At 38.0% G+C, this 115343-nt stretch carries 106 protein-coding genes, 2 tRNA genes, 3 rRNA genes and 3 pseudogenes (2 of these 114 cut by a window edge); 41 read left to right on the top strand and 73 right to left on the bottom strand.

Features of this window, described 5'->3' with window-relative positions; all coding sequences use genetic code 11:
* Nucleotides 1-1372, bottom strand: partial view of a DNA-directed RNA polymerase subunit beta gene (gene rpoB / locus FNL60_RS01210; RefSeq protein WP_002263432.1) — the 5' end (the start) only. 2192 nt of this gene lie to the left of the window's left edge; 1372 of the gene's 3564 nt are visible here — the first part of the coding sequence; it begins with the start codon at nt 1370-1372; its stop codon lies off the left edge, out of view.
* A 260-nt stretch (nt 1373-1632) separates the two neighbouring features.
* Complete coding sequence (gene pbp1b, locus FNL60_RS01205) at nt 1633-3987, bottom strand: penicillin-binding protein PBP1B (protein WP_002280320.1); 2355 nt, start codon at nt 3985-3987, stop codon at nt 1633-1635.
* Between the two features lie 167 nt (nt 3988-4154).
* On the opposite strand from pbp1b, the gene tyrS reads away from it, so the two are divergent.
* Entirely contained in the window at nt 4155-5411 is a 1257-nt protein-coding gene (gene tyrS, locus FNL60_RS01200; RefSeq protein WP_002268328.1) for a tyrosine--tRNA ligase, read from the top strand.
* Nucleotides 5412-5566: 155 nt separating this feature from the next.
* Here tyrS and FNL60_RS01195 read toward each other — a convergent pair whose 3' ends face one another.
* From FNL60_RS01195 to FNL60_RS01150, 10 genes are all read right to left on the bottom strand, one after another.
* Entirely contained in the window at nt 5567-6379 is an 813-nt protein-coding gene (locus FNL60_RS01195; protein ID WP_002263429.1) for a metal ABC transporter permease, read from the bottom strand.
* Nucleotides 6369-7079 (bottom strand): metal ABC transporter ATP-binding protein, encoded by a 711-nt coding sequence (locus tag FNL60_RS01190; RefSeq protein WP_002263428.1) that lies wholly within the window; start codon nt 7077-7079, stop codon nt 6369-6371. The genes FNL60_RS01195 and FNL60_RS01190 overlap by 11 nt, the downstream gene beginning before the upstream one ends.
* 2 nt (nt 7080-7081) lie before the next feature.
* The gene (locus tag FNL60_RS01185) at nt 7082-7528 is read right to left on the bottom strand and encodes a zinc-dependent MarR family transcriptional regulator (protein WP_002263427.1); all 447 of its coding nucleotides are present in this window, start codon (nt 7526-7528) and stop codon (nt 7082-7084) included.
* 634 nt (nt 7529-8162) lie between these two features.
* The gene (ispE, locus tag FNL60_RS01180; protein ID WP_002280409.1) at nt 8163-9011 is read right to left on the bottom strand and encodes a 4-(cytidine 5'-diphospho)-2-C-methyl-D-erythritol kinase; all 849 of its coding nucleotides are present in this window, start codon (nt 9009-9011) and stop codon (nt 8163-8165) included.
* Between the two features lie 146 nt (nt 9012-9157).
* Complete coding sequence (locus tag FNL60_RS01175) at nt 9158-9640, bottom strand: sigma-70 RNA polymerase sigma factor region 4 domain-containing protein (RefSeq protein ID WP_002263585.1); 483 nt, start codon at nt 9638-9640, stop codon at nt 9158-9160.
* Nucleotides 9641-10258: 618 nt separating this feature from the next.
* Nucleotides 10259-10332, bottom strand: a tRNA-Asn gene (locus FNL60_RS01170).
* A gap of 5 nt (nt 10333-10337) precedes the next feature.
* Nucleotides 10338-10453, bottom strand: a 5S ribosomal RNA gene (gene rrf / locus FNL60_RS01165).
* A 182-nt stretch (nt 10454-10635) separates the two neighbouring features.
* Nucleotides 10636-13536, bottom strand: a 23S ribosomal RNA gene (locus FNL60_RS01160).
* Nucleotides 13537-13792: 256 nt separating this feature from the next.
* A tRNA-Ala gene (locus FNL60_RS01155) sits at nt 13793-13865 on the bottom strand.
* A 60-nt stretch (nt 13866-13925) separates the two neighbouring features.
* A 16S ribosomal RNA gene (locus FNL60_RS01150) occupies nt 13926-15482 on the bottom strand.
* Together the 16S, 23S and 5S rRNA genes with 2 tRNA genes alongside form the textbook arrangement of a ribosomal RNA operon.
* A gap of 489 nt (nt 15483-15971) precedes the next feature.
* On the opposite strand from FNL60_RS01150, the gene hslO reads away from it, so the two are divergent.
* Nucleotides 15972-16844, top strand: coding sequence for an Hsp33 family molecular chaperone HslO (gene hslO / locus FNL60_RS01140; RefSeq protein WP_002280398.1), 873 nt, complete (start codon nt 15972-15974; stop codon nt 16842-16844).
* On the top strand, nt 16831-17808 hold the full coding sequence (dusB, locus tag FNL60_RS01135; protein WP_002265105.1) for a tRNA dihydrouridine synthase DusB: 978 nt from the start codon (nt 16831-16833) through the stop codon (nt 17806-17808). Before hslO ends, dusB begins: the two co-directional genes overlap by 14 nt.
* A gap of 179 nt (nt 17809-17987) precedes the next feature.
* Here the strand turns inward: dusB and sloR are convergent, their stop codons facing one another.
* From sloR to FNL60_RS10330, 10 genes and pseudogenes are all read right to left on the bottom strand, one after another.
* Complete coding sequence (sloR, locus tag FNL60_RS01130; RefSeq protein WP_002262032.1) at nt 17988-18641, bottom strand: metal-dependent transcriptional regulator SloR; 654 nt, start codon at nt 18639-18641, stop codon at nt 17988-17990.
* Nucleotides 18642-18824: 183 nt separating this feature from the next.
* Entirely contained in the window at nt 18825-19745 is a 921-nt protein-coding gene (locus FNL60_RS01125; RefSeq protein WP_002279372.1) for a metal ABC transporter substrate-binding protein, read from the bottom strand.
* 46 nt (nt 19746-19791) lie between these two features.
* The gene (locus FNL60_RS01120; RefSeq protein WP_002266675.1) at nt 19792-20631 is read right to left on the bottom strand and encodes a metal ABC transporter permease; all 840 of its coding nucleotides are present in this window, start codon (nt 20629-20631) and stop codon (nt 19792-19794) included.
* Entirely contained in the window at nt 20628-21350 is a 723-nt protein-coding gene (locus tag FNL60_RS01115; RefSeq protein ID WP_002269156.1) for a metal ABC transporter ATP-binding protein, read from the bottom strand. Before FNL60_RS01115 ends, FNL60_RS01120 begins: the two co-directional genes overlap by 4 nt.
* 221 nt (nt 21351-21571) lie before the next feature.
* Entirely contained in the window at nt 21572-22570 is a 999-nt protein-coding gene (gene mvk / locus FNL60_RS01110) for a mevalonate kinase (protein WP_002280397.1), read from the bottom strand.
* Nucleotides 22571-22775: 205 nt separating this feature from the next.
* Nucleotides 22776-25187 carry a flavocytochrome c gene (locus FNL60_RS01105; RefSeq protein WP_002274544.1) on the bottom strand — a complete coding sequence of 804 codons (2412 nt, stop codon included), beginning with the start codon at nt 25185-25187 and terminating at the stop codon, nt 22776-22778.
* 1 nt (nt 25188) lies between these two features.
* Nucleotides 25189-25791, bottom strand: coding sequence for an NADPH-dependent FMN reductase (locus tag FNL60_RS01100; RefSeq protein WP_002280396.1), 603 nt, complete (start codon nt 25789-25791; stop codon nt 25189-25191).
* A gap of 141 nt (nt 25792-25932) precedes the next feature.
* The gene (locus FNL60_RS01095) at nt 25933-26781 is read right to left on the bottom strand and encodes an alpha/beta hydrolase (protein ID WP_002280395.1); all 849 of its coding nucleotides are present in this window, start codon (nt 26779-26781) and stop codon (nt 25933-25935) included.
* A complete protein-coding gene (locus FNL60_RS01090; protein ID WP_002270688.1) occupies nt 26759-27979 on the bottom strand; it encodes a PTS sugar transporter subunit IIC in 1221 nt (406 codons plus the stop codon). Before FNL60_RS01090 ends, FNL60_RS01095 begins: the two co-directional genes overlap by 23 nt.
* A gap of 178 nt (nt 27980-28157) precedes the next feature.
* A pseudogene (locus tag FNL60_RS10330) lies at nt 28158-28514 on the bottom strand (transposase family protein); the annotation flags it as partial.
* Nucleotides 28515-28680: 166 nt separating this feature from the next.
* On the opposite strand from FNL60_RS10330, the gene FNL60_RS01080 reads away from it, so the two are divergent.
* On the top strand, nt 28681-29472 hold the full coding sequence (locus FNL60_RS01080) for a nucleotidyltransferase domain-containing protein (RefSeq protein WP_002280060.1): 792 nt from the start codon (nt 28681-28683) through the stop codon (nt 29470-29472).
* Nucleotides 29473-29669: 197 nt separating this feature from the next.
* On the opposite strand, the gene FNL60_RS01075 is transcribed toward FNL60_RS01080, so the two are convergent.
* The 7 genes from FNL60_RS01075 to FNL60_RS01045 all read right to left on the bottom strand — a co-directional run bounded on the left by FNL60_RS01075 (nt 29670) and on the right by FNL60_RS01045 (nt 37214).
* Complete coding sequence (locus FNL60_RS01075) at nt 29670-30002, bottom strand: type II toxin-antitoxin system PemK/MazF family toxin (RefSeq protein WP_002265705.1); 333 nt, start codon at nt 30000-30002, stop codon at nt 29670-29672.
* Nucleotides 29996-30241, bottom strand: a complete 246-nt coding sequence (locus FNL60_RS01070) for an AbrB/MazE/SpoVT family DNA-binding domain-containing protein (protein ID WP_002262990.1) — start codon at nt 30239-30241, stop codon at nt 29996-29998. The genes FNL60_RS01075 and FNL60_RS01070 overlap by 7 nt, the downstream gene beginning before the upstream one ends.
* A 567-nt stretch (nt 30242-30808) precedes the next feature.
* Nucleotides 30809-32407, bottom strand: coding sequence for an Abi family protein (locus FNL60_RS01065; RefSeq protein ID WP_002280062.1), 1599 nt, complete (start codon nt 32405-32407; stop codon nt 30809-30811).
* A gap of 19 nt (nt 32408-32426) precedes the next feature.
* Nucleotides 32427-34334 (bottom strand): ATP-binding protein, encoded by a 1908-nt coding sequence (locus FNL60_RS01060; RefSeq protein ID WP_002280063.1) that lies wholly within the window; start codon nt 34332-34334, stop codon nt 32427-32429.
* Entirely contained in the window at nt 34331-35518 is a 1188-nt protein-coding gene (locus FNL60_RS01055; RefSeq protein ID WP_002280064.1) for an SIR2 family protein, read from the bottom strand. Before FNL60_RS01055 ends, FNL60_RS01060 begins: the two co-directional genes overlap by 4 nt.
* A 14-nt stretch (nt 35519-35532) precedes the next feature.
* Nucleotides 35533-36753 (bottom strand): MvaI/BcnI family restriction endonuclease, encoded by a 1221-nt coding sequence (locus tag FNL60_RS01050; protein WP_002280065.1) that lies wholly within the window; start codon nt 36751-36753, stop codon nt 35533-35535.
* Nucleotides 36753-37214, bottom strand: coding sequence for a helix-turn-helix domain-containing protein (locus tag FNL60_RS01045; protein ID WP_002280066.1), 462 nt, complete (start codon nt 37212-37214; stop codon nt 36753-36755). Before FNL60_RS01045 ends, FNL60_RS01050 begins: the two co-directional genes overlap by 1 nt.
* Before the next feature lie 188 nt (nt 37215-37402).
* On the opposite strand from FNL60_RS01045, the gene FNL60_RS01040 reads away from it, so the two are divergent.
* Both FNL60_RS01040 and FNL60_RS01035 read left to right on the top strand, forming a co-directional pair.
* Nucleotides 37403-38953, top strand: a complete 1551-nt coding sequence (locus FNL60_RS01040; RefSeq protein ID WP_002280067.1) for a DNA cytosine methyltransferase — start codon at nt 37403-37405, stop codon at nt 38951-38953.
* 87 nt (nt 38954-39040) lie between these two features.
* Nucleotides 39041-39403 carry a hypothetical protein gene (locus FNL60_RS01035; protein WP_002280068.1) on the top strand — a complete coding sequence of 121 codons (363 nt, stop codon included), beginning with the start codon at nt 39041-39043 and terminating at the stop codon, nt 39401-39403.
* 19 nt (nt 39404-39422) lie between these two features.
* Here FNL60_RS01035 and FNL60_RS01030 read toward each other — a convergent pair whose 3' ends face one another.
* The 3 genes from FNL60_RS01030 to FNL60_RS01020 form a co-directional block, all read right to left on the bottom strand.
* Nucleotides 39423-40274 (bottom strand): ImmA/IrrE family metallo-endopeptidase, encoded by an 852-nt coding sequence (locus FNL60_RS01030; RefSeq protein WP_002280069.1) that lies wholly within the window; start codon nt 40272-40274, stop codon nt 39423-39425.
* A 6-nt stretch (nt 40275-40280) separates the two neighbouring features.
* Nucleotides 40281-40643 (bottom strand): helix-turn-helix domain-containing protein, encoded by a 363-nt coding sequence (locus FNL60_RS01025; RefSeq protein WP_002280070.1) that lies wholly within the window; start codon nt 40641-40643, stop codon nt 40281-40283.
* 764 nt (nt 40644-41407) lie between these two features.
* Nucleotides 41408-42121 carry a hypothetical protein gene (locus FNL60_RS01020; RefSeq protein ID WP_002280071.1) on the bottom strand — a complete coding sequence of 238 codons (714 nt, stop codon included), beginning with the start codon at nt 42119-42121 and terminating at the stop codon, nt 41408-41410.
* 151 nt (nt 42122-42272) lie between these two features.
* Here FNL60_RS01020 and FNL60_RS01015 point away from each other — a divergent pair, with 151 nt between their 5' ends.
* The 24 genes from FNL60_RS01015 (at nt 42273) to FNL60_RS00900 (ending at nt 58949) form a co-directional block, all read left to right on the top strand.
* Nucleotides 42273-42545 carry a type II toxin-antitoxin system RelB/DinJ family antitoxin gene (locus FNL60_RS01015; RefSeq protein WP_002280072.1) on the top strand — a complete coding sequence of 91 codons (273 nt, stop codon included), beginning with the start codon at nt 42273-42275 and terminating at the stop codon, nt 42543-42545.
* Entirely contained in the window at nt 42546-42824 is a 279-nt protein-coding gene (locus tag FNL60_RS01010) for a type II toxin-antitoxin system YafQ family toxin (RefSeq protein WP_002280073.1), read from the top strand.
* 68 nt (nt 42825-42892) lie between these two features.
* Nucleotides 42893-43189: a hypothetical protein gene (locus FNL60_RS01005; RefSeq protein WP_231872042.1), complete on the top strand. Its 297-nt coding sequence runs from the start codon at nt 42893-42895 to the stop codon at nt 43187-43189.
* Nucleotides 43186-43413: a hypothetical protein gene (locus tag FNL60_RS10590; protein ID WP_002280075.1), complete on the top strand. Its 228-nt coding sequence runs from the start codon at nt 43186-43188 to the stop codon at nt 43411-43413. The genes FNL60_RS01005 and FNL60_RS10590 overlap by 4 nt, the downstream gene beginning before the upstream one ends.
* 114 nt (nt 43414-43527) lie before the next feature.
* The gene (locus FNL60_RS00995) at nt 43528-43842 is read left to right on the top strand and encodes a hypothetical protein (protein WP_000406626.1); all 315 of its coding nucleotides are present in this window, start codon (nt 43528-43530) and stop codon (nt 43840-43842) included.
* Between the two features lie 22 nt (nt 43843-43864).
* Complete coding sequence (locus tag FNL60_RS00990; RefSeq protein WP_002280076.1) at nt 43865-44275, top strand: DUF961 family protein; 411 nt, start codon at nt 43865-43867, stop codon at nt 44273-44275.
* Nucleotides 44276-44281: 6 nt separating this feature from the next.
* Complete coding sequence (locus FNL60_RS00985; protein WP_002280077.1) at nt 44282-45940, top strand: FtsK/SpoIIIE domain-containing protein; 1659 nt, start codon at nt 44282-44284, stop codon at nt 45938-45940.
* Nucleotides 45941-46203: 263 nt separating this feature from the next.
* Nucleotides 46204-46470 carry a type II toxin-antitoxin system Phd/YefM family antitoxin gene (locus FNL60_RS00980; RefSeq protein ID WP_002270994.1) on the top strand — a complete coding sequence of 89 codons (267 nt, stop codon included), beginning with the start codon at nt 46204-46206 and terminating at the stop codon, nt 46468-46470.
* Entirely contained in the window at nt 46463-46717 is a 255-nt protein-coding gene (locus FNL60_RS00975) for a Txe/YoeB family addiction module toxin (protein ID WP_002270995.1), read from the top strand. The genes FNL60_RS00980 and FNL60_RS00975 overlap by 8 nt, the downstream gene beginning before the upstream one ends.
* Before the next feature lie 56 nt (nt 46718-46773).
* Nucleotides 46774-48006, top strand: a complete 1233-nt coding sequence (locus FNL60_RS00970) for a replication initiation factor domain-containing protein (protein WP_002280078.1) — start codon at nt 46774-46776, stop codon at nt 48004-48006.
* A complete protein-coding gene (locus tag FNL60_RS00965) occupies nt 47984-48370 on the top strand; it encodes a hypothetical protein (protein ID WP_002280079.1) in 387 nt (128 codons plus the stop codon). The genes FNL60_RS00970 and FNL60_RS00965 overlap by 23 nt, the downstream gene beginning before the upstream one ends.
* 19 nt (nt 48371-48389) lie before the next feature.
* Nucleotides 48390-48626, top strand: coding sequence for a hypothetical protein (locus FNL60_RS00960; RefSeq protein ID WP_002280080.1), 237 nt, complete (start codon nt 48390-48392; stop codon nt 48624-48626).
* Complete coding sequence (locus FNL60_RS00955) at nt 48623-49177, top strand: hypothetical protein (RefSeq protein WP_002280081.1); 555 nt, start codon at nt 48623-48625, stop codon at nt 49175-49177. The genes FNL60_RS00960 and FNL60_RS00955 overlap by 4 nt, the downstream gene beginning before the upstream one ends.
* Before the next feature lie 9 nt (nt 49178-49186).
* The gene (locus FNL60_RS00950; protein WP_002280082.1) at nt 49187-50179 is read left to right on the top strand and encodes a conjugal transfer protein; all 993 of its coding nucleotides are present in this window, start codon (nt 49187-49189) and stop codon (nt 50177-50179) included.
* Nucleotides 50180-50195: 16 nt separating this feature from the next.
* Nucleotides 50196-50423 (top strand): hypothetical protein, encoded by a 228-nt coding sequence (locus FNL60_RS00945; protein ID WP_002280083.1) that lies wholly within the window; start codon nt 50196-50198, stop codon nt 50421-50423.
* Between the two features lies 1 nt (nt 50424).
* Nucleotides 50425-50841 (top strand): conjugal transfer protein, encoded by a 417-nt coding sequence (locus FNL60_RS00940; protein WP_002271002.1) that lies wholly within the window; start codon nt 50425-50427, stop codon nt 50839-50841.
* A gap of 10 nt (nt 50842-50851) precedes the next feature.
* Complete coding sequence (locus tag FNL60_RS00935; protein ID WP_018110239.1) at nt 50852-53374, top strand: ATP-binding protein; 2523 nt, start codon at nt 50852-50854, stop codon at nt 53372-53374.
* Nucleotides 53375-53386: 12 nt separating this feature from the next.
* Nucleotides 53387-55318 (top strand): hypothetical protein, encoded by a 1932-nt coding sequence (locus tag FNL60_RS00930; RefSeq protein ID WP_002280085.1) that lies wholly within the window; start codon nt 53387-53389, stop codon nt 55316-55318.
* Nucleotides 55315-55542, top strand: a complete 228-nt coding sequence (locus FNL60_RS00925) for a hypothetical protein (protein WP_002271005.1) — start codon at nt 55315-55317, stop codon at nt 55540-55542. Before FNL60_RS00930 ends, FNL60_RS00925 begins: the two co-directional genes overlap by 4 nt.
* 8 nt (nt 55543-55550) lie before the next feature.
* The gene (locus FNL60_RS00920; protein WP_002271006.1) at nt 55551-56606 is read left to right on the top strand and encodes a phage tail tip lysozyme; all 1056 of its coding nucleotides are present in this window, start codon (nt 55551-55553) and stop codon (nt 56604-56606) included.
* Between the two features lie 56 nt (nt 56607-56662).
* The gene (locus FNL60_RS00915) at nt 56663-56968 is read left to right on the top strand and encodes a hypothetical protein (RefSeq protein ID WP_002280086.1); all 306 of its coding nucleotides are present in this window, start codon (nt 56663-56665) and stop codon (nt 56966-56968) included.
* Nucleotides 56955-57287: a type II toxin-antitoxin system PemK/MazF family toxin gene (locus tag FNL60_RS00910; RefSeq protein WP_002280087.1), complete on the top strand. Its 333-nt coding sequence runs from the start codon at nt 56955-56957 to the stop codon at nt 57285-57287. Before FNL60_RS00915 ends, FNL60_RS00910 begins: the two co-directional genes overlap by 14 nt.
* Before the next feature lie 111 nt (nt 57288-57398).
* Nucleotides 57399-57671 carry a helix-turn-helix domain-containing protein gene (locus tag FNL60_RS00905; RefSeq protein ID WP_002280088.1) on the top strand — a complete coding sequence of 91 codons (273 nt, stop codon included), beginning with the start codon at nt 57399-57401 and terminating at the stop codon, nt 57669-57671.
* A gap of 54 nt (nt 57672-57725) precedes the next feature.
* On the top strand, nt 57726-58949 hold the full coding sequence (locus tag FNL60_RS00900) for a site-specific integrase (protein WP_002280089.1): 1224 nt from the start codon (nt 57726-57728) through the stop codon (nt 58947-58949).
* A 105-nt stretch (nt 58950-59054) separates the two neighbouring features.
* Here the strand turns inward: FNL60_RS00900 and rpsI are convergent, their stop codons facing one another.
* The 7 genes from rpsI to rlmB form a co-directional block, all read right to left on the bottom strand.
* On the bottom strand, nt 59055-59447 hold the full coding sequence (rpsI, locus tag FNL60_RS00895) for a 30S ribosomal protein S9 (RefSeq protein WP_002262992.1): 393 nt from the start codon (nt 59445-59447) through the stop codon (nt 59055-59057).
* A 24-nt stretch (nt 59448-59471) separates the two neighbouring features.
* Entirely contained in the window at nt 59472-59918 is a 447-nt protein-coding gene (rplM, locus tag FNL60_RS00890; RefSeq protein ID WP_002262993.1) for a 50S ribosomal protein L13, read from the bottom strand.
* Between the two features lie 399 nt (nt 59919-60317).
* Nucleotides 60318-60512, bottom strand: coding sequence for a transcriptional regulator SmuR (gene smuR / locus FNL60_RS00880; protein ID WP_002267099.1), 195 nt, complete (start codon nt 60510-60512; stop codon nt 60318-60320).
* Complete coding sequence (gene smuT / locus FNL60_RS00875) at nt 60509-60955, bottom strand: type II toxin-antitoxin system toxin SmuT (protein WP_002267098.1); 447 nt, start codon at nt 60953-60955, stop codon at nt 60509-60511. Before smuT ends, smuR begins: the two co-directional genes overlap by 4 nt.
* On the bottom strand, nt 60955-61470 hold the full coding sequence (gene smuA / locus FNL60_RS00870) for a type II toxin-antitoxin system antitoxin SmuA (RefSeq protein WP_002267097.1): 516 nt from the start codon (nt 61468-61470) through the stop codon (nt 60955-60957). Before smuA ends, smuT begins: the two co-directional genes overlap by 1 nt.
* Nucleotides 61471-61601: 131 nt before the next feature.
* Complete coding sequence (locus FNL60_RS00865) at nt 61602-62462, bottom strand: DegV family protein (protein ID WP_002267096.1); 861 nt, start codon at nt 62460-62462, stop codon at nt 61602-61604.
* A gap of 23 nt (nt 62463-62485) precedes the next feature.
* The gene (gene rlmB / locus FNL60_RS00860) at nt 62486-63232 is read right to left on the bottom strand and encodes a 23S rRNA (guanosine(2251)-2'-O)-methyltransferase RlmB (RefSeq protein ID WP_002264862.1); all 747 of its coding nucleotides are present in this window, start codon (nt 63230-63232) and stop codon (nt 62486-62488) included.
* A 312-nt stretch (nt 63233-63544) separates the two neighbouring features.
* Between rlmB and FNL60_RS00855 the strand changes: the two are divergent.
* Together FNL60_RS00855 and FNL60_RS00850 are read left to right on the top strand one after the other, a co-directional pair.
* Nucleotides 63545-64099, top strand: a pseudogene (locus FNL60_RS00855) (PadR family transcriptional regulator).
* A 188-nt stretch (nt 64100-64287) separates the two neighbouring features.
* Nucleotides 64288-65280: a BtrH N-terminal domain-containing protein gene (locus tag FNL60_RS00850; protein ID WP_002280090.1), complete on the top strand. Its 993-nt coding sequence runs from the start codon at nt 64288-64290 to the stop codon at nt 65278-65280.
* Nucleotides 65281-65315: 35 nt separating this feature from the next.
* On the opposite strand, the gene FNL60_RS00845 is transcribed toward FNL60_RS00850, so the two are convergent.
* The 15 genes and pseudogenes from FNL60_RS00845 to FNL60_RS00770 form a co-directional block, all read right to left on the bottom strand.
* Nucleotides 65316-66023 (bottom strand): MerR family transcriptional regulator, encoded by a 708-nt coding sequence (locus tag FNL60_RS00845; protein ID WP_018110238.1) that lies wholly within the window; start codon nt 66021-66023, stop codon nt 65316-65318.
* An 8-nt stretch (nt 66024-66031) separates the two neighbouring features.
* Complete coding sequence (locus FNL60_RS00840; RefSeq protein ID WP_002269063.1) at nt 66032-66937, bottom strand: DUF2268 domain-containing putative Zn-dependent protease; 906 nt, start codon at nt 66935-66937, stop codon at nt 66032-66034.
* Between the two features lie 178 nt (nt 66938-67115).
* A complete protein-coding gene (locus FNL60_RS00835; RefSeq protein ID WP_002264857.1) occupies nt 67116-67535 on the bottom strand; it encodes a Mini-ribonuclease 3 in 420 nt (139 codons plus the stop codon).
* Nucleotides 67528-68871: a cysteine--tRNA ligase gene (gene cysS / locus FNL60_RS00830; RefSeq protein ID WP_002267092.1), complete on the bottom strand. Its 1344-nt coding sequence runs from the start codon at nt 68869-68871 to the stop codon at nt 67528-67530. Before cysS ends, FNL60_RS00835 begins: the two co-directional genes overlap by 8 nt.
* 73 nt (nt 68872-68944) lie before the next feature.
* Nucleotides 68945-69562 (bottom strand): serine O-acetyltransferase, encoded by a 618-nt coding sequence (gene cysE, locus FNL60_RS00825; RefSeq protein ID WP_002263005.1) that lies wholly within the window; start codon nt 69560-69562, stop codon nt 68945-68947.
* Between the two features lie 10 nt (nt 69563-69572).
* The gene (locus FNL60_RS00820) at nt 69573-70313 is read right to left on the bottom strand and encodes an SseB family protein (protein ID WP_002263006.1); all 741 of its coding nucleotides are present in this window, start codon (nt 70311-70313) and stop codon (nt 69573-69575) included.
* Complete coding sequence (gene pnp / locus FNL60_RS00815) at nt 70303-72495, bottom strand: polyribonucleotide nucleotidyltransferase (protein WP_002280091.1); 2193 nt, start codon at nt 72493-72495, stop codon at nt 70303-70305. Before pnp ends, FNL60_RS00820 begins: the two co-directional genes overlap by 11 nt.
* 746 nt (nt 72496-73241) lie before the next feature.
* Nucleotides 73242-73511: a 30S ribosomal protein S15 gene (rpsO, locus tag FNL60_RS00810; RefSeq protein WP_002263008.1), complete on the bottom strand. Its 270-nt coding sequence runs from the start codon at nt 73509-73511 to the stop codon at nt 73242-73244.
* 379 nt (nt 73512-73890) lie between these two features.
* The gene (locus tag FNL60_RS10535; protein WP_002280740.1) at nt 73891-74199 is read right to left on the bottom strand and encodes a winged helix-turn-helix transcriptional regulator; all 309 of its coding nucleotides are present in this window, start codon (nt 74197-74199) and stop codon (nt 73891-73893) included.
* 651 nt (nt 74200-74850) lie between these two features.
* Nucleotides 74851-75270, bottom strand: coding sequence for a hypothetical protein (locus tag FNL60_RS00795; protein WP_002263729.1), 420 nt, complete (start codon nt 75268-75270; stop codon nt 74851-74853).
* 194 nt (nt 75271-75464) lie between these two features.
* Nucleotides 75465-75680: a bacteriocin class II family protein gene (locus FNL60_RS00790; RefSeq protein WP_002263728.1), complete on the bottom strand. Its 216-nt coding sequence runs from the start codon at nt 75678-75680 to the stop codon at nt 75465-75467.
* A gap of 29 nt (nt 75681-75709) precedes the next feature.
* Complete coding sequence (locus FNL60_RS00785) at nt 75710-75913, bottom strand: Blp family class II bacteriocin (protein ID WP_002263727.1); 204 nt, start codon at nt 75911-75913, stop codon at nt 75710-75712.
* Nucleotides 75914-76293: 380 nt separating this feature from the next.
* Nucleotides 76294-76762, bottom strand: a pseudogene (gene tnpA, locus FNL60_RS00780) (IS200/IS605 family transposase).
* 174 nt (nt 76763-76936) lie between these two features.
* On the bottom strand, nt 76937-79606 hold the full coding sequence (adhE, locus tag FNL60_RS00775) for a bifunctional acetaldehyde-CoA/alcohol dehydrogenase (protein ID WP_002264767.1): 2670 nt from the start codon (nt 79604-79606) through the stop codon (nt 76937-76939).
* 199 nt (nt 79607-79805) lie between these two features.
* Nucleotides 79806-80990, bottom strand: coding sequence for an MFS transporter (locus FNL60_RS00770; RefSeq protein ID WP_018110237.1), 1185 nt, complete (start codon nt 80988-80990; stop codon nt 79806-79808).
* 104 nt (nt 80991-81094) lie between these two features.
* Between FNL60_RS00770 and FNL60_RS00765 the strand changes: the two genes are divergently transcribed.
* Complete coding sequence (locus tag FNL60_RS00765; RefSeq protein WP_002263600.1) at nt 81095-81742, top strand: cyclic nucleotide-binding domain-containing protein; 648 nt, start codon at nt 81095-81097, stop codon at nt 81740-81742.
* A 74-nt stretch (nt 81743-81816) separates the two neighbouring features.
* Nucleotides 81817-82431 (top strand): peptide deformylase, encoded by a 615-nt coding sequence (gene def, locus FNL60_RS00760; RefSeq protein ID WP_002265719.1) that lies wholly within the window; start codon nt 81817-81819, stop codon nt 82429-82431.
* A gap of 163 nt (nt 82432-82594) precedes the next feature.
* Here def and FNL60_RS00755 read toward each other — a convergent pair whose 3' ends face one another.
* From FNL60_RS00755 to FNL60_RS00735, 5 genes are all read right to left on the bottom strand, one after another.
* A complete protein-coding gene (locus tag FNL60_RS00755) occupies nt 82595-83314 on the bottom strand; it encodes a YoaK family protein (protein ID WP_002263598.1) in 720 nt (239 codons plus the stop codon).
* Nucleotides 83298-84659: a dihydrolipoyl dehydrogenase family protein gene (locus tag FNL60_RS00750; RefSeq protein WP_002280265.1), complete on the bottom strand. Its 1362-nt coding sequence runs from the start codon at nt 84657-84659 to the stop codon at nt 83298-83300. Before FNL60_RS00750 ends, FNL60_RS00755 begins: the two co-directional genes overlap by 17 nt.
* Before the next feature lie 17 nt (nt 84660-84676).
* Nucleotides 84677-85861 (bottom strand): oxalate decarboxylase family bicupin, encoded by a 1185-nt coding sequence (locus tag FNL60_RS00745; protein WP_002280264.1) that lies wholly within the window; start codon nt 85859-85861, stop codon nt 84677-84679.
* 120 nt (nt 85862-85981) lie between these two features.
* On the bottom strand, nt 85982-86926 hold the full coding sequence (locus FNL60_RS00740) for an AEC family transporter (protein WP_002273037.1): 945 nt from the start codon (nt 86924-86926) through the stop codon (nt 85982-85984).
* A gap of 155 nt (nt 86927-87081) precedes the next feature.
* Nucleotides 87082-88704 carry a malolactic enzyme gene (locus FNL60_RS00735; protein ID WP_002268218.1) on the bottom strand — a complete coding sequence of 541 codons (1623 nt, stop codon included), beginning with the start codon at nt 88702-88704 and terminating at the stop codon, nt 87082-87084.
* A 115-nt stretch (nt 88705-88819) separates the two neighbouring features.
* On the opposite strand from FNL60_RS00735, the gene FNL60_RS00730 reads away from it, so the two are divergent.
* Entirely contained in the window at nt 88820-89173 is a 354-nt protein-coding gene (locus FNL60_RS00730; RefSeq protein WP_002267509.1) for a helix-turn-helix domain-containing protein, read from the top strand.
* Between the two features lie 190 nt (nt 89174-89363).
* Entirely contained in the window at nt 89364-90257 is an 894-nt protein-coding gene (gene mleR, locus FNL60_RS00725; protein ID WP_002263592.1) for a LysR family transcriptional regulator MleR, read from the top strand.
* A 264-nt stretch (nt 90258-90521) separates the two neighbouring features.
* Here mleR and FNL60_RS00720 read toward each other — a convergent pair whose 3' ends face one another.
* Nucleotides 90522-91145, bottom strand: a complete 624-nt coding sequence (locus tag FNL60_RS00720) for a TetR/AcrR family transcriptional regulator (protein WP_002264760.1) — start codon at nt 91143-91145, stop codon at nt 90522-90524.
* 180 nt (nt 91146-91325) lie between these two features.
* Between FNL60_RS00720 and FNL60_RS00715 the strand changes: the two genes are divergently transcribed.
* The gene (locus FNL60_RS00715) at nt 91326-92726 is read left to right on the top strand and encodes an MFS transporter (RefSeq protein ID WP_002280263.1); all 1401 of its coding nucleotides are present in this window, start codon (nt 91326-91328) and stop codon (nt 92724-92726) included.
* A gap of 116 nt (nt 92727-92842) precedes the next feature.
* On the opposite strand, the gene FNL60_RS00710 is transcribed toward FNL60_RS00715, so the two are convergent.
* The 9 genes from FNL60_RS00710 to FNL60_RS00670 form a co-directional block, all read right to left on the bottom strand.
* Entirely contained in the window at nt 92843-93979 is a 1137-nt protein-coding gene (locus tag FNL60_RS00710; protein ID WP_002280262.1) for an amidohydrolase, read from the bottom strand.
* Between the two features lie 264 nt (nt 93980-94243).
* Nucleotides 94244-95233 (bottom strand): lipoate--protein ligase, encoded by a 990-nt coding sequence (locus FNL60_RS00705; protein ID WP_002280261.1) that lies wholly within the window; start codon nt 95231-95233, stop codon nt 94244-94246.
* A 105-nt stretch (nt 95234-95338) separates the two neighbouring features.
* The gene (gene lpdA / locus FNL60_RS00700; protein ID WP_002310883.1) at nt 95339-97084 is read right to left on the bottom strand and encodes a dihydrolipoyl dehydrogenase; all 1746 of its coding nucleotides are present in this window, start codon (nt 97082-97084) and stop codon (nt 95339-95341) included.
* A gap of 73 nt (nt 97085-97157) precedes the next feature.
* Nucleotides 97158-98525, bottom strand: a complete 1368-nt coding sequence (locus tag FNL60_RS00695; protein ID WP_002311866.1) for a dihydrolipoamide acetyltransferase — start codon at nt 98523-98525, stop codon at nt 97158-97160.
* Between the two features lie 99 nt (nt 98526-98624).
* Nucleotides 98625-99620: an alpha-ketoacid dehydrogenase subunit beta gene (locus FNL60_RS00690; protein ID WP_002263479.1), complete on the bottom strand. Its 996-nt coding sequence runs from the start codon at nt 99618-99620 to the stop codon at nt 98625-98627.
* A gap of 149 nt (nt 99621-99769) precedes the next feature.
* Nucleotides 99770-100765 (bottom strand): thiamine pyrophosphate-dependent dehydrogenase E1 component subunit alpha, encoded by a 996-nt coding sequence (locus FNL60_RS00685; RefSeq protein WP_018110235.1) that lies wholly within the window; start codon nt 100763-100765, stop codon nt 99770-99772.
* 375 nt (nt 100766-101140) lie between these two features.
* On the bottom strand, nt 101141-101695 hold the full coding sequence (locus FNL60_RS00680) for an NADPH-dependent FMN reductase (RefSeq protein ID WP_002263481.1): 555 nt from the start codon (nt 101693-101695) through the stop codon (nt 101141-101143).
* 78 nt (nt 101696-101773) lie between these two features.
* The gene (locus FNL60_RS00675; protein WP_002265178.1) at nt 101774-102202 is read right to left on the bottom strand and encodes a MarR family winged helix-turn-helix transcriptional regulator; all 429 of its coding nucleotides are present in this window, start codon (nt 102200-102202) and stop codon (nt 101774-101776) included.
* Between the two features lie 223 nt (nt 102203-102425).
* Nucleotides 102426-106826, bottom strand: a complete 4401-nt coding sequence (locus tag FNL60_RS00670) for a PolC-type DNA polymerase III (RefSeq protein WP_002265177.1) — start codon at nt 106824-106826, stop codon at nt 102426-102428.
* Between the two features lie 232 nt (nt 106827-107058).
* Here FNL60_RS00670 and FNL60_RS00665 point away from each other — a divergent pair, with 232 nt between their 5' ends.
* Nucleotides 107059-108387 (top strand): MATE family efflux transporter, encoded by a 1329-nt coding sequence (locus FNL60_RS00665; RefSeq protein ID WP_002279189.1) that lies wholly within the window; start codon nt 107059-107061, stop codon nt 108385-108387.
* 52 nt (nt 108388-108439) lie between these two features.
* Here the strand turns inward: FNL60_RS00665 and rpmB are convergent, their stop codons facing one another.
* Complete coding sequence (gene rpmB / locus FNL60_RS00660) at nt 108440-108628, bottom strand: 50S ribosomal protein L28 (protein ID WP_002263485.1); 189 nt, start codon at nt 108626-108628, stop codon at nt 108440-108442.
* A gap of 458 nt (nt 108629-109086) precedes the next feature.
* On the opposite strand from rpmB, the gene FNL60_RS00655 reads away from it, so the two are divergent.
* From FNL60_RS00655 to FNL60_RS00645, 3 genes are all read left to right on the top strand, one after another.
* Nucleotides 109087-110205 carry an S-(hydroxymethyl)glutathione dehydrogenase/class III alcohol dehydrogenase gene (locus FNL60_RS00655; protein ID WP_002265176.1) on the top strand — a complete coding sequence of 373 codons (1119 nt, stop codon included), beginning with the start codon at nt 109087-109089 and terminating at the stop codon, nt 110203-110205.
* Nucleotides 110206-110215: 10 nt separating this feature from the next.
* Nucleotides 110216-111058: an S-formylglutathione hydrolase gene (fghA, locus tag FNL60_RS00650; RefSeq protein ID WP_002280272.1), complete on the top strand. Its 843-nt coding sequence runs from the start codon at nt 110216-110218 to the stop codon at nt 111056-111058.
* 616 nt (nt 111059-111674) lie between these two features.
* On the top strand, nt 111675-113030 hold the full coding sequence (locus FNL60_RS00645; RefSeq protein WP_002280273.1) for a hypothetical protein: 1356 nt from the start codon (nt 111675-111677) through the stop codon (nt 113028-113030).
* A gap of 100 nt (nt 113031-113130) precedes the next feature.
* Here FNL60_RS00645 and lacD read toward each other — a convergent pair whose 3' ends face one another.
* The 3 genes in view from lacD to FNL60_RS00630 are tightly spaced (at most 17 nt apart) and all read right to left on the bottom strand, a layout consistent with a single transcriptional unit that may run on beyond the window.
* Entirely contained in the window at nt 113131-114120 is a 990-nt protein-coding gene (gene lacD, locus FNL60_RS00640; RefSeq protein ID WP_002265910.1) for a tagatose-bisphosphate aldolase, read from the bottom strand.
* Nucleotides 114121-114137: 17 nt separating this feature from the next.
* A complete protein-coding gene (locus FNL60_RS00635; protein ID WP_002263697.1) occupies nt 114138-114590 on the bottom strand; it encodes a PTS sugar transporter subunit IIA in 453 nt (150 codons plus the stop codon).
* A 14-nt stretch (nt 114591-114604) separates the two neighbouring features.
* Nucleotides 114605-115343: the 3' portion of a PTS fructose transporter subunit IIC gene (locus FNL60_RS00630; RefSeq protein ID WP_002280274.1), read on the bottom strand. Its footprint extends 662 nt past the window's final position; only the last 739 of its 1401 coding nucleotides appear in the window; its start codon lies beyond the right edge, outside the window; the stop codon is at nt 114605-114607.

Here is a 115343-nt window from a genome sequence, read left to right as displayed (position 1 = left end):
CAGGGCGAATGTTAATAATCTGTTGTGGCGTTAAGACTTCATTATCTTGAACGGACATGCGTTCACGAACATTGCGTTCCATACGTGCCAAACCAATACGAAATTGATTAGCTAGCAATTCACCAACAGCACGAATACGTCGGTTGCCTAAATGGTCAATATCATCAACTTTACCTAGACCCTCAGCCAAGTTAAGGAAATAAGACATTTCAGCTAAAATATCGGCTGGTGTCAAGTGACGTACTTTGTCATCTGGACTGGCATTACCAATAACAGTAACCGTGCGGTCTGGATCATTTGGAGCCATAACTTTGAATTTTTGAAGAACAACAGGTTCTGTCAAAACAGCGTATTCATTTGGCGTATAAACAATTTTATTGAGATCTCCATCAAGATAATCTGCAATCGAATCAATTACACTGCGTGTCATTTCAGTCCCAGCTTCAACAAGAATTTCGCCTGTTTCAGGATCTACTAAGTTTTCAGCAATGACTTGATTCAAAAGACGCGTTTTGACGTTTAACTTCTTATTAATCTTATAGCGGCCAACAGCTGCTAAATCATAACGGCGCGCATCAAAGAAACGTGCAATCAGAAGACTGCGTGAAGAATCTGCCGTCTTAGGTTCACCCGGACGAAGACGTTCATAAATTTCCTTGAGAGCTTCATCTGTACGAGAGTCATTAGGATTTTTATGGATATCTTTTTCAATGGTATTACGAACCAATTCGCTATCACCAAAAATATCAATAATCTCATCATCCCCGGAAAAACCGAGTGCACGAACCAGCGTCGTAAAAGGAATTTTACGAGTACGATCAATACGAGTATAAGCAATATCCTTAGAGTCCGTTTCAAGCTCAAGCCAAGCACCGCGGTTAGGGATAACAGTTGAACCATAGCCAATTTTCCCATTTTTATCCACTTTATCATTAAAATAAACACCTGGTGAACGTACCAACTGAGAAACGATAATACGTTCAGCACCATTAATAATAAAAGTACCCATTTCAGTCATCAAGGGAAAATCACCAAAAAATACTTCTTGTGTCTTAATTTCACCAGTTTCTTTATTGATGAGACGGAAAGTAACAAAGATGGGGGCAGAATAATGTGCATCATGAGCACGTGCTTCTTCCAATGTATACTTAGGCTCTTTCAACTCATAACCCACAAACTCTAATTCCATAGTGTCTGTGAAATTGGAAATTGGAAGCACATCTTCAAAAACTTCCTTCAGACCTGTATCCAAGAAATCTTTAAAAGAGTCCGTTTGGATTTCAATCAAATTTGGTAAATCAAGAACCTCTTTGATTCTTGAAAAACTACGACGCGTACGATGTTTCCCGTACTGAACTTCATGTCCTGCCAAGTTTTAGCTCCTTCTTCTTTCTAGATCTGCCAAGCAGATCGGTACATTAACAATTTGTCTTTTATGTATAATTTTTAGAATCTTTAAATATAGATTACATTTGTCTTTTTTTCTAAAATTAAGCATAAAAAGAGCAGCTAAATCGGACTTCATTAAAGCTTGATTTAACTGCTGTGAGCTTTGTTTGGACAATATTTCAACCAAAGCAAACGACAAATAATAATAAATTATACATTATATTGACTGATTTGTCAATATTTCTACTTACCTCCAATGCTGGCCCAAGCTTTTTGATAATCACTATCTGAACCGCCTATAGCAAACTTATAGACGGTATCTCCGGGACCGTTTTTCGCCCAATAGCTGGTTGTCGTCTCACCACTAAGAGAAATATTCTTACCATTGACATTAACAGTAGCTGGTTTGAGACCGGTTGATTTTAAGACATCTGCTTTGATAACACTCGGATCTAGGCTAAAACGCTGATTTGTTCCTAAAATATTTGGATCCGCCTGATTAATGGCATTAACTAGATATGCCATATACTGGGCATTGTTATTATAACCTGACATCTTGTCTAACGAAGCATTGTTATCATGGCCAGCCCAACCACCAAGTGTTGTTTTAGGAGTAGACAAGATTAACCAAACATCTGTATAGTCATCTGTTGTTCCTGTCTTTCCAGTCCATTCAGCTCCTGCAAGATCTGAATTGAGACCCTTCAATTTATCCTTGAAAGTCGTTGTTTTACCTGAACTAATTGGTCCTTTAAGCAAATCATTCAAAATGCTGGCAGTGGCTTGCGAATAGACACGAACTGGTTTAGGCTCATGCTGATAAATGACTTTCCCCTTGCTATCTGTAATTTTATCAATCATGTACTGCTTTTGATAAACACCACCATTAGCAATCGTTTGATAACCATTGGTCTGTTGAGCTACTGTTGTCTCAACACCGCCCCCCAAGGGCAGACTCTCAATAGAGTACTCAGGGATATTATAGCCCATTTTTTCCATATAGTCCGGAACATCAACACCTTTTTGCAACAACATCTGATAGGTCCAATAAGCTGGGATATTCCAAGAAACATCCAGCGCTTCTTGCAGATTTACCATGGCCGTACCTTCATCGCCAGCGTGCATAATCTTTTGACCACTAGAAAAGGTTGTTGGATAATTGGAAAGCATACTTGAACTTCCCATTAAGCCTTGATCAATAGCAGGACCGTAAGCTAATAAAGGCTTAATACTGGAACCAGGAGATCTGGCAGTATCAAAGGCGTGATTATTCTGATTACTCTTATAATCACGGCCACCGACAAAACCAAGAATAGCTCCTGTCGAATTATCCATAAGAACATTACCAACTTCAACATTTCCCGTTCCATCATCAAGAGAAGCACCATGCTGAGCTACTGCCATCTGCATAGCATTATAAACCATCTTATTAATCGTTGTAGCAATCGTATAGCCACCTAAACGTATCTCACGTAGAGCTTTTTCCTTGTAAGCTGTCTTGGTTTTATCATTTTTCAAATCCTGCGAAGAAACATGGTCCCGTTTGATTAAATAATCATACATAATTTTCTGTGCTTCTTCAAAAACAGAATAGTATAAGTAATCATGAGAATCTGTTTGGGATGCTTGAGGTCTCTTAAAATCTTTTCTAAGATCGTATTTTTTATAACTCTCATAGTCTACCTTAGAAAGAACGCCCGTACGATACATATTGTAAAGAACATTTTGAGAGCGTTTTAAACCATATTCCATATCCTTCTTAGTTTTAAACTTACCATCTGCTGTATAAGGTGAATATGTAATTGGACTCTGTGGCAATCCCGCTAAAAAGGCTGCTTGGGGGATTGTCAAATCTTTAGCAGCAACACCAAAAATCCCTTTAGCAGCTTCTTCAATACCAGCAATATTTTGCCCCCTGTTATTTCGCCCAAAAGGAGATACATTAAGATAGTTGGTTAAGATACTGTCCTTACCAATATAACGTTCAAGGGCAAGAGCATAAATAATTTCCTTGGTTTTACGCTTAAAAGTTGGATCGTCTCCCAAAACTTGCTGCTTCAGTAATTGCTGTGTCAAAGTAGAACCGCCGCTATTCTCACCTAAGCCCAAAACAGAAGCAAGAGTGGCTCGAAAAACCGCCTTAGGCACTACACCTTTATGTGTTTTAAAATTTTCATCTTCTGTTGCAATGACAGCTTTTTTTACATTATCTGAAATATTTCGGCTCTCAATAGGTGTTCTTAACAGATCGGTATCAATTGTTGAAATAATAGACTTATCTGAGTAAGTCATTTTAGAAATCCTAGTAAAAGTACTAACTTGATTGACCAGATTAACCTTACTTGGAATTTTAACACTCTCAACTTGGCTTGCCAAATAGCCAAAACCCATACCGATTCCCATAAAAGCAATCAAAAGGATAAGAATATAAGCAAAATCAGATAGTAACTTAAAAGTTCGTAAAAAAACAGAAGCAACGTCCAGATAATCTGCCCGTTTTAAAATTTTAAGATTAAATTTTGTTACATCAATTTTTTTAAAATGTGGTTTTTTAATATTTCTTTTAAATTTAGTTTTTATCTTATTTAGCAGGGACATAACAATACCTCAGTTTACATTATATCAAATTTATAATTTTTTAGTATATTGTTTCTTTTCTTCTCGTAATAAGATAATAAACTTCTTAACCTTCCTCTAAGAGCTTGCATAGCTACCAGTGTTTTTGATATAATGTCCTGTAACGTTATAAGAATATGGAGAACTCTATGACTATTTTTGAAGAACTCAAAGCACGTGGCTTAGTCTTTCAAACCACTGATGAAGAAGCCCTTAAAAAATCATTAGATGACGGACAAGTTTCTTTTTACACAGGTTATGATCCAACAGCAGATAGCCTCCATTTGGGGCATCTCGTACCTATCCTTGTTATGAGGCATTTACAATTGGCTGGACATAAACCTTATGCTCTTGTGGGCGGTGCAACAGGCCTCATTGGCGATCCCTCTTTTAAAGATGATGAACGCAGTCTACAGACTAAAGAAACAGTGGAAAATTGGGTACAAAGCATTCGTAATCAATTAGAACGTTTCATTGATTTTAAACACGGTGATAACAAGGCTCAGATGGTCAATAACTATGACTGGATGGGAAAGATAACTTTTATTGACTTTCTTCGTGATGTCGGTAAATACTTTACTGTTAATTACATGATGAGTAAAGAATCTGTCAAAAAACGGATTGAAACAGGTATTTCATACACCGAGTTCGCTTACCAGATTATGCAGGGGTATGATTTTTACGTCCTTAATCAAGAACATGCTGTTACACTTCAAGTCGGAGGGTCTGACCAATGGGGAAATATGACTGCAGGAACTGAATTAATTCGTCGAAAAGCTAATAAAACAGCCCATGTCATTACTGTCCCATTAATCACAGATGCAACTGGTAAAAAATTTGGTAAGTCTGAAGGAAATGCTGTCTGGCTTGATGCTGATAAAACATCTCCTTACGAAATGTATCAATTTTGGCTTAATGTCATGGATGCTGATGCCATTCGCTTCCTCAAGATTTTTACTTTCCTATCTCTAGATGAAATCGAAGACATCCGAGTCAAATTTGAAGCAGCACCTCACGAACGTTTAGCTCAAAAAATATTGGCAAAAGAAGTTGTAACTTTTGTTCACGGGCAAACAGCCTATCAAGAAGCTGTCAAAATTACCGAACAACTTTTTGCAGGTCATATCAAGAGCCTCTCTGCAAAAGAACTTAAACAAGGACTTAGTAACGTTCCAAATTATGCTGTTAAGTCCAATGACAATCACAATATCGTTGAATTATTAGTGACGGCTGGCATCGTGAATTCTAAACGTCAGGCGCGTGAAGATCTTCAAAACGGGGCTATTTATATTAATGGGGAACGTATCCAAGATTTAACTTATAACTTATCTCAACAAGATAAAATTGACAATGAACTCACAGTTATTCGTCGTGGTAAGAAAAAATATTTTGTCTTAACTTATTAAAAGTAAGAGTAAGCTTGAAAAAATCCAAAAATAGTAAAAAGGCTTAAAACTAAGTTACAAAAAACCTTGATTTTAAGCTTTTTCTTTTGTTACTAGTTACTTAATTTCGACTAGAAACTGTCTTTTCCCCAGCCTCAGCTTTTTTATTTTTCCAATCAATCTTTCACCAATCGATCCATCAATCCAATAAAAACGAAAATTGTAATAAAAATCAAAGTAATTGTAGCACTGGCAGGTGTTTCTGCCAAATAAGAAATAATAATTCCAGAAACCATGCCAATAAAACCAATTAGAATCCCTAAAACAATAACTGTTTTGAAACTTTTTCCCAATTTCATCGCAATACTTGCTGGCAAAACCATAATAGTTGATACTAAAAGAGCTCCTGCTGCCGGAATTGTAAGGGAAATAGCAATTCCTGTCACAATATTGAATAAAACAGACATTAAACGAACTGGCAAACCATCCACAAAAGCAGTATCTTCATCAAAAGTCAAAATATACATTGGTCTGATAAAACAAATTGTCAAAATAAGAACAATAATCGCAATTATAAATAAGGCAATAACTTGTTCAGGACTGATGGTGATAATAGAACCAAAAAGATATTGTTCAAGACTGACATTGCTAGTATTCCTAGCTTTGCTCATAACAATTAAAGATATAGCTAGTCCTAGTGACATCAAAATAGCAGTCGCAATTTCCATATAATGACGATAAACAGTCCGTAAATATTCAAGTATAACAGCTGCTAACGTGACGACTACAAGAGTTGTCCAAGTGGGAGAAATTCCTAATACTACACCAAAAGCAACACCTGCTAAAGAGACATGACTCAAGGTATCACTCATTAAACTCTGACGACGTAAAATCAAAAATAATCCTAAAATTGGTGCAAAAAAACTGATTGCAACAACAGCCAATAAAGCACGTTGCATAAAGTCATAAGCTAAAATGCTATTTAACATTATTTTCTTCCTCTCTGTCTTTTTCATGAACATTAAAACAACGCCATGGGAGATTTTGATTTCTGACTAAATGGATATTACGGTCTGCGTATGCTTTAACCTCTTCTGGATCATGTGTAATCATCAAAACCGCTTTATCATGCTCATGAGCACTATGATGCATGAGTTTATAAAAGGTCTCTGTTGTTCCTGTATCCATTCCCGTTGTCGGCTCATCCAAGACAAAAATATCAGGGTCACTAGCAAACATTCTAGCAATAACCGCACGCTGTTTTTGTCCGCCAGAAAGACTTCCGATAGGTTTTTGGCAATTTTCCCACATACCAACCGACTCTAGACTAACTTTTATATGCTCATCATCATGCTTTGTCAGTCTTCTAAACCAACCATTTCTTGGATAACGTCCTGATTTCACAAATTCATAGACCGTACTAGGAAAACCTGCGTTAAAACTGGCAATTTGCTGGGGCAAATAAGCTAAACGTAATGGTTTTCCGGATACATTTTTTTTAGAAAAAATAACAGAGCCAATTTTAGGCTTAAGAATACCCAAAGTTGCTTTAATCAAAGTTGACTTTGCAGCTCCGTTTTCCCCAGTCAAAGTTACAAATTCGCCACTATCTAAATGATAGTTAATTCCTTCCAAAACAGGTTCTGCATCATACTGATAAGACAGATTTTCAACAGTAATGTATCTCACAATTATTCCTCTTCTAATTCCTTAGTTAAAGCCGTTAAAAAGCGACTAATCACAGACTTTTCCTTCTGAGAAAATTTTTGTGATATACGATCATAAACAGATAAAGTTGCAACATGATGATGTTCATGCTCTTTGGCAACTGGTTCCGCCAATTTCGTTAGACGAAAATAAGTAACCCTAGCATCTGTTCCATCCTTTATTAATTCTAACATTTCTTGCCCAACAAGAGATTTCACGGCTTTTGTCACAGCAGCTTGACTAATATTTAACTCTTTAGCCAAATCAGAATTAGTTAGACTTTTTTCCTGTGATAATAACATGAGAATATGCTCTTGAGTATTAGTCAATTTAACATCACTTTGACAGGAGCCAATTAACAGTTCATGATGATTTTCAGCTTTTAAGATAATCTGGTTGATTAAAGCATCAATTTGCTGTCCTAAAGTCATAAATATCCCTCCTTTTAATTAACCAGTTAATTATTTATCCTCTAATCTTAACATAAAAAAAAAAAAGAATCAATTAAAATTGACTCTACTCATACGGTTAATCATGTTCATAAACAGAACTTCTTTTAATTCCAACCAGTCCATTTCTTTTTGAACGTTCTATTATTTAGATAGTCGCCTTAGCAGCAGTGCGAATCAAAGCTTGATTGCAACTACCTTGGTCTCTTTTTAAATCAGATGATTCAAAATACAGTGTTTGAAGGGTAAGAGATATAAGCCATTATGCTAATCTTACTCCTGCATAAGTTCCTAGATACTTCTGCATTAAATATTACAGTAAACTTTCCAGTCGCTATTCTTGTTTAGGAAAATAATAGTTTAAAAACTCTCCCAGGCCATTTGAGATAACAATAAGGTTGCCAAAATTAACCACATTCTAAGTAACTTTGTGGAATGAACTGCCTACTTCAAACAGTGAATAATTTTTTACCCTTACCTTAAAAACAGGGGAGTGAAAAAATTCATTTTGAAAAAACCGCAAATCATGACGTTCATTCGAAAAAATTTTAAAGCAACGATAAGGTAAGATTTCAAAGTTTTCACAACAGTAAGCTTTAATAAATGATATCAAATTCTATAACATTCTAACTTTATAAACTTCCTTACAAAAACCTTTCATGCTATTAACAACACGATCCGCTCGTTTTTCCGTTCGACAGAGAGCAAAAACGGTTGGTCCACTTCCCGTCATCAAAGCAATATCCGCACCACATTTTATCATACGGCCTTTTATTTTTTGAATAAAAGGTTTTTTAGCAATAGTAATATCTTCAAGAGAATTCCCCATAAATTGTAAGGCATCCTCATAAGAATTTGCTAAAAGTGCCTCTTTTAGAGCAGGAATATCAACTCGAGAAATTGTTGCCATATCAATTTCTTTAAAGATTGTTTTCGTTGAAATTCCAAAATCAGGTTTGACCAAAACCACCCAAGTTGACAAAGTAGTCGCTAAAGGTTCTACAATTTCACCTTTACCTGAAATTAAAGCACAGCCTGCTTCAATGCAATAAGGAACATCACTTCCAATTTCAAAACCAACATCAATTAGTTCTTTTGGTGATAAATTGAGTTTCCACAAACAATTGAGAGCACGTAAAGTTGCAGCAGCATCATTGGACCCGCCGCCTAAACCAGCACATATAGGTATCTTTTTTTGAAGAGATATTTTGAGCCCCGTTGAGATATGGTATCTCCTCTTTAGAAGATGAGCAGCTTTATAAACATCATTTTTTCGGTTTAAAGGTAATTTGCAATTATTTGATTCTACAACTATCTTATCCTCAGCAATTTCTGTAATAGTCAAATAATCATTTAAATCAACACTGGCCATAATCATTGACAATTCGTGAAAACCATCTTGATATTTTCCAGCAATATCAAGACCAAGATTGATTTTAGCCGGAGCTTTTTCAATAATTTCCATAATATGCCTTCCCTGAAAACTGTTAAACACATTATATCAAAAAGTTTGATAATATGGCATGTTAAACCAATAATTTATAATAACTTTTCTTAATTTTCAACCAAAAAGAATGGTACAATCACATGTTCCATTCTTTCCCTTTTTAACTATTTTTCCTTAAAATCACTTAATTTTTTACGTAAATCTTTCAGCATACTTTGCCTTCCCAAAAAGTGCTCTCCTGCTACCAAGCGCTCAAACAGCTCTTGCTTTTCAGTACTCAGACCTTGTTTATATGCAAGCAAACTATCACGAAATAAAATATATTCATCCAATTGCATACCGCCACTTGACAAACAGTGTTCAATCTCACCGACTTCTTCATAAGACATTCTATTAAAACGACGTTTCTGACTTTCTTGCTGACGCAAAACATCTTTAATGTAATTAGAAAAACGTGTCTTAAAATAGATATACAATTTTGTATCATCCTCTTCTAATTCTGGATGTTCCCTTAATAATTGGTGCAAAATCAACATTCCCTCTTGTTGCCAATCTTCACGAGTCCACATTTTAATAAAGTAATAACGGCTTAATTTCCATACAATTGGCTTAACCTTATTAAAAACAATTTCAAAATCTTCTTCCATCTATTACGATGACCTCCTTTTATAATAAAATTATTATAAAACGAAAAAGACTTTAAGAACAGGACATAAATGTCCCATCTTAACTGGCTGTTTTATTTACAACCTCTGACTAACAGATTAAACAGTTTCTTTTTAAACAAAACATCACCTCGCATTACAAACTAATAAAACACTTAAGCAGATCCTTTATTTTACGCAAAAAATTTTGATAAGTAGATCCACACGGTTCTCATTATTTGAAATTGGACAAATTCCCTGAAACATTCAATTCACAGATTGAAAATTAAGAGGATCAAAATTCAAGATAAAGCAGGGTATGTCGAACACGCCCAATTCGAGAACAATATCAACAAATCAAAGTTCACAAGAAACAAAAACTAATCGCCGCGCATACAATCATATTTTTACCTCCATGTACTTAACCAATTTGGACGATACATTAACTTATTAAATATAACAAATCTCAAAACCGTCTGCACTATTAAACAATCATTCTAATAGTTTAAGGAGAAACCATTAGCCCATTCTCTTTATATGCTACCCGATTCAACTCAATACAATTGACAAAACTAAAAAAGCACCTAGGTAAAGATGCTTCATTATTTATGAATATATAAACTCCGGCAGTAGGACTCGAACCTACGACATCATGATTAACAGTCATGCGCTACTACCAACTGAGCTATGCCGGAATTTTGCCAAGCGACGACCCTATCTCACAGGGGGCAACCCCCAACTACTTCAGGCGTGCTAGGGCTTAACTGCTGTGTTCGGCATGGGTACAGGTGTCTCCCCTAGGCTATCATCACTTAACAAGCGTGATCGCTCACTCACGATTGAATAGCTAGCCACTGAAACCGACGCTGCGCCTGCTTTCTTTAAAAAATGGTACTCGGGCTAAATCCTTGGAAAAAAGAGAAATGGTCTGGTGTCCATCAAACACTGCACCCATTTCCTATTTTTCAGGCGGATTTTACGCCCTTAGTCACTTATTTTTGGATAAGTCCTCGAGCGATTAGTATTGGTCCGCTTCACGTCTCACAACGCTTCCACTCCCAACCTATCTACCTGTTCTTCTCTCAGGGCTCTTACTAACTGAACGTTATGGGAAATCTCATCTTGAGGGGGGCTTCACACTTAGATGCTTTCAGCGTTTATCCCCTCCCTACTTAGCTACCCAGCGATGCTCTTGGCAGAACAACTGGTACACCAGCGGTAAGTCCACTCTGGTCCTCTCGTACTAGGAGCAGATCCTCTCAAATTTCCTTCGCCCGCGACGGATAGGGACCGAACTGTCTCACGACGTTCTGAACCCAGCTCGCGTGCCGCTTTAATGGGCGAACAGCCCAACCCTTGGGACCGACTACAGCCCCAGGATGCGACGAGCCGACATCGAGGTGCCAAACCTCCCCGTCGATGTGAACTCTTGGGGGAGATAAGCCTGTTATCCCCAGGGTAGCTTTTATCCGTTGAGCGATGGCCCTTCCATACGGTACCACCGGATCACTAAGCCCGACTTTCGTCCCTGCTCGACTTGTCTGTCTCGCAGTCAAGCTCCCTTATACCTTTACACTCTGCGACTGATTTCCAACCAGTCTGAGGGAACCTTTGGGCGCCTCCGTTACACTTTAGGAGGCGACCGCCCCAGTCAAACTGCCCGTCAGACACTGTCTCCGTAGATGATCAACCTACCGGGTTAGAGTAGCCATCACACAAGGGTAGTATCCCAACATCGCCTCCAAGTAAACTAGCGTTCACTCTTCCTTGGCTCCTACCTATCCTGTACATGTGTAACAGATACGCAATATCAAACTGCAGTAAAGCTCCATGGGGTCTTTCCGTCCTGTCGCGGGTAACCTGCATCTTCACAGGTACTAAAATTTCACCGAGTCTCTCGTTGAGACAGTGCCCAAATCATTACGCCTTTCGTGCGGGTCGGAACTTACCCGACAAGGAATTTCGCTACCTTAGGACCGTTATAGTTACGGCCGCCGTTTACTGGGGCTTCAATTCACACCTTCGACAAACGTCTAAGCGCTCCTCTTAACCTTCCAGCACCGGGCAGGCGTCACCCCCTATACTTCATCTTGCGATTTCGCAGAGAGCTGTGTTTTTGATAAACAGTTGCTTGGGCCTTTTCACTGCGGCTGACTTATCGCCAGCGCCCCTTCTCCCGAAGTTACGGGGCCATTTTGCCGAGTTCCTTAACGAGAGTTCGCTCGCTCACCTGAGGCTACTCGCCTCGACTACCTGTGTCGGTTTGCGGTACGGGTAGAGTATTCATTAACGCTAGAAGCTTTTCTTGGCAGAGTGACATCACTAGCTTCGCTACTAAACTTCGCTCCCCGTCACAGCTTGGTGGCGCAGAACTAAGCATTTGACTCAGTCCTCACCTCACTGCTTGGACGTGCTCTTCCAATCGCACGCTCTAGTTAGCCTGCTGCGTCCCTCCTTCACTCAATACTCTAGTACAGGAATATCAACCTGTTGCCCATCGGATACACCTATCGGTCTCTCCTTAGGTCCCGACTAACCCAGGGCGGACGAGCCTTCCCCTGGAATCCTTAGTCTTACGGTGGACAGGATTCTCACCTGTCTTACGCTACTCATACCGGCATTCTCACTTCTATGCACTCCAGCGCTCCTTGCGGTACACCTTCTGCGCACATAGAACGCTCTCCTACCATCCCCTAAGGGATCCACAGCTTCGGTAAATTGTTTCAGCCCCGGTACATTTTCGGCGCAGGGTCACTCGACTAGTGAGCTATTACGCACTCTTTGAATGAATAGCTGCTTCTAAGCTAACATCCTAGTTGTCTGTGCAACCCCACATCCTTTTCCACTTAACAATTATTTGGGGACCTTAGCTGGTGGTCTGGGCTGTTTCCCTTTCGACTACGGATCTTAGCACTCGCAGTCTGACTGCCGGTCTTAACTCGTTGGCATTCGGAGTTTATCTGAGATTGGTAATCCGGGATGGACCCCTCAATCAAACAGTGCTCTACCTCCAAGAGTCTCGCGACCGACGCTAGCCCTAAAGCTATTTCGGAGAGAACCAGCTATCTCCAAGTTCGTTTGGAATTTCTCCGCTACCCACAAGTCATCCAAACACTTTTCAACGTGTCCTGGTTCGGTCCTCCAGTGCGTTTTACCGCACCTTCAACCTGCTCATGGGTAGGTCACTTGGTTTCGGGTCTACATCTACGTACTTAACCGCCCTTTTCAGACTCGGTTTCCCTACGGCTCCGTCTCTTCAACTTAACCTCGCACGTAAACGTAACTCGCCGGTTCATTCTACAAAAGGCACGCTCTCACCCATTAACGGGCTCGAACTTCTTGTAAGCACACGGTTTCAGGTTCTCTTTCACTCCCCTTCCGGGGTGCTTTTCACCTTTCCCTCACGGTACTGGTTCACTATCGGTCACTAGGGAGTATTTAGGGTTGGGAGATGGGCCTCCCAGATTCCGACGGGATTCCTCGTGTCCCGCCGTACTCAGGATCCTGCTTGGCATCAAGTGAATTTCAAATACGAGGCTCTTACTCTCTCTGGCGACTCTTCCCAGAGTCTTCTTCTATTCCCTTGGCTGCTTTATCGCAGTCCTACAACCCCAGAGTGTAAACACTCTGGTTTGCCCTCCTGCCTCTTCGCTCGCCGCTACTGAGGCAATCGCTCTTGCTTTCTCTTCCTGCAGCTACTGAGATGTTTCAGTTCACTGCGTCTTCCTTCTCATAACCTTAACAGTTATGGATAACAGGCATTACCTGTTGGGTTCCCCCATTCGGATATCTCTGGATCAAGGCTTACTTACAGCTCCCCAAAGCATGTCGTCGTTCGTCACGTCCTTCATCGGCTCCTAGTGCCTAGGCATCCACCGTGCGCCCTTATTAACTTAACCTTATTTCTCGTTTCTCTGGCTTTTCAGCGTCTCGGTTTCTTTTTTGTTTCCCTATAGCTGCGCTATAGGGCTTTTACTAGCTATTCAATTGTCAATGAACCATCTCTAGGATACTTAACATATCCTAAGTGGATTTTATAGACTTCCTTGTCTTAAACAAGATATGAAGTTGAACTCCAGACTGACTTCTTAGAAAAATAGATAATCTTCTACAGAAGTATTCGCAAGCGAACCGTCTGTTAGTATCCTGTTTTAATGGAGCCTAGCGGGATCGAACCGCTGACCTCCTGCGTGCAAAGCAGGCGCTCTCCCAGCTGAGCTAAGGCCCCACTTACCCTCTCAAAACTAAACAAGAAGTTCCCCCTAATGTGCTTTGCGTTTTTCCTTAGAAAGGAGGTGATCCAGCCGCACCTTCCGATACGGCTACCTTGTTACGACTTCACCCCAATCATCCATCCCACCTTAGGCGGCTGGCCCCTAAAAGGTTACCTCACCGACTTCGGGTGTTACAAACTCTCGTGGTGTGACGGGCGGTGTGTACAAGGCCCGGGAACGTATTCACCGCGGCGTGCTGATCCGCGATTACTAGCGATTCCGACTTCATGGAGGCGAGTTGCAGCCTCCAATCCGAACTGAGATCGGCTTTCAGAGATTAGCTTGCCGTCACCGGCTCGCAACTCGTTGTACCGACCATTGTAGCACGTGTGTAGCCCAGGTCATAAGGGGCATGATGATTTGACGTCATCCCCACCTTCCTCCGGTTTATTACCGGCAGTCTCGCTAGAGTGCCCAACTTAATGATGGCAACTAACAATAAGGGTTGCGCTCGTTGCGGGACTTAACCCAACATCTCACGACACGAGCTGACGACAACCATGCACCACCTGTCTCCGATGTACCGAAGTAACTTCCTATCTCTAAGAATAGCATCGGGATGTCAAGACCTGGTAAGGTTCTTCGCGTTGCTTCGAATTAAACCACATGCTCCACCGCTTGTGCGGGCCCCCGTCAATTCCTTTGAGTTTCAACCTTGCGGTCGTACTCCCCAGGCGGAGTGCTTATTGCGTTAGCTCCGGCACTAAGCCCCGGAAAGGGCCTAACACCTAGCACTCATCGTTTACGGCGTGGACTACCAGGGTATCTAATCCTGTTCGCTACCCACGCTTTCGAGCCTCAGCGTCAGTGACAGACCAGAGAGCCGCTTTCGCCACTGGTGTTCCTCCATATATCTACGCATTTCACCGCTACACATGGAATTCCACTCTCCCCTTCTGCACTCAAGTCAGACAGTTTCCAGAGCACACTATGGTTGAGCCATAGCCTTTTACTCCAGACTTTCCTGACCGCCTGCGCTCCCTTTACGCCCAATAAATCCGGACAACGCTCGGGACCTACGTATTACCGCGGCTGCTGGCACGTAGTTAGCCGTCCCTTTCTGGTAAGCTACCGTCACTGTGTGAACTTTCCACTCTCACACACGTTCTTGACTTACAACAGAGCTTTACGATCCGAAAACCTTCTTCACTCACGCGGCGTTGCTCGGTCAGACTTTCGTCCATTGCCGAAGATTCCCTACTGCTGCCTCCCGTAGGAGTCTGGGCCGTGTCTCAGTCCCAGTGTGGCCGATCACCCTCTCAGGTCGGCTATGTATCGTCGCCTTGGTAAGCTCTTACCTTACCAACTAGCTAATACAACGCAGGTCCATCTACTAGTGATGCGCTTGCATCTTTCAATCAATTATCATGCAATAATTAATATTATGCGGTATTAGCTATCGTTTCCAATAGTTATCCCCCGCTAATAGGCAGGTTACCTACGCGTTACTCACCCGTTCGCGACTCAAGAAAACACGGTGTGCAAGCACAGTGTGTTCCCTTGCGTCCCACTTGCATGTATTAGGCACGCCGCCAGCGTTCGTCCTGAGCCAGGATCAAACTCTCATTTAATCGTTTGAGTTCTTTCTCATTACTGTCCACTGACAGATTTATGTTTCGTTCTTTGACAGGTCACATTTCTTTATGTCACCCTGCACTTTGGTTGGTTCGTCTTCTTGTTCAGTTTTCAAAGGGCTCTGCCTCTTTCTGAGACAACTTCTTTATTCTACCAGCTCTTCCCCCCCTTTGTCAATAGCTTTTCTCGCTTTTTTTCTGTTTTATTTCCTTTATATACCTCTCTTCCCCTAAACCACGCCTTTTTAGTCCCCTTTCGCAACACTCTAGCACTGCCTCCGAAAATACACTGATGAACCTCTTGGCTTTTCATATTTATACCTTAAACTTAAAGTATTAAGAAAAATTTTGATATTAATAACAAGTCTTTTAGTTAACTAACATTTATTGAAATTGAGTGAAACACTTTTTGACAATAACTAAAGAATGTATTTACCAAGTTTCCTTATTATTACTTCTTTGATAATTTATGTTAGAATAATGGATATGGATAAACTTATTAAGTCAATAGCAAAATCGGGATCTTTCCGTGCTTATGTACTCGATAGCACCGAAACGGTCAGAACTGCTCAAGAAGAACATCAATCCCTCTCAAGTTCAACTGTCGCTCTAGGACGTACACTCATTGCCAATCAAATTCTAGCAGCTAATCAAAAGGGAGACAGCAAGGTTACTGTCAAAGTTATCGGTGACTCTTCTTTTGGTCATATTATTTCGGTTGCTGATACCAAAGGAAATGTAAAAGGCTACATTCAAAATGCCGGCGTTGATGTCAAAAAAACAGCTAGCGGTGAAGTTATCGTGGGACCTTTTATGGGAAATGGACAGTTTGTGGTCATCACTGACTATGGAACTGGCAACCCTTATACTTCATCAACGCCACTTGTTTCAGGTGAAATCGGTGAAGATTTGGCTTACTATCTAACTGAAAGTGAACAAACACCATCTGCTGTTGGGCTCAATGTGCTCTTAGATGAAAAGGATAAGGTCAAAGTAGCCGGTGGCTTTATGCTACAAGTCCTTCCAGAGGCTTCTGAGGAAGAAATTACTCGTTATGAAAAACGCATTCAGGAAATACCTGCTATTTCAACTCTGCTAGAGTCAGAGGATCACATCGAAGCTCTCTTGAAAGCTATCTATGGTGAAGAGGACTATAAAGTTTTAGCTGAGGAAGACTTACAGTTTACCTGTGATTGCTCACGTCAACGTTTTGAAGCAGCTCTTATGACACTGAGTAAATCTGATCTTAAAGAAATGAAAGAAGAAGACCACGGAGCAGAAATTGTCTGCCAATTTTGTGGTAAAAAATACCAATTTAAGGAAAGTGATTTAGAGGAGATGATTAATGACAAAGCTTAATAGCTCATTTATGATTGACAATGTAGAAATTCCTCATCGCACCGTCTTAGCACCAATGGCAGGAGTGACAAATTCCGCTTTTCGAACTATCGCTAAAGAATTTGGAGCTGGACTTGTCGTGATGGAAATGGTATCCGATAAAGGCATCCAATACAATAATGAAAAAACGCTCCACATGCTTCATATTGATGAAGGAGAACATCCTGTTTCTATTCAGCTTTTTGGCAGTGATGGTGATAGTCTAGCACGCGCAGCTGAATTTATTCAAGCTAATACAAAGACTGACCTTGTGGATATCAATATGGGCTGCCCAGTTAATAAAATTGTAAAAAATGAAGCTGGTGCGATGTGGCTCAAAGATCCTGAAAAAATCTACTCCGTCATTTCAAGTGTTAAGTCTGTTTTGAACATTCCTTTAACCGTAAAAATGCGTACTGGCTGGTCTGATGCCTCCCTAGCTGTTGAAAATGCCTTGGCTGCAGAATCAGCTGGTGTTGCTGCTCTTGCCATGCACGGTCGTACCCGAGAGCAAATGTATACTGGCTCATGCGACCATGAAACCCTCGCTAAAGTCGCTAAAGCCATTACAAAAGTTCCTTTTATTGCCAATGGGGATATTCGTAGCGTTGAGGACGCTCAATTTATGATTGACCAAGTCGGCGCAGATGCTGTGATGATTGGTCGAGCCGCCAGAAGCAATCCTTATATTTTCACTCAAATCAATCATTATTTTGAAACAGGAGAAATTTTAGATAATCTGCCATTCGCTAAAATGTTAGAAATTGCCCAAGATCATCTTCGACGTTTGGTAGATCTTAAGGGAGAAAAAATCGCTGTTCGTGAATTTCGTGGCCTAGCACCTTATTACCTTCGCGGTACATCAGGTGCTGCCAAAATTCGCTCAGCTGTCTCACGAGCTGAAACCATTTCGGAAGTCGAGAACATTTTCGCTCAAATCCATTGATACTCAATCCCTTAATAAACATCTTTCGCATAAATAAAGCTTCCATGACTTTCAAGCATGCATGGAAGCTTTATTTATGCGAAAATTTCAAAAAGCAGCGAAAATTCTTTCTTATAGTCTAGACATAATTCAACCCAGAAAGCTAACTCATATCATGATGTCTCATGGATAGTCTCTTCTTAGTAAGCTTTCTTTTCAATGTATATTTGACTGGCAACTGCTGATGTCACCTGTAATTGTTCCCCATCTTTTTCAATGGTATAAGCACCCGCAAAAGCATCATATTCTAGGAGCCTTAATTCATCTCCGATCTTTAAATGATGCTGTTCCATATACTTTAATAACTGAAAGTTATCTTGAACACGTTTCAACAAGTATACTCCCATCTCAGTTACACCCTTTAAAGTTGTACGATACCTCTCTACTAAGGGCTGTCCATGTTGAGGAATGGTCCCTCCATGCGGACAAACCTTAGGATAGTTAAGAAACTTATCTAAACGTTCAACAAACACATCAGAAACAGTATGTTCCAGCACTTCAGCCTCTTCATGAATTTCGTCTGCTGTGTAATTAAGATGATTCATCAAAAAAACTTCTATCAGACGATGCTTGCGATAAAGAGATGACGCTAAAATCTGTCCTTTTTTTGTCAACAAATAACCCGCTTGTTTGTCTTTAAGAACCAGATCCTCCAATAGTAATTTTTTAACCATCTCTGAGACAGCCGGAGCAGATACAGACATTTTCTCAGCAATTTGCTTGTTGCTGATCTTCTCATCACGTTCACTGAGTTCATAAATAATTTTAAGGTAATCTTCTTTATTAGGTGTCATAGTTTATCCTCTTCTTTGTCAAAATCATTATATCAAAATGTCAGTAAAAAGTGGATAAAAGTTTTAATTATCCATCATCCTATCAGGAAAATTTGAATAGACTTTTCCATATTAATTGGGTGATGATATTTATTATTAACAGCTTCATATGCTAAACAGCTGGGAGTAGGCGGAAACCTTTCCTCATTGTGACAGACCATCTGCAATTTTATCTATATTCCACTTCATCATCGCATAGTAACTATCTCCAGCCTGTCCTTTTTTAGCAACTGAATCTGTAAAAATTTTAGCGGCAATTGGGATACCTGTATCTTTTGAAACAGTTTTCATTGGACGATCATCAACACTGCTTTCTACAAAAAGCGCAGACACCCGACTTTTCCTTAATTTTTTCACTAAAGCCTTAATTTGATTTGGTGTTCCCTCTTCTTCGGTATTAATTTCCCATATATAGGCAGAAGGAATATCGTAAGCCTTAGAGAAATACTTGAAACAACCTTCACTAGTTACGATCATTTTCTTCTCAGTAGGGATACGACTGATTTTTTCTTTGGCTACTTTGTGTAGTTTTTCAAGTTTGGCGCTGTAGGCTTGAAAATTTTTCTGATAATAACTCTTGTTTTTAGGATCTTTTTCAGATAGACGTTTCATGATATTTTTAGCATAAATAATACCATTTTTAAGGTCAAGCCAAGCATGAGGATCTTCCTTTCCTTTTTCTTTTGCATTTTCCAAATAAATGGTCTTAACACTATCGCTCACTGCAAAATAATCCTTGTCTGCCTTTTTATGAGCATTTTTAACTAATTTGGTAAACCAAGCATTGCCTCCATTTTCAAGATTAATCCCATTATAAAAAATGACATCAGCCTGAGAGGTCTTTTTAACATCTTCAGGAAGAGGCTCATATTCGTGAGGATCTCGACCAACAGGAACGATACTATGTAAGACAACCTTATTACCAGCGATATTCTTAGTAATATCAGCAATAATAGAATTGGTAGCCACAACAGTCAATTTTTTGTCGGCTGTTTTTTTAGAAGTACAGGCAAATAAGCCTAATAAAGATAAACAAACTAGTAATAATAAGCTTAATTTCTTCATTAGAATTCTCCTTTTATAATAAATAATTGATCATAGTTAAGAATGATTATTTTTTTGCTTTTTTCTTAAAAAATCTTTGCTTGGGTGCAAAAACAAAAGAAATCAAAAAGATAAGTGCTGAGGTTAAGACAATGCTTGAACCCGCTGCAATATTAAAACTATAGCCGATAAAGAGCCCGGCAACGGAAGCAAAAGCACCTAAAGTTGATGATAATAAAATCATGGTTTTTAAGCTATTGGCATAAAGGTAAGCTGTCGCTGCTGGAGTAATGAGCAAGGCAACAATTAAAATCGTACCAACACTCTGCATAGCTGTAACAGAAACCAGAGTCAATAGAATCATCAACAGATAATGGTAAAAATGAACAGACAGCCCCATAGACTTAGCCAAAACAGGATCAAAAGAGGTCAATAAAAGCGGTCTGAAAAATAAACAGATAAAAAGAAGAACAAGCAAAGAAATGCCCAAAGTAATCCACTTATCCATATCCTGAACAGCCAAGATATTACCAAACAAAATATGAAATAAATCAGTTGAACTATTGGCAAGACCAATCAAAATGACACCCAGCGCCAAGAAAGAACTAAAGGTTATCCCTATAGCTGTATCGCTTTTAATGATGCTGTTTTCCTTAATAAAGGTGATAATGAGCGAAGCCAAAAGACCAAAAACAATGGCTCCAATAAAAAAATTAATTCCCAAAATATAAGATAAGGCAACGCCCGGCAAAACAGCATGAGAAATGGCATCCCCCATAAGGGACATTCCACGAAGAATGATAAAACAGCCTACAGCTCCTGCTACGATACCAATAACAATCGCCGTAACCAAGGCATTTTGTAAAAAATGAAACTGATATAAGCCTTGTATAAATTCTGTAATCATGAAGCATCACCTGCCATTAAAAATTGTGATTGATAGGTTTTAGTCAGATTTTTCTGTGTAAAAACAGTTTCTGTCTGACCGAAAGCAAGGACTTTTTTGTTCAAAAGCAGAACGTGATCAAAGTAAGTTTTGACCTTACTCAAGTCATGATGAATGATTAAAATGGTCTTTCCTTCTTTCTTGAGCTTTTGTAACAGTCCTACAATCAGTTCCTCACTGATAATATCAATTCCTACAAAAGGTTCATCTAAAAAAATATAATCAGCATCTTGTACCAAACAACGAGCCAAGAGCATACGTTGAAATTGCCCCCCTGAAAGTTGACTAATCTGCCTATTGGCATAGTCTGCCAAATCAACCTGAGAAAGTGCTTCTTGAACACATTGCCAATCTTGTTTTTTCAAATTTGAAAAAGGTTTGACTTTTGAAAATAAACCTAAAGAAACGCATTCCTTGACTTTAATGGGAAAATTGTAATCAATATCCGCTTTTTGTTCAACATAGGAAATACTTCTTAGATTTTGACTTAAGATTTTGCCATCAATAAAACTTGTCCCTTCATGATCAACCATATTAAGAACCCCTTTAAATAAGGTTGACTTGCCCGCACCATTGGGGCCAATAATACCTGTAATTGTTGAACTAGGGATTTCCAAGGAAACATTCTCTAAAGCAAGATGATCACGATAAGAAACGCTTAAATTTTCTATCTTTAACATTTTTACTCCTTTTATAAGTAATATAACCTAATATAAAAATTAAGTCAAGTTAATTTTTATATTAGATGTAATTAATTTCGAGGTTTGCTACTTTTTACTAATTACATTTCCTTTCTTTAAATATAAAAAGCACTGTCAAAGTTAGGTCGGACATCTAACTTCGACAGTGCGATTCACCGATTAGTATAGTTTAAATAGATTTTCAACTTTTTCAGTTAATATTAGAGATTTCCTAAATATTGGCACCATGCTTGCTTAGCACCTTGTTCTAATAAGGTTCTTGCAATCTTTTCTGCACTTTCTTTATCTTTCGCAAGAGCAATGAGGCATCCACCTCGGCCACCGCCTGTTAATTTAGCTCCTAAAGCTCCTGCTTGTCTAGCAGCTTGAGCCAGTCTGTCCAAAGTTTGATTGGAAACCGTTAGACTTGCTAAAAGTTGGTGGGCCTGATTCATCACTTCGCCTAATTCTAAAATGTAATTATTTAATAGAGCTTCCTTTGCCAATTTTGTCAATTGACCTAATTCCTTAATGGCTTGCTTAGGATCTGAAAGGCTATCAATTTGATAAGTTACTTTGCTAAGAAGTGCTTTTACCGATTGAATAGCTTTTAAGGTCTGCCCAGTCTGACCGGTATCAGCAACAATCAAATAGGCATCCATATTGATTGACAACTGTTCAATGGGCTGATCTTTAACAAAAAAAACTGGAGATTTGCCACTAGTCGTTACGGTATCAATCCCAGAAGGATTACCGTGTGCAATCTTTTCTGATGATTGAACAATTTCCCATAATTCCTTATCCGTCAATACCTTACCATAAAAGTTAAAAAGACTTCTAGCAATAGCTACAGCCACTGCTGCACTTGACCCCATTCCACGTTCAGCAGGAATGGTAGAGTGAATATCAATATGAATGGCTGGATCTTGCGGTGCTCCAATACGATAAAGGGAAAAACGAATGGCATGCTTGAGACTTTCCAAAATTTCAGGCATCTTATGAACAAGACCGTCATAAAATTCGCAGGTAACTGTTAAGGCTTCGCCGTCTTCTTTAACTTCTGCCACAGTCTCAACAGCAGAAAAAGGGATAGCAATGGCTGGCTGTCCATAAACGACAGCATGCTCCCCCATTAAAATAATTTTCCCAGAAGCTTTGCTCAAAGCAATCTTCTTTTCAATAATGACTTTTCTTTTTTCCTTTAATTGAGAATCAATCATACTCTTATTATATCACTTTTTGCGAACCTGCCCAATGTAAATATTTTTATGATTAGAGTAGGCATTTATTACAAAAATAAAAACATATCTGATGCTTAAATGATCAAAAAACTCCTCTTATAAGAGAGACGATTTGACGTCACTCATTATTTGAGGAGAATTTACCAAAAAGGAATCTTTAAGTTTTTTTATTGAATATCACTTATTAGCAGCATTCTGTTACAGCTGTTTCTGCTGCAATACGTCCAAAAGTAAAGATATCAGCTAAAGCATTACCGCCTAAGCGATTGCCTGCGTGAATGCCGCCTGTCACTTCCCCAGCAGCGTAAAGAGATGGAATCTTATTGCCATCTTCTTTAATAACATGAGCTTGTGTATCAATCTTCAAACCGCCCATCGTATGATGGGTTGCTGGTTTTCGAGGTGTTGCATAAAATGGCGCCTTTTCAACCTTGAGATCAAAAGCTCCTTTATCAAACTCAGGATCATAGCCCGCTTCAACATAGGAATTGTAATTGTTGATGGTTTCCACAAGGGTAGCGGGATCCACACCAATTTGCTCTGCCAAACTTTCTAAAGTATCAGCACGATAAAGCGTTCCTGCTGCAACTTGTTCTTCAATTTTTTCATTGCTGGTATTCATGGCAGTTGCTTTGATATTTTCATCAGCAATTAGATAGAAGAGACCACCATTATCAATCGCAGCTTTAGAAAGCGTATCACGGCTACCATATTCATCCACAAAACGTTTGCCTTCTTGATTAACCATAACAAAGTTTGCCGGCGGAACTTGTAAGCCTGAGAAAATGGCTCCCGTATTCGGGTCTGACACTGGCATCATTTGGCTAAAGCCCATACCAACAAGAGCGGCACCAATACTTTGCCCTAAGCGAATGCCATCACCTGTTATAGCTGGTGAATTCGTTGTTTGAATGTTATCATCAATATTACTCCAATAAGTATTATATTGTTGTAACATCTTAGTATTGGCACCAAAACCACCAGAAGCCAAGACAACAGCTTGGGCATGGACGGTAATGGTTTGTCCATTGCGGCCTTTAGCAAGTACTCCTTTAATAAGACCATTTTCTAAAATAAAATCTGTGACTGCAGTATCCGTTAAAATAGTACCACTATTCTTGCGAATATAGGTATCCAAAGCTTCAATAAAAGCATAACCCATCGGTTGTTTAGGTTTGTGAGAGCGACGCCATAAAGCTCCTACTGGCATACTAACTTCAGAGCGATCAAAATCAACACCAATATCCGCTAACCAATGGACGGAATCAAGATCCTTATCTGTTAACACCTTTACAAGATCATAATTGCCATAGACTTCACAACCATTACGATCAGTTCTTTTACCACCAATATAGGTTTGAATCCGATGGAGAATATTAGAATCAAATAAATAGCTTGGATCTTTCAAGTAATTAGTTACTTGCTGCTTTAATTCCTTAAAGTCGGCTAAATATTCTGCTGCAATACTGTCTTCATCTGTTTGAATCAGCTCGGAAAGATTATGAGCCTCCCCGGGATTAGCGGGAAAAGTCTTTTGCCATTCAGGGTCTGCTGCATTTAATAAGCCACCAGAACGTACAGTATTACCTCCAAGAGCAGGGAACTTTTCAAGCACCATCACTTGCTTACCTGCTTGCAGCACTCGAGCAGCGGCTGCTAAACCAGCTCCACCTCCACCTACGATAACCACATCTGTGCTGTAAGTCTTATCTTCTTTATCCAAGGCTGATGGTGCCTTTGGACGTTTCCGCAAAACATCCGGATTGCCTCCTGCCAGCTTAATTGCTCTGGCAACCCCGTCCAGAACACCATTGCTGGTCACCGATGCTCCTGACACAGCATCTACATTCAAAGTCTGACCTTCCAATATTTCATTTGGGATCCGTGTAAAGACAATATCGGCTATTCCTGAGGATTCTCCGGAACTATCAATATCAATCTTTTCAATCTTTTCTTCTGATAAGGTTACAGTCATTGGCAATTTGCCATTATGCCCTTGGGTTGTCACCTGATAAGTCCCTGCTTCAAAGCTTACTTCTTCTGGTTCATTCAATTGATTAGCCACTTGCACAAACCGTAAGAATTTAAAGAAGCAAGACTCTAGAAAATCAACCGTTGCTTCTGACTTGAGGTTGCCTGCTTCGTCAAAAGCCTGATGAGCGTGTCCCAGTAAAAATTCACTGCCCGGCATGACGGCCGCATTGACACCCGGAGCATCTAAAATCTGCCGTAAGTGCAATTGCGCTCGAGAAGATCCTTGCACATCATAAGAAGCCCCAACAATCATAAGGGGTTTGCCATCTAGGGGATGCACTTTAAAGGACAGCCATTCCAAAAGGCTGTTTAGACTTGATGGAATGGTGTGGTTGTGCTCGGGCGTTGCAATAATGACCCCATCAGCTTGGCTGATTTTAGTGTTAAAGTTTTGGATAGCAGGTAAATCCGTTTGATCCTCTGTTTCATTGAACATTGGAACATTAGCAATTTCCATGATGTCAATATCAGCCTTTTGAACAAAATGCCTCTTCATGAATTGCAGTAAAATTCGGTTATAGGATTGCTTAGCATTGGTCCCAACAATAGCAATTAATTTCATTTTATTCACCCGCTTCCCATACAAATGCCTTTTTACGATCTGTATCAGCTTGTTTGACAATTTGATTTGTGATGGTCACAAAGTCCTGAAATTCTGTGAAATGCTCCTCCAGCTCAGCTACTTTTTCAGGATTATTGAGGTTAAAGACATCATCCAAAACGTGTTCAGAGTGACCTAGGAAAAATTCTGTTCCCGGCATGACACGTGCCTTCAATTCTGGTGCATCTAAGATTTGGCGCAAGTGAGCTTGAGCACGCGATGTTCCAAGGGCACCTAGCGAACAGCCCACAATCATAACTGGCTTATTAACAAGAACTCGACTGGTATAGGCAATCCACTCTAAAGCCGAGGCCAAGGGGGCAGGAATAGTATGATTATATTCAGGTGTTGCAATAATAACACCATCTGCCGCTGCAATCTTTTTAGAAAAAGCAACCACTGCAGCTGGAGCTGTCTTGTTTTCTGGTTCATCAAAGGCAGGCAGATCTTTGATTTCTAAGACTTCGATAGCAGCTTGAGGAGCAAAATGCTCGGCCATAAAGCGCAGCAATTTGCGATTGGTGGAACGTTCGGAATTCGTCCCAACGATTCCTACTAAATTCATAATTGTCACCTCTTTTTCATTGTTATATCATTCAAATTAACTATAGCATTCCTTCTTTTTAAAAGCAAGCGTTTACATATCTCTGAAAATCTTCTTGTTAAAGCAGAGAATCTTCCGTTATTGGAAGATTTTTAATTCCTCTTAATTTTGATTTTTTGGACCAACCTTTTTACGGTTGTTATTTAAAATATTTTCAGAAATCAAGTCTAAGACTTCCTTATTCGTTGGTAAATCAGAGTGCTCTGCTTCATTTCCTGTAACCGTAATTTGCGTATATTGCTTTATTGTTTTTTGAAAAATGTATTTACCTGTCTCAACACTCGTAATAGGAACGATATAATCACCATCATAGCTATTAGTTCCTGCCACATTATAAACGGTCAAATCGTCTGGCAATGCATCTTTAGCAGCAATCAGATCTTGCAGCATCTGAGTGTGATTGGAACTATTAACAACCTCAAAATTATAAGGTGTTCCGATTGTCATCAGAGTATTGAGGTGAAAATTTTCTTTTGCATAGTAATTTTCAAGGTAGACTGTCCAATCCAAGCCGCCATTAGAATGTCCGATAGCACTAAAATTTTTAAAATGGTATTTCTTTTGCAATTCATCAAGAGCATGATCCAGCCATTTCGCTTGTTTTTTAATCGTTGCATAACTATCTTTATTATCAGTAAAAGCAACGACAATATAAGGACGATTATCACTAGCAGCAATCTGTCCGCTATAAGAAATCGAATTATCCTTATGGACAGTTAACTTGAGAATGCTATGTTTTTTCCCTTGCTTATTTAAGGAAGCAAGTGTCTCATTAAACCGTTCCTGAGTGGCCTCTGAACCCGGAACCATAATGGTGGGGTTCATTCGAGAATTGTAAATTTTCATCTTCGTTTTAGAAGAAATATTAATATAATTTTTCCCCCAAAAAATCATGGTTAGTAAAAGAATCGCTACAAGGATGAGAGCACTACAATTCACTATTTTTTTCATTAAGAACCTCTCTAAACAAAACAATTTTAACAAAAGGCAGATAAATCATGACTGAAATAACTAAAATAATAATCGTAACCAATAAATACCGCCAATCACCATTAGATGCCAAAAAACCAAAGAGAAAGTTAGGTGTTCCAGTAGGTACTTCATAAACAGCTGGATTGATAAGACCAATTGCAAGGCAGCATGCTCCTAACAGTTCTGCAACAAGCGTCGTCAGTAACATTGGAATCAAAAGCAGAGGCTGAAATAAAATGGGGAAACTCAATAAAAGAGGCAATGGCTGATCAAACACCAAAGGAATAAAAGAAAGGCCAGCCATTTTATAAGAAGTATTTATGTGATACCGTCTGCTAATAAGCAGGATGGCAATTCCTAAAGCTAACAACAATCCCACCCCACCATATAAAGCAAAAGCATCTTGTACAGTATAAAGGGTAAACAGATGAGATACCTTATGAATTGAATGATTCAAAACCGCATCCAAATTTTCACTGACAACATTTAAAGAAAAATTAGGAGACGCTAACACTTCAGGCACAATTAAACCCAGAGAAAAAAAGATGACGCCACCAAAAGATAAAAATATGATGAGAAAGAGGTGACTAGGTCCATTACCCAGTAAATTTGAAAAGCCTTCTTGAACATAGTAATTAATGTTTAAAAATGGGATCTTATAGGTAGTAATTCCCCAAAAAAGTGTTATATAGACAAAAAGGGACAGAAAAAGCCACTTTAATAATTGAAAATGATGATGCTTTAACTTCCTATTTAATAAAGCTGCACCATAAAATACCAGTGCCCCCAATACTTGGAACAGCCAAATAGGCTGAGCAATATGATTATCCACATCAAAATTAACTTCACCAAAGAGCAGCCATACTAGCAAAAAACTAATAAGACTTGGTATAAACGAATCTATTTGATGTCTTTTTAAGAGTAAGCGTATAAAATAAGCCATACATAAGCCAACTAATAAACACAGAACAATTCGATTAAACTCTAAAAAGTGTTCTGTAAATGAAAAAATCCATTTATTTTTATATAATTTCAAACCGGCTGTCACCGCAAAAAAACTAGTTGGAGATAAAAAAAGGTTTTGAATAAGAACCGAAAAAGAGTAGATAAGAGCCAAAGGGAAAACCTGATGCATACTCTCATATAGCAAACTCCGACATTCATAAAACCAGCGCATTGTTTTCTTACCTCCATCAGTAACAAAAATATGATACTTTCCTTAGCTTAACTTTTCGTAAACATAATCGAGCAAAATAACCTATTCTTCATTATAACAATTAAGAAGAAGATTGAAAAGATAGATGCTGGTCAGATGATTTTTAATTTTGTTTCACTAAATTTCAAAGTAGGTATTCTTTTACTGATAGGTAATCTAATAAATCTGGTATAGCTGTGATTTCACTTTCCTTCTCATCAGTCGCCACTTGACCATAACAGATGCCCAAGGCTGTCGCATAAGCAGAAGACAACATGTAGCGCTTTTTGGACACTGGCATTGCAGCGTATCATGGATGGAATACCATTTTCTAGCTTAAGAACACGACGTAAAGAAGACTCATAAGCTTTCCAAAGTCTTCAATATCTTACCAGTATTCGGCTCCTGTAAAGCAGGCAAAGAAAATCAAAAGAACACTATCAGACAAACCGTGTTTGATTTTCCAATTCTCACGATCAGCACACACCGCAATCAGAAAATTAAGGATTTCTGTCATTCAAAACACCTCCTAAGTCTATTATACTTAAGAGGAGAGTTTGTGCTTTTGAAATTGTTCTCTGAAAAAACAGTCCTTTCTTCATGCGTTTGTCGTGTAGATTTTAGAATTTAGCTTATTATGATATAATTTGAGTAGAATTTTACCTTTACAGAAGGAGCATAACATGGAATTTACATCTCTTTGGCAAGAATTTGCAAGAATATCAGAGGTTGAAGCAATTGCTCTTGGTGGTTCGCGAGCAACTGGTAATTATGATGAAACATCTGACTATGATCTTTACATTTACTGCTCATCAATTCCTGATGAAGCCACACGATTAACCATATTAAAAAGATTCTGCTCACACATAGAAATAGGGAATCATTTTTGGGAACTTGAAGACGATTGCACTTTAATGTCTGGTCAAGATATTGATATCCTCTATAGAGATATTAACCAAATAAAAGATGAGCTGGTAGATGTTGTTGAAAGGTGTATAATCCAAAACGCATATACCACCTGTTTATGGCACAATGTTCTGCACTCAAAGATTCTTTATGATTCTGGCGATAAGCTAAAGTATATTGTTAACAGATTTGATATTAACTATCCACAAAAACTTAAACAGACTATTCTTAGCCATCATATGAACTTATTAACTGGTCATCTTCCATCCTATGATAAGCAAATTATCAAAGCAACTATGCGTAAAGATGCTGTTAGCTTTAATCATAGAGTTACAGCATTTTTAGAAACTTACTTTGACTTAATTTTTGCGCTTAACATGCTAACCCATCCAGGCGAAAAACGAATGATAGCCTATGCCGAACAAAATGCACAGTATTTACCGAACCATTTTCAAAAGAATATAGAAAGATTAATTTATGGGACAACTTGCCATCCTTACGACATTCAGGATATATTAAATGATATACTCAATGAATTAACACCATTGCTACATGATTCCATAGGATGACTCTACTGTTCTTTCGCTTCCGAAGGTTAGACAGAAAGTTAAGAGAATGAATTAGTAATCTTTTCAGACCCTAAAGAAGACTGATAATTCAAAGCGAGGTATAACTGTTTAGTGTTATAGCAAGTCTTAATAATGCATTTACAAATAAAATAAAAAAGATTTCAGTAGAAGTTTAACTGAAATCTTTTTTTAGCTCATTATCCTTTTTCAAATAGCACCTTGACCCTAGCTAAAAGTTCATCTAATAAGTCTTCCTGAATATCCTCCACATAACGATAATCTCTAGCATTAAAATCGATTGTAACCAGTTGGTCTAATAATACTTTCCCTGTGGATTCTGTTCCTTCTAGGGGAACATAAAAAGGGTAATCACGCTTGGTATTGCTAATTGGCGCAAAAATAGCAATATTAGAATACTTGGTTACGATACTATGGTTTAGACAAATGTACGGACGATACCCTTTTTGTTCATGTCCTTGTTTGGGATCCAAGTTAATTTTGATAATTGACCCTTGCTTGATGGTTACCATTGTTCATTTCCCACACTTTCAAATAGAGCTGGGGTAACATTGACAGGTTCACCTTGATAATCTTTAAACAGATCTTCTACAGTTAATTCAGGGATATTATTCACTTTTTCTAGGATAATTTTATTCCCTGATACCTTATAGTCTAAGACATCATTTGTTTGTAATTGTAATTCTTGTACCAATTGTTTTGGCAAACGAATAGCGGAGCTATTTCCCCATTTATTGATGACTAGTTGCATAATGCCACCTCCTATTTCTGTGTCTATTATATCACAGACGTATCATTTTGTATATACTTTTAATTTACTTCTCTAGTAAATCTTGGGTATTAGCTATAAATTTTATTTTATCGTACAAATCTTCTATCTCCTCTATCAATAAGTTTTTCAAGTTCACTACGCTTATAAGCCAATTCACAGTTACTATCCAAATCAACTTTGTCTTCTACAATCAATCGCTGGTTATAAAATCAGTAGCAATTAGCTGTGATTTTTGAAAATCAAAAAACACCCCATGGTGTGAACCATGGAGTGTTGTAAAGTCTGTATTGTAGCTGTTCTTAACGTTTTGAGAATTGTGATGCTTTACGAGCTTTCTTAAGACCTGGTTGGTGGAACTTACATCTCTTTAAATACTAAAAGCCTTTATTACTGCACTTTTATCATTATTTACTTTTTACTTTATATTGTATAATTTTAAATAATTTCACTTAAATAAGGTAAATTTTTCAATACTTCCAAAAAATAGAATACTGAGCTAGAGGTTATCTTATTGTGGAAGATGACTTTTTATTTTCCTCGTTGTTTTTAAAGATATTTCTCTATATTTGAATTCATATTTTCTCTGTGAATATCAGCTGCCATAAAAGCCATCATAGCCTCATTTGATAACACACGATATGCTGGTGGTGTACCTGTTTGTGAAAAAGTCGTGGTATCTCCAATATCAAATAGTTTTGGATAGAGCTCCTTTTCCAAGTCGGTTCTACTATCAATACTTTCATAATCTAAAAATTCTTTAGATTCTAAAAGGAAGTCACTATACCGTTTATTATCAAAAAGACTAATAAATCGATGATATATAAAGTTTAATTCAATCCATGCTTTTCTATAATGGTTTCCAAAGATAGGTTGCATTATCTGTATTGAGGTTTGTTCATCAACTGAAAAAATTATTTGATTCATTCGCTTAAGGGGCTCAAATAAGGCCCATTTTTTTATGTTTGTCCGCCCTTCTGGGTTATCAAATTCTAAATCCCAATTTGGATTATAATCTGGATTCATGAGTATAGGGAGTATAGGTCTTCCATGAGCCGCTGCGTTTCTTAACACTCTAAGGTCTCGTAAAATTTGTTTATGAATAACAATATCTCTAATCCAAGGAAAAATTGATTTTATACTATTTCCAGAAATATTTTGTTCTTCTTTAGAAAACCTGTCAAAAATAGTTAATAATCCTTCTAAACTGGTTAAATCCATCTGAGACATTAAATCATCTAGAGGAAAAATATCGGGATTAGTGATATAGTCATATTGGTCAGAATATGGAAGATATTTATATCGATTCTTTGCTCGCTTGTACTGTTCTTGTTTGGTTCTATCCGTTGAGTTTTTCCAATATAATACTACTTTTTCAGATATTTGTTCTCCTCCCAATTCTTGCGTGGAAATTCTGCTCATAAGAGATTTATAAGCATTTTCTATCCCTAAAATCCACTTAAGTATTTTTTCTCTAAAAACAATATCCACTTCATCAAGTTTTATTAAGTCTGAAATTTCGTAATGCTTCTGTTTGTCATCTGAAACACGATGAACTTTGAACAATATATTCTTATCAAGAAAAAGTCCATTAATAAGATATTCTAACATATTGGGCTGGAAACCTTTAAATTTTAAATACTCATATAAAACATCATCATCAGTTTTAAATATTGCTTCGTTGCTTCTATTAAGTGATTCTACAATATCCTGCAATTCCTCCTCAGAAGTTCCCTGCTCTTTTAATTCTTGAATGATAGCTGTTGAATCTGTCAGCTCCTTTTTTGCAAGTTCCGAATCTGGTATATCAATATTGAATAAAGTGAATTTTTCTCTAATTTGTTGAAGATATGGTTTAGAAGTTATTCTTTCTTTGAGAATCAAATTTTTTTCATTAAATTTCAGATTGTAAGCTTCTCTGATATTTTTATCTCGCAGAAGTACGCCTTTTCTTAAATCAAAACTCACTTCTTCGCTATATTCAATCTGTTCTTTTCCATTAACAATCTTTATCATATCAAGGCTTATTTCGAAAGGAATTTCCTCTCCTTTTTGACCGAAACTATCTGTTGATATAAAGCCATAATTACGATGAATTGAAATTATTTTTCCAATTCCCCATTTCTTCTTGTTTTTATTTTTCCCCATTCAACTATACCACCTTATTTTATTTATCCTTACTGACCTGCCATATTTTTAAAAGTTCACTGTTGGAACTATTTGGTGCTTCTTCTTTTGGAAGCTGAGCAATTTTAACTATTACAGGTAAATCAAATGAAACACCTGTAATGATTGCTTGACCCGCAGATAGATTTGGAATACTTGACTTTGAAATATAATCTAAAGATGTCATCGTTCTGTCTAGTAGCTTTAAATCATTATCATTTACCAATCGATGGATGAAATAGTTATGAATCTGCGAAACAATTGTCGGTGAGATATCAGAGGGTCTTTGACTAGCTATTGTAAGGTAATATCCAAATTTACGTCCTTCTTTTACAATCTCTTCGAAAACATCCAACCTGTAATCTTTCCATTTTTCAGATTCAATAGTTGAATTTTCCGAAAGAATATTATGTGCTTCGTCAATAATAAGATTAAATATACTATCCTGCTTAAATCTAGTTCTATGTATATCATAGCTAATTTTAGCTATTAACATTGGCAACAACATCTTTATATCTTTATTGACATTTTTTAACGAAATAACACTTATATTTTTTTCAATAAACATTTCTTGAAAGTTATCCTCTTGTAAATTGTCAATCTGAAGAACTTTATCAAAGTCACTGGAACGCGCCTCTATCCTATGAATAAGAGGTGAAATATGGTCGTACTGTATAGTATGGCGGGATAAATCAAAAATCATCTGAAAATAAGCTGCTAACCTTAATTGAATAATCGGATTTTGGAGTTTTTCTTTTGACCCTGATATCATAAACGTTTCTACCCGACCTTTAATATTTTCTATTTCCTGCTTTAACAATTCAGCTTTTTCATCGGCATTATAGTACCACTTATTGTTACTATTATTCCAACCATCTATGAATTGAACGCTATAATATGCATTTGCATTATTAGGATTAAAAACACTTAAATCAATCCATGTAGAAAAACTATCATATTTTATCCCTAAAACATCAAGCGCATATTTAAGCAAATCCAGAGATTCTTTTGACGGGGTACTATAAACCGTTCTAAAAGCTTTGCAAAGATATTCTGGTACATTTTCTTCAAAATTATTTTTTGAAAAATAATACTTTAATAATCTATTTAAAAAAGGTTGTTGAGTTTGTGCAGTCGCCCCAAATAAAATGGATAACATTTCTTTATCCCAAAATTTATTAGCAGGTATTGCAATTTTATCCCCTTCCGACTTTCGAGTATTTAGATTATAAACTTTCTTATCATCAGCTAATACTCTTTCCCCTGTATACTCTCCGTTGAAGTCGATAATTACAAATTTAGATTTTCCAAATGTTAGAACTCGCTTTTTATTTAAGTCAAATAAATTCTTATAAAGTCTAGTTAAGGTATTGGATTTGCCACTCCCAGTATTACCAAAAATTGCAATATGAGTATTAAAAATTGTTGTCCAATTAACTTTATAGGGGATACCTTCTGGCCATATTTCTCCTATAGTAAAATATGAATTTGGATTTGAAGGCGGCCTGTTATCTCCCGAACTTTCACCGCTTATTATAGCAGTAATTTGCTCATTTGGTAATAGAATAACATCATTAAATATTTGTGGGAAAGCTACCATTCCTGATATATATTTTTCACGAACAAAGCTTCCGATTACTTTTGCTTCCAATTCTCTAAAAAATCTATCTTTAGAAAACTCCTGAACTGTTGTATCCCGTAGAACATCCTGTGCATACTCTTTTTCAATTTTTACCACAATAATATAATGGCCACGTTTGATTCCAATATATGAACCAATCATAATACCCGAGTAACGTTTCCCATTAAAGAAATAGGTCATTTGTGATGAGTTATCAAATAATCGAATAACCACATTTGTTCCCCTAATTTCTCTTACAGTTCCCACTACATAACTTTCATTTGTCATTTATCACTTACCTTTCCATCAAATAATGAATTTAGATATGAAAAATTTCCTTGAATTTCATTACCATCTGGAGATGATCCGGACGGGAGATAGTCTATAATACTCCCTCCTAAATTTCCTAACCTTCTCTTTATTTGTTCCTTCGAATCTTCATTAAAAGCAATGACATAAATCTTAAGCTTAGGATTTACTATTGAACGACGTACAATCTCTAAGATATGTTCATCAGCAAACGAAAAACCAAAAACAATTAAAACACTATCGATTTTTTCCAATTCAAAACTTAGCATTCTCAATAATTGATAATAATGTTGTTGAAAAACAGTGTCTGAAAACTTTTCTTTTGTGGGATTTACTACTGGAAAGTTTTTATAGGATTCATAGAACGACTCCACTTTATCAGAGAATTTTTCATAGATTCGAGTTAATTCTTGACTAAGTTGCTCCTCATTTAAAGTTCCACACAGGATAGTTTCCTCGTATTTATCAGGAATTAATAAACTCTCTTCATTACTAAACCAGTTTGAATCATTCTCATTATTAAATTTATTTATTGATTTTATAACTTCACTACTTAAGTCACATAAATTGTCAAATTCTGAGTTTTTTAAATCTACTTCAATTTCATTGTCACTATTATGCCAAGTTACCGAACCGTGAATTTTTAATAAATTAATTGTAGGAATTTCCCTTTGAAAAGAATCACTCATTCCAGAATGAGATATCTTCAAGTGATAGTTTTCTGTCGAAATAAATTTTTTGAAAAAGCCCCTACTACCATCATTAAAATAGGTTAATCTATTTGCCTTACTTAGTTTATCAAATATCATTTCAAATAACGTGTCGTAATTCGATGTGAATATATTAACTCTTTTGGGTTTATCAAAACCTTCATTATTAAGAAAATCAATTAAGTTTTGAACAAATCGTTTATATTGATTATGCACTTCACTGTTTTTATCAAAATCAAGTATCTTTGTTTTACGTATCCAAAGCTCAAACCAAATAAAATAAAGAACTTTTCTTTGATTTTCGTCATAATTTTTTGAAGTCAATAATTCTTCAAAAGATTTTTCTATTGATTTCACCCACAATGTTGGAACTACTCCAAAAGAAGCTCCTGAACCTATTAAAAAGTTAACATTTTTGCCCTGAATATCTTTTAGAAATTGATCTGAATTCATCTTATTGCTCACTTTCAATCTTCAAGTTTAATTTTTTCTGTACTACCAAATAACAAACCTCTTTGCTTATTTTTTATCCGCCAAGCATTACCATGATTCTTTCCAGCATACTTCCCAGATGGTGTAGTATAGCCTCTCCAATCATAAGTAATTGCTCCTGATTTTATCAGAGAAAGAAAAGTCATAAACTGTGGTGAACGAGTTAATTCAGCTTCAACATATTTGAACTGTGCTACATCACCGTCCATCTTGGATTCAACTTTCACCCATAAGGTGGCTGGGTGTTTTTTATGTAATTCTTCCTCTAGTGCTTTAAATGTCCAAAATGCAGCTAAAATACTCTTGTTATTTTCTTGTTTTCTTAATTCAACAAGGTTGTCCCTATCATTAACCTCCAGATAGAACCCTTGATTGTTTTGAGGATTTTCTTCTGAACCTATTGTAATGTATAGACTCTTATATCCCAAATGCTTATCTGAGTCATAGCCATACAGACGAGCAAACGCCGATACCCTACTCCTATCATTCGGTTCAAATTCTGCTACAGGCGTTCCTTCGAAATTTGGACGTAAAGTAAATAGGGTATCTAGTGTTTTAGAGGATTTTGATTTTAACTCAATGATTCCTTCAAAATCAGCTTCTTGACTATTATTGGTTTGAATTCCCAAAAGTGATTCTAGGGTATCTCCAGCGTCTTTCGGTGCAACCTTACCTGCTCTCTTAGAATTATTATGAAAGCCTTGTCTTGCTATGGCTTTAATCTGTGGAATTAACCTATTTAGTGAATCTTCAACTTTATCTTGTCCAAACAGTTCTATAATAGTGCTATTTTGAGGAATACTATGGGTAACATTAAATAGTGTAAGTTCCTTTTGGTTATTTACAGTTATATAAATCAAGTCGTTTACATTGATTTTAGATGATTTAACGAACTTCTTTAAATCATATATCCAAAATCTTTCATCTCCTCTTTTATTAGCTTTATAGAAACTTATTTTTACTTCATGTTTATGGCCGTTCAACACAAAATTAGCTGTCAAATAAACTTTATCAGTCAAATTTCCAAAATCTAACAAGCCATTATCTAATAGCAAAATTCTTAAAAATCCGTTTGCGTCAATAATACTTTTATTTAGCATGGTTTGTGTCAATCTAATAACAGTATAATCATTTGAATTATACTTATGTATGTTATTGATAACCTCTAACTCATCATCATATGGGATAAATTGCATTATCTTTCTCCTCTCTTAAATAAATCAGCAAGCGGAACTTCCATTTCCTTAGCAAGGCTTTCTATTGTTGAAAAATATATATCTGAGTATTTACCATTTACAAGATTACTTATCGTAGATTCTCTTACTCCATTTGAATTACTTAGTGAAAATTGTTTCCAGCTTCGTAAATACAACTTTATATTCTGTATCAGTATATTTTGATAATCTTCTGTGGACTTTAAAGAAAAATCTGTGGAAACACTAATTTTATCTGTTCTAACCAAAAGCTCTGGAAAATTTATTGATAAAGCATTAGAGGCAGCTACCAATGTAGAAAGCTTAGGATTGTGCTTTGAATTAGAAGATAATAACTTATTGATTGTTTGTCTACTAAGACTAGCTTTATCAGCCAACTCATCTTGTGAAAAATCGCTTATATAAAGTAATCTTTCAATATTTTCTTTAATATAACTTTCCATACCTACTCTCCTCATTGTTCTCATTTATAGTACATCATTTACAAATTGTAAAATTCATTTTAGTTTACATTTTTACTGGTTTTTAAAATATTTTACGAATATAAAAACAGAAAAGCAGCAACACCTGGACTTTTCAACGAAATTCTGATATACTACTAAAGTAGTAAATACACAATTCGAGGTAAATTATGCCCTATGCAATAGACTTATTCTGTGGTGCTGGTGGATTCAGTGAAGGAATTCTACAAGCTGGATTTGATATTATCTTCTCTAGTGATAAAAGCCCCATGGTTGAAGAAACTTATACAAACCGACATAAACAACTAGGTTTAGTAGAAGGTATTGATACACACCTTGAACTTGCAGATATAAAAGAATTGACTTCTGACAAAATTTTTCAATCTATTAACTCGTTAAAATACGGAAATATTTTTGAAAGAGGAACTGTTGATGTCATTTTTGGCGGTCCTCCTTGTCAAGGGTTCAGCCGATTAGGAAAAAGAGACTCCAAAGACCCTAGAAATATGCTTTTTCATGAATATTTGCGTATCATTAGAGATGTTATGCCACGTTATGTTGTTATGGAAAATGTAACCGGTATTTTAGATATGCAGATGTTAGACTTTCCTAGCGTACTTGATGATAGAATTTACAAAGGACAAAACTTGGTTCAATCTATCCTTAAAAATGAGTTGGAAGAATTAGGATATACTTTACTTGATACGCAGGTTCTTAATGCAGCAAACTTTGGTGTCCCACAACAAAGAAATCGTGTTGTATTTCTAGCATATCGTGATGACGTAGCACCTATTCAATACCCAGAAAGTGATAATAACATTCCAAACGTTACTGTTTATGACGCTTTAGGAGACCTTTATGGTGGGGAATTTGGCTATGAAACAGATTATTCCCTACAAAGTCGACTGGGTAGGACTCCTAATACTGATGGTCACCCCATTACAAATGATAATCCGTTGAATATGGAAATCTCAAGACACGATGATATTGTCACACAGCGATTCTCACTATATCAACAAGGAGAAAATAGAGCTAAAGCCGTTAATAGAATCCAATTAGAAGGACTAGAATTAAAAAGGGACTATCCAAACCTATTTATTGAAAGTCTATTTCAAATCAATGGTAAAGCTAACCAGCTTCACATTATCAAGCAACTAAAAAAACAGGATTTGCTTCAAGAAAGTTTTAAATCCGAGAGATGGTTACAATTTACCAATCGTCAGCTTGGGTTATTATCAATGAATGATACGGATAACTCTGCTAAACAACATATTTTAAAATCATTAGCGCTTAGATTAAAAACTTCATTTGAGGAGGCTGAACTATTTTGGAATGAAATCAAGAACCAGTTGAATTCAGATATTACGGAAGATAAGTTTTCAAAAATGCTAAGAGATGGAGATTTAACTCCTGAAGCAATCGAAGCCATCTTTACTAAAAAGAGTATTCGAGTTCGTCTTGACCAAAATAGTGTCTCACCAACTATGGTAACATTACCAGATGACTATATCCACCCATTCTTTAACCGTGTTTTAACTGTTAGGGAAATGGCTCGGCTGCAATCTTTTGATGATAGTTTTGAATTTCTTGGGAAGCGTACCACTGGTGGAGATAAACGGGCAAAAGAGACACCACAATTTACTCAAGTAGGTAATGCTGTCCCACCATTACTGGCTAAGGCAATTGCTGAACAGGTGATGATTGCTCTAAACAATGATTAAAAAACTTTTTATATACTCCAAGTATTTCATTTTGAATTATTTCTGTAGCATTTTTCTAGTATAATATTATCAAAGGAGGTTTGGAAAATGAAAAAAATATTTAGTTTATTACTTCTAGGTATGGTTACTATATTTCTAATATCTTGTTCTAAACAAAATAGTCTTTATGGAAAATATTATGATATCTATGACGGTAAAGCTAAACTTATTTTAGAGTTTAATGAAAATGGTGGGAGATTCTACGAGAATGAAACCCGTGCTGTAACGAATATTGATACTAAAAATAAGACTTTTACATTTTCTGTTAACGGTCGTGACGTTGTTGTTACCTACGATTTAAAAGAAAATGGCACTTTAAAGTATGATACAGGTAGTTATTTTACTTCAGGTAATGAAAATATTGCATACAAAAAGGATAGTGAAGCCTATAAAAAGGCATTGAAAAAATGACTTAGAGATTTTCTCTAGGTCATTTTCTTGTTATTAAAAGGAGTTTCGCATGTCGTTTAGCTGCTACTTCTGTTAGTTGTTTAGGATTCCAAGCATAGCTAATAGATTGTCCCTTATCATACAGTCCCCAAATTTTGAATTTTGGATAACATTGTTTTACCAAAGAGATAAATTGAGTATCTGCTAACTCTGGTAAGTCAATATCTGAAACAAAGTTTGATTGATTCATCAGATAATGGAATATTTCTAGTGTACTAGGTTCAAATTCATTATAATCAGAGATAATATAGTCTTTCACTTGGTCAAAGTAACCGATAATGTGTTTGTTTTTTCTGGTTAGATAATCTTCTACAGTTTGTTTTGCAGATAGCCTATTCATGTCTAATTCAAAATTTAAAAAGTCTGTCAAACGAGTTTTGAGAGCTTGACCAGAAACTTGTAATGCTGTTTCTACCTCTTGAAAAGCCATTTGCTGGTAAAAAATCTTAGTTAGAAGCACAATATCAGGCATTAAGAGAAAAGCTGAGTAAAGATTAGCTTCCCTTTCTTGTAGAGAATCATCATGAAAATCAGTAAATACTCGCCTACTGTGGTGTAATAAGATGTGACCCAATTCGTGACATTTTGTGAAATTTTGACGATTGGTAGAATCGCTATCTTGATAGGAAATCGTTAAAACATCATCATTGATATTAAAACCTGCTATATCTATTCGGATATGATGAGGAATGACAAGTATATTTTTCTTGTTGACTTCATAATTGAAGTAATCCTGAAAAGTATAATGAAGAGGATGTACTTTATTTAATTTCATGAATGGATAAAGTGATTGCTTTACACGATTCCAAACATTGAAGTAAATTCTTTGCACGAAACATCAGTCTTTCTTTTCTTTATTCATAGCCTTAATGGCTTTTTCTCTCTCTAACAGAAATTTTCTTAAATCTTCTTCTAGTATTTTCCTCTCTTCATCAGATAAATTTTTAGAAGTTTTCCGATACAGAACTTCAAACGTTGATAAGTCAATCTCATCTGAATTTTTGTAATCAGATTTTCCCATTAAATAATCAATGGATACATTATAAAACTGCGCAAACTTTTCTAATGTTTCTGAAGACGGTTTTCTTCTTCCATTTTCCCATTGGGCATATGAGGGTTGCGATATATTTAAACTTTTAGCTACATCGCTTTGCGTTAGATTAGCTTCTAAACGCAGAGCTTTTAAGCGTTCGGGAAACATGTTTATACCTCTTTAAAAATTTTTAATTTTTTTACAAAAAACTCTTGACAATATAGTCACAAGACTATATAATATAAATATAGTCAGTTGACTATATGGCGATTTTGCTAGATTTACCTAAAAAGTGAACTTAACTTCAATAAAGAATAGACAAGGAAATTTAGCAAAATAGTTGAATTTGTCCTTTGAAAATTGAATAAAAAAGTGCGTCAGACAACCTCACTCAAGCTTAGCTGACCAACACACAATAATCATTTAGCAACTATTATTGTAACGGTTTTATCGCAAAAAGTCAAGAAGGTTGGAGTAGATGAACACAAAGATCTTTGGAGTTATCTCACGCACTCGACTTTTTGCCCCTCTTGACCGGATAACAAAGGGGAACTGCTGGCGCTGGTGGCGTCGGAAATGCTGACAGGTAAGATACGTTCTGCTGGGGTAAGCATAGGCGGTTAATCGTGGCTATAGTGTAGTGAGATGACTATAATAACAGAGATTAGTCAAGTACAGCTATAGGACGGTGATAACAACACTGAGTGTGCGATGATATGAGCATACCCTAAACAGGTATATTCCTGTTTAGAAGAGTAGAAAATAAAGTAAACTCTATAAGCTAGAAAGTGAGGTAACTAGTTTTGAACGAAGAATTACACTACTTCTCTACCAAAATTCAAACTAAAGCATTAAAGAAGAATCTATATATTCTTATCACTGGAAAATCAGGAGTGGGGCGAAGTTTTGTTGCTCCAAGCCCAAATAAGGTGTTACAACTGGGGTATTACATCTGAAAAACTAAATTGTTCATTTGTTAAATACGACCTTTCCAACAATTCTTTATCCTTCATTTGATATTGCTTTTTACAATGAAATAGATAATATAACTCATTTTGAAAGATGAAAAATAATTTATCAAATTCGCTTTTGAAAAAATTATCGTTTATCATGTATCTTGGGTCAATAATAAGAGCTTTAATTGTTTTATCATGATTTTTAAAAGCTTCTGATACTCTATGATTCCCGTCAATAAGAAGAAAACCAAATGTTCTGGCATTGTAAAAATGGGTTAATAAAATAGGTAGGACTTTAAGACTTCTATTATCTGTTTGTGAAATGGGTGTCCAAGTAACAAATTCCCTAGATTTTTCAAAATAAGTTAATGGGATTTCTGTGGCATTTTGCTTATTTTGTTCAGCTAGTTTGACAAGAGGTGCAACAGTAAAGTTGATAACTATAGTATTTTTGCCAAAGATAGTAGCTTTTTGGAAGGATTCTTCTGTTGTTACAGCATTTAGAATCTCATCTAACTTTTTATTTTTTTTAAGAATCTTTGAATCCGCATTTTTTAATTTTGTTTTCCACTGATTGAGATAATTTTTTTGTAAATTGAAATTATCGAACATTGGAAAGGTCTCGAAATTTTTCATTAAATCAACATAGTCGATAGTGTAAGGTAGCATACTCGAAAAATCAATAGGCATAGTCTTCTCCTTTACACTATTATCATACCATTTTCTACTCTTTTAAGCAGGAATCATCTGTTTAGACGAGTAGAAAACACTCAAACAAATACAAATGATTGACAATGTAAACTATATAGATTACAATAAATAATGAAAGGTGGTGGCATTTATGGCAACTGTTCCAACGCAAATTCGGATTGATGAAACTGTCAAAGCCCAAGCAACTTCATTATTTAATGACTTGGGGATGGATATGTCTAGTGCGGTCAATATTTTTCTTCGTCAATGTCTATTGCGTGGTGGACTTCCTTTCACGGTTGAAGTCCCCAATTATAGCCAAAAGACCTTAGAAGCTCTGGCAGAAGCTAAGCGTATTTCTCGTGATGAAACGGTCGCTTCTTATGGCAATCTAGCAGATTTAAAGAAGGCTCTGGAAGCTTAGATGTACCAAGTCAAGTTCACCTCTGCTTTTAAAAAGAGCTACAAACGGATTAAAAAGCGAGGCTTAGAGATGACACTCTTAGATGAAGTGATTGAAAAACTCCGCCTAGGACAGACACTAGAAGAAAAATACCGTGACCATGAACTCAAAGGAAACTTTGTTGGCTTTAGGGAATGCCACATCAAGCCAGATTGGCTCTTGATTTATCTGATTGAAGATGATATTTTGACATTGACTTTAGCTGATACAGGCAGTCATGCGGATTTGTTTAAGATGTGAAGACAGTTCTTTGTGAGCTGTCTTTTTTGTTTTCTACTCCTTTAAGCGGATGAATGATTAGCCTATCCATGTCCTTTCAAACGGACATTTCAAAAAATTGCCATTCTAAAGGAAAGCGAGAAAAAACGATGAATGATTATGAACAAAGTTTTCACCGTCTTTATGAGAACTTTGTTTTTTCTTTGAAAATCTATCCTGATAACCATTATCAAAAGGTCTTATGTTATCAAGTGCTAGAAAATATGGATAAGTTATTTCACAACTACCAAAAACTAGGCTTACCAACAGTTCAGTTAGTCCAATGGAAAACCCACTATAAATTTAAAGTTAAACATGATTACATTATGAATGGAGGTACAACATGAATTATTTTGAAAAACGATTCCAACAAATCTATGAGAAGTTTCTTTTCTCCCTTAAAATTTATCACACGAATCCTGCACACTGTGAAACGTGCTACCGAGACTGTCTGAATGAAATGGACAGTCTTTTTTTACGTCATAATACCCATGACCAATTTGCTAAACAGCTTTTGCATTGTAAAAAGACTTTTCAATTTAAAGTTAAAAAAGCTTATTTTGGAATGTGAGGAGGACGGTATGACCAGAGTAAGAGCACCCGCAGATTAGAAAAGATGAGTTGATTTTTTGACCTAGATAAGTCATAAAACGGTCTAAACAAAACAGAAATTGAGGTAAATCTAATGGAAATTACAAAAGTATTCGTCGACCAAAACCAAGTATTAGGAAATGAAGTCTTTGTCTCAGGTATGGAAGAAGTCCGTGCCAATGATTACAACCCTGTCTCTTATCGTATCTTTGAAATTTCAAGTCGAAAAGAGCCCTCTGCCTTCCTTATTGTAGAAGGGTTTAAAATGTCTGATGTCCCTGAAGGGCGTCAAAAAGTCGTCTTCCCACGTGGGATTGCCATTGAGCGCCGTAACTTCCGTTTTGGAGGCAAACGTAAACATGAAAATGTCATTGTTGCGGAAGAAATGCGTACAGTAAAGTCTAAATAAGAAATAGAATAGGAGAAACACTATGACTGTAAAATTTGCTGCTGATGTGATTGAAACTTTTGATACTGTAAAAACTCTTGGAACTCTAAATTTCCTTGAAGCTATTCCTTTTATGCACTGGGAAGACTATGTGGAAGAAGGAACTGGTGAAGAAAAGCGTCGTGAAACAGATAAGGTTGATTATGTAGATGTGAAACTCTACTCCTCTGCGGTCAATGGGGATATTACCGTAACGGTTCCACCTGAAGCAAAAGTGGCTCAAATGACCGCTGAAAAGAACTACAATGATGAAGTAACGCTTGTAGCTCCTACAGCTCGTTTCTGGTCAAATTCAGAAACTATTAACAATCGCCGTATCACCACAAGTGGGGTTAAACTACGGGCTAAAGATGTTGTGTTAGTGGGAAAGCCTGAACCTAAAAAGGAAGGATAAGCGCCTATGAAGTTGTTCACCTATCGGGGGATTCGTGTTCGGAAGTTTCATGAAAAAATCAAACGGCTAACCTTTGCTCTTTTTCTTCTGCCCTTTCTTCTTGGAGGGGGCATTTTCGCTTACCTGCACCGAGACCAGCTTCAAAATCAGGTTCAACGTGACCCGATAACATACGGGATTCTTTTTGGTGGAGGGTTATTAGGATTGCTGCTACTAGATGGCGTAGTGCAAGTGATTTGTTACCGAAAATTTCTTTTCTTTAGCCGTCTAGACAGTTTACGGATTCTTTCTCACTATTTGCTCGATAATAACTTGTATAAGGTCAAAAAGACCAAATCCAACAACCGTACAAGAGAACGGATTCTACTACCAAAAGTGTATTTGAAGCGTGACCATTTTAGTATCACAGTGTCATTGCGCCTTCAAGGTAGCCGATTTCAAGACCGTTTTATCGCCCTTGAAAAACCTCTTGAAATTATGTTTGACGGAGACTTTATGAATAAGCAATTCACCAAAGGCTACGTTTCTTACACTATTGCCATTGACCAATTTTCAGGTCGCTTATCTATCTTTGATGTTAAGATGACTGAAAAAGGGATTTATCTGATGAAAGATGTCTATTGGGATTTCAATAAACATCCACACTTGCTGATTGGTGGTGGAACGGGTGGTGGTAAAACGGTTCTCTTGATGATTCTGATTTGGGTTTTAGCTCAAATTGGTTATGTGGAAATCCTTGACCCGAAACGCTCTGACTTTGTCGGATTGAAAAATATTCCTGTCTTTAAAGGTCGGGTTTACTGGGATAAAAAAGAAATGTTAGCTTGTTTAAAGCGTGCTGAGCAGGAAATGGATAAACGTTATGATTACATGACCAGTCGCCCTGATTATCAGGCAGGGAAAAAGTATTATGCTTATGGGCTAAAACCTCGTTTTATCGTCATTGATGAGTTGGCAGCCTTAGCTGCTAAATTAGAGCGAGATTATCAATCATCTGGAGACTTTATCGAATACCTAACCGAATTGATTTTGAAAGGTCGCCAATCTGGGGTAATCATGATTGTTGCTATGCAACGTCCTGATGGGGAATATCTCAAAACCTCTTTACGTGACCAATTTATGAAACGAATTTCTGTTGGTCACTTAGAAGATACTGGTAATAAAATGATGTTTGGAGACGCTAACGCTAATAAAGTCTTCAAAAAGATTGATGAAATTGACGGTGAGGAAGTTTCCGGTCGTGGTTATATTGCAAACGGTGGAGAAGTAGCTAGGGAATTTTACTCTCCTCTTGTACCACTAGATGACGGCTTTTCTTTCTTTGAAGAATATAAAAAGCTACCCGTCTTGAATGACCCGTTATTAGAGACACTAGAAACTACGCCCACTTCATCATCTGACTTACCCGTTGAACAAGCAGAATCGTCCCTACTTCCTCTGAATGACTTCGCCAAGGAAGCAAACATCCCAATTTCAACCTTACGAAATCTTGTGAAATACATAGAAAAACAGGACTATACATTCATCAGAGAGGACAACCGTATTCTGTTAGATGAAGCAGATAGGGCCTTATTGGAGGAAATTGTGACGGAGAAAGAACAGACTGACTTGCCTTATAAGCAAGTTGTCCTTCAATACTTTGAAACACCTCCTGAGCCAGCGTAGGCACGAAGGTCAAGGTCAGGGCAAGGCCCGTCCGACCTGCCCGACCGAGCTGACAAGCGGGCGTTTTGGGGTGTGCCTTAGGCACGCCCCAAAAGGGCTTAACCTCCCGATACTAATAGGGGGGTTAAAACTAACACAAGTCCTTAAAAGGCTGTTCTTATCCCAATGACTAGCTTAGCTAGTATGAACACAAAAAAGCAAATACTTGTACAATATTTTGTCAAGTGTTATAATAAGGATAGTATTAAAGTGAGGTAAAGTAAATGGAAGCTGTAGTCTATTCAAATTTCAGAAACAACTTAAAGAATTATATGAAAAAAGTCAATGATGAATATGAACCTCTAATGGTTGTCAATAAAAACCCTGATGAGAATATTGTGGTCTTATCTAAGGAAAACTGGGATAGTATTCAAGAAACCATCCGCCTAATGAATAACGATTATCTTTCAGACAAGGTTCTATCAGGGATGGAACAAGTTAAACAAAAGAAAGTCGTTCAACGCCAATTATTAGAGGTGGAAGATGTTTAACTTTACAGAACAAGCTTGGAAAGATTATGTTTCTTGGCAACAAGAAGATAAAAAGATACTCAAACGTATCAATCGTTTAATTGAGGATATCAAACGAAATCCTTTTGAAGGGATTGGAAAACCAGAGCCATTAAAATATCGTTATTCGGGTGCTTGGTCTCGTAGAATTACAGATGAACACCGATTAGTCTATCTGGTTGAAGAAGATGAAATTTATTTCTTATCCTTTCGAGACCATTATAAATAAGAGCAATCAATTATCCATTGGTTGCTTTTTTGTTTGCTGAAAGGAGATTGTGATTAGTGTTAGCCAACACAGATTTAAAGCGTATCAGGCTTGAGTTAGGATTTACCCAGCGAAAAATGGCAGCTATGATTGGTTATAGTTACTACAACTACCGAAACATTGAACAAGGTCAACGAAAAATGACGAAGGAATTTGAAAAGGCACTCTTTCACTTTCTGAATCGCAAATCAGAAACCAAGTTAGAAAGCACGGTAGACTGGTTAAAAATTCGGTTCAAAACACTTGATTTTAAAGCAGTTATTACACATGTTCTAAAATTAAAACCAGCTGATTTCTTTCACGAAGAAAAAAGCTTCTACAGCTATTCAGACATGGTGACCTATGGTTCTATTCGAGTGCTTTATTCCCATTCTGAAAAAAAGGCAGAAGCTGGAACGCTGATTGATTTAACAGGAGGAGGTTGTCGTGAGCTTGAACTGTTATTAAAGAAACAAAACCGAGATTGGTTTTCTTTTCTCCATGATGTCTTTCTCTTTGCGGAACAAGAACGAAAAGATAGACTTTTAGAAGACTTTTTAGCTTTTCCACGCTTCGATATTGCCCTTGATGAATTATATAAACCGTCAGGAAATCTTGACTTATTTGATATTAAAAATCGAATCTTTGACAATAAAATCATCATGCGTAAGCTCCGCACTTTTGCTGCTATTGAAGGCTTAAAAAAGGTCGAAAATTGCTTTGTTAATCAAGGGCTAACATTGAACTTCGGAAGCCGTCAATCCAGTCTCATGATTCGCTTTTATCAAAAGGATTATGAACAAGCGCTCTTAAAAGATGTGTCTGTTAACTATATCCATGAAGCCTATAACTATAAAAACCGTTATGAGATTGAATTACACGATACCAAGGCTTTTGATATTTTAAAAGAATGGTATACACTGGAAACAGACTTGACCAAAATAGGCGCTCGGATTTTAAATAACTATTTTGAAGTGAAAGATTGGAACGGTAACTATGATAGTGAATGGGATAACCTGCTTGGCACACAAGCGGGGTTTAAATTTGTCACACGTCCTCGTCAAATTAACTACGCAAGGACAAAACATTGGGTCACAAAGCAAGTCTCTAGTGCTTTGAAGTTGATGAAGATAGCAGATATTGTTTTTCAAACAGATGAGCTTTCAGAGATTATTTCTGAAGCTTATTTAAGTAATAACCATACCAAACTAGCAGAAGAAATCTGCGAACGAAATGGAGTTGATTTTGATGTTATTGTCGGACAGATATAAACCTATCAATATTCCTGATAAATTCAATCGCCCTCTTCAAACAAAGACCTTCCCAGTCGGCTATGAAGAGCTTTACTTATCATTTTATGATATAGAATTAGTTAAAGATTGGATAGACTATTGGGGACTGCTATATCATCAGCCTAAGAAAGATTCTGAATTAAAATATGCGGAACAATTTAGAAATCAATCCTTTAAAGATGAGAATCACCGACAAAATACGATTAAAAAGGCAGCTAGGCAAGAAGCTAGACAGCCTTTTTTTGATGAATTAACAACAAAACCGCTAAAAAAGATGAGTAAAAACGCTCGCTGGGTGGCAGAAATGCTAGTACAGACGGGCTACGCTCAATTGGTACTATAAAAATGAAAGGAAAACTCGAATGGAATATAAAGTTGAATTAAATAGTCTGGATAATTTCAAGGCTTGGTCAGGCGCACGCAATACACTAGCCACTGTTCGTGAACGAGGTGATATGGATAGACTAACTTCACTTGGTGAAGATATTTTTTCAGGAAGTATTCCCACAGAAACAGAAATCAATGATTGGCTTTGGTTTGATTCTGATAATATCTATCGATTCCTTGGCTATCATGATTTGGTAGAAGATGACGTATGAAGGTTGTAAAGAAAATTTACGAGGGAATCTCCTGCTTTCCTGATAAAAACGAATTCTGGAATCTCTACATTGTCCTAATGAAGGAAAGAGAGTTTTTCTTAGACGCTTTTGCACGGGAAACTGCTAACCTTGATTACCCCGTCCACTACCAACACGCTTATTTCACACTGGATGGTCAAGTGTTAGACTTCAATCAACACATGACGACACAACTTGTCACTCTTTTTAGACAACTTATATTAGAAAATCAAACAACATTTATGGAGGAACTGATAATGGCAACACAAAATACACTCGAAAAGAAAGTTAGAGCGGTCTCATTGGAGTTAGGAGAACTGATGAAAGCTCATAATGATAAAGAAGCTTGGACAAAAGCTGGTGAATTAAACGGTCTCCTCAAAAAAGAAGAAGCTAAGCAAGTCCCAGAAACGCTTGTTGAAAGCCTCCGCTCTGAACTGCGCGGTTATTATTATGTCAATGGGGAAATCAATAAACTTCATAAACAACTTTATGCCAAAGGAAATAAATTGGTTGAACTAGCCAATCAATAAGGAGAAATCATGGATAAATTGAAACTTATTTTACGTCAAACAAAAGCTTATTTAGGACGTTTTTCTAAGCGCCCTAAAAAGAAAGGAAAGCCTAAACTAACCATTGCAAACAAAAAAACAGTCAATCTTGCCGTTCTATCAGGATTGGCTTTTATTTTACTTGTGGGGCTATTAGGAAGCATTCGGGCTATGACTATGTCCGGTCAAGTTAAAAACCTTGAAAAAGCCGTTTCTTCTAACAAATCCGCTTCTTCTACTTCTTCTGCTACAACAACAATTGATAATCGCTTGCAGTATTATCTGAATGACTTTGTTAATTGCTATTTTACCGTTCCTAATGATTCAGACGGTCAAACAAGGCAAGCAAAACAACTGAATAGCTTCTACGGTTCAGAACCTGATATTCAAGCACAAGGTCAAGTCAAAAATCCTAGTCAATTGAGCTGGTCACGCTTACTAACGATTACAGACAATATAGCCACTTATGAAGTACATTACAAACAAACCGTAAAAAATGGTAATAAAACAGAAGAAAAAGAAATCATAACAGGTTTTAATATTCCTTATGCTAAAACAAAAACGGGCTACTATGTTACCGGCTTACCTTGGTTTTCTAGCCTATCTACCAGTCAAGCAGATAAGAAAAGCATAAATACAGAAGTCAAACTCAATCAATCAGATAGGCTTTCAGAGAAAACAAAGAAGAAACTGGATAAATTTCTCAATGTTTTCTTTACGAACTATACGACTGACCAAGACGACTTGGACTTAGTGGCTCATAATGTAACGGTTGTAAAAAATACCACTTTTAAGACCTTGGATTTTAGTTACTACAAAGCAACCGATAAAGTAGTTATTGCCTATGTTCAGGTGACGTTTGAAGTCGCAGGCTCTACACATGCTGAAAACTTTACCTTGACCTTATCAGAAAAAGGCAAGTCTTATTATGTAGAGAAAGTCAGTCATACAATTCCTGCTAATTACGCAGATACAAAAGAATAAAAGGAGATTTTAATCTATGAGTTCATCTAATTTACAAACATGGCTACAAGGAGATGGCTTCTGGTTCATTACCTTTGGAGCGATTATTCTTATCATTTTAGCTTGGAGAAACAGCTCTTGGGGGCGTCTGTTTTCAACCCTTATTTTCTATACTGTTAATGCGTCTTTAACAGGGGGTGGAAAACAGTTGCTTCATGTCCTTGGCTGGTTCCTTCGTCTCTTTGGTATTGAAACGGGGTTATGATATGGAAGAAGAACGACTGTATGATTATGCTAGAGGAATAAACGCTCCCTACTGGATTCAAGAAGTCAAAACACAAAAAGGGAAACGCATTTGGTATTTTGCAACGCCTATGCAACTTTCCTTTTTTGTGGTCTTTGCTCTCGTCTTGATTTTAATGTTGACAGTATTTAACTCAATTCTTCTTCCGTTGAACAAATTAACACATTCCATTTCGCTCTATCTTTACTGGTATATCCCTTATAAACTCGCCAAATTTTATACAGAATATGAACCACAAGGAAAGAAAATGCACGTTTTCTTATGGGATTATATCTGCTATCTTATAGATTTTCGCCTCAATCGAAAAGCGATTTATCATGAAGATAGAATGAAAATGATGGATGAAGAAGAAATCGTTTTTGAAAAAACAGATTTATAAAGGAGGTCTAATGGTTCTAAAACTAGTCTATCCTATCCTTAAAACACAGGATAATATAGCTTTAACAACAGAGAAAACAGTGATGAGTTTTTATCGTATTCCCAATACTCCCATCACTATTACAGATAAAATAAAGAAACAAAAACACAAACTAACAACCGCTCAACTGATAAAAAAGCTGGTTAAAAACAAGTCCTTTGAAGTCTCTTTGATTCCAAAGGACTATTTACTAGAAGAAAAGATGAAAGACTTTTCTCATGCCTTGTCTTCCGATAGCCAAGCACTGGGTAAGGAACTGTTGCAGTATTCGACCGACAAATTGACACAAGAAATGGAAATTCCCTATCAGTTTGACTGGTTGATTGGTGTCACCCTTTTAAAAGATGACCAAAATACCACCGTTCAGGATATGGCGGTTGAGCGCTTCTCTGAAGTCTCTGAAATGATTGCCAATAGTGTGGGCTTTCAATATGAGATTCCTGAAGATTGGGCGCAAGATTATCTAGTTAGTGAAGCGACCGTCTATCAAACCCTTTCTGCTCTTCGGGCACAACGCTTGACCAATGAAGAGCTCTTTTACTATCAACGCATGCAGTACTTGCGCTATATTCCTCATCTAAAGCAAGAAGTCACAGCTAATCGGGCACTCTTTAATGTGACAGATACGGTCTTAAGACCAATGACTGGGGGCTTTATGAAGTTAGACAGTTCCTATGGTTCTTCTTTTCTTACCATTCTTCCTATAGCCAAAACTCCAACTATCTTTAATGGCTTTCATCTGGGAGAATTTACCCAACGCTTTAACTTTCCTGTAGAACTACGGATAAAAGCAGAATTTATTGAAAAGAACTCTCTCAAAGGTCGTATGGCACGTTCTAATATTCGTTACCGCAACATTATGAATGAAGCAGAAAGTACCGATACCGTCCAACAAGATGAAATTATTCTGGGGGCAATGTCTTTAAAAGACCTCATGAAAAAGGTAGGCGGAAAAGAAGAAGTCATTGAATATGGCGCTTACCTCATTGTTTCTGCTTCTAGCTTGTCCCAACTACGACGTCGCCGTCAGGTGGTCTTAAGTTACTTTGAGGATATGCACGTAGAAGTCAGTGAAGCCAGCCACGATACACCCTATCTCTTCCAGTCTCTCCTCTATGGTCAACCGCTTGAAAATAAGACCAGAACGTGGACACACTATGTCACTCCAAGAGGCTTTGCGGAGTTAATGCCCTTTACCAATACCTCTTCGGGAAACCATATTGGCTGGCATATAGGGCGAGTAGATAATTGGACAGGACGTTGGGAAAGTATTGAAAAGGCACAAGAAGCGTCTAAAAATATGGTACTTTTTAATGCGACTGTAGGAAATAAAGAAGGAATTGCAGGAAAACTCACGAAAAATCCACACATTTTGATTACTGGAGCAACGGGTGAAGGAAAATCCTTTCTAGCAGAACTTATCTTTCTTCTAACTTCTCTTCAAAATGTGAAATGCTTGTATGTTGACCCTAAACGCTCTATTCGTAAACATTTTGAAGCCATTGTCAACAACCCAAATTTTGAAAAGCAGTTTCCACTTCTGGCTGAACATATCAAACAGATAAACTTTGTCACCTTAGATAGTAAGGTGAAATCCAATCATGGGGCTCTTGACCCAATTGTCATGCTGGATAAAGATGACGCTGTTTCGGTTTCAAAGAATATGCTCAATTACCTCATTTTCTCTAATAAGCGAATTAAGGTTACCATGAAACAAATGACGGCTATTTCTAGAGCGATTAACAAAGTGGTGGCTCAAAGACAAGCGGGAGAAACCGTTGGGTTAAAACACGTTCTCAAAGAGCTCACTAATAGTCAGGATAGCACTATCTTTGAAGTAGGAGACTATTTGACTTCAATTGTTGAAAATTCGATTTTAGAATTAGCATTTTCTGATGGGAATGTGGAAGGATTGTCTTACGATAAACGAGTAACTGTTTTAGAAGTAGCTGACTTATCTCTACCGGATAATAAAGATAATAAACAAGATGTTACACCAGAAGATAAGGAAATCAATTCTACGGCTCTGATGTTTGCCTTGGGAGCTTTCTGTACACGGTTTGGTGAGTTAAACCGTTATGAGGATACGATTGAATTTTTTGATGAAGCGTGGGTTCTAATGAAGTCAGCAGAAGGACGAGCTGTTATCCAATCCATGCGCCGTGTTGGACGCTTCTTTAATAATGTCCTTTGTCTGATTACCCAATCCGTCCATGACGCCGAAGGAGATGACGATACCACAGGATTTGGGACACTCTTTGCCTTTAGAGAAGACAATGAACTTCCCGATATTTTAGAACATGTTGGCCTAACGGCTAATGAAGAAAATCTGGAATGGATAAAGAATATGATTTCAGGTCAATGCCTCTATAAAGATGTTTATGGCAATCTCAATATGATTTCCATTTATAACATTTTTGATAGTATTGACCCACTTCTAAAACCAATGAAAGCTACGGTTTCTTCCAATCTTGAAAATAAATACGCATCTTAAGGAGGTGAGCTTGTGCAAGAAGCATTTGAAAAATTAAAAGGTATGGATATTTTTTCTTTAAAATCCTACATGATGAAAACTGGTTTTGGAGATTTTAGCGGTGTTTGGGTGATGTTCAACGAAATCTTTGTCAACTTCCCCTTTTTTCTCCTCAACCTTATTGTTGGTTTCTTCTCCTTGATGATTCGGATTTTAGAAAATGTCCGTCTTTACGACACCTACAAGCAATATGTTTTTAATGGAGCTCAAACCATTTGGCGAGGCTTTACAGGGGCTACTTCTGGTGTGGCTCAATCATCATTAGTCTTTCTGATTCTCCTTTGCTTGGCTTTTTATCTCTTTTATCAGTTCCTCATTTCTAAAGGCAATTTCTCTCGAAAATTGCTTCATGTCCTTCTGGTTCTCTTTTTAGGCTTTGGTTGGTTTGGGACAGTTGCTGGAACTTCTGGTGGATTGTATTTGCTCAATACAGTAGACAATGTCGCTAGTACTACGATTCATCACATTTCCAATGTCTCCGTCTTCTACGGAAAAAATCAATCTTTAAAAATAGGGTCTTCTGTAGCTGATTCTTATATCGTAGAAACCTCTTATAAAGCCTATCTCTTTGTCAATACAGGACAAGAAAACGGGAAATACAAAGACCGTCAAACAGGAAAAGAAGAACCATTTGATGATTCAAAGGTTCTAGGAAGTTTGGATAAATCAGGCAAGTTTAAAGCAGTTTCTACCGCTGATAGGAATAAATATTTAGAAATAGGAAATGGAGCAGGTGATGATAATGAACATAACCGTTGGGTATCGGCTATTCCTGACTATATTCCTGTTAAGTTCTTCTATATCCTTTTTAAAATGGTAGAAGCAATTGTCATTGCCATTCCTATTGTTTTAATTCAATTGCTCAATGTCCTTGCACAAGCCCTTGTCCTTATCATGATTCTTCTTTTCCCTATTGCCCTTTTGGTTTCCTTTATTCCCAAAATGCAAGATATTCTCTTTGGTGTTTTCAAAGTCATGTTTGGAGGGCTTACTTTCCCAGCTATTACAAGTTTGTTGACTTTAGCTTTGCTTTACCTCGAAAAAATCATTGAAGGATTAGTAAATAGTGGCTTTAATAATGTTATTGGTGATTTCTCCTCTTTATCCACTTTTAGCGCTCTCTTTAAACTGATGGTTTCTGTTTTTGCCAAAGCTGTGATTTATTGGTTGCTTTGGAAACATAAGGGAGAATTAATTGAACTATTATTGGGTTCACGAGCAAAGATTGCGTTTGATGAGATAGATACTAAGGTCAAAGAAACCGTTTCAAATGGACAAGAGGGTATGAAGCAACTACCTGCAAAAGCGACTAATGCCTTTGAAATGGCTCAAAAATCAGGAAACTTTTTCCTTGCTGGAGCAGGATTTGGGGCTGGACTCTTTGTGAATGCTGGTAAACAGATGAAAACTCTTTTTTCAAATCCACATCCAACTTCAGAAAGAACAGAAAGTTCAACACCTTCAGAAAATGACAAGGAGGAAACACCCGCTACTTCTTCCTTTGAAGAAATAGGCGCTCCCGACGAGGTAACAACACCGTTTCAAGAGCCAGATATGCCAATGGAGACTTTTGAATCTGCTATTCAGGAAGAAGACACAAGCGTTCAACCTTTTGACACAGAACCTTCTCCGCTAATAGATACAAGGCAAAGCAGAGAACAGGAAGAGTTTGAAGAACGCCGTCACAATCGCCTCTCTTGGAGACAAAAATATCACATCAATAAACTTGAAAAGGAATTAGAACCTTATAAAGATGATGAAGCACTATACCAAGCGCAAGGTTCAAATGCCTTTATCAGGAACTATCGTAAAACCTTTCCAAAAGACGATAAATTAAAAGTCAATATCAACCGTAAACATCAGATAATAGAGGAATTAGCACGATTGAGAGGAGGAAAGGAATGATGAATACACGCATTTATTCTAAAAGAGGTTTTGAACAGACGGTGAACAATGCGGTTGCCCTTGCCTATGAAAGGAGAAAGCCTTCTATTGACTTTCTCCTTTTATTTTCAGTAAAAGAGGCTGAGAAAGAGCAATTGTTGGCAACTATCAAAGAAAATCCTCTTATTTTGACGGCTCAATGGCGATTTGAAACGGTGATGATGACAGTCTATGTGAAAATTTAGGAGGGAAGATGAAGAAAAAACTAGTAATTGTTAGTGTTCTAAGTGTTCTGTTTTTACCTTTGTTCTTGGTTGTTATTATCATGGGAGCTTTTGCGGGTAGTGCGTCTTCTAACGGTCAAACAAAAGGTTTACAAACCAAGCTGACAGCTAAAGAGGTAGCTCAAAAAGCTAATATTTCAGAAGAACGGGCTAGTGATGTCATCAAAATTCTCAATTATGAACTTTCGCAAGAACAATTCACTATCGCAGGAGCTTCTGGAAGCTTAGCGGTTGCAGAGCGTGAAAGTGGTTTTGACCCTAAAGCCGTCAATACAGGTGGTGGTGTGGCTGGCTATTTCCAATGGTCGGGCTGGTCTTCTGCTGTCAATGGCAATCGCTGGTCAAAGGCAAAACAAAAGAAATTAGATTCTGATATTGAACTAGACCTCTTATCTACAGAGCTAAACGGCTCTTATAGCAAAGTTAAAATAGAAATGCAAAAAGCGACTGGCCCTGAAGAGGCAGCTCTTTATTGGTCAGAACATTATGAAGGGGTCGCTTTATCAGACGGTCAAACAAAAGCTAGTGACCTGAAGAAGAATGCGAGAAAATGGTATGACCTCTTCAAAGACACTTTAACAGGTGATACGACTAATGCCAAAACACGAGACGGTGGAGGCGTAACTTCTAATGGAGTGCCTGCTGGATATAGCCTTACAAAGGCAATCAACACCTCTAATTATACTTCTGCGGCCTATCCTTGGGGACAATGCACATGGTTTGTCTATAACCGAGCCAAAGAGGTAGGCGTTAACTTTGACCCTTATATGGGCAATGGTGGGGATTGGAAGCAGAAAGCCGGCTACCAAACCACACATACACCAACTGAACATAGCGCTCTTAGCTTCTCTCCTGGACAAGCTGGCGCAGACCCAACTTACGGACATATTGCATTTGTGGAGCAGGTCAAATCAGACGGGTCTATTCTCATTTCAGAAGCCAATGTCAAAGGACTTGGAGTTGTTTCTTATCGCACATTTGATAAGGCAACGGCGAGCCAATTTACTTATGTGATTGGGAAGTAAAAATTTGACAAGAAACTACATTTGTCGTACAATTGAAATACAAAAGAGGTGATTGTATGACTAAAAAAATGTTTCAGAAACGAGTAGATTCAAAATTACTAGATGAAGTATCGGTGCTATACAAATCCTTAGGAACTTCTGTAGGTGATGCTTTCGTGATGTTCTTACAAAAATCAAAGGAGGTGAATGGATTGCCATTTGATTTAAGAAAACAAGTCCATGCTATTTCTGATAATCCTTTAGAAAGACTAGCTTTGGCAAACTCAAATGTTATCAAAGTGACTGCTTCTAATCCAGAAGCAATCGCAGATTTCTTTGATGAAGACTATCCAGAATACGAGGAAAGACATGGACAACTATAACCCATATGATATTCTGATAGCGACTATCACTTTTAGTGATGGGACAGGAGCTAAAAGACGTCCTGCTCTAGTCATTGCAAATAATGAAGAGGTTATCAGAACCTACCGTATCACTAGTCAGTATTCCCATAAATCATCTTATATCCGTTCAAAATACTTTGAAATAAAAGAATGGGAAGAGGCAGGATTAGTGAAACCATCTTGGATTGATACCGTTCAACTTTATGATTTAGACGTAGAACTTGTTCAAGTTCGCTTAATCGGAAAGTTAACAGAAAATGACCGACAGAGATTTGAAAAATTTTTAAGAGAAAATTAAGAGTATACGATTATATTATAAATAATCCTAAAACTTTTCTTTTTCATAATCTCCTTAAGGTAAGGGCTTTATAGCTCTTGCTTTTTTTGTTGCTTAAAAGGGAGGAAAATTATGCAAGTTATTTTACCAGAAGAGCAAACAAAAGAAATTCAACTTTTTGTTGCAAATCTTATTAAAAATGAGATTGAAACCGTTAAAGAAGATTCAGGGCAAATTAGTCCTTTTTTAAATAAAAAGCAGACCTGTGAGTATCTGGGAATTTCAAATAATACACTAGATATCTGGATAAGAAAGGGAATGCCACATATTCGGATTGGAAAAACAATTCGATTTGATAAAGATAGTATCCGTAGATGGATGATACAACTGGAAAATCACTTTTGATTTCATTATAATAAAGTCAGGGTAATTTTCTAGCTCAGTAAAAAGGAGATTACTATGACAATTACAAAAACAGCAAATGGTTCTTATCGTTTAAAAATCTATGTCCCGACAGAAGCTAGGTCTTCTCTAGGAGTTTCAGGAAATTATTACGATAAGCGGTTTAAAACAAAGAAGGAGGCTAAAGAAGCCGAATTACAAATTTTAATAGATATTAACACTATCCAAAAAGGAGGCGCTCTACCACATCAAGCAATCAATGGAGATATTCTCTTTAAAGATTTTTATCATAATGGCTGGTGGGAAGCTTATAAAGCAGGTCAAACAACTTCAACAAATAAGCCACCTACTCTCCCAACAATTGACAACACGGAAACCGTCTTTAGGTTACACATATTGCCAATGTTTGGAAATTATTCCGTTAAATTTTTGAATCAGAACAAAACGGTTGTTTTAAATTTGATGACTGCTAAGGCTAATGAATATGCAAATTTTAAGGTCATTCGTAGTTATGTTAATTCAATTTTTGATTGGGCAGAGGAATTAGAATATATTGAAATGAATCGTTTATCTAAAACAATCAGTCGTATTAAGGCTACTAAAAAAATAAAATTGCAAGAAGCTAAACGAGATGAGGATTTATACCTTGCTTTAAGCGAGTTACAGGAATGGTTTGAAGCATTTCAAGAAGACCTAGAAAACAAAAGATTGTCGCTTAAAGATTATGTTTTATTTTTTACAACCTTTATCTTGAATGACCGTAAATCCGAAAGCTATGCTCTACAGTGGAAACATATTCTTTTTGAAACATCTGAAATTAGTTTGATTCAAGCATTGGATAAATATAAGAATCCCAAGTCTACTAAGGGAGAAAAGAAAACAATTTTTGCCATTCCCCAAGAATTGACTATTCTCTTACATCAATGGCAAATTCAACAAAAAGCAGAATTAGCAAAATTTGGTATCATTCAAACTCCAGAACAATATGTATTTACTTATATTGATACTAAAGGCAATGTGAATAGCCCTCTGCATTCAGATTACCTTAATAACAAGATGAAATCTGTAGAACGTCGTCACAAAAACCTTAGACATTCCACTCCTCATATGTTAAGACACACTGGTGCTACCTTAGCTAAACAAGCTGGCATGTCCTTAAAATCCATTTCAGAAGCTTTAACACATAGTGATTTGAGCACAACAAAGATTTATGTCAACACTTCAAACGTTGTTCCACTTAGTGCTGGCGAAGCTGCTTACAGAGAACTCAAAAATAAATAAGGTGAAAATAAGGTAAATTTTGAGGTGAGTTTTTCAAAAAGTGCACGAAAAAACACCCAATGAGGTAAACATTGAGTGTCTGTAATCGTTGATGTAAAGCTGTTCTTAACGTTTTGAGAATTGTGAAGCTTTACGAGCCTTCTTAAGACCTGGTTTTTTACGTTCAACCATACGAGCATCACGTGTAAGGAGACCAGCGCGTTTGAGTGCGTCGCGAAAGTCTGGATCAACTTCAAGCAATGCACGTGCAATTCCGTGGCGGATTGCTCCTGATTGACCTGCATAACCACCACCAACAACGTTAACGAAAACATCATATGAACCTTCAGTAGATGTTACTGCAAAAGGTTGGTTGATAACAAGGCGAAGGTCAGCATGTGGAATATATTCTTCAACATCTTTTTTGTTTACTGTAATTTTACCAGTACCCGGTACCAAGCGAACGCGTGCGACAGCGTTTTTACGGCGACCAGTTCCTGCATATTGTGCTTGTGCCATTATTAAATTTATGCTCCTTTCCTCTTAGATAAGTCCTGTAATATCAAGTACTTCTGGTTGTTGTGCAGCATGTGTATGCTCAGAACCAACAAAGACTTTCAATTTCATACCTTGTGCACGTCCAAGAGTGTTATGCGGAAGCATCCCTTTAACAGATTTTTCAATCAAACGCACAGCATTTTTAGAACGCAATTCACCAGCAGAGATTTGCTTTAATCCACCTGGATACATTGAGTGAGTGTAGTAGATTTTATTAGCTGCTTTTTTACCAGTTAATTTAACCTTTTCAGCATTAATAACAATAACAAAGTCACCTGTGTCTGTATGAGGTGTGAATGTTGGTTTGTTTTTACCGCGAAGTACGCTGGCAACAACTGCTGATAGGCGTCCAAGAGGGACATCAGTCGCATCAACAATGTACCATTTACGTTCAACTTCACCTGGCTTAGCCATGTATGTTGTTTTGTTCATGATTTCTCCTATACGAATCTTTATGTTTACAATGTGGATGTTCCGGTCCACAAATTATTTGAAGGGTTCCGGGGCCTTTCAAATGGGGCAAACAATACCGCCTTATATAATATCAAAAAATCAGCCCCAAAGTCAAGACTTACAGGCTGATAATTATAAATTTTTCTCTCTTGTCATTATTAAAGTAAGTTCTGCTTCACTTTCCAAACCAGAAGTCAGCATGAGACAGATTTTTATGATGAAATTACGTTCGAGACGAACTATACTACTTTTACACTTTTGTTCAAATGAGCTTCCACTATCCTGCGCGGTGAAACTTACTTTAAAAATTTAGCAATTTTTCCCACTCTTTAATAAAATAAATAAATAAAAATGAAACTGTTCTAAGATGAACCTCTTTTATTCTTCCCAAAACAGCTCATCTAAACTCTTGTCCAAAACTTTACAAATCTTGATGCAAAGGTTAATTGTCGGATTGTAATCTCCTTTTTCCACAGCTGCAATCGTTTGACGAGATACCCCAACTAAATCAGCTAAAGCCTGCTGAGACAGATCTTTACCGGCACGCGCAGCTTTTAAACGTAAATTTTTCATTTGTCTGCTTCTTTCTTATCAAGATAATGACGGTAGACGATACTTGCTCCCATACAAATTAGCCAAAAACCAGATAAGCCTAAGTAGGAGCATTTTGTGATCGTTTCTCTTAAACTATCATGTTCTAGAATAGACATTATGATAGCAACAAGAAAGACTAGCATTCCCAAAAAAATAAGAGGAACAGCGGCCAAACGACCGATTTTTGCAATTTTTCCAAAACGTGGATCAACAAAAGGACCGACACCTCTTAGAGTACTGTAACAAAAATTAAGAACAAGTCCTCCCCAAAAAGCGATATTAAGCAACAAATCAGTCTTTCCAAAAGTTGCAAAATAGAGTATAAACATAACAAACCAAAATGAAAGACTATAACTTTTAAGTTGAATTTGCTGCTGACGTTCATCGTAAATGACTTGTTTATTTGACTTTTCCATTTTCATCACTTTCCCTCTCTCTTATCCTGAATCGTTTTATAAGCAGTTACTAGAAAAATGACAGCAAAAGTCAAGATAAACAATAAACTCATTGCTTTTTCTCCTGTTAGATAAATATGTCCGTCATGACCAAAGCTGCCTTGACTCCAATTTTGATAAACAGTGAAAATTTGAATAGCAATAATAACGGCATACACATAGAGGAATTTTTTGTTTTTTCTTGCTGTGAAATAAGCATCGTTTAAGATACTGCTACAGACAAAGACGCCTACGATAAGAAAGAGATTGGCAGTACCTGCAAAGGATAGCGAGATATATTTTGCTAACACTTCACCCCATATCACAAGAACAAGATTGAAACCCATAACAACCCAAGCCGCATTGGTATAAGCTTTCTTTTGCATAAGTAACTGGCGTTCATCGTATTCTCGCTTGCCTTTCTTATCCGCATAGAATCTTAAGAAGACAAATCCACCTATCACAATAACCAATAAAATCAAATTAACAACAAGGTCAAACATAAGAGACACTTCCTTTCCTTTTCATCTTTATCATACTTCAATTATAGCATTTTGTCAAATATATTTTACAAAATATCTAAAATATTTTTGAAAAATAAAATCAGATAAACTAACTTATCTGATTTCTCTCTTTATCTGGCTTCTTTACCGATGGTAAAGACTGCTAAAGTATTTGGTCCTACATGTGTTGAAATGACAGGGCCTAAAGGTAGTGTGACTACATTTTTTATTTTTTCATTTGCCAATAATTGCTCTTTTAAATTTTCAGCAGCTTCACTATCATTGGCATAGGCCACAACAGCCGTATCATGAGCCACATCAGCTGTTGCCCGTTTAAGCATTTCTTTCATTCCTTTTTTACGACCGCGTAATTTGGCAAGGGGAACTAATTTCCCACTGGCATCCAACCACAGTAGAGGCTTGATATTAACCAAACTTCCTACGATTGCTGAGGTCTTTGAGAGTCTGCCCCCTCGCATCAAGTGGTAAAGATTGTCCACTAAGAAGAAAGTTCGCAAGCGTGGTCCTACATCAAGAATCAATTCTTTGGTTTTCTTAAGAGATTTTCCTTCTTCGCGGGCTTGAGCTGCCAGCATTGCTAAGTAGCCCTCTCCACCAGCTGCTGCTAAAGTATCAACAATTTCAATGCTTGCTTGTGGATACTCTTCTAAAACAATATCTCTAGCCATAACAGCAGACTGATAAGTTCCTGATAAAACAGATGAAAAAGCGATGTAAAGCACTTCTTGTCCATTTTCAGCGGATTGACGAAAATAAGATTCAAACTGTCCAACATTCACTTGACTCGTCGTTGGTTTACTGCCAGCAGCGATTTTTTCTAACAACACCTTGCTTGTTAGCCGATCGGGACCTACTGTTTCATAAGTGATACCATCTAATTGGACAGTTAAACCAAGCACTTGGACATCATTTTCTTGTGTCCAGCTTTCTGGCAAATCAGCAGTTGAATCGGTCAAAATTTTAAAAGTCATTTTTATCTCCTTTTTCTAGATCATTACTTTCGATTTCTAAAAACTTCATACATGAGAATAGCAGCTGCTACACTAGCATTGAGACTTTGAACGTGTCCATTCATAGGAATCGTCACCATTTCATCAACCTGCTTTTTGATATTGTGAGAAATACCTCGTCCTTCATTGCCAATAATCAAAGCTAACTTCCCAGAAGTGTTCCACTGAGTTGAAGGTGTCCCATTCATATCTGTCCCAAAAATCCAAAAACCAGCTGCTTTCAACTTATCAAGGGCTTGGCCAAGATTGGTCACACGAGCAATGGGGATATGTTCCACTGCACCCGTTGATGTTTTAGCAACAACAGGTGTCACACCGACCGCACGGTGTTTGGGAATAATAATTCCAGTCACATTGGTTGCATCAGCTGTACGCAAAATTGAACCAAAATTATGAGGATCATTAAGCTCGTCTAAGATAAGAAGCAAAGGATTATCTTCTCGCTCTGCTTTTTTTAAAAGCATTTCAAATTCTGTATAAGCAAAGGCTGACACATGTAAGATAAAGCCCTGATGAACGGCTCCTTTTGTCATATCAGACAAAGTTTTCTTGGGCGTCCAAGAGATAGGAACTTTCTTCTCTGCGGCTAGATCCTTTATTTTATCAACATTTTTACCACGTAAGTCATTTTGGATATAGAGTTTATGGCCCGTATTAGCCTGAAGGCTTTCTATGACAGCATGAACGCCATAGACAATATCGGTATTTTCTGTAAAGTCTTTATATCTCATAATGCCATTATAGCATGAAAAATTATTCTTGCGAAAAAAACTTGATTTTCTTAGCTACCTCAATGATGATACGTTTATATACAAACCATTTTCAATTTAAAAGTGTATATTGACAAAATAGCTCTACAGTTAGGAAAACATCAATTAAGCTTGCCATATCGGAATTCTTAATGGAGATCGGCTCATAAATTAAATGGCTTAAAAATAATAATCCTCCCATTAGACATAGGCAATAAATAATTAAAATTTGACAAATTTCTATTCTAGTAATAGAATAGAAATATTCTAGAGATAGAATATAAGGAGACTGCTATGACTATTTCACTGACCGAACAGTTGATACTTGGTATTTTAGCCGAGGGACCGCAACATGGTTATCACATTGAACAAATTATTAAAGAACGCGACATGCGCAAGTGGACGGATGTTGGTTTCTCATCTATTTATTATACTCTTGATAAACTAGAGAAAAAAAGATTAACCGTCAGTACTGTCAGTAAGGGAAAGGAGAAAAAAGATTATCGAATAACCCAAGAAGGTCGGGAAACTCTAAAGGCAGCTACGCAAAAGCTTATCAGCGAACGCAGACCGGCTAATGCTCACTTAATGACGGGGCTTGCAACAAGTTATCTTTTGAATGACAATGAACTGTGCGCAGCCTTTTCCAAACGAAAATAAATTCTTGAAAAAGACCTCAAGGACATGCAAAACAAACAGAAAGGTAACCATAACGATACAGCTGTTGCCCAGCAACTTTTCAGCCTTAGCCAAACGCTGCTAAAAGCTGAGAAAGACTGGCTCAATCAGGAATTAAAGAAAATGGGGTTTGCAAAAAGTCAGTATGAAAAGCAGAAAAAGAAAATTTAGTTAGAAAACCTTATTGAATCCAATCTAGCGTTGGAAAAATTAACATCACTTAAACAAACGTCGTCGATCAGTTTCCCATTTTCTGGGAAGAGGAATTCTTTGCCTCATTTCTAAATCAGAATAGTTCAACTGAAAACCATACTTCAATATCCTATTAAGAAAAAACGACTAACACTAAGGAATTAGCCATGACAGTAATAACAAACACCCAGCCCTTTATTGGACAACATTGTGAAAGCACAACAATAGGCACCCTGCTTACTCAACTAAGCATTTATCTCAGTGAACCGATGATTTTTGGACTTGGCGAAGGACTAGGGTTTGCTATTTTCAACATGAAAACACTTGATTTCCCTTTTATTGGCGGACGAATTAAACCTGATTTGCTGACAGTGAATTTAAGCAAAAACCTTGGAATAAAGCTAATAACGAACGAAACAAATTCAAAAAATAAAGCTTGGAAAACCGTAAAATCACTGATTGACAACAATAAGGCTGTAGGATTAAAACTAGACTGCTATCATTTGGATTATTTTTCAAATCCTATACATTTTGCTGCTCATCATGTTGCGATGCTTGGCTATGATGATAAAAAGGTTTACCTTGTTGACACTAAACAGCAAGGAACAAAAACTATAACTTCCCTTGAAAGTCTAGCCTTAGCAAGAAACGAAAAAGGTCCCATGTCATCTCGAAACAAGTATTATATTTTTGAAAAAGAAACTGCTTTGATTCCGATTGAGACAGCTATTTTGAAAGCTGTCTGTCATAATAGCGAAACTTATCTTAACCCTCCTATTAAAAATTTGGGTTACAAAGGAATTGAAAAAGCAAGCAGAGAAATCATCAAATGGTTTAAACAATCTAAAGATATTCAAAAGGAATTTGCAATGTCTGCTCTGCTGATGAAAAGTGCGGGCACTGGCGGAGCGCTCTTTCGTAATTTTTACCGTGACTTTTTGAAGGAAGCCTATGAATGGACTGGACATTCTGCTATCAAAATAGCTTATGAGATTGTTAAAGATAGTGCTAAAAACTGGTCGCGGCTTGTTCTTCTATTTGAAAAAACTGGAAAAACAGGTGATATACAGTATGTTCTAGAAGCTTCTAAGTTATTAAAGGATCTTTCACTGCAGGAAAAAGAGGGTATGCAACTTCTCAATTCAATAAAACAAATGTAAAAGGCAAAGAAATCTACCTTTGCCTTTTACACTATCTAAGTTAAATAATAAGTGACTGCTTCGGCTATAAATCTTGTCAAGTCAAAATTGCCATATTTAGAAAAATATTGTTTAAAACGCGAATCGTAGACATAAGATTTCGCAATATAAGCCAAAACCTCATCTGAAAAATCACCAATCATCAGGAAAGCCGATTTCCACTGTTCAACAGCTGCCGCTACTTCTGTTGCAGAAAGCGGCAAATGACTCACTCGTTTAAATTCTTGAAAAACTTGGTCAAACTGCTGCTCCATTTTTGTATCATACTGAGTTCTTTCAGTAGAATCAAGCTGTGCCCGATAGTCTTGATAAGTCTGGTAGACCGATGTTTTCCCATAACGAAGCTCTGCTTCTGTTTGATATTGGTCGTTCAACGGTTTTTCAAAAATATCCAAAGTAATGAGCGGCGATCCAGCCAGAAAATTTTCCAGTTCTTTCTTCTTTTTTTGCAAATCCTGAATTTTCTGAACCAAGCGTGTCTGCTGCTCTTCTAAAATCGGACGCAGAGCCTCATCACTGAGCTTGAGTAAGGACTGGATTTCTTTAATAGAAAAATCCAAGGCTTTGAGAAAAAGGATGCGCTGCAAATCAATCAAATCCTGCTGACTATAGTGACGGTAGCCATTTGCTAACTTCCTAGCTGGCAGGAGACCGATTTGGTCGTAATAATGCAATGTTCGCTTGGTTAGACCAGTAATGGTCATGATTTCTTTTAGTGTGTAGTCTCTGTCCAAAATTCATCCGCCTCCGCTAAGATTTCTGAAGCTGGCAAAAACGTTGCTTCTTCAATTGTTTGACCCGTTTTTTCTAAGTAGTATTTTACCAGATAATAGCCACAGGCGTAACCCGCACAATAAGGCATGCCAACTCCGTCCTGACCCATCATGGCAGCAATTTTATCGCCATAGAGATAAGCAGTGATTTTCTGCATTCCCCTTACATCAAGATGTTCACGTAAGAAAGGCTTAACCAGCTGATTGAGCGTCTCCAAGTCTGTCTTGCTTACCCAAGGACCCAGCTTTTCCTTACCATACAGCTGTACAGCGAAATTCTCTGCTAAACCTTCAGCTACAATCATCTCCTTCAGAGAACCACCGTCCCAATCAATAAATTGATAGCGAACATTATGATTGATCTCGTGAGCCAGCGCAAATTGGACACGGTTTAAGGTATCCAAATGGGGCACCAAAGATAAGAAAATATAACCTGGAATACCACCATCTCCGCTGTAACCATCATTGATTTGCAACATGGGGGCAGCTGGATTGGCCAATAAAGCTGTAAAAGTATAATCTTGAACTGGCAGCTGGAAAGAACTAAACCTTGCTAGACTATCTTGAATGGCTTGGTCACATCTTTTCCAAAAGCCATCATCTAAACAGTCAATGAAGGCTTGGTGCTGATCCGTCAGCGTTTCAGGCATGAGATGCATCCAAGAAAGCAGCATCATGATGTCAAAACCGTCCGCCTGCTTTGCCTCGTAAGGAATATTCTGTTTGTAAAATTTGGGCTTAAAAGGCGCCAGAACTTGTTCTTTAAAATAAGCCCTTCTTTTGGCTACAGGCATTTTCAGCAACTCACGGTAAATTTTATCTGAGTGAATGATACGAATGGTCATTGTGTTTTCCTCCTATACTGACAGTATAAAGGATAACGTAAGGTCATAGTCAAGTGGTAAAAAAACAGCCTTCATTGAAAACTGTTTTTATAGTGGATTTAAAAAAGGATAAGACAAGGCAAGAGAAGCAGAAGAATAGAGCTGGAGTTCATCAAAGCGACTTAACGATAACGATGTCCTAACCTTTATTCAATTCACTATATTCATTTTCAACTGTCTGAATACACCAGTCAATCAGCTCTTCCAGCCGCTTAATTTGCTCGGTCATATGGAGATAACCCATAACTGCCTCAAATCCTGTTGACATCTTGTATGTGACAACATCTGTATTTTTGGCCTTGGTATGGCTGTTGGCATTGCGTCCGCGACGGTAAATATCTTCTTCTTTTTCGCTCAAAAGCTGCGCTTCTAACATCTTAGTTATCAACATAGCCTGTGCCTTGGCTGACACATAACGAGTCGTTTTGCGATGCAGCTGATTAGGCTTTGTCAAACCTTGAAAAATCAGATGTTTCCGAATGTAAGTAGAATAAATGGCATCACCCTCAAAAGCAAGGGCGATTCCGTTGATAAGATTAACGTCAACTGACCTAGTCACGCATCCACCTCACACCATCCTTGGTATCCAAAAGCTTGATACCCTGCGCAGCTAAGTCATCACGAATGGCATCAGCTTTAGTAAAATCTCGTGCTGCACGCGCTTTTTGGCGTTCCTCAATCAATTTTTCAATCTCAGCATCCAGAACCTCTTCTTTAAAAACAACACCGAAAATTTGAAGAATTTCTGCAAATTTATCTTTCACAGTTTGATTATAATGACCTGAATTAATCCATTTAGCCAATTCAAAAACAACTGTAATGCCATTGGCTGTATTGAAGTCCTCATCCATAGCTGCTTGAAATTTTTCCAAAAATCTGGTAAATGTAGCCTCATCTACAGTAGCTGTAAAAGGCTGTTCATAGGTATTTTTCAAATATTTAAGGTTGATTTCAGCATCACGAATAGCTTTTTCTGTAAAATTAAAAGGCTTACGATAATGCTGAGTTGCAAAGAAGAAACGTAAAACCTGTCCATCCATTGTCTTGAGAGCATCGTGAACAGTGATAAAATTACCTAACGATTTGGACATTTTCTCATTGTCAATATTAACAAAGCCATTATGCATCCAGTAATTGGCAAATTTTTTCCCCGTTTTAGCTTCTGATTGAGCAATTTCATTAGTATGATGAGGAAATTCTAAGTCAGCACCGCCACCGTGGATATCAATAGTATCTCCTAAAATGGTTGTTGCCATCACTGAACATTCAATGTGCCAGCCCGGACGACCAGCTCCCCAAGGACTGTCCCAAGCAATTTCACCTTCCTTAGCTGCCTTCCAAAGAGCGAAGTCTAAAGGATCTTCTTTGCAATCACTTTCAGCATCCACTCGACCGCTGGCACCAATCTCTAATTCTTCCAAAGTCTTATTGGCCAAAGCAGCATAATTATCAGATTTACGAACACGGAAATAAACATCTCCTGATGATTCATAAGCAAAGCCTTTGTCAACTAAAATTTGGACAAAATCAATAATGTCCTGCATGTAATCAATAACACGAGGATTCTCAGTCGCAGGTTTAACACCAAGAGCAGCAACATCTTCCTTAAAAGCTGCAATAAACTTATCAGATAACGCTTTGGTAGTCATACCAGCTTTCGCAGCTGCCTTAATGATCTTATCATCAACATCTGTAAAATTGGAAATATAATTGACAGTGTATCCACGGTATTCAAAATAGCGGCGAATTGTATCAAAAGCGATAGCAGAACGTCCATTGCCTACATGAATATAATTATAAACAGTTGGTCCGCAGACATACATATTAACTGTATTTTCATGAATTGGAACAAATTCACGCAGACTGCGTGTCAAAGTGTCATAAATTTTTATCATATATTCTATTCTCCAATCATTTTTTAGGAGTCTTTTTTCTTTGGTAAAAAGTACAACCAGCCAAGTAAGACTATCACAGCCCGGACGAGTGAAAACTAGCTTCCTTAGCTTCTTCTAGTTTTTTGAGGTAATATTCACGGTTCTCTTCGATTTCATGGATAGCTGTTTCATCTTTTTGACCATGAATACGAACCACCTTGGCTGGAACACCAACCACAGTGACGTCTGCTGGAACATCCGAAACAACGACTGCACCTGCACCCACCTTAGCGCCCGGACCAACCTCAACCGGACCAATAACTTGTGAATGTGCAGAAATAAGAGCTCCTTGACGAATCGTTGGATGCCGTTTTCCAGTCTCTTTACCCGTACCACCAAGTGTCACACCATGATAAAGCATGACCCCTTTTTCTACGATGGCAGTCTCACCAATAACTAAACCTGAACCGTGATCAATAAAGACGCCTTCTGCAATTTCAGCACCTGGATGAATCTCAATTTGTGTCCAAAAACGCCAAAACTGACTATGCATCCGAGCCAACAATTTACAATGGTGTGTCCACAAAAAATGAGATAAGCAATGAGCAGCTAAAGCCTTAACACCTGGGTAAGTCAAAAGAACCTCTAGCGCCGTCCGTGCTGCGGGATCTTTTTCTTTAACAATATCAATGGTTTCTTTCCACCAACCCATAATATCTCCTTTATTCCATACCCGACCATTCAACAACAATTTGTTTGTCATCAAAAGGATTAATGACTACTCCTAACGTTGAGGCTTTCGTTTCTGATTCTTGAATATCGGCAATTTTCCAAGTCATAATAACACCTTGTGCTTCTCTGAAAGGAAGACCAAATTCTTTATCATGATACCATTTAACAAAACTTGGCAAATTCGAAAAGATGGGAACATAGCTTTCTCCATCTGAATTTGACATAGTAGGAAAGCCCTTATCAAAATCATCATTATCTTTAGGATGAATGAAAGCTGGTACTAGATAATATTTATCTAAGATATCAGCTTCTTGATTGGTCTCATTAAAAACAGTGTTGAGAATAACAGTGTAATTATTGATAAATTGCACCAATTCATTACTTTTGAAAATCGTGGAATTTCCAAAATCGCCTGTTCTTTTAATATTATAGACTATCCCATTCAAGCGATTGACAATAACTTCTTCTAAAATATCCAGACTAGGACGCTCTACCCAATTTTGCTTTCTGGCACTCGTTTGCTGTGCTTTAAAAAGTTTCAAATCTTCCGTATCTGTAAAGACTGGCGTCACTTTTTGACCATCAAGGGCGATGGCATAAGGCTGATCACTAGCCAAAACAGGGAAAGAATGAAGACTATTAACAAGCGTCAAACTATTTAAAAAATTATCAGGCTCCTTGATAAAACTTCTGAGTGCCATATCAAGTTCTTTATTAAATTTATTTATCATATTTTTCTTTACCTTTATCGTCTTTAGGAGAACCGTGATGTCTGACAGATTGATGGTCCTCCTTATTTGACTTTTCAGATCTTGGCGGACGTGGTAATAAAGCTTTCATGGAAGCATCAATACGGCCTTTGTCATCTACCTTAACAACTTTGACCGTAACCTTATCTCCAACAGCCAAGACATCTTCTACTTTATTCGTGCGGGTCCAAGCTATTTCAGAGATGTGAACGAGTGCATCTGTCTTATCAAAAAGATGCACAAAAGCACCAAATTTCTCAATACGGACAACTTCAGCTTCATAGATCTCACCAACCTTAGCTTCACGTACCAAACTTGCAATAATTTCCTTAGTCCGATTGATAGCCTCTTGATCGCTAGAGTAGATAGCAATATTACCGTCTTCATCAATATCAATCTTAACGCCAGTTTCTTCAATAATCTTATCAATGGTTTCACCGCCCTTGCCAATGACAATCTTGATTTTATCAACATCAACTTTAATTGTGTCAATTTTAGGTGCTGTCGGTGCTAATTCTAGACGTGGTGCAGGAATGACTTTTTCGATCACATCAAGAATTTCAAAACGTGCTTTTTTAGCTTGGGCAAGAGCTTCTTCTAAAATCTGCGGTGTAATACCCTCAATCTTAATATCCATTTGCAAAGCTGTGATACCTTCACGGGTACCTGCAACTTTAAAGTCCATATCGCCGAAGTGATCTTCTAGTCCTTGGATATCGGTCAAAACGGTATAGTTAGTGCCGTCTGAGATAAGTCCCATAGCAATACCTGCAACTGGTGCTTTGATAGGTACACCCCCAGCCATAAGAGCGAGCGTTCCCGCACAAATTGAAGCCTGTGATGAGGAACCGTTTGATTCTAACACTTCAGCTACCAAACGAATGGCATAAGGAAATGCTTCCAAACTTGGCAGAACTTGAGCCAAAGCACGTTCACCAAGAGCTCCATGACCGATTTCTCGGCGTCCTGGCGCTCCATACCGTCCCGTTTCCCCAACCGAATATTGCGGGAAATTATAATGATGCATGAAGCGTTTTTTATATTCTTCGTCAAGCCCGTCCACAATTTGGGTATCTCCCATTGGAGCCAATGTTAACACTGACAAGGCTTGGGTTTGTCCACGAGTAAAGAGACCTGAACCATGTACTTTTGGCAAGAAATCAATCTCTGCATCAAGCGGACGGATTTCATCAACACGACGACCGTCAGGACGAACCTTGTCTTCTGTGATAAGACGGCGAACCTCTGCGTGTTCCATCTGTTCAAGGATTTCAGCTACGTCGCGCATGATACGGTCATGTTCCTCGTGTTCAGCATAGCGTTCTTCATATTCAGCAGTCACGTGCTCTTTGACAGCTTCTGTCGCAATTTCGCGGGCTTTCTTTTCCTCAATTTGGACAGCCTTTTGAAGGTCTGCATTGTATTTTCCAACAATTTCAGCCTGCAAATCAGCATCCACCTGTAACAATTCAACTTCAGCTTTTTCTTTACCAACAGCTGCTATAATTTCCTCTTGGAAAGCAATTAGTTCACGTACCGCTTTATGTCCTTTGAGAAGGGCTTCAAGCATGATATCTTCTGACAATTCCTTAGCACCAGACTCAACCATATTGATGGCTTCCTTGGTTCCGGCGACAGTCAATTCTAAAAGTGAAGCTTTCTTTTCTTCAGCCGTAGGATTAATAACATATTGACCATCAAGGTAAGCAACTTGTACCCCAGCAATCGGGCCATTAAAAGGAATATCTGAAATCGAAAGTGCTAGTGAACTGCCAAACATAGCCGCCATAGGAGCACTCGCATCAGCATCATAAGACAGAACTGTATTAATGACTTGGACTTCATTGCGAAAACCTTCCGCAAACATGGGACGAATCGGACGATCAATTAAGCGAGCCGTTAAAGTAGCATCGGTTGATGGCCGGCCTTCACGCTTGTTAAAGCCACCGGGGAATTTCCCAGCTGCGTATCTTTTTTCTTCATAATTAATCTGAAGTGGGAAGAAATCGCCTGTGGACATTTTTTTAGACATAACTGCAGCACTCAAGACCGTTGAATCACCATAACGAACCAAAGCAGCACCATTGGCTTGTTTGGCAACCTGACCGATTTCTACAGCCAGCTTTTTGCCAGCAAAAATTGTTTCAAACACTTGTTTTGACATAAGTTTCTCCTGAAAAATTAGTCTACGTGTTTTCCACAAAGTTTAAGAAATAAGCCTTATCACTCTAACGTCAATGTATCAAAAATACAGCACCATATCCCATTGCTTTTCTCGTCAACGATATTGCTAGGCAAAAGTTCAACAATCCCAGCGATAACTGACAACAGTACAGCTCTATCTTACTCCCTTAACTTTGCACAAAACCACGTATCTCGTTTATTTTAACATATTTTTAGGGAAAAGAAAAAGACTAGAAAAAGCTAAATTTACCAGAAAACCTCAATTTCTAAGGAATAGAGGTAGGCATCCAGCGATATTTGAGTCCTCATCATAATCAATGCTTTCTTATTGAGCTTATCAACTATAAAGCCCTTACTAAGATTAGATACCTAACAAGGGCTTTATTATCTATTTTAGCGTTTATAAATGAGTGTCGAATCATTGGTATCTTACTTTATACCTTATAATTAAACTCCAATACTCTTTCGATATTATGACAACTTCAAAAAGCCATTTCAGCCCGCACGATAGAACCAACAGGCTTTGATGATTCTAACACCAAAACTATTACAACAATAACTACAATAGCATTTGTAAAGGTTTCAAAACGTGTTTTATTCCTAAAATTTTCCTTTTCTGTCCTATACTATATGTTGACTTGCTACAGCTAAAAAAGCCATCCTAATGGACAGCTTTTTTATTTAATCAAGCTACGCTTAATATTATAAGCCACTTTCTCACTCCAATTAACGACGAAGTCCAAGTGAGCTGATAAGATCACGATAACGATTAACGTCCGTACGGCGAAGGTAAGCTAAAAGATTACGGCGATGACCGATCTTTTTCATCAATCCACGGTAAGTTGCATGGTCTTTTTTATGCTGTTTAATATGTTCATTAAGATGATTGATCTCCCAAGTAAGGACAGCAACTTGTACCTCTACTGAACCTGTGTCACCGTCATGACGCGCGTATTGTTTAATAATTTCATTTTTTTTCTCTTTTGAGATTGCCATAATAGTTCTCCTTTTTATCCTTAATCTGAGTCCTAGGTTTTGGCGAATCCTAGAACCAAGAAAAAGTTTCTTGTCTCTACGACAGTTTTTATTTTAGCAAAATAGCCAATTAACGTCAACTGATTTTCTTTTTTTGGTATTATATTACCCTATATTTAGCTGATATGATTTATTACATAACATAATAGAATTTTTAAACGGCTACTGGAATAATGTTTAATTTTACTATATCGTACAAATCAGTTAATATTCTATTAAAAATTGTTGCACTTTCGCAGTCATAAATTCTGCGTTACATATGAACATAGACCTTGATATAAATCGAAGTATAGGAAGTATAGCTTAATGTATGTTATTTTTATAAATGAACAATCACTTCTTAAAAATCGTACGAAGTTAAGTCAATTTCTTCGCCTAATATTTGACGCCGCCTGATATTGTCCTCTCTGCAATGGCACACGACATCAATAATCGTATTAGCAGTACGGCCATAGTCTGTTATAGAATAGACGACCTTAGGAGGCATCTGCTGATAATCTCTACGACTAATCAAACCATCCCTCTCTAATTCACTTAACTTCCTGTCTACTTTTTCTTGACAAGTCCAATCCTTTAAATAATAAATAGTACAACTTTTGGGGATCAGTACAGATTGGTTCTCTCCAGGACTTAATTTTTCGTCACCCACTACAGTTGATCAACTACCAAAAAGATGTTCAAAATGGGCATTTTTTCGAGTAATGGTTTAAGCTCCGAACTTAATCAATAGCCTATCAAAAAGTGACAAAGCTTTATTGACAACTTTCATTAAAGTATTAGTATCCAACTTTTCTTTTTCTGGTTTCATTCCTTCTTTCGTTTGCGGTTGATCACTGGTCTTTATTGAGATATCATCTGGTGTCGCACCTGTACCTGCAGAATTGATTGCTCAGCCGTTTCTGTTGCGCTGCCGCTGTTGTGAGGTTGTTGGCTAGATGTGACATTTTAGGAGTTGTTAGTCATAATATCTGTAGGTTGGAACACCTTGTTATATAAGTCTTGAGACGTACCACCACTGCTACTAACAACAAAGCTGCACTGAAAATGATAATAATGAGTTGTAACGATTCATAAATAACTTTTCCTTTCGTTTTCTTGTAATTATAATTGATTCGCTTTTAAAGACAACTTTTCAAGCGGTTGCCGATGTTCTTAATGGCTGATAATTTTACATTAGACAGTTCTTTGTATTGATAAAAATTAACTATCATAGTTAATCCTCCTCCATAATTAGTAGAAGCAATAAGAATTACGATAATAACAGAATATTTAAGACAACTATTAGGCTTCGGCCTTAGCTTTACTTATTCTTGCTTCTTCTTTTTAGCTCTTTATAGAGTTCAACAGCATTCCAAGAAAAGATGAGTAAGATGGCAGCAAAAAGTATCCAATAGACCTCATTACCATCATTAATTTTAGTATTTAATGCTTTGTATGCCAGTGCAAAAAGGCCTACAGCTAAGGCGATTAATACACCAATAATTTGCTGAAGTGTATTGAAAATTAATAAGGGCTCAAGCCTCGCTTCCAATTGCTTTTTTACCAAGTAGGCTAACAAAGCAGTTACTAATAATACCAGAACTGCTGGTAACCAAAAAAGCATGGATTTCCCATAATATAACCAATTATATATTATCAGAGCAGCTACAAAAACTATGGTTGTTAAGATTAAATAGGCCCAACGCAAAATCTTTGTGGAGATACGCTCTAATTTCTTCATCTTATTTTTTCCCTCTCTTGAAATTCGACATTATATAATATAAATCTTTTTAACAGTATATAAGTCAATACTTAATATTCTAATAGTTATAGCCCAGCTTAAATAAAAAATTCTATTGGACGAAAAATGGACAATGCCACTGTACCCATTCAGAAATCTCGCCCTGAATTGACATTGCCCACCATTATATCAATTTAGTGTGGAAAAACTACAGATCCAACCGCACCAACTCCAGCACATCCAGCAAGAATATATGGGTGCCACACACCATTTGACGCACAATAGGTGAATCCTGATGCAGCTCCTCCTACCGCTGAAAGAAACGTATCAGCAGCTTGTTTATCTCCACCAAAAACTTCTGACAATTCATCATTAGTTAAACTTTTATAATTATTTACATTTAATTCCATGGTATTAATTCTCCATTCCATTTAATTCTTTAATGAGATCGAATGAGTCCCCAAGTGCCTACACAATATGGGGTAACAAGAGTCGCACCTGCCAGTCCTCCAATTGCTGCTGAAGCAGTTGCACATATTCCAATTGCCGCGACTGCTTCTCCACCCGATACCTTCCCACCTTCAACAGTTGAAAGTGTTTGGCTGTCCATTACATCAAATTGTTCAAATGCCTGTGTATCCATATGATAAACACCCCTTTTTCATTTTAAATATTGTCTAGTTGTGCAACCAACATCTTTAGTATAACAATTTATTTTCAAAATAGAGCAAAATATCCTAAATGGTAGCTATTTTGTCTTAAACGGTCATTTTTGATGTTCTGAAACTATCATTACCAGCTAATTTTACATTATGTGTCCTAAGGAAAAGATTACTTTTTGCTGTTTAATAGAAGTTTTACACAAGCTTTGGGAAAATAAGATAGGCTAACAATCAAAACCACCAGTGTGAACTGGTGGTTTGTTCTGCGACTGTAAGCCACTTCTACCGGTCAGGGCCAAAGGCCCACCGAAATAGCTCTTCCTCGCACCTCTTTCCCGAGCAGCTGCTAAAGCACCTCGACTTACTTCTTCTTCATTTCATCAGTAAACGGATCTACTCCCTCGAATAAAGTGAGCTGGTCTGCTACTCTGTCTTCTTGTAATTGATTTTGTATCTATTCAGCTATCACTTTCTGGTTACGACCTATCGTATCTACATAATAGCCTCTACACCAAAACTTCGATTGCCATATTTGTATTTTAAGTTCGCATGCTTATCAAAAATCATCAAGCTGCTCTTTCCCTTTAAATATCCCATGAAAGACGAAACACTGAATTTGGAAGCGATACTGACAAGCATATGAATATGATCGGAACAGGCATTCGCTTCATGAATGGTCACGCCTTTGCGTTCACATAAGTCCCAGATAATTCTTCCGATACTGGTTTTGTATCTGCCATAAATGATTTGACGATGATACTTGAGTGCGAAAACAATATGGTAGAACAATTCCACTTTGTATGTGATAAACTTTCATTAGCCTCTCTCATGAGCTATCCCCTTTGTGATGTTTAGTAGTGGCGGGGAAACCACTTCTATCTTATCATTTTAGGAGGTTCTTTTCTTACTACGCTAAAAGTTTCCGGAACTACTAGCATAGCTAGTGGTTTTCGAGAGGCAAAAAAAGCCCGCATAAGCGGGCCTGACTGCTAAACGATATCAACTTAGAACTGATCAATCAAGAGCTGCTTCATCTCTTCAATGTAAGGCTGACGTGGATTAGCTGGTGTACATTGATCATCATAAGCCAAGCTTGCCAATCTATCAACAGCTGCATCAAAAGCCTTCTTAGTAACCCCATTAGCAGATAACTTAGGCTCAACATCTACAGCATGCATTAATTGATCAATACGTGCACAGAGTGCTTCAACCAATTCTGCATCATCTTTCCCTTTAAGTCCAAGAGCGCGAGCAATATCCGCATAATCACGTTGGGCACGGTATTCTTCATAACGCGGGTAAACAGAACGTTTCACATTTCCTGCAACGCCATTGTAGCGAATAACATGCTGCATAGCAATTGAGATAGCAAGACCATGAGGAAGTCCAAATTCACCGCCAGTCTTGTGGGCGAGTGAGTGGTTAATTCCAAGGAAGGCATTTGAGAAGGCCATACCTGCTAAAGTTGCTGCATAATGCATGTTTTCACGTGCTTGTTCTCCACGAAGTGTTGGATTCTTAGGATCAAAGTTATAAGAATCTTCCAAGTTTTCGATAACCAATCTGATAGCTTCCATAGACCATGGACGTGTGAAATCAGATGCCATAACAGATACGTAAGATTCAAGAGCATGTGACAAAGTATCAAGTCCTGAAAGAGCTACGGTACGTTTAGGCACTGTCATGACAAATTCTGGATCAACAATAGCAACTTGCGGTGTCAATTCATAATCAGTCAATGGGTATTTCACGTGTGTGAAATCATCAGTAATAACGGCATAAGGTGTCACTTCTGAACCCGTACCAGATGTTGTTGGGATACAGAAGAGACGAGTCACTGTCTGATGCTTGAAGCGAACAATCCGCTTACGAATATCAATGAATTTTTGCTGCAATTCAAGGAAGAGCTCACTGACTTTTTCATAACTATCAAGGAAATCTGCTTCTTGATCCAACGAATATTCATAGATATAACGCGCAATTTTGGCTGCATCAAGGGCAGAACCGCCACCAACTGCAATAACAGTATCTGGTTTGAAGTCACGCATTTGTCTAGCAATTTCAATAGTCTGACCGAGTGTTGGATCTGGTTTGATAGTACCATAAATTGAAGTTGCGACTTTTTCATCCCGAAGGGATAGCTGAGCAAGGACAGTGTCAACAAAACCAAATTGAAGCATACCTGGATCGGCAACGATGATAGCACGCGTCATTGTTTCAGTTTCATCCTGCAAGTATGAAATAGCATTTTTTTCGTAGTAAGTTTTTTCTGGTAAACGAACCCATTGAGGACGGTTGCGGCGTTTCGCAACAGTTTTCACATTCAAGAGGTCGCCAGTCGATAAGTTGTGTGACAATGAATTTTTCCCCCATGATCCTGTTCCAAGAGTTAAGCTGGCTTGCAATGCGTCTGTATAAACGTCACCGATACCACCGACTGAGTCTGGTTGGTTAACCAAAACACGAGATGAATTGAGGGCATCTCCATATTCAGCGACAAATGGGTCAGCTTGTGAACCAATTTGGATGGCACAGTTATGACCAGCACCTTGATAATCAAGAAGAGCTGCTACAATATCAATACCATCTTTGCGATCTTTGGCTTTATAAACAGAAAGAAGCGGAGAGAGTTTTTCTGATGATAATTTCTCACCAATTTTTTTCTTATCAAGTTCAAATAAGAGAACATCTTTGCCTTCTGGCAATGTCACACCGGCTTGTTCACAGATCCATTTCGCCGACATACCAGCAACCGGTCCGTTAACACCATGGTTGTCATTAAAGACAAAATCTTCAAATTTTTTGTAATCTTTTTTAGGAACAAGGTAAGCGCCTTTTTCCTGCATTTTAGCAAGCCATTCTTTATAAATTGGTGCTTCCACAACTGCCGAATTTTCAGTCGCACAAATCATACCATTGTCAAAACGCTTAGAAAGAAGAAGGTCTTCAACCGCACGTTCAAGATTAGCAGTTGCATCCACATAAACAGCACCATTACCTGCACCAACACCCATCGATGGATTACCAGATTTAAGGGCTGCATTAACCATGCCAGGTCCGCCAGTTGCAAGGATTGAAGCAATGCCTTTGTTGGAAATCAAAGCTCCCGTGTTTGCGATGGATGGTGTTTCAATCCATTGAACAATATTTTCAGGAGCGCCGGCTTTAACCGCCGCGTCATACAAGATTTGGGCGGCATGAGCAGAACATTTTTGAGCTGCTGGGTGGAAAGCAAAGACGATTGCATTGCGTGTTTTCAATGCGACTAAGATTTTAAACATAGTCGTTGATGTTGGGTTAGTTGTTGGTACGATACCTGCCAAGACACCAAGTGGTGCTGCAATTTCGATACTGCCAGCAACTTTATCTTCACCAATGATGCCAACCGTTTTTTCATTTTTTATGCGTTCATATACATATTCTGTCGCAAAGTGGTTTTTAGTATCTTTATCTTCGACAACCCCACGGCCTGTTTCTTCGTGAGCTTCTTTAGCTAACTGCAAGGACGCCTCAGAACCAGCAAGCGCCATAGCTGCAACAATTTTATCTACCTGTTCTTGTGTATAAGTTGCATAAATTTTTTCAGCCTTTAACGCTTTTTCAACTAAGCTATTCGTATACTGCTTAGCTGCTTCTTCAGCAGTGAGTGCTTCTGTTTTTGTTTCTTTTGCCATTCAACAATTCCTCCTAAAAATAATAGTTGGTAAATAGTTTAAGAAGAAAGATACTCTTGTGATTTTCTTCACTTGTTATTGTAACCCTTTTCACAAAAAAATGCAAGTCTTTTTGTGAATTTTTTCCCAAATTTTTATCCCCTTGAAAATCTTGATCGTGTGAGGGCTAATAAATTATTGAAAATTAAAAAACCTCAGATTATTTTCTGAGATTTCTATTTGTTTTAAGCACTCTTATCAGCAATAAAGTACCAAGGATCAAACTCAAAACAGCAAAAATAAGAAAGGCTGCTTTTACATCTGAATTAATACATGCAAACAGCTGCAGGACAAAAGAAGCACAGCCGCCGCCTAAATTACAGCCAATCAAAATCAAGGTTGTCGCCGTTGTCAACTGTTTCCTATGCATATGTTCTGAAAGAAGATGGAAAACCAAGGTAACGCCTAAACTGTATACAAAACCGGTCACCAAAGCTCCAAGGCTTAAAAGCCATAAATGATTAGCCTGCCAAAGTATCAGCATACCCAAACCCAAAACGAATACAACTAGCGGCATTAGGTAATCTTTAAATAAAGCTAGCAAAAAACTAAAAAGTGTGCCGGCCAAAATGCCCATCAACATCATCAGACTTAAAATGAAACTGGCTTGACTGGCTGTTGCCAAATGTAACTTCTCCACAACAAGAGGAATCCGTAGGGTATTAGCAGAATTAACCAAAATAACAAAACCAGCATAGAGAGCCAAACCAAAAATATAAAGGAGCTGACGGAAGGTAAAATGATTCTTAGAAGCAGTTGAATACATCTGCTTTTGGGAACTCTCTCTTTTTTCTTTAGCTGCTGGCACAAATAAGAGGTAGCATAATAAAATAAGAAAGCCAAATCCATAAATTAAAAAAGCAAAAGACCAGGAAACATTCAGCCACTGCCCTGCTAAAAAGGTTAAAATAGCTGATCCTAGAACTTCTGCCGAACCTCTTAATCCTAACATTTGAACTCTGATTTTGCCTGAAAAACGTTCGCTAATCATACTAATCGCTCGCGCATTAATAAGACCTATTCCCAAACCTAAAAGTAAACGCGACAGGAAAACTAAAGGATAAAACTGCAGAAAAACGGGTAAAATACCGCCTATAGAAAGCAAAAGCAAGCCTAAAATAATAGACCAGCGTTCCGACAGCCATAGATTGATCCAAGGATTCAGCAGTAAGACCGCTAATATAGCAAAAGAAGATAAAGAAAGCAGCAATTCAACTTGAGCATTACTGTAACCGCGTGTTTGATAAAAAGAAAGCATCTTAGGAAGTGCCGGTGAAACGGCAAAAGTGGACACCAGCATTAACGATAAGGATAAGAGACTAAATTTCTCCATGAACGCTTTCATAACAACTCCTTAAACACAAAACTTGTTTTTTCTGATAAAGAGAGTATAATCAAATTTAACAAAGAAAAATATGACATATGTCATAAATGACGAAGAGGAAACTTGTGGCTCCCAAAAAAGAATGGATTCAAAAGTATCAGTTAGAAAAGATTTTTCCTGCCCATTACTTTGATAAACTGCAAATGATTTCTTTTTCAGCTGGCCAAGCCATTTGTCAGCAGGGAGAAGAATTACAGGCTCTTTCTTATTTTGTCAAGGGTAAAATCAAGATTGTCCGGCGGCTGTTTAATGGCAAGGAACATATTCTTAATATTCAGGAAAAACCTACCATTATTGGAGATATTGAACTGCTAACAAATCAAGGAATCGTTTCTTCAGTAGTGGCTCTTGAAAAATCTTGGGTTGTCCAATTGCCGCTAAAAAGCAATAAAGAATTACTCTTAAAAGATCCTCTTTTTCTTCTTAAATTGGGACAAGGCTTAGCGTATTCACTCTACCAACAAAATATTAAGGCTTCAACCAATCTCTCTTATACAGTCAAAGAACGTTTAGCCAGTCATATTCTATCTATTCAAAAAGATGGGATTTTCCAATTAGAATTAGGCACCTTGGCTGACTCTTTTGGGGTTAGCTATCGCCATCTGCTGCGTGTTATTCAGGAATTTATAGCTCTTGGTGTCATTGGTAAGCAAAAGCCTTATTATTATATTAACAATCTAAAACAACTTAAACGCTGGCAAATTAAAGAATAAGGCTAATTCCTCTAACTTTATTTATGCCCCGTTTTGTGCTATATTTATCTTATTGTAAAAACAAGGAGAAAAAAATGTCTGCTATTAAAACTATTACTAAAGCCAGTCATTTAATTGATATGAATGATATTATTCGCGAAGGTCATCCTACCCTACGCGCTGTCGCTCAAGATGTCACCTTCCCTTTAAATGAAGATGATATTATTTTGGGCGAAAAAATGCTGCAATTCTTAAAAAATTCACAAGATCCCGTGACCGCTGAAAAAATGGAGCTGCGCGGCGGTGTTGGTCTCGCCGCTCCGCAATTAGATATTTCAAAACGCATTATCGCTGTTCTCATTCCTAATCCAGAAGATGAAGACGGCAATCCACCTAAAGAAGCTTATGCTTTGAAAGAAGTTATGTACAATCCTCGCATCATTGCACATTCTGTCCAAGATGCTGCCTTAGCTGATGGTGAAGGGTGTTTATCTGTTGATCGCGTGGTTGAAGGCTATGTTATCCGCCATTCCCGTGTCACTATTGAATACTATGACAAGAACAGCGACAAAAAGAAGCTCAAACTGAAAGGATATCAGTCGATCGTTGTCCAGCACGAAATTGATCATACCAACGGTATTATGTTTTTTGACCGCATCAATGAAAAAAATCCTTTTGAAATAAAAGAAGGTTTACTTTTGATTGAGTGATGGTACTTAGCCATCCTCATTTTTAATGAAGAGACTGGAACACTGCTAAGCCAAACGGCATTGAGGTTTTGGCTAATCATGACTGTCAACAAAGCCAGCTCATCCACATATGATTACATTATAGAAAAATCCCTGAGTTTGAATTTAAACTCAGGGATTTTCATTAGGATTTCTGTGAAAATCTGATCAGCAAGAAGTAGCAAACTGTAAAAATGATAATTTCGCATAGTATAACTAATAAGGCAGCCATCCCAAATAAGAAATAAAATAAGGCTGCTGTAAATGCCCCTATGACAAAGGACAGAACCAGGCAAGTAAAAATGACAGCTCGCTCCTTCTGCTCTGCCTGTCCTTTAAAAAGGAACTCACACCAAGCAATGATGGCTTTTTTGATATTCCCTGTGGTGAACGAGTTGTTATAAAGTTCATTTTCAACCTTATTAAAAGCCCCTGTCGTCATTGCCAATGTAAAGGACAAAGGTGCAATAGCAAGGCCACTTGGAAGATGGTCAAAAGCTAGGAAAGTAAAGAGACAAGCAGCCGATAACCCCACTAAGATATAAATACGCCAATAGATACTCCTATAATAGTGGTAAGCACAGCGACTGACCACCAAGCCCGCTATGAAGCTCAGCAGAGTAGTCATTTTTATGGCAATCCCTTGTACATTCAGGCGCGTGATATCCACCATTAAAAGAAGAAGATTTCCTGTCTGAGCAGCCGGCAGGGTATGATCAAAACCCATATAGGAAACCGCATCAATAGCTCCGCCAAGCAGAGTAAGAAAATAAGCAATGCCTTTTATTTGATGTGTTCCAAAGCGACTGACTTCGTCTTCTAGTTCTTTTAGTTTCGAATCCTGCATATTATTTCCACAAACCATATAAATCTGTCGCCAGTGACGGATAAGCAAAGATGATATCCTGCAACTCCTGAAAACTCACTCTGCGATTGAGCAAAATAGCTAGATAATTGACTAGAATATCTGCCGTGTCACTGACAATTTCTGCTCCTGCAACATGCTGATCTGATTTGGACACAACTAGTTTGATGACAGCCAAATCATCGTGAACGCGTTTGTAATTCTGCCAATTAGACATGTTTAGCTGTGTCACGTCATAGTCCTGCGGATGCTGCCGTGCTTGATTAACACTGACACCAACCTGACCGATTTTGGGAATACTGTAGACAGTTGCCGCCGGTGCTGTCGGATACTGGATAGCTTCTTTTGATTCATCATTTAAGAGCTGACTCAGATATTTAGCCTGAAAATCCGCATAGGAATTCAGCTTAGGCACCGATGCATCACAGCAATCTCCCATAGCAAAAATGTGAGGCTGAGATGTCGTCAGATGATCATCAACAGAGATTCCGCGCTCGGTATATTCTATGCCGGCTTTTTCCAATTGGAGACCGCCGATATTGGCAATTCGACCGGCAACATCATAAATACCGTCAACAATAACTATTTCCCCATTCGTCAAGGTCACCTGATAGCCTGAAACACTTCTTTCAACACGCTCTGCTTCTGCTTCCATATGAAATTCTGCACCGCGATTTTTCAAACGATTGACCAGAATATCTACAAGTTCTGAGTCAAAATTACCCAGAACACGATCATTGTGCTGAATGACATGGACTTTTGTTCCCAGCTCAGTAAAGCTTGAAATCAGTGACATGGCAATCACACCAGCACCAATCAAGGCAATTACCTTGGGCTGCTGATGGATTCGCATAAGATTAGCGCTGCTATCAATGTAAGAAGCCCCTTCTATGTCAATCTTTCGAGGCACAGAGCCCGTCGCTAAAACAATAGTTGCAGTGCTCAGCACCTGACCGTTTACCTTTAGATGGTGAGCATCTTCAAAGAAAGCATAGGCTTCATAAGTCTCTACACCTGCTTTGATAGCTCTCTCCTTCGCTCTGGCTGACTCATCTGAAACCAGCCAATCCCGCGTCAGCAGAGCATCTTCCCACTTGACGTAAGAGACTGTCTCCAGACCTCTATGCAGAAAGCTCTCCTGATGATGATGCAATTCAGCTAGTGCTAAAAGAGCCTTCTTAGGGGTAGAGCCGCGATTGACAGTTGTCCCTCCCCAATCTCTAGCCTCAATGAGCGCTGTCTTTTTGCCGGCTGCGGCCAAGTTGCAGGCTAGAGTCACACCTGAAACACCGCCGCCGATGATAATGACATCATAATCATAGCCCTGCTGAGCTTTAATGTCCAAACTCAGTATGGGCTTGTCTAAAAAGGCTTTTTTGCAGCCTTATCCTTATCAAACCAAATGACAGGTTGCGGAGTCTCTGCCTGAGGAAGATTTTGGACAAGTTCCTTAGGAAGATTGAGGTGCTCTGCAACATTATTGACAGGAGTTGTCGCCAGCCACTTATTGAGCGAAATATCGGAATAATCAGGGTTACGAAAAACTTCAACGAAGACCAACGTTTCGTCACCCGTATTTTGAACATAATGCCCCGCTACATTGGGTACATAGCCTACATCTCCAGCTGAAAAGTCATAGGTACGAGCCAAACCATTAGAATTAAAAACTGTCATGCGGGCCTGACCCTTGATGTAATACTGCCATTCGGATGACTTAGGATGCCAGTGCAATTCCCGCATACCGCCCGGCTCAACCTCAACAATAGCTGCTGAAATCGTCTTAGCAGCCGGAAAGACCTTCTGATCCAAAATCCAAGCACGTCCAGCTTCTGACTGAATTGGTGCAATTTTATCCAAATGCAGTGTCAGCGGATTGACCACATCACCATTGGGATTGGTGCGCTTCTCTGCTTCAATAGAACCAGAAATAGTCCCATTAAAGATATATTTTTCTGTCTTAGGAAGACTAGCCAATTCTTCCTCGGTCTTTTTAAAATTAGCAGCAACGATGTCATCAGGAGTGTGAGCCAACCAGTCACTAAGCAGTAAGGTTTGATTCTCTGAGAAATTGGCTTCGCTGAAAACTAACAGAAACTCACAGCCCTTATCCAAGGCCTGAATAGAATGAGCAACGCCGGATTCAAAATTCCAAAGATCTCCTTCTTCGACATCATCAATATAAGACTGACCGTTCTCGTCAATCGCTGTAATGCGGGCATTGCCGTACAGCATAAGTCCCCATTCGGCTTCTTTGTGCCAATGCAGTTCACGATAAGCACCTGGTGCCAAGGCCATATTGACACCAGCCAATTCATCTGAAGCAGGCAGTTCACGAATGGTCACTTCACGCGCCCAGCCTCCTTCTTCCATCCGATTGTGGGCATCTGAAAAGCTGTAGCGCATATTGGGCATGGTCCCATGGTCAGTGACAGGCGGAACCAAGATATCCGGATTTTCATTATCGCGGCTCAAGTTACGCGGTCCAAAATCAAGCCAACCTTTTCCGTCGCTTTTTCTTTGCGGCTGTGGGGTGTTGGGTGTTGTCATAATGTTTTTTCCTCCTTGTGATAACAATAAGTTGTCCGAAAGAACAAAAGTGAATAGCAATAGTCCTTAAAAGAAGTACACCCCTTTTATGGATTATAAACTTTAAGGCTTATATCGACCTTAACCCATCAAGGTCACAACAATCGGAATGACAATTACAAAGAGTACTGTACTCAGGGTAACGACATTAGTTGAAAATTCGACATCACCATCACCTTGGCTGGCAAGAATTGGCAAGACCGCAAGTGCCGGAGCTGCTGATTGAACCACAAAAGTCTTAAACTCAGTCACTGGCAGACCTTTTCCTGTCAAATAAAGAAGACCAAACATAACGATAGGGGCTAAGATAAAGCGTCCCACCAGAGTCACAATAGTATCTTGGTCAAAGTGGATACTCTTAAGCCCAGCCTTAGCCAAAACAATACCGATATAAATCAAAGACAGAGGTGTCACGATATTACCAATATAGGTCAACGTGCTAGTCGCAAAGTCCGGCACCGGAATGCGCAGAATCAAGAAGACCAAGGCTACCAAGAAACCAATGAGGGGAGCTGGCAAAAGGTTTTTCCAATTAAACTTGGTCGCTTTTCCTTTACCAGACTTGCTATCCGTCGTCATGAGGTAGACACCTAGAGTCCAAGTTGAGATGGTATTGGTAATATAGTAAATTAGGAAGTAAGGCAGAGCCCGATCGCCAAAGAGTGCTACATTCAAGGGCAGACCGATGAAAATAGTGTTGGCATTGACAAAGGTATTGATCATGGTCCCTCTGCGACCTGGACGGACCTTAAAAATCTTTACAGCTAGGAAGGCTAAAATATAGGTTAGAATAAAGGCACCAAAGGTGTAGAGCAGACCACCTGACAGACTAACTAGCTTATCCAGAGTCAAGTACTTAAGGACCGACACAAAAATGGACACTGGCAGCGCCACATTCATGATAAGGCGAGAGAGTGTGGGGCCAAAATCATCCGCAAACCAACCACGCACCTGAAGGGCATAACCGAGTACAATAATCACAATGATGGGAATAATACTCGAAATTGAGGTTAAAAAGATATCCATGAGGTTTCCTTTCTTGATCATTTAACAAACACGGTAGGTTATAACACACTCCGTCTGCTAACAAGAAGCACTCTGTCCTTTTGTTCTAGGGAGCTAGGAGCGCCTTGCTAATCTTATAGTTCGAACATTCTGATAGCACTATCAGCTTTAGCTGATTAATACTCTGGGTACCACTTAAAGTCACGAACAGCTTTAGCCATATCGGTTTCTTCAGCACGTGCAAGACCTTGTTCTTGAGCCTTCTTAGCCACGGCTTCAGCGACCTTGATAGACACATCACCCACATATTTGAATGGAGGAAGAACTGGCGCACCTGGTTTGGTGATATCGATGATACCACTGAGAGAGTGTGCTGCCGCTCCGATCATTTCATCTGTCAAAAGGCTAGCTTCTGATGCCAACATACCAAGCCCAAGGCCAGGGTAGATGAGGGCATTGTTAGCTTGACCGATGACATAGTCCACACCCTTGTACGATACAGTATCAGCTGGAATACCGGTTGCCACAAAGGCCTTACCATCAGACCAGGTAATCAAGTCTTGAGCCGATGCTTCTGCCAATTTTGTAGGATTAGAGATTGGGAAGATGACTGGGCGTTCAGTGTTTTCACACATAGCTTCAACAACTTCTTTCGTGAAGGCACCTGGATTTGTTGAGGTACCAACCAAGATGGTTGGTTTCACGGTTTTAACCACTTGCAAGAGGTCTGTCAACTGATCTGCATTTGGAAAATCCGCCCGCTTCTTGGCAAATGGCTTTTGTTCAGGAGTCAAGTCGTCCATATCGTCAAAGAGGAGACCTTGCTTGTCCACCATGAAGAAACGCTTGTAGGCTTCGTCTTCAGGCAGGCCTTCTGAAACCATTTCACGCAAGACACGAGAGGCAATACCCGCACCTGCTGTACCGCCACCGTAACAGAGATAGACTTGATCAGTCAATTTTTCACCTGTGATATCCATAGCCGCAAAGATACCACCAAGGGTTACGATGCCAGTCCCTTGAATATCATCGTTGAAGGTTGGAATTTCCTTACGGTATTTTTCCAAGATATTGGCCGCATTTGAACGACCGAAGTCTTCCCAGTGAAGGTAAAGTTTAGGGAAAAGACGTTCAGCTGTTTGGACAAATTGATCCACGAAATCATAGTAACGCTCACCACGAACACGTTCATGACGGTTCCCCAGATAGTTAGGATTATTGCGCAATTCCTCACGGTTGGTACCTGCATCAATCACCAATGGCAAAACAGTTGCTGGATCAATCCCTGCTGCCCCTGTGTAAACCATGAGCTTCCCAACAGAGATGTCCACCCCATTAGTCCCCCAGTCACCGATACCAAGGATACCTTCGGCATCGGTCACAACAATCAAACGAATATCATGGTCACCTGCCGCATTTTTGAGGGTAGTCTCAATATTTTCAGGATGGTTAATATCCAAGTAACCCGCATACTGAGGATCCACAAAAAGGTCACTGTAACCTTCAATCGTATCTGCGATGGTTGGATCGTAAACAATTGGATTCAATTCTTCCAAATGTTGAGAGAAGAGATAGTAGAAAAGTGTCCGATTGGTATTAAAAATCTCCATCAAGAAAAGACGTTTTTCCAAGTTATTAGCTTTAGTTTGCATTTGCGCATAAGTCTGCTCTGCTTGCTCTTTAAGAGTCTGAATGTGAGGGGGCAAAAGACCAATAAGTCCAAATTTCTTACGTTCTTCCATGGTAAAAGCAGTCCCTTTATTCAAAAAAGGATCGTTTAAAATGTCATGTGCATACATTTTCTGCACCTCCTTATATTTATTGATCATATTATAACATAAAATGTATTACATATAATACATAGTATTGTATAAAAAGTTAACTATTTGCTTTTAAACTTGTATTCTTTAATGTATGAAGAAAAAAAGCTATCTCCAAAAATATGTTGCAAATAAAGTAAGGTATCATCGGCAAGCACAAGGCATCAGCCAAGAAAGTTTGTCTGAAAAAGCTGGATTAGGATTGAAATATATCAATCAGATTGAAAATCAAAACCATAATCTCAGCTTGCAGACGCTTGAAAAAGTGATTGAAGCACTAGGTATGACACCGGAAGATTTTTTTGACTTTAACAGTCTTGAAGGAACAATCAATTTCGAGAAACAATTAACTTTAAAACGCCTTAATATGAAAATAAAGCAACTTCCCAAGAGAAAACAACAAACCTTCATTGCTATTTTTGAAGAGATTATTGATAATCTTGATTAAGAGCAAAAGAAAAAACCACTACTTCTGTTACTTTTAAACCACTTGGAAGTTGACTTTACAATTCATTGTATGAAACAAATGGCCTTATAGTCAAACCTTAGATAACGGATAAAAAATACTTATAACAATCTTTAAAATACCTAAATGCCAAAAATATGCTAAACTAGTAAAAATAATAGAAAGGTTAACAATGAATATTAAAGATTTAAAGTATTTTTATCACCTGTCACAATTACAGTCCTTCACTAAGGTTGCTGAAAAATTTCAAATTAGCCAGCCTTCTGTTTCCTATTCTGTCAAAAGATTAGAGGAACAATTTAATTGTGACCTTATTGTTAAGGATCCCTCTCATCGTACTTTTGCTTTGACGCAGCAAGGAAATATTTTGAAGCGTCACCTTGAGAGAATTCTGCCGGAAATTAGTTCTGCCCAAAAGGAGATGAACCGTTCACTGGCTCACTATTCTACCTTAGGATGCCCACCCATTATTATTAATTATTTACTGTCGCTGCTTAAAGAAACCAATCAAGACTTAGCTTTTCTGAAACGTATTCGTTCCATTCGAGGAGGTTCTGTTGAGTTATTGGAGCAACTATTACAGGGGGATCTGGATCTCAGTTTAATTGGCACAATAGAACCTTTTTACCATGATGAATTAGTTATCAAAAAAATTCTTCATCGGAAACTCTATCTGATTGTTTCTAAAGATCATTTATTGGCTAAAAGAAAAAAAGCCATCGCTTTTGCTGATGTCTTAAAGGAAAATTTTATTCTTTTAGATGAACACAATATCCATCTAAAGGCCTTTGATTATCTTAATCAAACCCATCAAAATCAGGCTCAGATTTTTTTCAAATCTGATGATGTTACTCTTATCAAGCAAATGGTCAGCCACAATATGGGTGTCAGTTTGTTAACAGATATCTCACTAACCAAACAGGATCATCATCTGGTCAAAATTCCTTTTAAAGAAAATAATAAATTAGGATTTTATGTTAACTACGCTTACTTAAAATCCTCAACCTTAACACCTGATATCAGGCATTTAGTTGATCTGCTGGATAAAATCGCTCAATCATTTTAAATTAATCCATCATTGCTAAAGCTTATGAAATAATTAAGGGAGGTAGACAAAATGGATTTTTCTGAAATCTTAATTAGGCCTACTCCCCTTTTATAATCTTTTAAAAAATGACAAGTTACTGTATTATCGTTTGATTCGCTTTTAGCACTGAGCCGTTGCACATTTGATGGTAAACAAGCGATCTCATCTAGCCAAAGTGGGACAGATCTAACCTGAGTTAGGTAAGGCAAGTTACGAAGATGTCCTAAAACATAAACCAAACGACTATAAATAAGACTTAATAATCAGATCAAGACTGTCTATGCCAGTCTTTTTTATTTGGTGTGCTTCTTCTTGCGTGTGCTCATGATAAAGCAATTCATCTACCAAAGCTGAAATAAAATCAAAGACCACAAGAGACAAGGTTTTAAAGCTTGGATTGGCAGCCTGATCGCTATAATATAAAAGACATTTGTAGGTCAAGTTTTTCAAGTTATTATTATGCTCCTCCAGTAAGGCTTTAGCCTGTGGAATAGCATAGGCTAACATCTCAATTTGAGCATGAAAAATTTTATCTTCTGCAGCCAATAACTGATTAATCAAAACATTCAGCCATTCCTTAGGGTTCTTTTTGAACCTATCTAAAGAATCTTGACTATTGATATCAGCAAAAATTGTTGTCAGAAAAAAGTCATTATACCTTTTTAAAAGCGCTGTTAAAATATCTTCTTTGCTGGCAAAGTAAGCGTAGAGTGTCCCTATAGAGACATCAGCTTTTTTAGCAATTTCATTGGTTGTCACATTAAAATAAGTTTTATCTGAGAACAAATCTTTAGCAACTTGAAGTATCTTGTTGCGCTTTTCAATACTTCTTTCTTGCTTGGGTTTTCTGATATTTTTTTCTGCCATTTTCCTATTCCTTTTTTCAAAATTACTCATTTTTCTTATTATATCACACCTTTTCTTTCTTTAAGAGAACGTTTTTTGAAAAAATATGAATAAAAACTCATTTATTTATTGACAAAAGTCTTTTCCAAGAATACAATTGAACATGAGTATATGCTCGCATTTTTTTAAAAGGAGGTCACTATGACTAAAAAAATCATGTTAACAATAGCCATGTGTTTAGGGATTTTTATCGTAATGTTAGACACTACTATTATGAACATCACCTTACCGGCTATTCAAAAGGGCTTAGGAGTAAAACTGGATCAACTCTCTTGGACCATCAATGTTTATACCATCATCTTTGCTTCCTGTACCATTCCTTTAAGTAAGATTGCTGATATTTATGGCAAGGGGCGGTTATTTGTCCTTGGTCTGTTGCTCTTTGGAATAGGCAGCTTACTGTCTGGGCTTGCTAATGGATTTTCTCAATTAATTCTTGGACGTATCATCTCCAGTTTTGGAGCTGCTATTTTACTTCCAGTAGGCAACAGTTTAGGGATTTCTTCCTGGGAGGTTAAAGATCGCTTTAAAATTGTTGCTGCTCTTGGTCTCATGCAGGGCGGTGCTGCTGCTATCGGCCCCACTTTGGGCGGTATTCTTACTGATACCTTTTCTTGGCACTGGATTTTCTTTATTAATCTGCCAATCATCATAATCGCAACGTGCCTCATGATTTTATCTTATCATTTTAAAAGTGAGGAAAAGACTGAGTCCAAAATTGATTTTGCTGGCAGCTTTATTTCAATGCTAGGTCTCTTTTTAGTGACATTGGGCTTAATTAAAATAAGAGATTGGGGAGCAGGTGACTGGCGCACTTTAGGCTGTTTAATAACATTTTTACTTAGTCTCTTTGCCTTTATTATCCTTGAAAAGCATAGTAAGAGTCCGATGATTAATTTGAATCTATTTAAGATTAGAGAATTCACAGCTTCAGCATTAGTCGCCTTATTAGCGCAATTTTTCTATATTGGCGTGATCGTGATTTTGCCAACCTTTTTTACAACTATTCAAGGAAAGACAGAACTTGATGCGGCCTTAATTTTACTGCCTATGTCCTTAGTGGTCTTTATCTGCGGTGGTTTAGGAAGTTTGGTTATTAACCAATTTGGCCCAAGATTGCTGGTTTTTGTGGGGCTGACCGCTATTTTACTTTCTTACCTTTTAATCGTCAGCATCAATCCAAATAAAGTGATGGCAATGGCTCTCACAACCTTAATTTTGGGAATTGGTTTTGGTATTATTGCTGGACCTGTCAATGTTTTAGCGGCATCAACTTTACAAGGTGAACTGCTCACCGCCTCTCAAAGCGTTATTGGAGTCGTCAGACAGATTGGCTCTGTTCTAGGCGTCACTGTTTTTATCTCAATGGTTAGCAATAATATGGCAAATTTAAGTCAATATAACCACTCCAGTATGGTAGAAGCTTACATTTCTATCTACAAAATTTGGATTCCTTGCCTACTTATTTTCTTAGTGCTTTCTTTCCTATTTCCAAAGAAAAAACGTTACCTAGAAGGACTAACACAATCAAATCAATTTTAGGAAGTTAAAATTCCCAAGAGCATAAAACAGCAGTCTTGGGAATTTTTTAATTGAAATTAAGCGATAACGTTTTTTTACTAGTGTCTATTTGATAGGACACATACAAAAGGTTCCTGTCAGCTTCTATAATATTCTAGTAGTTTAAAAGCATTTTCAACAAAATAATTGACAGCAGTCGGTAAGGCTTCATCTTTGACAATAAAATCATCATGATGCCAGTCTGGGGCATTGTCAGCACCATTTGATCCAACAAAGGCAAAGACACCTGGGATTTTTTCCTGATAGGCTGCAAAATCTTCGCCGCCAGTTGATGGCAAGGTTTCAATGACCTGAGCAAATGTCTTGGAATTTTCAAAAATAAGAGGCGTCAAAGTAGCATCATTATAAGTCACTTTTGGTGAATTTCCCCACTGAATAGAAACCTGAGCACTAAATTGTTCTGCTGTTGTTTCGACGATTTTGGTAAACTTATTAATAACAGCTAAACGAATCTTTGGATCAAAAGTCCGAATAGTCCCTTCAAAAAATCCTTTGGCTGGCAGGACATTCCAAGTTGTGCCAACATCAATATGGGTGACTGACAAAACGGCAGAATCAAATGGCGAAACCGTACGTGAGACAATCTGCTGCAAATTATGAATCATGGTCGTGATTGCCAAGACCGTATCTACTCCTAAATCAGGACGAGCTGCGTGGGCACTGATACCAGCCACAGTTACTTCAAATTGCTCGACTCCAGCCATGATTGCACCTGAGCGAAGACCAATCTGACCCGGTTTTAAATGTGGATTATTATGATAGCCGATAATAGCAGAGACACCTTCAATACCACCCGCTTCAATCACTTGGTATGCACCCTGAAAATTTTCTTCAGCCGGCTGAAAGATAAGTCGGACAGTCCCTTTTATTTCTGCCTCTCTTTCCTTGAGAATTTGGGCAGCGCCTAATAAACTCGTTTGATGAAAGTCATGACCGCAAGCGTGCATGGCGCCATTCTCACTGGCATAGGCAAGCCCCGTCTTTTCAACAATAGGCAAAGCATCAATATCAGCCCTCAGAGCTATAATGGGTTGACCCGATCCGATTTCTGCAATGACGCCTGTTTTTAAAGGATAATCAAGAGGTTCAATGCCCAAATCTTTCAAATGCTTTTTAATGAATGCGGTTGTTTCAAATTCATTTTCTGAAATTTCAGGATGTTGATGAAGATAATGCCGAATTTCCCTCAATTTCTCATAAATTCCTTCTGACATCTTTTACCAACTTTCTCCAATTTAAAACTATAATAGCATCTCTTTTTGGCCTTGCATAATTTATTTTTCTTATGAAGTTCTATAAGAAAAATTTATAGCAGCTTTTGCCTGTATTAAAACACCTGTCATTGACAGAAATGAAAAAAGACCTCGGTCACCAAATGAATTATTCCCCTAAAAGTTGACAATAAGCCACTTCTTAAAGTCAGTCTCAAACGTGAAACGAAATCTTTTCAAATAATATAAATGACACATAACCTAGGCCTAGGCCACAATCGCTTTGGCCACTTCTTCCCTTGTTATTCGTGTGAAATAATGCGTCGTATCAATGGTTTTAAGTTTTTCTAGGACATCCTTATAATCATAGCGACAGCCAACAAGCAGCGATTCAATATCGGCAACATCTCCGATACCAAAGAAATCTCCATAAATTTTGATGGCTTTAATAACCGATTTTTCAACATTGGCATAGGTTGTAATCTTACCTGCAGGATAACGGACACTGCGTTTAATAGTATAGTCTGGGGCAATCCCATAAATCCAATTCCAATTGCCAAACTGCTCTTTAGCTGACTGCTTGATGCGTTCCAATTCTGCTTCTGAAAAAGTATATTCGGTCATATCTGGATTTTCTTCTTTAACTTGTTCAAGGAGCGCATCCCGAAATTCTAGAACGGACATCTTTTGAGGCAGCTCATCATTAATATTGGTCACACGCGCACGAACGGATTTTATCCCCTTAGATTCAATCTTATCCTTACTGACCTTAAGGGCATCTGCTAAGACAGATCTATCAACATCAAACATGAGACAGCCATGATGCATCATTCGTCCCTTATAGTAAGCTTGGGCATTGCCACAGAATTTTTTGCCATCAATTTCAAGATCATTGCGTCCAGTAAACTCAGCCTTGACCCCCAATTTCGCTAAAGTATCAATAACTGGTTTTGAAAAGGTTTTAAAATCAAAAGCCCCTTCATCTGCTTTATTGGAAATAATGGTATAGTTGAGATTATTAAGATCATGGTAGACTGCACCGCCGCCTGACAGGCGACGAACGACATGAATGTCATGAGCATCTGTATACTCTTTATTGATTTCTTCAATGGCATTTTGGTGTTTGCCAATAACAATGGTTGGTTCATTGATCCATAAAATAAAAATTTCATCTTCATCAAGCATTTCCCTAAAAGCATAGGCTTCTTGAGCTATATTAAAAGCTGGATCATTTGAATGACTGATAATATATTTCATTTTCTCTCCAAATTTCTTTTAAAAAGGATAAAAGAAGGAAATTAAATATACAAAAATAGTTCCAATTTATCCTCTGTCAGATGAGTTTCTATAATGATTCTATCATTAACGACGCTTTGGCGGGTTATGGATAGCTTCGCCAAGGACGTCTGCAAAGGCTTCATACATAACCTCCGAGAAGGTAGGATGGCCATGAATAGAACGTAGCAGCTCATCAACCGTCAACTCATTTTCCATAATCGTTGAGGCTTCATTAATCATCTCAGCAGCTGCTGGTCCAATAATATGGACTCCAAGAATTTCATGGTATTTAGCATCTGCGACAACTTTGACAAATCCTTGTGCTTCATTAGAAGCGATCGCACGTCCATTTCCTGAAAAAGAGGATTTCCCAACTAAGACGTTTCCATACTCTTGACGGGCTTGTTCTTCAGTAATACCGCACATAGCAACCTCTGGATGGGTGTAAACAGCTGCTGGTGTATATTTCAGGTTAGCCTTACGAACATTTCCCCAGATAGCATTTTCGGCAGCTACTTCACCCATACGATAGGCAGCATGCGCTAACATCTTTCTTCCATTAACATCACCCGGGGCATAAATACCTGAAATAGAGGTTTCCTGATAATCGTCCACTTTGATGCGACCGCGTTCAAGTTCCAGATTAAGATTTTCCAAACCGCTTAATTGTGGGACACGACCAATAGAAAGCAGGGCCTTTTCAGCCACAACTTCAGAGCCATCATTGAGTTTCAGCGTTAATTGATTGTTAGCTTCAACAATTTCAGCCACACCAACAGAAGTCTTAATATTCATTCCTTTCTTGGATAGAATTTTTTGCAGTTCAAGCGATACTTCCTTGTCCATAGCAGGAATAATGCGATCAGCCATTTCAATAACAGTCACTTCTGTCCCATAAGAAGCGTAAACAAGACCGAGTTCAATGCCGACAACACCACCGCCCATAACAGCAAGTGACTTTGGAATTTCACGAAGATCAAGAATATCATCCGATGTTAAAACAAGAGGTGAATCAATTCCCGGAATATTAATACGAGACACTTTTGAACCTGTTGCAAGGATAATATTATGTCCTTTAATCGTTTCCGAACCGACAGTCACTGTCTTATCAGGATTAACCTGACCGAGACCATTGAAAATAGTCACTTTATTGGCTTTAAGAAGACCCTGAACCCCACTTGTCAATGTTTTAACAACGGTATCTTTAAAGGCAACCGTTTTGTCCATGTCAACGGTATAGTTGGTTGAAGCAAAATTAATACCACGGCCCGCTGCAATTTTGATGCCATCAAGGATTTCAGCATTCTTAAGATAAGTTTTAGTTGGAATGCAGCCTTTATTTAAACAGGTCCCTCCAAATTCTGATTTTTCGACGATAGCAACCTTGCCGCCCAATTGTGCACCGCGAATAGCAGCATAATAACCAGCAGGACCACCACCAACGACAATCATATCATATTCATCATCAGCAAGCGGAGTTTTTTGAGCTGCTGGTGCTGCTGACTCGCCTAAAGTATCAGGAACTTCAAGACCCGCTGCTTTAAGATCATCAGCTGAAGCTGCTGGTGCCGCATTTGTTTCAATCGCTTCACCAGCAGCACCAATATAACCAATGACCTCAGTCACAGGGACAACTTGACCATTTCCTTTAACAATTTTGAGCAGGACACCTGAATCCTCAGCTTCAATTTCCATATTGGTCTTGTCAGACATGATTTCAAGGAGGATATCCCCTTCTTTGACCTCATCACCTTCTTGTTTTTTCCACTCAATGATTTCGCCTTCCTGCATATCAACACCGAGTTTGGGCATAATAATTTCGACTGCCATTCTCTTCTCCTTTTTAGTTTCTAACTTTATTTATAAGACAACCAAATGTATCTGTCAACAGTTGACATAAACCTCAAATTAATAATGTAAATGGATTTTCCATCAGTTTTTTAAGATCAACCATGAACTTAGCGCCGTTCATGCCATCAACCAAGCGGTGATCGATGGTCAAGCACAGTGCCATGATTGGACGAATCTTAATTTCACCATCCACAACAGTTGGCGTTTGGATAGTTGCTCCTACACCCAAAATAGCCGAATTTGGCTGATTGATAATGGGGTTGAAAGTCTTAGTGCCAAACATCCCCAAGTTTGTAATGGAAAAGGTTGAACCAGACATTTCAGTGGCTTTTAATTTACCGATCTGAGCTTTCTTAATGACATCCTTTGAAGCTACAACAAAATCTGACAAGCTCATCTTATCTGCACCATGAACAACAGGTACTAACAGTCCTTCATCAAGTCCAACGGCGATACCAAGGTTAACAAATTGATGAAGTTCAATCTCAGTCGCGTCATTAATGAGTGAAGCATTGAGGTAACGATGTTCTGGTTTCATTAAGGTTTTTACGACCGCCAGACCAATCAAATCTGTGAAGCTAACTTTAAAACCTGTTTTTTCCATGATAGGATCAATTAACTTTTTACGCAACGCAATCATCTCAGTCATGTCAATGTCATAATTGAGAGTAAAAGTTGGAGCTGTCAGATAAGAATTGACCATGCTTTTAGCCACTGCCTTACGCATGGCAGACATCTTAATGACTTCAACACCCTCTGGTAAGGCAGCTGCTTCTTTAGCAGGATCTGACACATCTTTAACAGGCTGAGCTGCCTCAAACAGATTTAAAATATCTTCCTTGATAATTTTGCCGCCAAAACCTGTTCCTGAGACACTGGCTAGATCAATACCTTTATCTATAGCAATTTTCCTAGCTAATGGTGTTGCTTTAGGCTGAGCTGCTTTAAAGCTTTCAACATCTTCCTTGTGAACACGGCCTTTAGCGCCTGTCCCTGAAACCTGATTCAGGTTAACTCCTAGATCACGAGCCGCCTTACGAGCTGCTGGTGTTGCTCGAATCTTTCCTTGAGGGGCTGCTGCAACTGTCGGAGAAGACATTGCTTTTGTTTTTTCAGCAGGTGCTGCACTATTTTCTTTAGGAACTGTACTTGCAGGAACATCAGCTATTTCAAGAACTTCACCTGCTTGACCAATATAACCAATGACCTCAGTTACAGGAACAACTTGACCATTTCCTTTAACAATCTTAAGCAGGACACCTGAATCCTCAGCTTCGATTTCCATATTGGTCTTGTCAGACATAATCTCAAGGAGGATCTCCCCTTCTTTGACCTCATCACCTTCTTGTTTTTTCCACTCGATGATTTCGCCTTCCTGCATATCAACACCAAGTTTAGGCATAATAATTTCGACTGCCATTTCATTTCCTTCCTTTTAAAGCTGAGAAAGAACAAAAGTTCAGCTTGCCTAGCGTAAACATCTAATCTTTCTCATTCTCATCTATTCACCTTTAATTGCCTATCTTTTCCTGACTTGTTTATAGATAGCTTCTTTAATTTTTGCTACATCTGGTAAAATGGCTGTTTCAAGAACATGAGAATAGGGAACAGGCACATCCTCAGAAGCGAGACGAAGCACCGGGGCATCTAAATAATCAAAGGCTTCGCTTTCAGTGATCACTGATGCTATTTCACCAATGAAACCACCTGTTTTATAAGCATCATTGACTAGGATAACCTTACCCGTCTTTTTCACAGAATTAATAATTAAGTCTTTATCAAGCGGAATAAGGGTACGCGGGTCAACAACTTCAACACTGATATCTTCAGCCGCCACTTCCTCAGCGGCTTTGAGAACGCGTTCCAGCATACGACCATAAGACACAATGGTAACATCTGTTCCCTCGCGCTTAATTTCGCCTTTACCAAGCGGAATATAAAAATCAGGATCTAAATTGACCTCTTCTTTTTTGCCATAAAGCGCTTTTGGTTCCATGAAAATAACGATATTATTATCACGAATAGCAGATTTGAGCAAGGCTTTAGCATCATTGACTGTGCCAGGCGCAACCACCTTGATTCCCGGAATATGAGTTAACCAAGCTTCTAGTGACTGAGAATGCTGCGCTGCTGAGCCGATACCTGAGCCTGAGGCCACACGAAAGGTTACAGGCGTTTTAAGTCCGCCGCCAAACATATAATTGGCTTTAGCACCTTGATTAACAATAGCATCCATGGCAATAGTCACAAAGTCCATAAAGGTCAAATCAACAATAGGACGAAGTCCAGTTTGAGCGGCACCTACTGCAGATCCTGCAATAGCTGCTTCTGAAATAGGGGTATCTTTAACACGCTTTTCACCAAATTCAGCCAGCATACCAACAGAAGTTCCAAAGTCACCACCATAAATACCGACATCTTCACCCATCAAAATAATTTTTTCGTCCTTACGCATTTCCTCGCTCATAGCAAGATTGATAGCTTCCCGTAAGGCTACTACTTTTGTTTCTGACATATATCTCTTTCTCCTCATTTTAATGAAACCCTAAAAGCATCAGAAAACGACTGCATTTCTCGCTTGTCAATTTATCAGCATGTCAATCGCTCTGACAAGGCATAATATATGAAGTTTTACACAAAATAACAAGACTTTTCTTGATCTAGCTAATCTACCCAAACATCTTCAAAAGCTACAGAAAGCTCTGGTTCAGGGCTATCTTGGGCAAATTTCACTGCATCCTCAATTTCCTGTGCGACTTCTTTTTCAATCGTATCAAGTTCCTCATCTGTTGCAATCTTATTTTCCGTTAGATAAGTGCGGTATTTCTTGAGAGGATCTTTAGCTTTCCAAGCATCTACTTCTTCTTTTGTACGGTAAGCTCCTGCATCAGCAGTAGAATGTCCGAACCAACGATAAGATTCCACTTCAACAAGAGCTGGCCCATTTCCTGAACGCACATAATCAATGACTTCCTGCATTTTTTCATAAACTGCAATGACATCATTACCATCTTCAACATAATGTCCAGGAATACCATAAGCATCAGCACGTAAATAAAGATGTGAAATCTTAGTCGAATAATTGATATCTGTTGAGATACCATAACGATTATTAATAATAAAGAAGATAACCGGTAAATTCCAGACAGCTGCCAAATTAACAGACTCATGGAAAGAGCCTTCATTAGTTGCCGAGTCTCCTGAAAAGGCGACAACAATATTTCCCGTATTGTCATATTGCTGTGTCAAAGCAGCACCGACTGCTAAGGCATAACCCCCGCCAACAATACCATTGGTCCCATAGTTTCCTTTTTCAAGATTTGCCAAGTGCATAGAACCACCACGACCTTTTGAAGAACCCGTTGCCTTACCGGCTAATTCTGCAAACATAGCAGGAATGTCAATCCCTTTTGCAATGGTTTGACCATGTCCACGGTGATTTGAAAAGATAATATCCTGATCAGTCAAGCCTTGAATCGCACCAACCGAAGCCGCCTCTTCTCCTACTGAAAAGTGTGTCATACCTTGTACGAAACCACGACGAACTAATTTATTGAGTTTTGTATCGACATCACGGATACGCTGCATTTTTAAAAACATATCCAAATATTGTTTTTTAGATAACATTGCTATAATGACCTCCAAAATTTTTCTTGCCATTTTATAGTAGCTTATTTTTTCACAAAGTGCAAGAATTTGAACCGCTTTCTACAGCTATAGAAAAGGGTTTTAGTAGTCACAAATTATTTTATTCACAAACTTTTGTAACAGATAAGAATCCCACTATAACAGTCATTTGAAAACTAAAAAAAGCAACTATCAAAAAGAATTCTCTTACATTTTCATTCACATAAAAAAGTTAAGACACAAAAAGAACACTTGAAGCTCATTGTTAAGAATGAACTTCAAGTGTTCTTTTAGTACCAGACAGCAAACCGCAGACGTGACTTGAGTTAAACAAGATGAACTTGCGGCCTCACAAAAGATAAACGAAATAGCTCTATTCCATTCAAATCTTTAAAGAATACCTTTTGCCTAATTTTCTACAGCAGACAATAGAGCATCTGCCTGAGCAGATAATTCTGCTAATTTTTCTGCTGATACTTTAAGAATACCTGTGCTCCAAGCTTCTGAGTTAATTGGAACACCTGTTAATTGATCTACCAAATGCATACGAATAAAAGGAAGTAAAGAACGGTAATCCTCAAAAACTTCCTCTGGAGACGCCCCATTAGCAACGGAGGAAACCGTCACAATCTTATCTTGAAGCACTGAAGGTCCTGTTGGATCTGATAAGTCAAGAGAGCGCGACAGCCAATCAAGCAGGTTTTTGACAGGGCCCGGAATAGCATAGTTGTAAACGGGTGAAAAAATCCAAATAGCATCTGCTTCTTGAACTTCTTCTCGTGCATGTGCCACCTCGGGATGTACTGACGTTTCTAAATCCTGATTAAAAAACGGGACACGATCATAACTTAAATAAGAAACTTGAGCCCGATCACCAATAATCGTTTCTGCTTTTTTAGCTAATTGACGGTTGAATGATCCTTCACTAAACGAACCGACAATAAATAAAATTCTTTTTGACATAATGTCTCCTTATTAAATAATTTTATCACTAAATAGTAATATATAATTAAACTATTGCTAACTAAAACCTGCTCCTTTTTAAAGAGATTTAAACTTTTTCAACAGATCTATTAGGACTAACTGCTCCTCTTCTGTCATTACAGAAAAAGCAGATTCTACCATAGCAATATGATCAGGCAAAGCTTTTTGAATCAATTGTTTGCCAACTTCCGTCAGACCAACAACCGAGGCACGTCTGTCATCTGGATTTGGGCTCCGGTAAATCCAACCATTACGTTCCATATTTTTAATCACAACCGTCATATTGCCAGACGTCGCCAGTATAGAAGCAATCAAACGACTGATGGTCATCTCTCCTTTAGCATAAAGAACATCCAAAACGGCAAACTGGGTTTGTGTTAAACCATTGTTTTTATAGCTTGGAGCAACTTGCGCATCAATTGTTCGCATAGCCTTGCGAAAAACAACCATAGCTTTAACTGCAGGATTCTTATCTAAATCACCCATACAACTCCTCTCTATGACCATTACCTCTTTTTATTTTACTACTAATTAGTGTTATTTTCAAGAAAAATGTTTTAATTAAGCTGTAAAACAGTCCACTGAACTATTACTCTCCGCCCTCGACTTAAGGAAAGCAATAAAAAAGAAGCATTAGTTGCCGAACAAATCTACTGTTTTAATAAAATAAAAGTTAGGATAAAAAAATTTATCCTAACCTCCTATCACATTAAAAGAAATCATCAAAAAGTGACAATTGATTATCTTCAGGCATACTGCCTAAAATTCCCATATCGCTCATCTTTTCAACCAAAGTTGATGACAAACCGCCGCGTTTACGCAGTTCTGTCTTAGAAAGAAACTCTCCTTCATTACGTGCTTTTACGATTTGTTTGGCAACATTTTCGCCCAAACCTTCCAAAGCCACAAAAGGAGGTATCAATGTATCGCCATCAATGATAAATTCAGTGGCATCACTGCGATACAAGTCCAGCTGTCCAAATTTGAAACCTCTCTCCAACATTTCATTGACAATTTCTAAGGTTGTAAAAAGATCAATCTCAACATTTGAAGCTTGGTTGATTTTTCTCTTTTGACTAATATCAGCCATGCGTGCCTTAACAGCATCCAAACCAGCACTCATTGTCTTTAATTCAAAAGCCTTGGCACGAATAGAGAAATAAGCACAGTAATAATAAATTGGGTGATGCACCTTAAAATAAGCAACACGAAGAGCCATCAAGACATAAGCCGCCGCATGGGCTTTAGGAAACATGTATTTAATTTTTCCGCAGGATTCAATATACCAATCCGGCACATTATTCTCACGCATGGCTGAGATATACCCGTTTCGCTCTTCCTCCGAAATCTTCAGCCAAGCCCCTTTACGTACACGCTCCATAATAGTAAAGGCCATCTTAGGTTCTAAACCAGCGTGCATAAGATAAACCATAATATCATCACGACAACCAATAACCGTTGACAGCGTTGCAATGCCTTGTTTGATGAGATCCTGTGCATTGCCCAACCACACATCTGTACCATGTGAAAGTCCTGATAATTGTAAAAGCTCCGCAAATGTCGTTGGATGGGTCTCATCCACCATTCCACGAACAAAGTTGGTTCCAAATTCAGGAATTCCTAGCATTCCAGTCGGTGTTCCAATCTCTTCCTCAGTAACTCCCAAGACTTCTGTTCCTGAAAACAGTTTCATAACTTCTGGATCGTCAGCAGGAATTGTTTTTGGATCAATACCAGACAAATCCTGCAGCTTGCGAATCATGGTGGGATCATCATGACCAAGCACATCAAGTTTAAGAACATTTTCATCAATATCATGGAAGTTAAAGTGGGTTGTTTGCCATTCGGCTGTTAAATCATCCGCAGGATACTGAACAGGTGTAAAATCATAAACATCCATATAGTTTGGAATAACAACGATCCCACCGGGGTGCTGTCCAGTTGTTCGTTTGACACCGGCTGAACCCTGCGCCAGCCTATCAACTTCTGCATCGCGGTAAAACTTGCCATAATCTCTTTCGTAGCCTTTGACAAAGCCATAAGCCGTTCTATCTGCAACCGTACCAACTGTTCCTGCACGAAAGGCGTATTCTTCACCAAAAATATCACGAACATCTAAGTGAGCACTCGGCTGATCATCACCTGAAAAGTTTAAGTCAATATCAGGAACTTTGTCTCCGTCAAAACCAAGGAAGGTCTCAAAAGGAATATCCTGACCATCTTTCTTGTACGGAGTGCCGCATTCCGAACAGATTTTATCAGGCAAATCATAGCCTGAACCCACAGAACCATCCGTAATAAATTCAGAATGTTTACAGTCTGGATTGGGACAAATATAGTGTGGCGGCATAGGATTCACTTCTGTAATACCAATCATGGTTGCCACAAAACTAGAACCAACCGAACCTCTAGAACCAACCAGATAACCACGTTCATTAGAACGATTTACCAGCATCTGTGAAGCCAGATAAATCACCGCAAATCCATTCCCCAAAATGGAAGTCAACTCTTTTTCAATACGCAAGTCAATGATATCCGGAAGAGGATTGCCATAAATTTCAAAGGCCTTTTCATAAGTCATCTCAGCGACTTTTTCTTCAGAATTCTCAATAAAAGGTGTATAGAGGTCTGTTTTAACAACTTCAACATCTTCAAAACGCTCAACCATCTCATTTGGATTTTTAATGACAATGTCACGGGCTAAATCTTCGCCTAAAAAAGCAAATTCATCCAACATCTCATTGGTTGTTCTAAAATGAGCCTTGGGCAGAGGAGCTGGCTGAGCATTTTCACCACGCCCAATAGGACGATTAATCATAGCTCCCTGTCCCAGACTTCTAACAATGATTTCACGATAAATTTCGTCTTCCGGTTCCAGATAATGGACATCACCAGTTGCCAAGACAGGCTTATCTAAACGACGACCAACTTCAATAAGATCTTTAATAATTTGCTGAATTCCTGCTTCATCTTTGATTAATTCACGAGCAAGAAGAGGTTCATAAAGAGCAGGTGGCATGACTTCAATAAAATCATAATACTTGGCTACCTCCACAGCATCTTCAACCCCTTTTGAGAGAACCGTATCAAAAACTTCACCATCAGAGCAGGCTGTCCCCAGTAAGAGGCCATCACGATACTGATCAAGAATCGTTCTTGGTATTCTAGCCACACCTGCAAAATAAGTAACATTGGATAGACTGACTAATTTAAATAAATTTTTCAACCCTTTTTGATTCAGGACATAAATGGTTGCATGCTTTACCCGAGCTTTCTTGTAAGAATTATCATCAACAATTTTAGTATTAAGATCTAAAAGATTGTTGACCCCATGCTTTTCTTTCGCCTCTTTAAGAAAGATAAAGAGAAGACGACCAGTTGCCTCAGCGTCGTAATTAGCCATGTGGTGGTGCTCAAGCGATACCTGAAAGCGTTTAGTCAAGGGACCTAAACCATGACGTTTGTATTCTGGATAAAGATTTCGTGCAAATTCCAAGGTATCAATGACTGGCTGCGTAATCTTTGGCAGGTCATGCCTTTCATAATTGGCATTCATAAAGCCAACGTCAAAAGTGGCGTTATGGGCAACTAAAACTGTATCTTGACAAAAGGACTGAAATTCCTGCAATACTTGTAAAATGGGCTTAGCCCCTTTCACATGCTGATCTGTGATCCCTGTTAAATCGGTTGTAAACTGACTAAGCGGATGCCCGGGATCAATAAACTCATCAAATTGCTCAACAATATTTCCTTTATGCATCTTAGAAGCTGCAATCTGAATCAAATCATTATTGATGGCTGAAAGTCCTGTAGTTTCCACGTCAAAAACAACATAGGTCGCTTCATTCATATCCATGTCAACTTCATTGTAGACAATAGGTACACGGTCCTCAACAAGATTAGCCTCCAAGCCAAAGAGAACCTTAATACCATTCTTTTTACCTGCATGATAGCCATGAGGGAAACTCTGAACATTGCCATGATCCGTAATAGCAACCGCAGGATGACCAAACTGAGCCGCCTTGGCCACTAATTGCTCAACTGTTGGCAAAGCATCCATGGTTGACATATTGGTATGAGCGTGAAATTCAACACGTTTTTCCCCTTGGGGCATTAAGTCCTTACGCTCTTTATGAACAATGGTCTTGACATTTTGGACATTCATGGTTAGGGCTTTTGTAAAAGGATTATTCTCGATATTGCCACGCACGCGCAACCAAGCACCCTTAGAAATCATGTCATATTTCTTTAATTCTTCATCATCCTTAGCCCACTTTTGCATCGGAAAACTGGAGGTATAATCCGTCATTTTAAAATTGATGATATGACGTCCGGTTCTTGTTGTCTTGCGTTCCACATCAAAAACAAGCCCTTCAAATGTGATACGATTTTCCTCAGTTTCAATTTCAGCCATAGGCGTAATCTCAGCCTTTTCAAAAGCTGCTTGCCGATCCTTGATTCGCTCTTTGAAATTAGATACGGATTTAGGCGTTTCTTCAGGCGACGGCATTGAAGCTTCTAATGATTTTTGAATTTCTAACGTTTCTTGACTAGCCTTTTGAATTTGCTGCTGACGAGAGGATTCAAAATGATGTTTTATTTCCTCTGTCATTTTTTGATTAGATACAATGTCAAAACTTAATTTCCCAAACCCAAACGCTTCAAACTGCTTTTCAAGATTAGGTAAATGATTCTTTCGAAAATGATCATTATTGACAAATTGCGGCGCTGAAATAAGAACTTTCCCATCAGTATAGGAAACAGTTAAGTGCGAAAAAGAGCTTTTAAAACTAGCACTATTGCAAGTCGGCTGCTTAAAAGCCTCCTGATAATAAGCCTGCAAAAGCTCGTTAGAAAATTCAGCATTCTCCACTTCAATGTCAAAAACAGCCTTAATATCAGCTGTTTCAAAACTCGTCACTAATCTGCTTCTTAACTCCTGATAAAAATCAATTGGTAAGATGGTCTCAAAAGAAAAACGGAAATCCCAAATCCGACTCTCAGGATAAACCTTCACTTCCACAATATCAGCAGATGAAAAAACCCTTGAATTCTTCATTTCAAGCGGCATCTCAATCTGATCCATCAATTTTTTAAACAATTCCGACATATCATTTCCTCGCATTACTAAGACCATTTTAACATAATTCAACAGGATTGACGACTAAAAGTCAGCAGGAAAATTTAAAGCAGAATCTGCTGCTGACTGGCTTTGATAAAATTGTCTTGCTGACAATTTTACTCATACGATAGCGATCCTTTTCGTTTATAATAGTATTGTGCAATATTGTACGGATTGTATGGTTTTTTACTTTACTATAGCGATTAAAAGGAGCAGATAAATGACGGACTTAACCAAGGGAAGTGAATTAAAAACAATCTTATATTTTTCCATTCCTATTCTTTTAGGAAATTTATGTGAACAATTGTATAATGTGACGGATACTGCAATTGTTGGAAATCTTGTGGGTACAAAAGGACTGGCTGCTGTCGGAGCCAGTACCCAAGTCGTTACGCTGACAGTTGCTCTCTCAACAGGAGTTTCCATTGGAGCCAGCGTGTTAATATCTCAACTTTATGGAGCAAAGCATTTCCAAAAAATGAAAAGCGTTCTGGATACCAACTTGATGTTCACAAGTATACTGGCCTTTGTGTTAACCCTTTTCGGTATCTATTATGCAAACCCTTTTTTAAAGCAGTTAAATGTTCCACAACCTTTATTACCTGAGGCCGACAGCTATTTAAAAATTATTTTGTTAGGCTTAGTTCCACTTTTTGCTTACAATACTTTAGCAAATTGTTTAAGAGGAATAGGGGATTCTAAAACACCAACTTTTATTTTAATCAGTTCGATCTGTCTGAATGCCTCTTTGGACATTATTTTCATCGCCGTTTTTCACCAAGGCAGTGCTGGAGCTGCTATGGCCACAGTGTTCGCTCAACTTTTTTCTTTTCTTATCTGTTTAATTTATATGAAAAAGAAATATCCCCAATTATCGCCTGACTTGTTCCATTTAAAATGGCAGCTTAAAACATTACAAAAATCTTTAGCCATTGGTCTTCCCGCCATGATGCAACAGGTTTTCATTAGTTTTGGCTTTCTTGTCATTCAATTTCTTGTCAACAGCTTTGGAACAAGTGCTATTGCTGCTTACACAGCTGCTTCTAAGGTTGACTCTTTTGCAGAAATGCCCGCTGTTAATCTTGGACAAGCCTTAATGAATTTCACAGCTCAAAATGAAGGTGCTGGAAAAGGAAAGCGGATTACAAAAGGAGGCAATCATACCTTGCTTTTTTCAATAGGCTTATCGGTTAGCATATCTGTTATCATTTATATTTTTGCTCCAGTCCTCATTTCTATTTTTAACCGTGATGCAACCGTTGTGCAGATCGGTCAGCAATACCTACATATCGTATCAGTCTTTTATCCCATTTTCGGAGCTATGCAAGTTCTTAATGGCATTCTGTTAGGTTACGGAAAGTCACTTCTTCCTTTAATTGCTTCTATAACAACTTTCTGTATTCTTCAAGTGCCTTTAGCTGTTTTACTCTCGCACACTTCGTTAGGCTTCAATGGTATTTGGATGGCTGCTCCTTTTGGCTGGACAGCAGGATTTCTGATGCGCTTAATCTATTTCAGATATCTTTTAAAAAGAAAAAATCAAGGTTAAGCATAACAGAAATATAAACAAACCAACAAAAAAAGCCCGCAGGCTCTTCACATTATACACGCTCAACTTTACCAGACTTAAGAGCACGAGCTGAAGCCCAAACTTTTTTAGGTTTACCGTCAATAAGAACAGTTACCTTTTGAAGATTTGGTTTTGCAACACGTTTTGTTTTGTTCATCGCATGTGAACGGTTATTTGCTGATACAGTTTTACGTCCTGTAAAATAACATACTTTAGCCATTTAACTGTTTTCCTCCTACTTAGTTTAAGGTGAATTCACCACATACTTTAGCATTATAGCAAAATAAAAACCATTTGACAATAGCTACTAAAGTATTGCACAGTAGACATGTGAAGAAAAGCAATTATCTATAAACAAAAGGCAGCAAACAATTGACCTCGAACGGTACTTATATGTTAAGATAATACAAAGGTCAGTTTATGGAACTTTGAATGATTTCTTATGCCATAACATGGCCTGATTTTTAATAGACTTGTTGGGAAACTAACTATTTTCTTTAAGCAATGGGGGCGGGCTTTTTCAAATCGTTACTTGAAAAGAAGAACGCAATGAAACGGTGGAGTCGGTTGCTTGTGTGCCAATCGCCTAAAACTGGCTGGCAAAAAACAAATCAAATAGATGGAAATAAGCTGCCAAACAAGTCTAATAACAAATAAAACGAAAAGGAGACATAGTTTATGAATACTATCAAAACACGAGCAGCAGTTGCTTGGGCACCCAATGAACCCTTGAAAATTGAAGAGTTGGACCTGATGATGCCACAAAAGGGAGAGGTTATGGTGCATATTACAGCGACAGGAGTCTGTCATACCGATGCCTATACCCTATCAGGAAAAGATTCAGAAGGGATTTTCCCTTGCGTTTTGGGACATGAAGGTGCTGGTATCGTTGAAGCAGTGGGCGAAGGCGTAACAGAGTTTCAGGTCGGTGATCATGTGATCCCGCTTTATACAGCCGAATGCGGTAAATGTGAGTTCTGCCTTTCAGGAAAGACCAACCTATGCTCAGCCGTTCGTGAGACACAAGGCCGCGGTGTCATGCCTGACGGGACAGTTCGTTTCTTTAAGGATGGTCAACCTATTTATCATTATATGGGAACCTCAACATTTGCAGAACATACTGTTGTTTCAGAGTATTCTTTGGTTAAAATACAGGACAATGCGCCGCTTGAAGAAGTCTGTTTGCTGGGCTGCGGTGTAACAACTGGCATGGGGGCTGTTTTGAATACAGCTAAAGTCGAAGAGGGAGCAACTGTGGCCATTTTTGGTCTAGGCGGTATCGGACTAGCTGCTATTATTGGTGCTCGTATGGCTAAAGCCTCTCGAATCATTGCTATTGATATTAATCCCGATAAGTTTGACAAGGCTAGAAAATTGGGAGCTACCGATTTAGTCAATCCCAATAATCATGCTAAACCAATTCAGGAAGTCATTATTGACATAACCAACGGCGGTGTTGATTATTCCTTTGAATGTATCGGAAACGTAGAAGTCATGCGGGCTGCCTTGGAATGCTGCCACAAGGGTTGGGGAGAGAGTACTATCATCGGTGTAGCACCAGCTGGTGCTGAAATTCATACTCGTCCATTTCAATTGGTTACAGGTCGTGTCTGGCGTGGTTCAGCTTTCGGTGGTGTTAAAGGCAAAACACAGCTGCCGGGAATTGTTGGACAATATATGGCTGGCGAGTTTGCATTGAGTGATTTTATTACCCATACCATGTCTCTAGAGCAGATTAACGATGCCTTTGACTTGATGCATGAAGGCAAATCTATTCGCACAGTCATTCATTACTGAGGAGGCAGGCATGAAACAACTATCAAAAAATAAAATATTTGGTGGCTGGCATGAGCGCTACAGCCATTCGTCAAAGACAACGAATACTGAGATGACCTTTGCCATTTATCTGCCGCCTCAGGCAGCAGATAGGAGGGTCCCTGTTCTTTATTTCCTATCTGGTTTGACTTGCACAGATGAAAACTTTTCAACCAAAGCTGGTGCTCAGCAGTATGCTGCCAAATATGGCTTGGCCTTAGTCATACCAGATACGTCACCTAGGGGTAAGAATGTGCCTGATGATAAAACTTATGACTTAGGACAAGGAGCTGGTTTTTATCTCAACGCAACTCAGAATCCTTGGTCACAACATTACCACATGTATGACTATATTGTAGAAGAATTGCCAGAGCTGATTGAAGCGAATTTCCCTGTAACGAATCAACGGTCTATTTTTGGACATAGTATGGGTGGTCATGGCGCTTTACAAATCGGTTTAAAAAATCCAGATTGTTATGCTGCCATCTCTGCTTTTGCACCTATTGTCAATCCGAGCAATGTCCCTTGGGGGAAAAAAGCTTTCTCTGCTTATCTTGGCAAGGACGAGAAGACTTGGGCAGCCTATGACAGCAGCAAACTTGTATCACAGGTGAAAAAAGCACGACCAATTCTGATTGATCAAGGGTTAGCAGATAACTTTTATCCAGAACAACTACAGCCAGAAGTTTTTGTTCAGGCTGCTGAGTCAAACGGGATTGAGGTGCTTCTAGATCTGCATGAAGGCTATGATCACAGTTATTATTTTATTGCCAGTTTTGTCGAAAAACATATCACTTTTCATGCTTACTATTTGGGATTAAGGAAAGAACCATAGAAAGTTGAAGGGACAACAATTTCAACAAAGTGTTCTAATCATTTCAGAAGTTGTATTCGTAGTCTTTTTTAACAGTTTCCTTGGGTGGTAGAGATGGCAAAATGAAACGCCAACGCTTATAACTATTGGCTGCGTTTTGCACTAATTTAGTTTCATTCTAAGTTTTAAACTGAAGATTTTGAAAATCCTCTCAATATTATTTCTAACAATTAAACTTCTTTTTATTACAGCGGAAATGGTTCTTTTATTGGGGCTGGAACAAAAATGTTCCAACCTTTTTATTGTACAGTGATTGATGGGTATTTTTGCATTTTGGTTTTTAGATTCAAACCTTTAACAGTCCATTAGACTGATAGCGTATCTGATTCTACGAATATCAGTCTATAGCAATACCTAATCCACTTTGTGGAAACCGGACGACAAAACCAAAATTACGATTTCATGACGATGGATCGTTTTTTGTCCTAGTACTCTCTATTTTTGTTTTTTTTTTTGACTTGACTAAAATAACAAAATGATACTTATTTTGGGAATTTACCAGTATGCTGAAACGGTGACTTGTACTTTCCAATAAGAGTCATTATAATGGTGGTAACTTTGAAAGTTGGTGACTTTAATGAACTCAGTGATAAAAAATACCTCAGCATCACTAGGAGAAGCTTTAGCAGAAGGTGCTGTTATCATTCCAAACATCATCTTTGCAGGACTTTTATATCAGCATTATGGGCAGTATCACTTTTTACTTCCTTTCGTTTTATTATACTCATTTGAAAAAGCAGGGGTCTTCGCCATACAAGGATTTGGCGAATTGAAAAATCCATACAAAGTTTTAAGATATAGCCTCCTGCTAGCTATTTTAGGAACTTGCCTTTGTTTATTTGGTGATTTTTCCTTTTTATTTTGGGAATTGGGTGCTGTTTTAATAGGGCTTGGTTTAGCCAATTACAAGGCACTTTTCAAGACAATCAAAAGTATGTTAAAAGAAAAAAATGAATGGTCCTATAAAAGAACAATAATAATGGCTTATCTTATTTTAGGAATCATCATTTCATTATTTTTATATTTTCGCCATACTTCCATAACCTTAGTTTTTGCTTTCTTTTTGCTTATGTTGCTCACTTCATATGCCTTTATCTGTCAATTGGAACAAGAAGCCAACCTTAGCCAGCAAGTTCCTTTTGAAAGAAAACGAAATGCTTATCTTCATTTTTTTCCAGCCATTGGCATGCTGCTATTTTCTTTTTTTACAAGATTACTTAAACAGACAGCTAATACAAACTATGCTTTGTATATTGGACTTTCTCTTTGCTTATTTATCATTATCGGTCTGCTTTTTAAACCCTTGCATTTTTCTCAACAAGCTTTATTGACTTTATGGTTCGGTGCTGCCAGAAATTTTTTAGTCATCTATAGCCTTATTTACTTTATAGCTACTGATAAACTGTATATGGTTGGACTTTCTTATACAATGCTCGTTCTAGGCTTAATGCTCTCTATGACAAGCAGAAAGAAACTTCAACAGATCATAAATCCATCTTATTTTACTATCGTTTGTTTACTGGCTAGTACAGCAAGTTTTTTATTACTTTTATGGCCCTCAGCTTATCTCCTAGGTATTCTGCTAAGCTCTGCTTTTATTGCTAGCGGCAATCATGTCATTCTCCAAGAATTTACAAGAGATGAGACGTTACCGCTTTTAGAAAGAAGAATTACTCACTCCAAATTTTACGGACTGGGTGCTATTATTCAACAATTTATTTTGTTATTGACTCTGATCGGAGTTTCTTGGAAGCAACATCAATACTCAGCCTTAAGCGCCTATGCATTCTCTAGTAATGTTAAGAATTTAGAAACTATTTTCTTTTATACAAGAGTCACTTGTCTTGTTTTCATTGGAATCGCCGGGATTGGGTTGATAAAACGAAGTTTATCCTATATAGCCAACAACAATCAAAAAAGAACTAATAGCTGAATTCATAAAAAAGGATTATTCATACTTAAATGAATAATTCTTCTTTTATACGACTAATTAAGTTATCATTTCATAACATTTGTCATTATTCCTTAAAAACTCAACCAACTGACACTTTTTCTGTCCAAGGTGATGCAGTTGTTTTTAAAACCTTGTTAAGTTCATTGATATTTTGCAAGCCACTCGTACGCAACCATTGACGTGCTGCTTCCTTTCCTTCTTCCATATAAACCTGAACAGACCCTGCCCATGTGGCACGTCCACAAAGGACACCATTAAACTTAGCACCTGCCTTATGCGCAAAAACAAGCGTTTCTTGAAAAAGCTCTGCACTAACACCAGCGCTTAAGTAAATGTAAGGTAAATCTGTTGAGGCCTCCTGTTCACGAAAGGCTTGTGCTGCTTCTTCTTTACTATACACTACTTCGCCTTCAGCAAACCCTTCAACATATACCATATTAACAGGCACTTCAACCTTAAGAACATCTATACCAAAACGCTCAGCTGAAAAAACTTTCATAGCATCATTGACCTTATGCACCTTTACTTTAGCAAATTCAACACTTGAATTATTTGAGATTGTTTCGTCGTAAGTGAGAATTTCAAGGAAAAACGGAATATCTTCAGCTTGACATTCAGAGCCAATACGCTCAATGTAAGCTTGTTTTTGCACATTAACTTGTGGATCTCCATCAACATCATAATAGAGCAAGAATTTAACAGCGTCAGCACCCGCTTCTTTCAGCCGCTTAATAGACCAGTCCACTAAACAATCTGGCAAACGACTGGTTGTGTTCGCATCATAACCCGTTTTTTCGTAAGCTAACAAGAGTCCTGCTTCCCTATCACGCGCTTGTGCAGCTGGCAAGCCATATTCAGGATCAAGGAGAATAGATGAAGCATAGGGTGTTAATTCTTCTGACACCAGCACTTTCAGTTCTTCCATTTGAGCAACTGTCGGCTCCTTCATCTGATATTGTGCCATCAAACATTTCAAGGCACCGCGTTGATCAAAGGCTAGAGCTGAAATAACGCCATTTGAATCACTGACTTTTGCTAAATAATTATATTTTTGCTGTGATAAAATCATAATTCTCCCTTCATTGATTAGGATGTTAAATCTAATTTTTCAGTTAAAAGCTCTTTTAATTCTAAAATAGTGTCAGCCTCTTTAATCTTTTCTTTAAAAGTCTTATTCACTAGTAAACGAGCTATTTGGGATAATACTTTTAAATGTGTTGTCCCTGCTTCCTTTTCAGGGATGAAGAGTGCTATAACATTATTAATTAATTGACCGTCCATGGAATGCCATTCAACACCCGTCTTAAGTTTTAAAATGGCAATACTAGGTTTAACTATACTTTTGTCTTTGGCATGAGGAATGGCAAAGCCTTCCATCATGCCTGTAGTACCTTCAGACTCCCGCAATTTTAAAGCTTGAACAACGGATTCTGTATTGTTAGCGTAGCCATTATCTACAACTAAAGTTGCTAAATAGTGGAAGACCTCATCCTGAGACTCACATATCAAATTTATTTTTATCAGATTTTCATCAATCATTGTATGCCTCTTTCTTAACCTCTTGCTTTTTCATATTTTGATTTTTGAATGAATCCCATAATAATACCAGCTACTATGGCACCGATTGCAATAGCAAGAACCCAAAGGAAGGCATGGGTAACAACTGGTAGAACTAGAAAGCCACCATGAGGCGCTGGGACCTTAACTTTCCACATATAGGTTAAGATAGCAGCAATAGATGAGCCCAGCATGAAGGTTGGTAACATGCGAAGCGGATCTTTAGCCGCGAAAGGAATCGCCCCTTCGGTAATATGAGTGGAACCTAAAATAAGATTTGCCAAACCAGCATTACGATCATTTTCATCATAATATTTTCTAAAAGCAGTGGTCGCAACAAAAGTAATGAGTGGAGGTGCAATGCATGCTGCTGATACACCAGCCATAAAGGTTGTATTTCCTTGTGCAAGTAGGGCCGTACCCGTAACATAAGCCGCTTTATTAACAGGACCACCCATGTCAAATGCACACATGCAGCCAACAATAACACCAAGAACCAATGGATTAGCATTTTCAAAAGCACCTAGCCATGCCATTAAACTCTTATTAACCCAAGCCATAGGTGAATTAACAACAGCCATAACCATTCCTGTCAAAAAGACACCAAATACAGGATACAAAAAGATTGCCTTTAAGCCATCCAATGATTTTGGTAATTTTTCAAACAGTTTCATGAGACCTAATACAATGTAACCTGCAGCAAAACCAGCGATAATACCACCTAAGAAGCCTGAG

It is taken from the genome of Streptococcus mutans (genome assembly GCF_006739205.1).
Classification (GTDB): Bacteria; Bacillota; Bacilli; order Lactobacillales; family Streptococcaceae; genus Streptococcus; species Streptococcus mutans.
Note: the sequence above shows the minus strand (reverse complement) of the source record. Positions and strands in the feature narration are given on the sequence as shown.

Excerpts from the sequence above, each read along its gene's own strand:
- FNL60_RS00680 (WP_002263481.1), bottom strand. The coding sequence starts at position 101,695 with ATGTCAAAAAGAATTTTATTTATTGTCGGTTCGTTTAGTGAAGGATCA.
- FNL60_RS01075 (WP_002265705.1), bottom strand. The coding sequence starts at position 30,002 with ATGGTAACCATCAAGCAAGGGTCAATTATCAAAATTAACTTGGATCCC.
- FNL60_RS00755 (WP_002263598.1), bottom strand. The coding sequence starts at position 83,314 with ATGGTTTGTGGAAATAATATGCAGGATTCGAAACTAAAAGAACTAGAA.
- FNL60_RS00635 (WP_002263697.1), bottom strand. The coding sequence starts at position 114,590 with ATGATTGATGAAAATCTGATAAAAATAAATTTGATATGTGAGTCTCAG.
- FNL60_RS01125 (WP_002279372.1), bottom strand. The coding sequence starts at position 19,745 with ATGAAGAAATTAAGCTTATTATTACTAGTTTGTTTATCTTTATTAGGC.
- def (WP_002265719.1), top strand. The coding sequence starts at position 81,817 with ATGTCTGCTATTAAAACTATTACTAAAGCCAGTCATTTAATTGATATG.
- FNL60_RS00995 (WP_000406626.1), top strand. The coding sequence starts at position 43,528 with ATGGAAATTACAAAAGTATTCGTCGACCAAAACCAAGTATTAGGAAAT.
- adhE (WP_002264767.1), bottom strand. The coding sequence starts at position 79,606 with ATGGCAAAAGAAACAAAAACAGAAGCACTCACTGCTGAAGAAGCAGCT.
- FNL60_RS00645 (WP_002280273.1), top strand. The coding sequence starts at position 111,675 with ATGAACTCAGTGATAAAAAATACCTCAGCATCACTAGGAGAAGCTTTA.
- FNL60_RS01105 (WP_002274544.1), bottom strand. The coding sequence starts at position 25,187 with ATGAAATTAATTGCTATTGTTGGGACCAATGCTAAGCAATCCTATAAC.
- FNL60_RS00850 (WP_002280090.1), top strand. The coding sequence starts at position 64,288 with ATGACAGTAATAACAAACACCCAGCCCTTTATTGGACAACATTGTGAA.
- FNL60_RS01095 (WP_002280395.1), bottom strand. The coding sequence starts at position 26,781 with ATGAAAAAAATAGTGAATTGTAGTGCTCTCATCCTTGTAGCGATTCTT.
- FNL60_RS00925 (WP_002271005.1), top strand. The coding sequence starts at position 55,315 with ATGATGAATACACGCATTTATTCTAAAAGAGGTTTTGAACAGACGGTG.
- rpmB (WP_002263485.1), bottom strand. The coding sequence starts at position 108,628 with ATGGCTAAAGTATGTTATTTTACAGGACGTAAAACTGTATCAGCAAAT.
- FNL60_RS00840 (WP_002269063.1), bottom strand. The coding sequence starts at position 66,937 with ATGACCATTCGTATCATTCACTCAGATAAAATTTACCGTGAGTTGCTG.
- FNL60_RS01010 (WP_002280073.1), top strand. The coding sequence starts at position 42,546 with ATGTACCAAGTCAAGTTCACCTCTGCTTTTAAAAAGAGCTACAAACGG.
- FNL60_RS10590 (WP_002280075.1), top strand. The coding sequence starts at position 43,186 with ATGAATTATTTTGAAAAACGATTCCAACAAATCTATGAGAAGTTTCTT.
- FNL60_RS01070 (WP_002262990.1), bottom strand. The coding sequence starts at position 30,241 with ATGCAACTAGTCATCAATAAATGGGGAAATAGCTCCGCTATTCGTTTG.
- FNL60_RS00980 (WP_002270994.1), top strand. The coding sequence starts at position 46,204 with ATGGAAGCTGTAGTCTATTCAAATTTCAGAAACAACTTAAAGAATTAT.
- FNL60_RS00985 (WP_002280077.1), top strand. The coding sequence starts at position 44,282 with ATGAAGTTGTTCACCTATCGGGGGATTCGTGTTCGGAAGTTTCATGAA.
- FNL60_RS00655 (WP_002265176.1), top strand. The coding sequence starts at position 109,087 with ATGAATACTATCAAAACACGAGCAGCAGTTGCTTGGGCACCCAATGAA.
- FNL60_RS00695 (WP_002311866.1), bottom strand. The coding sequence starts at position 98,525 with ATGGCAGTCGAAATTATTATGCCTAAACTTGGTGTTGATATGCAGGAA.
- cysS (WP_002267092.1), bottom strand. The coding sequence starts at position 68,871 with ATGATAAAAATTTATGACACTTTGACACGCAGTCTGCGTGAATTTGTT.
- smuT (WP_002267098.1), bottom strand. The coding sequence starts at position 60,955 with ATGAAAATGGAAAAGTCAAATAAACAAGTCATTTACGATGAACGTCAG.
- FNL60_RS00770 (WP_018110237.1), bottom strand. The coding sequence starts at position 80,990 with ATGAAAGCGTTCATGGAGAAATTTAGTCTCTTATCCTTATCGTTAATG.
- FNL60_RS00795 (WP_002263729.1), bottom strand. The coding sequence starts at position 75,270 with ATGAAGAAATTAGAGCGTATCTCCACAAAGATTTTGCGTTGGGCCTAT.
- hslO (WP_002280398.1), top strand. The coding sequence starts at position 15,972 with ATGGATAAACTTATTAAGTCAATAGCAAAATCGGGATCTTTCCGTGCT.
- smuR (WP_002267099.1), bottom strand. The coding sequence starts at position 60,512 with ATGAAAAATTTACGTTTAAAAGCTGCGCGTGCCGGTAAAGATCTGTCT.
- FNL60_RS00965 (WP_002280079.1), top strand. The coding sequence starts at position 47,984 with ATGTTATTGTCGGACAGATATAAACCTATCAATATTCCTGATAAATTC.
- FNL60_RS00940 (WP_002271002.1), top strand. The coding sequence starts at position 50,425 with ATGGAAGAAGAACGACTGTATGATTATGCTAGAGGAATAAACGCTCCC.
- FNL60_RS00920 (WP_002271006.1), top strand. The coding sequence starts at position 55,551 with ATGAAGAAAAAACTAGTAATTGTTAGTGTTCTAAGTGTTCTGTTTTTA.
- FNL60_RS01025 (WP_002280070.1), bottom strand. The coding sequence starts at position 40,643 with ATGTTTCCCGAACGCTTAAAAGCTCTGCGTTTAGAAGCTAATCTAACG.
- FNL60_RS00910 (WP_002280087.1), top strand. The coding sequence starts at position 56,955 with ATGGACAACTATAACCCATATGATATTCTGATAGCGACTATCACTTTT.
- FNL60_RS00915 (WP_002280086.1), top strand. The coding sequence starts at position 56,663 with ATGACTAAAAAAATGTTTCAGAAACGAGTAGATTCAAAATTACTAGAT.
- FNL60_RS01035 (WP_002280068.1), top strand. The coding sequence starts at position 39,041 with ATGAAAAAAATATTTAGTTTATTACTTCTAGGTATGGTTACTATATTT.
- FNL60_RS00730 (WP_002267509.1), top strand. The coding sequence starts at position 88,820 with ATGAAGAAAAAAAGCTATCTCCAAAAATATGTTGCAAATAAAGTAAGG.
- rlmB (WP_002264862.1), bottom strand. The coding sequence starts at position 63,232 with ATGAGATATAAAGACTTTACAGAAAATACCGATATTGTCTATGGCGTT.
- lpdA (WP_002310883.1), bottom strand. The coding sequence starts at position 97,084 with ATGGCAGTCGAAATTATTATGCCCAAACTCGGTGTTGATATGCAGGAA.
- rpsI (WP_002262992.1), bottom strand. The coding sequence starts at position 59,447 with ATGGCACAAGCACAATATGCAGGAACTGGTCGCCGTAAAAACGCTGTC.
- FNL60_RS00945 (WP_002280083.1), top strand. The coding sequence starts at position 50,196 with ATGAGTTCATCTAATTTACAAACATGGCTACAAGGAGATGGCTTCTGG.
- FNL60_RS00955 (WP_002280081.1), top strand. The coding sequence starts at position 48,623 with ATGAAGGTTGTAAAGAAAATTTACGAGGGAATCTCCTGCTTTCCTGAT.
- FNL60_RS01015 (WP_002280072.1), top strand. The coding sequence starts at position 42,273 with ATGGCAACTGTTCCAACGCAAATTCGGATTGATGAAACTGTCAAAGCC.
- pbp1b (WP_002280320.1), bottom strand. The coding sequence starts at position 3,987 with ATGTCCCTGCTAAATAAGATAAAAACTAAATTTAAAAGAAATATTAAA.
- rplM (WP_002262993.1), bottom strand. The coding sequence starts at position 59,918 with ATGAACAAAACAACATACATGGCTAAGCCAGGTGAAGTTGAACGTAAA.
- FNL60_RS00735 (WP_002268218.1), bottom strand. The coding sequence starts at position 88,704 with ATGTATGCACATGACATTTTAAACGATCCTTTTTTGAATAAAGGGACT.
- FNL60_RS01005 (WP_231872042.1), top strand. The coding sequence starts at position 42,893 with ATGTCCTTTCAAACGGACATTTCAAAAAATTGCCATTCTAAAGGAAAG.
- FNL60_RS00820 (WP_002263006.1), bottom strand. The coding sequence starts at position 70,313 with ATGATAAATAAATTTAATAAAGAACTTGATATGGCACTCAGAAGTTTT.
- FNL60_RS01120 (WP_002266675.1), bottom strand. The coding sequence starts at position 20,631 with ATGATTACAGAATTTATACAAGGCTTATATCAGTTTCATTTTTTACAA.
- FNL60_RS00905 (WP_002280088.1), top strand. The coding sequence starts at position 57,399 with ATGCAAGTTATTTTACCAGAAGAGCAAACAAAAGAAATTCAACTTTTT.
- cysE (WP_002263005.1), bottom strand. The coding sequence starts at position 69,562 with ATGGGTTGGTGGAAAGAAACCATTGATATTGTTAAAGAAAAAGATCCC.
- FNL60_RS01050 (WP_002280065.1), bottom strand. The coding sequence starts at position 36,753 with ATGCAATTTATCCCATATGATGATGAGTTAGAGGTTATCAATAACATA.
- FNL60_RS01195 (WP_002263429.1), bottom strand. The coding sequence starts at position 6,379 with ATGTTAAATAGCATTTTAGCTTATGACTTTATGCAACGTGCTTTATTG.
- FNL60_RS01100 (WP_002280396.1), bottom strand. The coding sequence starts at position 25,791 with ATGAATTTAGTAGGAATCGTTGGGACGAATTCCGAACGTTCCACCAAT.
- mvk (WP_002280397.1), bottom strand. The coding sequence starts at position 22,570 with ATGATTGATTCTCAATTAAAGGAAAAAAGAAAAGTCATTATTGAAAAG.
- FNL60_RS00950 (WP_002280082.1), top strand. The coding sequence starts at position 49,187 with ATGGATAAATTGAAACTTATTTTACGTCAAACAAAAGCTTATTTAGGA.
- FNL60_RS01060 (WP_002280063.1), bottom strand. The coding sequence starts at position 34,334 with ATGACAAATGAAAGTTATGTAGTGGGAACTGTAAGAGAAATTAGGGGA.
- FNL60_RS01020 (WP_002280071.1), bottom strand. The coding sequence starts at position 42,121 with ATGCCTATTGATTTTTCGAGTATGCTACCTTACACTATCGACTATGTT.
- FNL60_RS00865 (WP_002267096.1), bottom strand. The coding sequence starts at position 62,462 with ATGACTTTTAAAATTTTGACCGATTCAACTGCTGATTTGCCAGAAAGC.
- FNL60_RS00935 (WP_018110239.1), top strand. The coding sequence starts at position 50,852 with ATGGTTCTAAAACTAGTCTATCCTATCCTTAAAACACAGGATAATATA.
- ispE (WP_002280409.1), bottom strand. The coding sequence starts at position 9,011 with ATGGAAATTATTGAAAAAGCTCCGGCTAAAATCAATCTTGGTCTTGAT.
- FNL60_RS00745 (WP_002280264.1), bottom strand. The coding sequence starts at position 85,861 with ATGACAACACCCAACACCCCACAGCCGCAAAGAAAAAGCGACGGAAAA.
- FNL60_RS00720 (WP_002264760.1), bottom strand. The coding sequence starts at position 91,145 with ATGGCAGAAAAAAATATCAGAAAACCCAAGCAAGAAAGAAGTATTGAA.
- FNL60_RS00710 (WP_002280262.1), bottom strand. The coding sequence starts at position 93,979 with ATGTCAGAAGGAATTTATGAGAAATTGAGGGAAATTCGGCATTATCTT.
- FNL60_RS00960 (WP_002280080.1), top strand. The coding sequence starts at position 48,390 with ATGGAATATAAAGTTGAATTAAATAGTCTGGATAATTTCAAGGCTTGG.
- FNL60_RS01080 (WP_002280060.1), top strand. The coding sequence starts at position 28,681 with ATGGAATTTACATCTCTTTGGCAAGAATTTGCAAGAATATCAGAGGTT.
- FNL60_RS00665 (WP_002279189.1), top strand. The coding sequence starts at position 107,059 with ATGACGGACTTAACCAAGGGAAGTGAATTAAAAACAATCTTATATTTT.
- rpsO (WP_002263008.1), bottom strand. The coding sequence starts at position 73,511 with ATGGCAATCTCAAAAGAGAAAAAAAATGAAATTATTAAACAATACGCG.
- FNL60_RS00685 (WP_018110235.1), bottom strand. The coding sequence starts at position 100,765 with ATGGCAAGAAAAATTTTGGAGGTCATTATAGCAATGTTATCTAAAAAA.
- FNL60_RS00705 (WP_002280261.1), bottom strand. The coding sequence starts at position 95,233 with ATGAAATATATTATCAGTCATTCAAATGATCCAGCTTTTAATATAGCT.
- FNL60_RS01115 (WP_002269156.1), bottom strand. The coding sequence starts at position 21,350 with ATGTTAAAGATAGAAAATTTAAGCGTTTCTTATCGTGATCATCTTGCT.
- FNL60_RS01065 (WP_002280062.1), bottom strand. The coding sequence starts at position 32,407 with ATGGGGAAAAATAAAAACAAGAAGAAATGGGGAATTGGAAAAATAATT.
- tyrS (WP_002268328.1), top strand. The coding sequence starts at position 4,155 with ATGACTATTTTTGAAGAACTCAAAGCACGTGGCTTAGTCTTTCAAACC.
- FNL60_RS00675 (WP_002265178.1), bottom strand. The coding sequence starts at position 102,202 with ATGGGTGATTTAGATAAGAATCCTGCAGTTAAAGCTATGGTTGTTTTT.
- pnp (WP_002280091.1), bottom strand. The coding sequence starts at position 72,495 with ATGTCAAAACAAGTGTTTGAAACAATTTTTGCTGGCAAAAAGCTGGCT.
- FNL60_RS00670 (WP_002265177.1), bottom strand. The coding sequence starts at position 106,826 with ATGTCGGAATTGTTTAAAAAATTGATGGATCAGATTGAGATGCCGCTT.
- FNL60_RS01175 (WP_002263585.1), bottom strand. The coding sequence starts at position 9,640 with ATGGAAGAAGATTTTGAAATTGTTTTTAATAAGGTTAAGCCAATTGTA.
- FNL60_RS01055 (WP_002280064.1), bottom strand. The coding sequence starts at position 35,518 with ATGAATTCAGATCAATTTCTAAAAGATATTCAGGGCAAAAATGTTAAC.
- fghA (WP_002280272.1), top strand. The coding sequence starts at position 110,216 with ATGAAACAACTATCAAAAAATAAAATATTTGGTGGCTGGCATGAGCGC.
- FNL60_RS01040 (WP_002280067.1), top strand. The coding sequence starts at position 37,403 with ATGCCCTATGCAATAGACTTATTCTGTGGTGCTGGTGGATTCAGTGAA.
- FNL60_RS00790 (WP_002263728.1), bottom strand. The coding sequence starts at position 75,680 with ATGGAATTAAATGTAAATAATTATAAAAGTTTAACTAATGATGAATTG.
- FNL60_RS00740 (WP_002273037.1), bottom strand. The coding sequence starts at position 86,926 with ATGGATATCTTTTTAACCTCAATTTCGAGTATTATTCCCATCATTGTG.
- FNL60_RS01045 (WP_002280066.1), bottom strand. The coding sequence starts at position 37,214 with ATGGAAAGTTATATTAAAGAAAATATTGAAAGATTACTTTATATAAGC.
- FNL60_RS00990 (WP_002280076.1), top strand. The coding sequence starts at position 43,865 with ATGACTGTAAAATTTGCTGCTGATGTGATTGAAACTTTTGATACTGTA.
- sloR (WP_002262032.1), bottom strand. The coding sequence starts at position 18,641 with ATGACACCTAATAAAGAAGATTACCTTAAAATTATTTATGAACTCAGT.
- mleR (WP_002263592.1), top strand. The coding sequence starts at position 89,364 with ATGAATATTAAAGATTTAAAGTATTTTTATCACCTGTCACAATTACAG.
- FNL60_RS00845 (WP_018110238.1), bottom strand. The coding sequence starts at position 66,023 with ATGACCATTACTGGTCTAACCAAGCGAACATTGCATTATTACGACCAA.
- lacD (WP_002265910.1), bottom strand. The coding sequence starts at position 114,120 with ATGATTTTATCACAGCAAAAATATAATTATTTAGCAAAAGTCAGTGAT.
- FNL60_RS01185 (WP_002263427.1), bottom strand. The coding sequence starts at position 7,528 with ATGACTTTAGGACAGCAAATTGATGCTTTAATCAACCAGATTATCTTA.
- FNL60_RS00690 (WP_002263479.1), bottom strand. The coding sequence starts at position 99,620 with ATGTCAGAAACAAAAGTAGTAGCCTTACGGGAAGCTATCAATCTTGCT.
- dusB (WP_002265105.1), top strand. The coding sequence starts at position 16,831 with ATGACAAAGCTTAATAGCTCATTTATGATTGACAATGTAGAAATTCCT.
- FNL60_RS00715 (WP_002280263.1), top strand. The coding sequence starts at position 91,326 with ATGACTAAAAAAATCATGTTAACAATAGCCATGTGTTTAGGGATTTTT.
- FNL60_RS00900 (WP_002280089.1), top strand. The coding sequence starts at position 57,726 with ATGACAATTACAAAAACAGCAAATGGTTCTTATCGTTTAAAAATCTAT.
- smuA (WP_002267097.1), bottom strand. The coding sequence starts at position 61,470 with ATGTTTGACCTTGTTGTTAATTTGATTTTATTGGTTATTGTGATAGGT.
- FNL60_RS01090 (WP_002270688.1), bottom strand. The coding sequence starts at position 27,979 with ATGCGCTGGTTTTATGAATGTCGGAGTTTGCTATATGAGAGTATGCAT.
- FNL60_RS00975 (WP_002270995.1), top strand. The coding sequence starts at position 46,463 with ATGTTTAACTTTACAGAACAAGCTTGGAAAGATTATGTTTCTTGGCAA.
- FNL60_RS00785 (WP_002263727.1), bottom strand. The coding sequence starts at position 75,913 with ATGGATACACAGGCATTTGAACAATTTGATGTAATGGACAGCCAAACA.